Origin of the sequence: Fictibacillus sp. FJAT-27399, from assembly GCF_001510655.1 — a bacterium.
GTDB lineage: Bacteria > Bacillota > Bacilli > Bacillales > Fictibacillaceae > Fictibacillus_C > Fictibacillus_C marinisediminis.
In genome coordinates this window covers 84814-187833 of sequence record NZ_LMVC01000006.1, presented here as the reverse complement: position 1 = coordinate 187833, position 103020 = coordinate 84814, and the positions used below count along the sequence as shown (strand labels likewise).

Genomic DNA, 103020 nt, shown 5'->3' with positions numbered 1-103020 from the left:
CCTAAATCTAATTGGTTTATAGTAGAATTATTCAAAAGACAAAGTCTCCTCTCATGGTTCTGGACAAACCCGAGAGTACTTTGTCTTTTTTTATTTGTCCACTATAAAATGCTTACACATACTTTTATACATCATCGTAAAATTCCGCTTTTGGACAGTATTTTGGGATTTCTGGACAGTATTTCTTATGTAAGGCTACCTGCCAAACAAAAAAACCGGCTGATCTTCGTAAAAGATCGTATTTTTGAACAATAATCCTGTAAATTTGAAAATAAAAAAATGTCGTTACGATCTTTCAGGTGTAAGGGACTAGTCTGGCGCTCATATCTCCGCAAAAGAGCTTGAAGAAGCCAAAATACCCCACTAAACCATGGCTAAAAACCACAGCATGAAAATTCACTCAAAATCCTTCATTTTTGATAAAAAATGACCATGTTGCTTCCCAATTACAGGGTTGGCCTAAAAAAACCTGATTTCGCACAGCCATCACAAAAAAAAGAGGCGCTTTCTCATCACACCCCTTTAGGATGATAAGAAACTCCTCTTCTTTATGGTTATTGTCTATTTTCAACTTCCTCCTGCAGCTGTTTGATCAGCTGTTCCACTTCTATAAAACCGGAAGATTCCTCTCCATATTTCCTGGCATTTACACCCTGGCGTTTTATCTCTTCATCTCCGACAACTAAAATAAAGGGTGTCTTCTGTAATTGTGCTTCTCTGATTTTATAGCCCAGCTTTTCTTCTCTCAAATCAGCTTCTACTCTTATTCCTGCAGATTTCAATCTCTGAACCACATCCTCTGCATAGGGCTGGTGATGCAATAATGACACAGGTAGAACCTTCACCTGGACTGGTGCCAGCCATAATGGAAACGCACCTGCATAATGTTCAATCAGAATTCCTAAAAAACGGTCAATTGAACCGAGAATCGCGCGATGAATAACGACCGGACGCTGTTTTTCATTCTTTTCATCAATATAATGCAGATCAAACTTTTCAGGCATCTGGAAATCCAGCTGCACTGTCGCGCACTGATGGCTTCTGTTTATGGCATCCCGGATATGAAAATCAATCTTCGGACCGTAGAATGCACCATCACCTTCATTGATCCTGTAATTCAATCCGGCTTTCTTCAGAACATTTTCAAGGGCATTCTCTGCCTTTTCCCAAAGCCTCTCATCCCCCATCGAATCCTCTGGACGAGTAGAGAGTTCAACCTCAAATTGAAATCCAAAAGTTCGGTACACCTCACCCACGACATCAAGCACTGACTCTAATTCACTTTCAATTTGATCCGGTGCAACGAAGATATGGGCATCATCCTGGCAAAATGCTCTTACACGCAGCAGCCCGTTCAGCGCTCCGCTGTATTCATGCCGGTGCACCTGGCCGAATTCTGCGAGTCTTAAGGGAAGATCCCGGTACGACCGGCGTTTGTTTTTATAGATGAGCATATGCCCTGGACAGTTCATCGGCTTTAATGCAAAACCAGCCTGATCCACTTGTGAGAAATACATATTTTCCTTGTAATGATCCCAATGGCCCGATTGCTCCCACAGCCGCTGATTCAGCATAAGCGGTGTCCTTACTTCTTCAAAGGAGTGGCTCATCTGAAATTCCCTCAAAAATCGTTCCAGTTCATTTCTTAACAACTGGCCCTTTGGCAGGAAAAATGGCATTCCAGGAGCCTCTTCAGAAAACATAAACAGATCAAGCTCTTTTCCGAGTTTGCGGTGATCTCGCTTTGCTGCTTCTTCAAGAAAGAGAAGATGCTCTTCGAGTTCCTTTTTTGAGGAAAAAGCAACTCCATAGATCCGCTGCAGCATTTGATTCTCTGAATCGCCCCGCCAGTAGGCTCCAGATATAGAAGTTAACTTAAATGCTTTAATAAGCCCAGTTGAAGGAAGATGCGGTCCTCGGCAAAGGTCCATAAACTCTCCCTGTTTATAAAATGTAATCTTTTCATCCTCAGGGATATCGTTGAGCAATTCCAGCTTCAAATGATCCCCTTTTCCACGCCAATATTCCACTGCCTCTCCCCTTGAAACCTCAATCCGCTCAATCTTTTTATTCTCTTTGATTATCTTGTTCATCTCGGCTTCAATGGCAGGTAGATCTTCAAGTGTGATCGAAACCGGCACATCCATGTCATAGTAAAATCCATTCTCAATGACCGGCCCCACTCCAAGTTTTACATTGTCATATAGCCGCTGAACAGCCTGAGCGAGGACATGTGCAGCGCTATGCCTCATGATGTTGATTCCCTCATCGGAATCAAGTGTTAAAATCTCTACGGCTGCGGCCCTCTCTACAGAGAAGCTCAAGTCGTAAAGGACATCGTCAATCCTTCCTGCTGCAGCCTTCTTTTTTAGACCAGGACTGATTGAAACCGCAATTTCATCCATTGATACACCATACGGGTACTTTTTTTCGGAACCATCGGGAAATTGAATGCTGATCTGATTTTCTTTCATCTTATAACCCTCCATTTTAGTTTTTAAATAACAAAAAGCACACCCATCCCTAATCTAGGGACGAGCGTGCTTATACCCGTGGTTCCACCCTGGTTCCCGCCATAATTGCATTTGACGGCTCCATTCGCTGTAACGCAGCTCATACGGAATGGGCTATTGGAATCCAGTTTCACCCATTCAGCTCCCAGGCGGTAAATCACTCTCCTGTGTTAGGAAGTTCTCAGCTTTCCTTCCTTCTCTGTATAACCGGTTTGAGTCATTCTTGTCCTGTTCACAGCTATTTTCTATTTCGGGAAAGGAAAAAGAAAAAACGCACCCATCCCCGGCAATAGGGACGAGTGCGTTTTACCCGTGGTTCCACCCAGATTCCCATCAAGAGGTTTTACAACGAATTGATGGCTCCAGTGCTTTAACGCAGCGGCTGCGGTATAGGCTAGTCTTATTTCACCGATACAGCTCATGGATGGTAAGCGATTCTCCTGCGTTGGGAAGTTCTCAGCACCCTTCCTCTCTGTGCAACCGGCAAGAATCACTCATGTTCCTTTCAAAGCTTTTCATAACGTTCAGTTTTATTAAGATAGAATATACAGTATTATCCACATTGATACAATCTTTTTTTTGAAAAATTATAATTTCTTTCGATGAATGATGGTTGGGCCGCCAGCCTCTCCTACGATCAAAAGGTCAGCCATATTTAAGAACAGCCCATGTTCCACTACGCCTGTGATCCCATCGAGCCAAGAAGCGGTTTTTTCAGGATGTTTGATACTTTCCATTTTTAAATCAATCACATAATGTCCGCTGTCTGTTATAAAATAAGCATCTTCCTTTTTTCGAAAAGACGGTTGGAGCCCTTCTTTTTCAAACAGACGGAAAACCTGATGAGATCCGAATGGCAGCACCTCTACTGGCAGGGGAAATGTACCGAGTGACTCAACCCGTTTAGCGGAATCAACGATCCATATGATTTTGGAAGAGATGCTCGCTACTACTTTTTCATACAGTAGGGCGCCTCCTCCTCCTTTTATCCCATTCAATTCAGCATCTACTTCATCTGCTCCATCAATGGTAAGGTCGATTTGATCGATTTCATTAATGGAGATAAGCGGTATATTAAGTGACTCTGCCAATTTTGTTGTGGAATCTGAAGTGGATACTCCCTTAATCTGAAGTCCTTCTTTTACCCGCTCCCCTAGTTTTTGAAGCATAAAATAGACAGTAGATCCTGTCCCAAGGCCAATTGTCATTCCTTCTTCTATGAAATCAGCAGCTTTTTCGCCTGCCATCTGTTTTTCGTTCATCATTGTTTTCTCCTTTAGAACTCTGGGTATCTTATTTCATACTACCCTTTTTGTTCTTCGATTACGCGAACAAGTATAAGAATAAATGTAAAATGGGTAAAATTAAAAGATTACAACTTTCTTTTTTTTTCAGGGTTTCATACTTTATCATTCAAAATTAATTCTTGGCGGTGAATCATGTTAACCTCATTGAAACGATTTTTAATCGGACGTCCGTTAAAATCTAACGAGGCCGGAGAACATAAATTGAATAAGTTGAAAGCGCTGGCAATTCTTTCATCTGACGCGCTCTCCTCTGTTGCTTACGGAACTGAGCAGATTCTCTTGGTACTCGTAACATTTGGGACGGTCGCCTTCTGGTATTCCCTGCCTATCGCAATTGGAGTCCTTGTACTATTACTGGCACTTATATTATCTTACCGGCAGATTATCTTTTCCTATCCTCACGGCGGTGGAGCCTATGTCGTTTCTAAAGAAAACCTGGGAGTCAATTATGGTCTGGTTGCCGGGGGATCTTTACTCGTTGATTACATATTAACCGTAGCTGTTAGCGTATCTGCAGGAACAGACGCCATCACTTCAGCCTTTCCTGCCCTCCATGCGCATAACGTCGTGATTGCCGTAGTGCTCGTTATTCTCATTACGATTTTAAATCTTAGAGGCTTAACGGAGTCGGCGAGTATTTTGGCCTACCCGGTTTACCTCTTTGTTGTGGCCCTTATCATTATGATCGGGGTCGGTCTGTACCATATTGCAACCGGAGGTGTTCCGGTATCTGCACACACGCCTGTCGGTACACCGGTTGCTGGTCTGACGCTGTTCCTGCTTCTCAGAGCTTTCGCTTCTGGATGTTCTGCTCTTACTGGAGTTGAAGCAATCTCTAATGCTATTCCGAACTTTAAGGAGCCCCAGCCGAATAATGCTGCCAAAACGCTGATCATGATGGGATCATTATTAGCTGTTTTATTTACTGGAGTTACCTTCCTTGCTTATTGGTATGGCATCGCACCTAAAGTAGAGGAAACCGTTGTATCACAAATTGCTGCTGAAACGTTCGGCCGTAACTATATGTATTATTTTATCCAGGGAACAACCGCACTAATTCTAGTCCTTGCAGCCAATACTGGTTACTCAGCGTTCCCTCTTCTCGCTTATAACCTGGCGGCAGATAAATTCATGCCGAGAATGTACACGATGCGTGGAGACCGCCTCGGTTATTCAAATGGAATCATTACGCTCGGCATCGGTTCTATCATTCTGATTGTTGCGTTCAGAGGGCAGACTGAGAACTTGATTCCCTTATATGCCGTAGGGGTATTCATTCCATTTACCTTGTCACAAACAGGTATGATCTTAAAGTGGCTTAGAGAAAAACCAAAAGGCTGGATTTCAAAACTAACGGCCAATCTGATCGGTGCCTTGATCACACTGACGGTTCTCATCATCTTTTTTGTCACTAAATTTACTCAAGTCTGGTCCGTTCTGATCTTCTTGCCGTTAATTATCCTACTGTTCCACCGGATCCATCGCCATTATAAGGACGTCGGTGACCAGCTTCGCCTGGAATCAGAACATCCGCCTCTCGCCATCGAAGGAAATGTTATCATTGTTCCGGTTGCCGGGATGACTCGGGTGGTTGAAAACTCACTTAATTACGCTAGAACCCTCTCTGACCAGGTCATTGCCGTTTATGTAGCCTTTGACCGACAGGAGGAAAGACAATTTGAAGAGAAATGGGAGGAGTGGCAGCCGGACATCCGTCTCGTCACACTGCACTCACAATACCGGAGCATTATACAGCCGCTCACCAAATTTATCGATACTGCCCAACACAAGGCAAAAGAATCGAACTATTGGGTGACGGTGTTGATTCCGCAATTCATTACGAAAAAGAATTGGCACAACATTCTTCATAACCAGTCAAGTTTGCTCATCAGAGCTTATCTTCTGTATAAAAGAAATGTGGTTGTTACTACTGTTCCATATCGATTTAAAAAATAAGAAAAGGATGGCCAGCTTTCTGTCTGGGCATCCTTTTTTTATGTTATCAGTGTTCTACATTTTGAATTCAATTTTCCCGGTCTCTTTATTGAGGGTAAGGGCGGCCGCAAACGGTTTGCCCTGCTTGCTTTTAAACCCTTTTAACTTGGTGGTTTCGCCCTTTTCCAACAGGCGTTTCACCTGAGCTGCCGATAGCTTTTTCCGTGCGATTTTGCCGGAAATGGAAAACTTGCACCCTTCTTTATAACCGCTGCATCCATAGAAGTCATTTCGCTTAATATAGATAATTTCTTTTCCGCAGTACGGACATTTACCGATGGGTTCTGCTGTTTTAGACAACGGAATATTCTCTACCTTCCAGCTTGCAGCACCGGCAATGGCATCGCTGATCACTTTTTCTGTCATTTTGCGGGTCAGCTCCATAAACTGTTTCGCATCTGCTTTTCCTCTTCCAATCTCACGGAGCCGCTGCTCCCAAACCGCAGTTGTTTCAGCAGATGTCAAAATGGATTCTTCACCGATCGCGGCAATTAATCCCTTCGCTTTTTCGGTCGCAAATACTTGGTTTTTTTCTACTCTGATGTAATCCAGCTCTTCAATTTTTTTTATGATGCTGCTTCGTGTCGCCTCAGTGCCAAGACCTTGAACTTGTTCGAGCACCTTGCTCAGCTCTTCATCCTCAATCGTTTTGCCGGCTGTTTTCATGAGGGTGACGAGACTTCCGAGCGTGTAGCGTTTAGGCGGCTGTGTTTTTCCTTCCCGGATTGCAATGTTCTCCACTCTTCCTTTGTCGGCTTCAGTTAGATCCGGAAGAAGGGTGTTTTCATCGTCCTCTTTTTTATCTTCTTTCTTTTTGTTTTCAAAAAGGACCTTGCGCCATCCTTCCTGTACGATGACTTTTCCTTTTGACATGAATTCATCCCGCTCATTTACTTTTGTAACGATTGTAGTGGTATCCATAATCGCCTTATCATAGTGGGCAGCAATCACGCTCCTCACAATCAGATCGTATATGTTCCGCTCATCTCGGCTTAACTTTACAGGATTAGCCACGTTTTCCGTTGGAATGATGGCATAGTGATCAGATACTTTCGCAGCATTTACAAAACGCGGATTCCCTATGAGAGATCGCTTGGGTGAAGGAAGCAGATGTTTATATTCCTCAAGGTCACCCAGCTGCTTCAATATGCCCGGCATCATTTTCGCCTCTTCTTCAGTGATATACGGGCTATCCGATCTTGGATAACTGACCACTTTTTTTAAATAGAGATCACTTGTAATGTTCAGTGTTCTTTCCGGGGAGTACTTATACACTTGATTCGCTTTAGCTTGGAGAGCAGAAAGATTAAACAGCATCGGCGGATGGAATTCTTTTCTCTCCTTTTTTATGCTTTCCACGGAACTAGACTGATTTTCAGTCCGCTTTTTTATGTCCTCTGCCAGATCTTTCGTTTTGAGGCGGCTGCTGTTTTTATCATGCCATTTTCCGCTGTACTTCTTTCCATTCACATCAAATGAACCGATCACTTCAAAGAAAGGTTCCGGCTTAAACTTCTCGATCTCATGTTCGCGTTTAACAACAAGCGCGACTGTCGGTGTCATGACTCTTCCTGTCGGAAATGTCTCTCTAATTCCTTTTTTCTGCATTAAAAGTGTGTAGGCTCTCGTCGTATTCAACCCGACAAGCCAGTCGGCACAGGCTCTGGAATAGGCTTCAAAAAAGACCGGGAGTGTTTCCTGGCCTTCTTTCAGGTTTTTGAATCCATCCAAGACTGCTTTTTTTGTTAATGATGAGATCCATAAGCGCTTTACCGGTTTTCTGCAGTTCATATTGAGGAGAAGAGATTTGTAGATAAGTTCTCCTTCACGACCCGCATCGGTCGCACCGATGATTTCAGTAACTCCGGGTTCAAAAGCCAGCTTTTTAATCGTTTGAAATTGATCCCATTTAGAGGGAGAAACTTTATACCTGAAACGGTCCGGCATCATCGGCAGCGTTTCAAGTTTCCATTTTTCCCATTCCGGTTTATAGTCCTTTGGCGGCACCAGTTCCAGAAGATGGCCGACACACCATGTTAAATAGGCTCCTTCAGGAAAAAATTCCTGAGGAGGAATCTCATAATATCCTTTTAGTTTCTTAACCTTAGAAAAAGGCCCTGCAAGAGCTTGGGCCTGTGATGGTTTTTCAGCGATAATAAGTTTCATGGTTCACTCCTTGAAGCAGACATATATTCGTCATTATGCTTCATTTAATCCATAGATTCGAACATTTGTACTCTTTTTTATTATACCATTTTACTTTCATGAATAAAATGTTCTTACAGACCCGTCTCCCCGCTCTGTGCAAAAAGGTTCTGCTCTTCATACAAATAAAAAATGTAATCGGTAGACACACCTGCCCCGTCCATCTGTCTGAGCATGGCGGTAAGATTTCCTCTATGGTAGGTTCCATGATTGACAACATGCAGAATAAAATCCTGCAGCGGCGCCTTAGCTTCCCCGAATTTCGGATGCGAAATCGTGATCACCTGAAGTGGATCTTCTATCCCGTTTAAATACAGCTTATAGCTGCTGGATACTTCCATAAATAATTTCTCAATTTCAATCAATGATACGTCTTCCAGCCTCTTATTCCATTCATTCAGCGAGTGGATCGTTTCTTCGTATGTTCTTCCAGAAATCGTCCATAGCCAGATCAGATCCGTCTTCAGCATGTGGACCAATGTATCCATCAAGCTTGGAAACACACTTTTTATTTCTTGCTTCATCCGTTCTTCTGGCAGTTTCTTTAATTGTTCAAACCATTTCTTGTTGGCCCAGAGATGATAGTCCATCCATTTTGATGCTTGATTTTCCATATATTAAATCTCCTTTTATCATGGATTATTTTCATAGTAGTCCTTCGATATGACAATGAGATCTTCCTGCAACCCTGCCCTTTCTTCTTAAAACAAGGAAAATCTCTTCGGAAAGAAGAATAATCTAAATAATGACACTACAGCTTGGAGGAACAACTCATGGCAGAGAAACAGACACAAAAGAGAATCCGATTACGAGAATTACGAAAAACCGACTGGAAGGATGTACATGCGTACGCTTCTCAGGAGAGCACATGCCGCTTTCAGCCGTGGGGCCCAAATGCCGAGGATGATACGCTGGAATTCATATGCCAGGTTATAAAAGATACAAAGCATAATCCCAGGTCTCGCTATGCTTTTGCGATCATTGAAGAAAAAGATGAAAAACTGATCGGAGTGGCAGAACTGAACATCAGGGATTTCACTAACAAAATCGGAGAGATCGGCTATGTCATCCATCCAGATTATTGGGGCCGAGGCTACGCAACCGAGGCGGGCGGACTTCTCCTCCACTTGGGTTATACCGTGCTGCGTCTTCATCGAATCTATGCAACGTGCCACCCTGACAATGAAGGGTCAGCAAGAGTTCTCGAAAAATTAGGAATGACAAAAGAAGGTGTACTGAGAGAAGATCTAAAGATGGGAGGTGGATGGCGGAACTCGCTGCTCTTCAGTATTTTGGAGCATGAATGGACGGGTATGCCATAACGTAAGATGGCAAAACGAGAGTAAACGTCTTTATCATTGGAGGAAAAGTGTACTGGTCATGGATGGCATAACAGACTAAAAAACCAGCAAGAAAATTTTAACATGCTGGTTTTTTGTTTTATGCAATTGTTATGGTTGCTTCGAGCTCCACTTCGACATTTCCTTGTATGGCTCTTGTAATCATGCATGAAGTTTCTGCTTTTTCAGCCAGTCTTTTGGCGAGCTGCTGATCTGCATGTGTCGCCCCAGTTTTTAAAACAATAACAGGGCGATGTATGATTTTCTTATACGTGATCACACCTTTTGTTACATCCACGACCCCAACTGAATCCATCGTAAGGCTTTCTTTATCCAGGCTGCTTCTCTCCATCATGGCAGCAAGAGTAATAATATAACAGGTTGCTGCTGCACCAAGCAGCATTTCATCAGGATTGGTACCCACTCCTGGTCCATCCATTTCAGGAGGAATCGAGATTTTCATTTTCAGGTTCCCTGTTTCAATTTCACCTACATCATTTCGCAAACCAGGCCAGTTGGCTTTTAAATGAAAGGTATGTTCAGCCATATGATCAGCTCCTTATCTTGTTCTCCACTCTTATTGTAACCATCCTGGACCATTCACTCACTTAATCTGCCCTGAAAAACAAATAAAAAGAATTAATTATACCTTCTTCCCTGATTTTCAGTATAATGATAGAATAGTATATTTTTACATATTCACAGTTTTTTCTGTTAATAACAGAAAATGTTGAAGGAGAAAAGAAGACATGGCTATTCTTATGGTAGATGATAATTCCGTAAATCTATTTGTTATAGAAAAAATATTAAAAAGTGCCGGTTATGAGAATACGGTTTCGCTTTCATCCGCCAGCCAATTGTTTGATTACCTTGAAATGGGGAATCCCCACCCGAAAAAAAGTGATGTAGACTTGATTCTATTGGACATCATGATGCCCGAGATCGACGGAATTGAAGCCTGCAGACGTATTCAAGAGATTGAAAGGCTAAAAGATATTCCCATCATTTTCATCACCGCCCTTGAAGATACTAACAAACTTGCCGAAGCGCTTGATGTGGGCGGAATGGACTATATCACAAAACCGATCAATAAAGTTGAACTGCTAGCCCGTATACGGGTGGCGCTAAGGTTGAAGTATGAAAAAGACTGGCATATCGAGCAGGAAAAGAAGATCAGGGATGAGCTCGACCTTGCCATGCAGGTTCAGAGAAGTCTGTTAAATCCTCCGCTTCAGCAAGAAAATATCCAGATTAACGTCTCCCATCTTCCCTCATTTAAGCTTGCGGGTGACATGTACTACTGGCATCGCTTTAGTGAGCACCGGTATGGTGTCATCCTGCTGGATATGATGGGGCATGGGATTTCCTCCTCACTTGTATGCATGTACATTTCCTCTGTAATGAGAGATGCCATCAAGATGATTGAAGACCCGGAACTGGTAATTAAAGAGCTGAATCGCTATATGGCGCTGCTTTATAATCAAAAGAACTTCTATAATTACTATTTTACGTGCATTTATTTGGTCATTGATACAAAGAGCAAAACCGTAGAATATGTGAATGCAGGACATCCTCCTGGATTTGTACTCATTGATGGTGCTGAGCAATGCCTGCTTGAACGCGGCAGCTGTGCCGTAGGTTTCTTTGATCAATTGGAAGTGGAAAAATCAACGATCCATTTTGAAAAGGATATCCAGCTTCTTCTTTTTACTGACGGTGTTATTGAAGCGAACAAGGATGAGAATCTCTTACTCGATAAACTGCAGTTTATCGCTTCCCAAAAATGGAACCAAACCATCACGTCCCCCATTCATATGGTCATACCGGAAGAAGAGCTGGTGAACCAGCAGGACGACATGTGCATTCTAATGATTCAGGCAGCAGCCAGTAAAGTTCCTTCTGTCATTTAACATTTCAATAAAAGGCTAAAGACGGACGATCAATTCGCCCGTCTTTTTTAATCTAGTTTTCTATATATTTTTTCAGCTGCATCAAACTCAGTATAGTATGAATTCTTTTCGGAAAAGCGAAGAGATTCTTTGTTGCCGAGTCCAAGGAAGCCACTTGGACATAGACTCTCATAGAACAACCCTTGCACTTGATTTTGAAGTTCACTTGTAAAATAAATCAATACATTACGGCAAATAATGACATGAAACTCATTAAAGGAAGAATCGGTGACGAGATTATGCTGAGCAAAAATAATATTGCGTAAAAGGGAAGGATGGAAATAGGCAAAATGCTCATCGGCCGCATAATACTCTGAAAATGCCTCTTTTCCACCTGCCTGCATGTAGTTCTTTGTATAGGTCTGCATCTTTAGCAGAGAAAATGTTCCCTGCTTTGCCTTCTCCAGTACTTTTTCATTCATATCTGTAGCATAGATTGTGGTTTTATCGGCCAAGCCCTCTTCCTCAATCAATATCGCCATTGAATAGACTTCTTCACCCGTAGCACAGCCCGCATGCCATATACGAATCTCGGGCATTTTCCTTAACTCAGGAACCACACGTTGCCGGAAGGCCTTGAAAAATTCGGGATCACGGAACATTTCAGTTACATTGATTGAAAAATCGTTGAGCAATTTTTCGAGAAAACCCTTTTCATGGATAACTTTCTCGAGCAGTCTCGTTATCGTTGGAATTCGTTCCATACGCATTCGGTTCTGGATCCGGCGGATAATAGATGATCTCATATATTTTCTGAAATCAAAGCCGGAAAGCCGATAGATCGCTTCTAAAAGGAGATCGGCCTCCATGTTTTCCACGAATCCAATTTCAAGTTCTTCTTCACTTGCAATAATTTGATCATTCATCATCTATGTTCGTCCTTACTTGTTTGTAATCCATACCCTCATGACCGAAAAGAGCTGTTCAATCTTCAAAGGCTTGCTGATATAATCCGATGCTCCGGCTTCAAGACATTTCTCACGGTCATTCTTCATCGCTTTTGCAGTCAGAGCGATAATAGGGACACCGGAGTTTTCTTCGTTCTCCCGGATCCTTCTCATGGTTTCATATCCATCCATAACCGGCATCATGATATCCATCAGGATCATATCAATGTTCTGCTCCCTTTCCAGCAGTTCCAGACATTCTGTTCCGTTAGAAGCCGTAATAACCTTTATTTTTTCGTTTTCCAGTGCTGTTTTTAAAGCAAAAATATTGCGGTGATCATCATCAACTATCAATACGGTTTTTCCCTTAAAGGAGCTGATATCAGCTGGAGCCTGTTCTGCAGCCGGCCGATCGTTCTTATTAAGTTCCTCAAGTACTTTGTTTTCTTCCTGAACTTCAGGAGTAATGGCAGCAGCAACCTCGCTCACTGCTTCATCCAGCTCTTGAACCGGCGCAAGTCCGTTAGGGAGGCTAGGAATATACAAGGTAAAAGTGCTTCCTTTCCCTTCTTCACTTTCGAGCTCCAGCCGGCCGCCCAGCAGTTTTACAAATTCAAGGGATATGGATAGGCCCAGGCCTGTACCCCCATATTTACGGACAGTTGCTCCATCTCCCTGCTGGAATGCTTCAAAAATTAAATCATGTTTGTTCTTGGATATTCCGATTCCCGTATCTTTAACCGTAATTTTAAGCAAGTGGTCTGCACCGTTCTGAAGGTCAAAAACAGGTTCTTTTTCGATATGCAGAGAAATCTTGCCTTCTTCGGTAAACTTAAAGGCATTGGATAGAAGATTTTTAATAATTTGCTGGAACCTCTTCTCATCCGTATAGAAAATATCTGGTACATCTTTCTCTTTAATGATTTCAAACTCAAGGTTCTTTTGATCGGCGATGGGTCCGAAATTCCGCTCAAACTGCCCAGGAAGCTCACTCATGTTCATCTCGCTGAAATACATTTCAAGTTTACCTGCTTCGACTTTTGAAAGATCCAGAATATCGTTAATCAGGTTAAGCAGGTCTTGGCCTGAGGTGTGAATCACCCTCGCAAACTCCTCATCTTCAGAAGAAAGGCTATTCGAAGAATTCTCAGCAAGCATCTCAGAAAGGATCAGAATACTGTTAAGCGGTGTTCTCAGCTCATGTGACATATTGGCAAGAAATTCAGACTTGTACCTGGAGCTTAATGTCAGCCGCTTGGCTTTTTCTTCAAGCTGTACTTTTGCGTTCTGAAGTTCTGCCGATTTTCCTTCTGCTTCAATGGAACGCTGTTCAAGCTGCTCATTAATCATGCGCAGTTCTTCGGATTGCATCTGCAGTTCTTCGGATTGTGTCTGAAGCTCTTCGGATTGTGCTTGAAGTTCTTCTGTCATCGCCTGAGACTCTTTCAGCAGGCGGACAATTTCCATTCTGCCAATCACACTGTCGATGGTCAGGCCAAAAGTTTTTGTTGCGTTTTCGATCAGCTCAATATGCTGTTCTGTAAATGTGTCAAGTGAAGCAAGTTCCAAAACTGCGATCACTTCCTGCTCATTCAGAACAGGGGCAATCAGCAAGCTCTTAGGACGAACTTCTCCAAGCCCTGTACCAATAACTTGATAATCTGCCGGCAGCCTGTCCACCACAAGGATGCGTTTCTCAGACACACATTGCCCGATAAGGCCTTCCCCCTGTTTAAACGCCTCTCGCCCTGGTTCTCCGACAGGCTCTGAAAACGAACCTTTTTTTACGTATCGGGATTGTTCTCCGCTCCCTTCCCGGATATAGAGAGCACCCATAGAGGCCTGCGTTAAGTGGGCAACACCTGTAACAAATTTCTCTCCCAGCACTTTAATCGTAGATGTTCCCTGATATCTTTCGACTACCTGATTCGTGCTGGACTGCAGCCATTCCCTCTGCTCGACTTTATCAAGCAGTTCATTGGTCGCTTCGGCCAGGTCTTTGATTTCATCTTTCGTTTTTACATGTATGCGCTGGGTAACGTCACCGTTAGATGACATAGCCGTAATGGAACTTACAACAGCCTTAATGGTATTAATGATCGAGCCTGAAACAAAAGACGCAATAAGTGATGAAACAGCCACAACAATAACCAATAAAGAAAAGAGCCCTGTTTTCAGGAATTTGTTCTGCTCGTCAAGCCTGTCCGCCCGTTCTTTCGTCAAGCCTTTTTCAGTGGTTCTGAACGTGTCAAACTGGCTGCGGATCTGTTCTACACTTTGGCTGCCTACATCTTTTTTAATAAGAGAGAGAACTTCTCCATCCTTGTTTTCCTTCTTCAGCTGAATGGACGGATTTCCTGTTGTCTGGAGCCAATTGTGAATGGATTTATTAATTTCCTCAAGCCTATTTTGCTGTGCTGGATTATCGGCAATCAGCCCATAGAGCTTTTTATAATCGTTTTCCAAACTGTTCACTGCCAGGTTAAAGGGTTTAAGATAGCTCTCATCCCCGGTAATAATAAAACCGCGCTGCCCGTTTTCCATATCGAGAACCTGCTTTTCAATCTCGTTTGTCAGCGAATGAATTTCTATGTCATGATTAATAATAAAATTCCGCTCTTTTTGCATAGAGGCAATCTGATTATTTACTGCTACTATTGATATGATCAGACAAAGAATAATCACTAGATATCCGGCAAAAATTTTTGCGCGGATTCCAAATCTGTTTCTCCCTATCATTCTATCATCCTGCCTTTATTATTTTCATAGTTATCCACATTTATTATAAACAACATTTACCTATATAGATAGCTGGAAGTAAAGTATTTCCACATCTTCTCTCTGCTTTTGGTGCGTTGACTTCCTATTTTAGATATGATAGGCTTGTCTAAATTTTCAAAATCAAATTACATAATAGTGGAGACAAGGTTCCATTGCACAAATGCAAAGGATGAAAAGGGAAGCCCGGTGAAAATCCGGCACGGTCCCGCCACTGTAAAAGGAAACGAGCTCATAATGACCACTGGCCGGCAGGCTGGGAAGGGATGCAGCTCGGTATAGAACCCTTGAGTCAGGAGACCTGCCTTGTTTCAACAACACTGTTTTAACCTACGGGAGATAGGGAGGTGTTAGATTCTTGCATACAATGGGGTTTACTCTACCCTTTTTTAGGCATTTCTAACGTTCTGTCACTGGCGTTGGGAATGCTTTTTTGTTTTTATTGCCATATTTAGTATCTAAAAGAATGGAGAGATGACACATGAAAACGAGCAACTTGGGATATCCCCGTATCGGCAGCAATCGGGAGTGGAAAAGAGCACTGGAAGCATTTTGGAAAGGAGAACTGACGGAAGCCAGTTTTCTGCAGCAGATGGAACAGATCAGGCTTGCAAATCTGCAAAAGCAAAAAGACATGGGCATAGATATTATTCCAGTCAATGATTTTACACTTTATGATCACATGCTCGATATGTCAGTGATGTTCGGGCTGGTGCCAAAAAGATTTGAAGCAGTGGAAAATCCTCTCTCCCTTTACTTTGGCATGGCAAGAGGAAAACAAGAAGCCGTCGCGTGTGAAATGACCAAATGGTTTAACACAAACTACCATTATATCGTGCCGGAATGGGAAGACCGTGCGCCGAGGTTAGTGGAAAACAGGCCTCTTACCGCTTACAAGGAAGCAAAGGAGAAGCTTGGGATTGAAGGAAAACCGGTTATTGTCGGGCCTGTTACTTTTATAAAATGTGCAAAAGGATACCTTCCCGAACAGGAAGACACGCTGCTTTCCCAACTTGTCCCGTTATACTGCCGAATTCTTCAGGAACTGGAACAGGCGGGCGCCCAATGGATTCAAATCGACGAGCCCATTCTCGTTACTTCCCTATCCGAAGAAGAACTATCAGCATCCAAGAAAATCTATGAACAGTTCCATAAAGCCGCTTCCGGTCTTAATATTATGCTGCAGACGTACTTTGAGAGCGCAGAGCATTACAAAGAAATCATTCAGTTCCCTGTCCAGGGGATCGGACTGGATTTTGTCCATGGCGAAAAAACACTGGATGAGATGCGTCTGCATGGGTTCCCAGAGGATAAAGTGCTGGGTGCAGGCATACTTGACGGCAGAAATATATGGCGTGCTAATTTGAGCCAAAAGCAAGAGCTTATACTCCAGCTTGAAGAACTGGCTGCATCCGAACGAATATGGATCCAGCCTTCCTGCAGCTTGCTTCATGTCCCTGTTTCAGCCAAACACGAACATTCCCTTCCGCAAGAACTATACAACAGTCTTGCCTTTGCTGACGAAAAACTGGAAGAACTGCGATTGCTGTCATCACCTTCGCAACAAGAAGCAATAAAGAAGTATGATGATGCTCTTTACTTGCTAAACAGCTCTAGGGCAAGAAACCGGACGGAAGTTTTATGGGAGGTTGAAAAAGCTCAAGGCAAAGACCTCAAGCGGAATCAGCCGTACATCAACAGAAAACAAAAACAGCAGGAAGTTTGGAACCTCCCACTCCTCCCTACGACAACCATTGGAAGCTTTCCCCAGACCGCGGAAGTAAAGCAGGCCCGGGGGAAACATAAGCGAGGGGAATGGACGAAAGCACAGTATGATCAATTTGTTAAAAGCCAAATTGAAAAGTGGATTAAAATCCAGGAAGATATTGGCTTAGATGTTCTTGTTCATGGGGAGTTTGAACGGACAGACATGGTGGAATTTTTCGGACAAAAACTTAACGGGTTTGCTTTCTTAGAGAATGGATGGGTTCAGTCCTATGGATCTCGCTGCGTTAAACCGCCTGTCATCTACGGTGATGTCGATTTCAGTGAACCAATGACCGTAAACGAAAGTGTGTATGCACAGTCTCTGACCGATAAACCGGTAAAAGGAATGCTGACCGGGCCGGTGACCATCTTAAACTGGTCCTTTGTCCGGGATGATATTTCAAGAGAGAATGTCTGCTATCAAATAGCAAATGCCCTGCAAAAAGAAGTGCTTGCACTGGAATCTGCCGGCATTACCATGATCCAAGTAGATGAACCCGCATTAAGAGAGGGTCTGCCACTGAAGAAAAGCAAGTGGCAGCATTATATAGACTGGTCTGTTAACTGCTTTTTGCTGACCACCTGCACTGTAAAAGAAACCACCCAGATCCACACCCATATGTGCTATTGCGATTTCAACGAGTTTCTTGGCGTCATCAGCAAGCTGGATGCCGATGTGATCTCTCTTGAAACATCCAGAAGCCATGGTGAGCTGGTCTCTGCCTTCACGTGGCAGACATATGAAAAAGGAATCGGCCTTGGGGTTTATGATATTCACAGCCCTCGAATACCTGAAATTGAAGAGATGAGGGTGATGATTGAAAAAACTCTCGAAGTATTGCACGAAGACCAGGTGTGGGTAAATCCTGATTGCGGACTGAAAACAAGAAACATATCAGAAACCATTCAATCTCTCAAAAATATGACAGCTGCTGCGGCTCTGGTCAGAAAGAAAGAGGCAGTCTCGTAACATGGCTTCTCAAATTCCTGCCTCCTTTCCTTCTGAAGCAAAGACCGTTCAGCAATCGAAAACCTGCTTAACAGATTTAGTTTTCCCGCCGGATACGAATCACCACCATACTGTCTTCGGCGGAAAAGTCATGGCTTATGTAGACAAGATCGCCTGCATAACTGCCATGCGGCATTGCCGTAAACCGGTCGTGACTGTTTCGAGTGATTCCTTTGAATTTCTTGGCCCGATCAAAACCGGTGAAGCTATCAATCTTGAAGCCTATGTCACTTGTGCCCACCGAACATCCATGGAAATTTTCGTTAAAGTAGAATCTGAAAACCTTCTAACAGGCGAAAAACGGCTTACGTCAAGGGCCCTGTTTACCATGCTTGCCGTAGATGCGGAGGGCAGGCCATCACCGGTCCCTCCCCTCGTGCCAGTGAACCAAGAAGAAATTCACCGCTATCAGCAAGCAAAGGAGCGGTACGAAAAGCGCAAAAAGAAAAAAGCATGATGAATGACAAAAAGACAGGCCCTTTTTCTCAAAATCGGGCCTGTTTTTACTTTTGATTAAGAAAAACAGAATTTTCTGTTTTCAAATACATATTCTTTTGTTATCATTGTCTTTAAAACTTTAAAGGGAGGACGCGTTAAATGGTTAACTATAATGGTCGGCGTTTTGTATCCGTGAAAAGTTCAGAGAATGGAGAAACATCTTCGAAAACCTATTTTACGTATAAACAGGAGGATGACATTTTAAGCGCAACGTATTCAGGAGGAGATGTTCTCAAGGGAAACATGATCGGCATCGTAAAAGAAGACGGCAGCATTGATTTTACCTATAGCCATATTAATCGAAAGCATGAAATCAAAAGCGGCAAATGTTCTTCCACTCCAAAAACTCTTCCGGACGGGAGAATTCAGCTATTTGAAAGATGGAATGGATTTGGGATGGAAGAAGCTGAAGAAGAATCAATTGTAGAAGAAGTTTCTGACCTGGTGTTTACTCCGCAGATTATTTTTAATTAGATTGTGAATAGTCATTGAAGAACAGCCGGGATGATTGAGCTTATCCCCGGCTGTTTTTATTTTCAATTGAAATAGGCAATTAATTGACAAAGTTAATAAAGCTTTATGCTTCTGCTTTTAGTTCATTGACCGGTGCGTTGTAGACTTCAGTATCCAATTCTTTTCTCGCCTTGCTCGTCAGAATACCGGCAGTCATGGCCCCGCTAACATTCAAAGCGGTTCTTCCCATATCAATCAGAGGTTCAACAGAAATGAGCAAACCAGCCAATGCGACAGGAAGGTTCATAGAGGAAAGAACGAGAAGTGCAGCAAATGTTGCGCCGCCCCCAACGCCTGCAATCCCGAAGGAACTGATTACGACGATAACAATCAGGCTGAGTATGAAAGACGGAGTAAGCGGATCAATTCCTGCAGACGGCGCGATCATAACAGCAAGCATGGCCGGATAAATTCCCGCGCACCCGTTCTGTCCGATGGTAAGCCCGAAGGAGCCTGCAAAGTTGGCGATTCCTTCAGGTACTCCAAGGCTCTTTTGTGTACTGATGTTAAGAGGAAGCGCACCTGCGCTCGTTCTGGAAGTAAAGGCAAAGGACAGAACCGGAATCGCTTTGCGAATATACGTGACAGGACTTAACCCAGAGAATGTAATAAACAGCAGGTGAATGATAAACATGAGTGCCAATGCTATATAAGAGGCGATCACAAATTTCCCAAGTTTTGCGATGGCGTCCAGATCACTAAGAGCTACCGTTTTGGTCATCAGTGCGAGGACTCCATATGGTGTTAACCGGAGAATCAATGTAACAACCCGCATGACAATAGCATGAACCGCTTCCACAATACTGGCGAACAGTGCAGCTTGATCTGCCTGTTTCCGTTTGACTCCCAGGTAGGCTATTCCTACAAAAGCGGCAAAAATGACAATCGCAATCGTTGAAGTCGGACGGGCCCCCGTAAAATCAAGAAACGGATTTCCAGGAAGAATGTCAAGAACCTGCTGTGGCAATGTCTTGTCTTTGATCTGGTCAAACGTGGTCTGAAGCTCTGTTGCACGTGCGAGCTCTGGAGCGCCTTTCGTGATCTGGACCGCTTCGAGATGGAAGGATAGTGCTGCTGCAATTCCGATCGCAGCCGCGATGGCTGTTGTTCCGAGCAATATTCCGATAACCGAACCACTGATTTTGCCGACGTTGTTACTGAGTTTTAATTTTGTAAAAGCAGACAAAATAGAAACGAAAACAAGCGGCATTACCGCCATCTGAAGGAATTTTACATATCCTCCTCCCATGATGGAGTACCAGTCGGCCGAGTTGGCCAGCACCTTGGATGCAGGCTCATAAACAAACTGGAGAATGAGTCCAAACACAATTCCTGCAGCTAAAGCCGCAAAGACACGTTTTGAAAAGGATACTTTCTTACGCTGAAGGTAATACAAACCGCCAGCAAGCAGCAATAACACAACAATGTTCACGATGGTTAAAAAGACATTCACTGTTCTTCCCTCCTTTTAGTTTCCCGCTGCTCTCTCATGAACATAAAAAGGCTCACTTCTTTTGAATAAAAGAGTGAGCCTTCAGCATTTCTGATCAGCAGAGGTATAGTGATGTATTCACTTGATACACTATATTCTGGATTTTTTTATCGTATTCTTAAAATTCTATTACGTTAACGTTTTATACATCACGATATGCGGTCCAATCGGCGGCAGATCAAACACCTCACCGTGTTCACGAAGACCAAGCTTTTTATAATAACCCGCCACTCCAACTCTTGCATTACACCACCAGGAATCAGTATGCTGCTTCTTCAGCATGTCTTCGGCACTTATTAGAAGTCTGCTTCCCGCCTTTTCTTTCCTGTATTCTTCAAGGGTCGCCATTCCGCGCAGACGGTACTGCACGTTTCCTTCAATATCAGGATGATTCTCTTGATAAAAGGAAGCGATAGAAATGAGTTTATCACCCTTATAGGCTCCAAGATGAAACGTTCCATGATCATGATCGCCAGGAAACTGGCAATCTTCCAGCGTTTGATTGGGCCGAAGCACTTTGTGTCTAATCTCGTAGGTTTGTTCAGCGGGAATTACTTTAATGTCCAGCATGAAGGTTCCCCTTTCTACTGGCAGGAAGAATTCGATTGAGGAAATGTGTCCTGAAACGTTCTGCATCAACTTCAATGCCGACAGAGATTCCCTGATCTGTTTCCACACCCCTGCTCTGGCCAAGCTTTTCCTGTTCTGTCGATACTCGGACATTCATCGGTTTTGTACTGATAAACGTGGGATCAACTGCAACTCCGACGGCTAATGGATCATGAAGAGCACAGCCGCCGAGACCTGGATTCTTTCTTTCATAAAAATCCATATAGAAACTGCACATATCCGCAAATATTTCAGCAGTCTTTAATCCGCAGCCTCTCCACTCCGCCAATGTTTCTCTCAGCAACAGGGTCTTCATCGTCACATCCAGACCGACCAAAGTAATAGGCAGCCCTGAGTTAAGTACAAAATCCGCCCCCTCAGCATCCGCATAAAAATTGGCTTCTGCAGCAGGTGTAACATTTCCCGGGACAGTGACTGCGCCGCCCATAATCACGACTTCATTCACCAATCCTGTAATGGAAGGATCTTTTTCAACAGCGAGAGCCAGATTGGTCTGTGTACCAACCGTGATAAGAGTGATCTCATTTGGATGTTTTTTCACCATAGAGATGATAAAATCACTGGCATGCTGTCCTGGTGAGAAGGGTTCGGGCAGCGGCAGCTGAATGTTTCCCAAACCATCTTCCCCATGGACTTCATAAGCTCTATGGCGAGTGCTTTCTCTGCGAAACGGCCGTTCTGCGCCTTGAAAAACTGAAATATCTGCTCTCTCTAATAATTGAAGAACCTGAAGTGTATTTCTTGTCGCTTCTTCTGCTGATACATTTCCAAAACCTGTTGTAATGCCGAGTACGTTTAATTCCGGAGAATGGATCGCATAAGCGATCGCCAAAGCATCATCAATCCCCGTATCCACATCAAGTATGACAGATTTCACGGCTGTTCCCTCTCTTCATTTTCAGTTTCTCTTACATTTAACGGTTTCCGATATAAATGCCTAAACCGATGATACAGACGAGAATCAAAACAACATAAATTGCAGTAAGCCTGCTCAGATTATTTTTCGTTGAGGACCCGTATTTTTCATCCTTTTGGAGACCAATGGCAACGGTAAGCCCTGTTACGATCAAACCAGCAATTATAGCAGTCACGATATATCCCATACTCATCCCTCTTTCTCTTCAACTATACGTAACTAATGGTAATTCAAGGAACGGAAATTGCCAAGTAACCGGAGGCATTATTCACAAATTAGTTGAATAAAAACACAGTGGCCAAACCTAAAAATGTAAAAAATAGTAAAAAATTCTTATGCGATTTTTCCTGTTCTCCTTTAGGATACAGATGGATGTGAAAATTTTAGAGACTATTGGGGGCCGTTTATATGGTGCATGAAACACTTCCTGACTGGGTCTGGCTGCTATTTTACTCTTTTATAGCGCTGACTTTATTGGCAACCATCACAAATCTGTTCAAAAAAGTACATTTAAAAGCTTCCATTATTAATCTTGCATTTGTCATCGCAACACCTGTAATCAGTTTTACTTTTGCTTTAGGACGTCCTGAAGGCAACACGGAATGGGATCATTTGATTACTGGTATGCTGAGCGGTTCCCCATGGGCCATCCTCATTCTGCTAGGCTGCTCTTTTATGCTCTATTGGTGGTTTAGATTTTCATTCCTCTTCGTCAGCCTTAATTCATAAAAAAGCAGGATGGCTCGCTTGCCCTCCTGCTTTTTACTGTTTAATAGAAAGGTAAAATTACCGGGTACGGACTACGCTGAACGGCACCAGATTTCTGTGGCTTCAAGCATCTGGGTACTGGACTTCGGGATTATGGTTCATGCTATGATAGCCATAGATTCTCGTTTTAAGACTCCCTATAATAGGGAACAATGGTGGTAATAAGGAGGCGGTGCGAGATGGCATTTGATTATGACTTAGACTTCAAAACAATAAATTTTCGCAAGCATCCAGAAAAATACCGTGTCGGCCGTGGTGAACAGGGAGTCCTTTTAGCAGAACCCTATAAAAGTGAGATTCTGCCTCATTGGCGGTTTAAAACTCCAGAAATTGCATTGAAATCCTCTCAAAAGATTTACGGACTCTTTTTGAACTACAAAGAGAAAGGCGATCTTGTCGGAATGGATATGGCAAGAAAGTTTCTGCAGATGGGCTATACACGTGCCCGAAGATATGCCAACTACAAAGGAGGAAATAATTACGGTGAAGACGGCAAAGTCAACGAACGGCAAATCGATGACACAAAAGCAGAATCTGCTGCTATTTTTATGAAAAGCTCTTTTCTAAAAGATTGTTGCTTTGGGAACATTTTTGTTAAGAGCCTTCATTGACAAGTTGATTGGAGTGCAAGGTGCGAGACTCCTCGAAAATGAATTTCACATTTTCTTCGTGCGATATAACGCTGCCGAAGCCTTCCTTGTCCTGCGGGAGCAGCGGGACAGGTGAGACCCACAGGCGCCATGCGCCGAGGAGGCTCACCGCACGCCCCGCGGAAAGCGAGCATCCTGAAACGGAAATCAACCACCCCTAAGAGCAACAAAGGTTACGAAAACAGCCTTATGAAAAGATGGAAACAGGCAAGAGAAGTGGTTAAATGATAAAATAATAAACATAGCTTTCATACTGCAAACAATCGAAACTGAGGTGATGTTATGCCAAACACAAAAGCTTTTCGGATAGGCTACGCAATTATCATTTTATTGGTCATTGTTTTACTCTCATCCAAGGTGGAATTTATCTTCCGTCCGGTGGAAATTATTTTTACGACCTTATTCTTCCCATTCTTGATCGGCGGGGTTATTTTTTATTTATTAAGACCGATCGTCTATTACTTAGATCGCCACAAGGTACCGAAAGTGCTTTCCATCCTGATCATCTATCTGCTGTTCATCGGGCTCGGGACTTTGCTTGTTTTCCTATTAGGCCCGCAGCTGCAGAGCCAATTTAAAAGCCTGATTAACAATGCTCCGCAGATCGTAGACTCGCTTAAGGATAAAGTGAACAGCCTGAAGCAGAATGAATGGTTTTCACGTTTTCAGCAAAATGATTACATTACGATCGACAGCCTTACCTCCAAGGCAAGCGATTACGCCAAAGGCTTTGCCGGCAACATCGGCACCAAGATCTCCAGCCTGATCGGCATCATTACGAGCGTTGCTACAGTTATCGTTACGGTTCCGTTTATCGTGTTTTATTTGCTGAAGGATAGTGAAGGACTTGGCAACAGAGTAGAGAACTTCCTTCCCTATTTAAAAGCAGCAGAAGCGAAACGAATCTTAAAAGATATGGATGAGGCACTGAGCTCTTATATTCAGGGACAAGCAACCGCAGCCTTTTTAGTAGGTGTAATGATGTACATCGGCTACAGCATTATCGGCCTTGATTATTCTTTAATTCTTGCCATAGTCGCTATGATTACCAATATCATTCCGTTTCTTGGTGCGTTTATCGCCTTTATACCAGCTATTATCATTGGTTTGATCATGTCGCCGCTCATGGCCTTAAAGGTAGCCATCGTGGTCATTGTGGTGCAGCAGATTGATGGAAACGTAACTTCTCCACTGATCATGGGAAGAAAACTGGATGTCCATCCGTTAACTGTCATCCTTATCCTGCTAGTTGCCGGCAACATGGGCGGTTTTCTCGGCATGATACTGGCCGTTCCATTTTATGCCCTTCTTAAGGTTATCGTCAGCCATACGTACCGCTTATATCAATTGAATAAAGAAAAAGACCGTAATGGTATTCAGATCGTTGATTAATTTAAAACAGTAAGCCGGTGTCCCGGCTTACTGTTTTTTTGTGTACAAACCGTTTTCCTTCTGTTCACATAAACTATGACAAGCTATACCCTTTCAAAAGAAATTAATCATTGCTTCTAATATAATCACACAACTCAATAATCGTACCCTGCGTGTGAACCGGATTAATATAAATTAACCTTCTTCCATATGGATTAATCCGATAGGTATCTTTTAAAAATGTGATTCCTCGACCCTCATACTCTCGTATCGTTTCTTCAAGGTTGTCCACTTCATATGCCAGATGGTGGACACCTTTTCCTTTTTGGCGGATGAACCGTTCGATCGGAGATGTTTTACTCGTAGGTTCTAAAAGTTCTATGACTTGATTGTCCATTTCGATAACGGCGATATGTGTCTCAACCCCTGGTTTCTCGCTCGTATACTGATGAACCAGTTTGCCTCCCAGGTTGGTTGTGTAAAAATCAATCGCTTCATTTATTCTTCGTACCGCTATACCGGTATGATCCAATTTCATGAATAACACTCCCTTCTAGTGAACTAGTATACCCAAGAAGGATGATCCTTTACAAAATCTCTCCCCCTAAATTGTTCATAATAGCACCTTGTTCCTTACCTGTAGTAGAATCAAAGAATAGGAGGGATACAATGAAAACGTTTGAAGAAAAGTTGGACCAGTACGCAGAACTTGTTGTAAAAGTGGGCCTTAATGTCCAGGACGGCCAGCGTTTACTGATCAATTCACCCATTGAAGCTGCAGAATTTACGCGCAAGGTAACAGAACATGCTTATAAGAACGGCTGCAAGCGCGTCTTTGTAGAATGGTCAGATACAGAAACAAGCCGTATTCACTTAAACAACGCTTCTGAAGAGGTATTGAAAGATAATATTCCTCAGTGGCAAGTTGACATGCAAGAAAGTTTAATGGAAAACAATGACTGTATGCTCATGGTGACTGGGAATGATCCCAATGCCTTTCAAGGAGTTCCATCCGAGCGCTTATTGCTTGTGCAAAAGAACGCAGGTGAACGACTTGAAAAATTCACAAAAGCAAGACTTGCAGGTGATGTTCCTTGGCTAATCGCTGGAGCTCCGACTGCCGGTTGGGCAAAGAGTGTTTTCCCTGAAAAAAATGAAAACGATGCCATTAAGGCCCTTTGGGAAGCGATTTTCCAAACGGTTCGTGTCGATCAGCCAGATCCAGTAGCAGCATGGAGAGAGCATGGAGAAACGCTGCTAAATAAAGTGAATTATTTGAATGAGCAGAAATTTAAAACGCTGCACTATAAGTCAGAAGGTACTGATCTTAGCATTGACCTTCATCCTGAACATAAATGGATCGGCGGCGGCCATCACTCCACATTCAACACGTTTTACATACCGAATATGCCGACCGAAGAAGTATTTACTGCCCCGCTTAAAGAGGGAGTAAATGGAACGGTATCAAGCAAGAAGCCATTATCGGCAATGGGGAACATTATCGAGAACTTCAGCTTAACCTTTGAAAATGGAAAAGTGGTAGATGTTAAGGCGGAAAAAGGCGAGGATACGCTAAAGCAGCTCCTTAACATCGATGAAGGAATGAAATATCTTGGTGAAGTCGCTCTTGTTCCGTATGACTCTCCAATCTCTAACTCAGGGATCGTGTTCAACAACACTTTATTTGATGAAAATGCTTCCTGTCACCTTGCATTAGGCAATGCTATCAGTATGAACATACCCGGGGCAGAGCAGCTAAGAAAAGAAGAGCTTGAAGCAAAAGGGGTCAATCAAAGCCATGGCCACACCGACTTTATGATTGGTTCTGCAGACCTTGAAATTGAAGCTGAATATCAAGATGGAAAACGTATCCCATTGTTCACCAAAGGTAACTGGGCTATCTAAAGTAGTAAAGCGTAAGCGCCCTGGCTTAAGTCCAACAAGCGCTGGTGCTGGACATAACAAAAAACGAAGGGCAGCTGCCCTTCGTTTTTATTTTGGAAACGTGATGATAAACGCTGTACCGTTTCCTAACTCGCTCTCCACCTTCACCTTTCCGTTATGCTTTTCGATGATCCATTGTGCGATGGATAAACCCAAGCCAAGCCCTTCAGCATCCGTTCTTGCCTTATCACTTTGATAGAACCGGTCAAATATCCTTAAGTGGATAAAAAAAATGGTGCCAGGCACCACGATTACACACTTGTGTAATTGCGGTGCCTGGCACCGGTAAAACTATCTATAGCGCTTTGCACCTTCATATTTAGGGGCCCAGTAAGAGCTGTCCAACTCAGAAGTGGTTACTCCTTTAGAAGAAGAAGCATGCATGAATTTCCCATCGCCTACATACACTCCGGCGTGAGAAAGATTGCCGTTCCCTTCAACATCAAAGAAGACAATATCCCCAACATGCGGAGAATCTACAGAGGTTCCTTCTTCATGAATATCTTTCACGACGCGTGGAAGATCGATGTTCGCCGCTTTATCGAAGATGTAGTTTAAATAACCGCTGCAATCAAATCCATCCGGTGTTTCTCCGCCCCACTCATAAGGAGTTCCGCGGTATTCTTCTGCTTGGTCCACAATCGCCTGCTTGCTGAATACACCGAGTGCTTTATAGACAGAATCTCCTGCGACTCCATCAACATTCATTCCTTTTTCTTTCTGCAATTTCTTTACTGCTGACTCTGTGTATGGTCCAAAGTAGTTAGTTGTTTCATGGTATGTAAAATAACCTTTCTTTTTCAACAATGCCTGGAGGTCCTGAACGTCTGAATCATGGGTTTCTGGCTTAAGCGTGTTGTCTCCAAGTGCTGCATGGCCTGCTACTGGATTGACGGCAAGAACACCTGCTACAATAATTCCCGAAACTAATTTTTTCAAAATAACATCCTCCTGTTTAATGAATTCCTAGCCAATTCTAACAACCCATTATGACATGAGGATGAAAATTAGATTACAATGAGATAACAATTAGTAACCAACTAACAAATATACCCTAATTTAATATATTGAAAACATATTAAGTGATTTTTTGGAATAAAAGTGTGCAGTCTTTAATAGCAGAATGATATACTCCAAATAAATACATTTAGTGGAAAGTGAAATGAAGGAGGTGCTTGAATGCACATTCAACAAATGGCTGTTCCTTTGATGCTCATGGCATTTATCATTTATCGCAGAACGAAAAGGACCATTGGTTTTCAGCCTTATAAGCCAAGAAGGCTGGTTTTCAGGATGATCATTTTTGCTGTCATCATGATGGCTTTTCTGGCAAACGCGGCCATGCATCCGACTACTCTCCTTTACGCGGTGCCTGGCACCCTGATCGGAGTTGTCCTTGTCGTATTTGCAGCCAAACACAGTACATATCAATGGCGGGAGTCCCAGCTGTTTTACCGGACACACAAGTGGATCGAGGCTGCGGTCCTGATTCTCTTTTTGGGGCGTTTCTTTTACCGTTTCCTACTTCTCGCCTCTTCATCTGGTACACAATCATTGCAAAACACGCAATATGGCCAGCATTTTACAAGAGATCCGCTGACTGCTTTTGTTTTCTTTATTCTGGGAGCCTATTACATTGGATTTAACGCATATATTTTAAGAAAAGGGAAAGCCTTGAAAAAAGAAGAGTCCCCCGTCCAACCTACTTTATAATTCACACAAACAAACCAGCCGACTACTCTTCTTCAGCTGGTTTTCGACGTTTTGAGGCCAATATAAATGCGGGGTGATAAGTTCATGAAAAAGAAAAGACTGCTGGCATCTTTTTTCTTCTGGTTCTGTGATACTGAATAAAGAAACGAATTCTGTATTTAAGGACGGACATATCATCGGCATCCCCTTCCCTGTAACTTGGAAAAGCCGCCCTGGCTGGGGCGGCTTTTTCTCATATTTCAATCGTTTTTATAATTCGAGCCGGATTTCCGCCCACTACCACATTTGCGGGCACATCTTTCGTTACTACAGCTCCGGATGCAATGATGGCATTATCACCAATCGTAACGCCTGAATTGATGACGGCTCTGCCGCCGATCCATACGTTGTCGCCAATTGTAACAGGTTTTCCAAACTCACTCCCTGAATTACGCTCAACAGGATGCAGCGGATGGGTTGCCGTATAAATATGGACACCTGGCGCCAATAAACAATTATCCCCAATCCTGACTTCACATACATCCAATATCACACAATCAAAATTCGCGTAGAAATTCTCTCCAACGTGGATATTATACCCATAGTCACATCGAAACGCCGGCTCGATATAAAGATTCTTTTTTGTACTTCCGAAAAGCTGCTTTAAAAGAAAAACTCTCTGTTCATCATCCGTTTCAACTGTCTGGTTATAGATTCGCGTCAGTTTTCTTGCTGCTTGTCTTTCATTAATCAGCTCAGGATCACCCGCAAGATACATTTCCCCGGCGATCATTTTTTCTTTTTCAGTCCGTGTCATTCTACCCCTCCTTCCTGCTTACAATGTCTATTTACCATACCAAAAGACGAACAAAGAAAAAACGAATGATAAAAATTCTCTCAAAATATTACAAAACATGCAATTATTCTCCAGGAAATAATGTTCCTTTATACAAAAAACCTTGGCTGTTGCAGCAGCCAAGGTTTAATTCGCAGTTTATACTGGTACTGAATTTTCGTAATATAACTTCATTCATCCTATCTCCCTAAGGGTTCATGGCTCTCCACCATTACTTAGGTAAATGTTACTAATGAAGATTATTAACCAAGGTAATTTTCCTCATTTTTCCTCATAAGCCATTTGTAACCGTTTTTACATGATATATTTACAATAAACTACCTATTTTTTAACAAATGGGTGTTAGATTAATAAAGCTTTCTAAGCAAAATCCGCTTTTATATTTAAAAATATGAAGTAAAGGGTGAAAATTCATGAAGACAAAGAGCTACAAAAAGTTATTCAGCCTTGCATTGATTATGGTTTTTATCTTCAGCATGCTGTCTCCGATGGTTTCAAAAAAGGCCATTGCTGCTGATGTGATCTCGGTATCCGATGCCATTTCCAATAATACCGGATCCGATAAAACTGTTGAAGGATACATTGTCGGTGCAGTAAAAGGAGGAAGCGGGACATCCATTTCTTATCAGCTCTCTGCTCCTTTCACGCAAGATACAAATCTGGCCATCGCAGATTCTCCTGCTGAAACCGATAAAACGAAAATCCTTCCTGTCCAGCTGCCGGCTGGGGCAGTTAGAGATGGTTTAAATCTGAAGGCTCATCCTGAAAACCTCGGTAAAAAAGTTCAAATTACCGGTGACTTAATGGCTTATTTCTCCGTTCCTGGGCATAAGAACGCCAAAAGCTTTTCTTTTACAGGAGATACGCCATCAGAACCTCAAGCTGAACCAGTTACTGCTTCCCCTGACTCTGGATTGGTGAAAAGCGGAACAAAAGTAGCTTTATCTACGGCTACCGAAAATGCTGCGATCTATTACACTCTGGACGGAACCAATCCAACATCCAGCAGCAGCCGATACAGTGAACCACTTACCATTAATGAAGATGCAACCGTAAAAGCGATCGCCATCAAAGACGGCCTTAAAAACAGTGAAATCTCTTCTTTTAAATATACGGTCGCATTAACAGGACTTCGAATTCACGACATTCAAGGAGCTTCACACCAGTCTCCATTCGCAAATAAATCAGTTGCGGATGTAGAGGGTGTTGTAACTCACGTGGTCGATGCCAACAACTTCTATATGCAGGACACCACCCCTGACCTTGATGAGAACACTTCTGAAGGCATCCTGATTTACAAAAAGAACCACGGCTTAAAAAACGGAGATCTTGTGAAAACGACAGGCCAGGTAAAAGAATGGGTGCTTGACGGATATGCGGATAAATTAAAAACTGATCTTCCTGTTACTGAAATCAACGCAGAAAACGGGGGCTCTGTTACCGTAACGGAAAGTGGCCATGCCCTTCCAGCTACCGTGATACTTGGAGATAAAGGCAGACATATTCCAACACAAATCATTGATAATGACAATTTTGGGCTTTTTGACCCTAAAGAAGATGGAATCGATTTTTATGAAAGTTTAGAAGGCATGCGTGTCGAAGTGGATAACCCGAAAATCGTTGCTCCTCAAAACTACGGGGAACTGGTAGTTGTGACGAACAACAAAGGTAACACACCGTTTAATACCTCCGGAGCCATTAATATTTCAAAAGCAGACTACAACCCTGAACGAATTTTCGTGGATATTAACGACAGCAGCTTTATTGCTAAATCCGGAGATTACTTCAAAGGCAATATAACAGGGGTCATGAGCTACAGCTTCAGCAACTATAAAGTACTGACGAACAAAGACCAGCTCCCAACCTTTGTGGAAGGCAAAACAAAACCTGAAACCACAAAGCTGAGGGGAAAACATAAGAAATTAACGATCGCAAGCTTTAACGTAGAGAACTTCTCTGCCAACAAAGATGGCAAAGATGGGACGAGCGATGAAAAAGCAGGGCGGATTGCTGATTCCATCGTCCATAACCTGAATGCCCCTGATATTGTGGGACTTATTGAAATGCAAGATGGTGACGGACCGGTAAACGATGGAAAGACCGATGCAAAGGACAGCGCTGATCGTCTCATCAATGAAATTAAAGCAAAAGGCGGACCTTCTTACGAATATACTGACATCGCTCCCATTGATGGCAAGGACGGAGGGATTCCTGGCGGGAACATCCGTGTAGCCTTTATTTACAACCCTGATCGCGTGTCTCTTGCCCCTGGAACAAAAGGAACAGCAACACAAGCTGTTGAATACAAGAATGGCAAGCTTTCATTAAACCCAGGCCGTATCGATCCGGCGAACCCTGCATTTGAAAACAGCCGTAAACCATTGGCTGCACAGTTTTTATTCAGTGGAGAAAAAGTAACTGTCATCGCAAACCATTTCAACTCCAAAGGCGGAGATCAGCCGATGTTCGGTAAAAACCAGCCTCCTGTTTTAAGCAGTGAGGTTCAGCGTCTGCAAATTGCCGGCATCGTCAACAACTTCGTAAAAAGCATTAATGCCGATGATCCAAAAGCAAATGTTGTACTGCTAGGTGATTTTAACGATTTTGAATTTACCCCTGCCCTTGAAGAGGTAAAAGGAAATGAACTTTCCGATATGATTCAGGAAGTTCCATACCCAGAACGCTACTCTTATTCTTACCAAGGCAATGCTCAGGTGCTGGACCACATCCTCGTGTCCAACAACCTGAAAAAAGACACAAATGTAGATATCGTCCACATTAATTCTCAGTTCATGGAACAGCATGGCCGTGCGAGTGACCATGATCCAGTTGTTGTTCAAGTGAAACTAAAGGAAGACTGCGGCTTGCATAATTTAAAAAAAGCCGACTAATAGAACGAACAAAACAGGTGCTCTCGGGCATCTGTTTTTTATATCATGCAGGGCTTTTACATATGGTCTTTGAAATCGTAAAAAAATATTTTTTATCAAGATGAACGTTTTGCCATCCCTACCCGTCACATTAATAAAAGGAGGTTTTCATAAAATGAGCAGACATATTGAATATTTAAATGATAAACTTATCATCCATTTTACAGGTTTGACGGTAGCGGCATCGCTCAAAAAAGAAATTGAGGTTCCTCTCTCATCCATAAGCAATGTAAAAATAGATGACTTTAAGATCAACCCGTTAGCCTTCCGTGTAGGCACATCGGGAATCGGAAAAAACGTAAAGCACGGCCGTTTCCTCTATGACAGCGAATGGGTATTTCTCTCCTATTCCAACCATAAGAACGTCCTGATTCTGGATCTGGAAGGTTTGGTTTATAAGAAGATTGTGTTGGAATTAGAATCACCTGAGGAAGCAAAGGCAAAGATTGAAAGCTTAATGGCTAAAGTTTAGTTTGTTGAAGTTCCAAGTTGCTCGCTAGTTAACATAAATCCATTTTGGCGGGTAAATGGATGATTTCGGCGGGTAACTGGTTTTCCGCTCATCTACCGCCCCTTTGCCAAAGCCCAAAATCTCAATTTAATAGCAAAAGCAACCCAATGTTTCAATTTGGGTTGCTTTTTTACATCCAGCCTTTTTCTTCAGCGCTGCTCTTAAACGGCATCCCGATATCAAGCCAAACAAACATCCAGCTAAGAACGGAGTGCCCCTTGCGGTGGAGAGCTGCACTTCTTGCTTCCTTCCCTCAGCACCTGAACCGAATCCATACGCGATGAAACAATCTCCTCTCTGTTTTTCTTTTTATAAATGCAGTTGACACTTTTTCCAGTAAAATTGACGACCGTGTATGATCCATCTAATTACTTCATAGCTCTTTTTCTGTAAAAAATGCTAAAGTTTCACTCAGAAACCCTGAGCCTCCTGCCAAAATCACTTTTTTGGACATATCATTATCCTTCCCTGAAATGAGTTAGTTTGACTTCCATCTTTCCAATTTATGAAGCTTTCTTGTAAAAAACTTGGCCATAAAACGAGGAGCACCAAACTCCACAATCTTCCCCTGTACTCGCTCTTTCATCTCTTCTGCAGTAAGATCAGGGATTACAAAACTTCCATTCTCGTAACAATGGCTGCAATACATTCTGCTTTTTTCACCGTTTAGTTCTGTCCCTCCTCCTTTTTCATCCCTTGAGAAAGGCATTCCACAGCTTTGGCAATGTTTAAAAGTTTTCATTTTATCGTCATTCCTTTTTCGATTAGTATTTATTTCCATTCTATCATAGAAAAATTGGTATTTTTGTAACCGTTTGCTCTTGACCGAATTCCGGTGGTAAAGTACCTTAAATATAAGATATAGCCGTTTTGGTTTCTATAAATGAATGAGAGTTCATTCATTTATTTCAGCTAACAAAAGAGAGGAGAAATTCAATGTCCGCAAAATTGCCGGAACATTTCGTCAATCAGCTTGAATTGCCCGTTATCTCTGCTCCCATGTTCCTTGTTTCAAGCCCTGAACTCGTCATCGAAGGCTGCAAATCAGGCATCATCGGTTCTTTTCCGCTGCTCAATGCACGAACGAATGAGGTGCTCGATGAATGGATGCTTCGCATTACAGAAGAATTAAAACAGGCAAAGGCTCAGGATCCTGAACGTAAAATTGCTCCATGGGCTGTAAACATCATTGTACATAAAACAAACAAGAGGTATAAGCAGGATCTTGAGCTCATCCGAAAGCATCAGCCTCCTGTCGTCATCACCTCCCTCGGACATCCGGGGGAAGTGGTGGAAATCATCCATCAATACGGCGGTCTTGTGTTCTCGGATGTCATTCATCTTGGTCATGCCAAAAAAGCCGCCAAAACCGGTGTTGACGGACTGATTCTGGTCTGCAACGGCGCCGGCGGACATGCCGGAACCATTAATCCAATCGCCTTTATCGGTGCAGTAAAGGAATTTTGGGACGGAATCACCATCCTTGCCGGATGCATTAATAATGGTCAGGATATCCTGGCTGCCGAAGCACTCGGAGCTGACCTCGCCTACATGGGGACCCGTTTTATAGCAGCATCCGAAAGTTTCGCAAGCAATGAATATAAGGAGATGCTGATCGAATCATCCTTTGAGGACCTCATTTATACGGATGCGTTCAGCGGAGTAAACGCCAACTATCTCGTTTCTAGTATTCGCAATGCCGGACTTGACCCTGACCAGTTGAAGAAAAAAGAAGCTGTTGATATGTCCCATTTAGATTCCTCTGATGCCAGGGCATGGAAAGATATCTGGTCAGCTGGCCAAGGTGTCAACAGAATTAAAGAAGTAACGCCGGTTCATCAAATTATTGGCGATCTAAAAAGTGAATATGATCAAACACTGCAATTTTTAGTCAAAAAAACAGAGAATATCGTATCTAGCAAGTAAGGTACTTGTCCAATAGAAACAATAGCAGAGGAAGGTGCCCTCCTGTTCGCAGGGGGGCTCCTTTTTTTATTGATAAATAGAGTCCGTCGCACATTTCTAGTAAATTGTGTGAATGACTTAGGACAAGTTTTTTACTAGACACATATAATTACTGTATAGATGTACCTTAGTGATGAATGCTTCAGAAAGATAATCACTTCACTAGTTTCACCATCTTAGAAAGCTTAAAAAGGAAGTGAAGTTTTTGACTGAAATAATGGTGTCTATCACTGTTCTCTCCTTTCTTCTCACCTTGATTTTCATTTTTTGGCGTCCTTTTGATGTCAATGAGGCCGTGCCTGCAACGATAGGAGCGATTATCGTATTGTTATGCGGAACCGTCTCCCTCCATGATCTTGGCAAAATAGCTGAAACCATCAGTGGTGCTGCCATTACCATCACGGCTACCATTGTAATGGCAATCGTTTTAGAGAGTTTTGGATTCTTTAATTGGATGGCACAAATACTGGCCGAGAAGTCAAAAGGCTCTGGTATCCGACTGTTTTGGAATGTGAATTTACTTTGTTTTTTCATGACTCTATTCTTTAATAACGATGGAAGCATTCTAATCACAACGCCTATCTTGATACTGCTCCTGAAACATTTTCGTTTAAAGAATCACCAGAAAATACCTTACTTGCTTTCCGGAGCACTCATTGCTACAGCATCCAGCGCCCCGATCGGAGTAAGCAATATCGTAAACTTGATTTCCTTAAAAATTGTGGGCATGGACCTCTATATGCAAACAGCCATGATGTTTGTACCGGCAACTCTAGGCCTTGTTTTCCTCGTTCTTCTGCTTTATATGTACTTTTATAAGACGCTGCCCCGCAAACTGCCACAGGGTCCCATTAATTTTTCAAATCCAAAATCACATCCACTGAAGCCTGAAAATACCCCCGTTCTAAAAAATCAAGATTCCTTCATGTACAAAATTCTCCTCTTCGTGTTTTGTGTAAGGATCAGTTTGTTCGTTGCTTCTTACATCGGCATACCGGTTGAAGCCATGGCTGTTTTTGGTTCACTTGTTCTCTTAGGATGGCGATGGATCCATTTGAAAATCAATCCTATGGATATGTTTAAAAAAACGCCTTGGCACATCCTTATATTTGCCTTCAGCATGTATGTCATTATCTACGGACTCCACAATATCGGGTTAACGGATGCACTTGTTCATGTCCTGAAACCTTATGTGGCCAAGCATCACCTGTACGCAAGTCTGCTGATGGGCGGCACGCTCTCAGTCCTTTCCAATCTGTTTAACAATCATCCCGCGTTGATGGTAGGGACTTTGACTCTGACGAATATGGGCCTCGATCCCCTCACCTTAAAGGTAGCTTACCTTGCCAACGTAATTGGAAGCGATGTCGGATCCCTGCTCTTGCCTATCGGTACACTCGCCACTTTAATGTGGATGCATCTGCTTAAAAAAGGCAATGTGAAAATCAGCTGGAAACATTATTTTAAAGTCACAATCGTGGTTATCCCACCGACGGTGATCTTCACCTTGGTCTGTTTGTATTACTGGGTCCATTGGTTATTTTAAAGGTTATGGAGGAAATTGAATGAAGAATGATTTAAGTAAAGAGTTTCAAGAATTATTGGACAATACCGTCTCAATTGAAGTATCTGGCGGGCACTATCACGCAGGAGTTCTAGTTGATTTGGGACCGGACATTTTTGTAATATTTAATGGCATGGAGTACCTATACATCCCCTCTATCCATGTCCATAACATCCGAAAAATAACTGAGCTGGAAGAAGACCCGATAGTAGCTCCTGCGGAAGTTCCGATTGACCATCATACTGATAAAATATCGTTCAGAAAAACGTTAATGAACGCCAAAGGGCTTTTTGTAAAAATCTATGTGACCGGGAACAAGACTCTACACGGCTACATTACAAGCGTCATGAATGACTATTTTGTCTTCTATTCCCCGGTATATAAAACCATGTATATTACACTCAGCCACTTAAAATGGCTGATTCCCTATAAAGATAACGTCACTCCTTATACGCTCAGCGTAACAAGTTTGCCGATCAGCCACAGCTCCCTCCCCCTTGCACGCACATTTGATGAACAATGCAAAAAACTTGAGAATCAAATGATCGTTCTTGATCTGGGAGACCATCTGCAAAAAACAGGTTTATTGAAAAAAGTCTTTGAACATAAGCTTGCACTAACCAATGCTGAGGGCGAGACTGTCTTCTGGAACCTTCATCACCTCAAAATTATTTACGCGATATAACCCGCTCACCAATTCAACACGAATTGGTGATTTTTTTGGCACAATGCTGTTCATTCGCTATCACTCGGCTTGATGTTTAAAATAGAAGTATACAAGGAGGGATCACATGATTGGATTTATTGGACTAGGTATTATGGGTAGCCGTATGGCAGGCAACCTGATTTCGGAAGGACACAGGCTCACTGTCTACAATCGCACAAAAGAAAAGGCAGACGATTTACTGGACCAGGGAGCGTTGTGGGGAGAAACACCAAAAGAAACGGCCCAGCAATCTGATATCCTTTTTACAATGCTGACTAATCCTAAAGCAGTTGAAAGCGTAGCTCTTGGCGAAGATGGTTTTTTGCACCATTTGCCAAAAGGATCCATATGGGTAGATTGCAGTACCGTCAATCCAACCTTCTCGAGACGCATGGCGGAAGAAGCCAGAAAACATGACATCCGCTTTCTGGACGCACCTGTTGCAGGCTCGTTAAAACCTGCTGAGAGCGGAGAGCTTGTCTTTCTGGTTGGAGGGGAGGCTGAGGTACTTGATAAAGTGCGTCCGTATTTAAATGTCATGGGGAAAGCCATCAGCCACCAGGGGGATCATGGCAGCGGCACGTCCATGAAACTGGTTGTCAACTTAATGCTCGCTCAATCCATGGCTGTCTTTGCCGAAGCTGTCAATTTTGGAGAATCACTCGGACTGGAGAAAAAAAACGTCCTGGAGACGCTGATCGGCGGGCCAACAACTGGAGCGTTTTTAGCCGGCAAAAAGGACAAACTGCTTACCAATCAATACGAAGCAGAGTTTCCTCTCGAACACATTCAGAAAGATCTTAACCTGGTAACCGGAGAAGCGTATCATAACGGAAGTGCTTTACCCATCGCAAACCTGACAAAAGAAATATATGGTTTGGCAAACCAATACGGATTAGGAAAAGAGGATTTTTCCGCCATCTACGAATTTTTGCGCACGCCACAGAAATAAAATATAAGTTTAGGTGTTTAAATAAACAAAAAAGGCTGTGCACAGGATACCCCTTCCCATGCACAGCTCACCTACAACTATAATGTCTTCACAAATCGATCGATTCGGCGCATGGCTTCTTCGAGCTTTTGAATCGAAGTGGCATATGAACATCTTACATGGCCTTCACCGCTCACACCGAATACACTTCCCGGTACGACAGCTACCTGCTCTTTCATCAAAAGCTGTTCGGCAAACTCTTCGGAACTCAGTCCCGTCTTCTCGATGGAAGGAAAGACATAAAATGCACCCCCTGGAATATGGCAGGAGAGCCCCAATTCCTCCAGGGCATGGGTGACCAGGCTGCGGCGCTGGCGATAGCTTTCCTTCATTCTCACAACGTCCTTCTGTCCGTTCACAAGTGCCTCAAGGGCGGCATGCTGCGCCATCGTCGGCGCGCACATCATCGTATACTGATGAATCTTCAGCATTGCCCGCAGGATATCTTTTGGTCCGCAAGCAAAGCCCAGTCTCCATCCGGTCATCGCAAACGCTTTTGAAAAACCCGAGATCAAGATGGTACGCTCACGCATGTTCCTTACCGCAGGAAAACTTGTATATGGTTCATCATAGGTTAGCTCAGCATAGATTTCATCTGAGATGACGAGCAGATCATGCTTCTCTACCACTTCTGCAATTTTTACTAGATCACTTTTGGACAAAACGGTTCCTGTAGGATTGTTCGGGCTGCATAACAGGATGGCTTTCGTTCTTTCAGTGACCGCTTCCTCAATATGCTCAGGCTGCAGCTTGAACTCATCTTTACTGTATGTATGAACCGGAACGGGCACACCGCCAGCCAGCGTTACGGTTGGAGCATACGAAACGAAGCTCGGCTCAACGACAATGACTTCCTCACCGGGATTTACGACGGCACGCAGCGCAATGTCGATCGCCTGTGAGGCACCCACCGTAACAACCATTTCATCCTCTGCACTATAGGTAACGCCAAAACGCCTCCTCATGTAGCGGGAGATTTCCTTTCTCAACTCGAGCAGCCCTGCATTCGCCGTATACGCTGTGTATCCTTGTTCAAGAGAATGATAGCTCGCTTCAATGACGTTCCATGGCGTCACAAAGTCCGGTTCACCAACCCCCAATGAAATAACATTTTCCATGGATGAGGCAAGATCAAAAAAACGGCGGATACCGGATGGCTGGATTGCCTGCACGTTATTCGATAAATATTTTGACGTCTGTTCTGTAATCATGGCGACACCACAATTCGTTTATCTTCCTCATTCTCACTGAATACAAGTCCGTCATGCTTGTATTTTTTCAAGATAAAATGGGTGGTTGTGGAAATAACAGAATCGATGGTTGATAGTTTTTCAGAGACAAACCTTCCGACTTCAGCCATTGTTTTCCCTTCAATGGAAACTGACAAATCGTAGACACCTGACATGAGATAGACCGCTTTCACTTCTGGAAAACGGTAGATCCGTTCAGCCACTTTATCAAACCCTACTCCGCGCTTAGGTGTGACCTTGACGTCAATCATCGCGGTAACTGCTCCCTCATCTGTGCCCTTTGTCCAATTGATGATAGCTGAATATCCGAGAATGACTTTTTCGTTTTCAAGCTTTTTAATAATCTGTTTCGTTTCCTCTTCTGATATGCCCATCAGTTTGGCAATCGTTGATGTTTCAAGGCGGCCGCTTTTTTCAATAAGCTGCAGCAATTCACGTTCTTTCGCATCCATTCCAATCACTCGCTTTACGTAGAATATGATGAACATTATAACAAATCCAAAGACCATGGCCACCCGGAAATTTATTTTTTAATGCAGATGTAATTTCCTCGCAGTGGTACAGAGATGTATTGGAATTATTTGTTTCTTCTAGTACACTTTAAACCATAGATTACTTAAGGAGAGTACAAATGTTTAAAATCTTTATCGTAGAAGATGACAGCCGCCTTGTCGAATTACTGGAAAACTTTTTGCAGAAGTATGGATTTGTAACGTTCGCAGTCAAAAACTTTGATGCTGTGACAGCTGATTTTCAAGCGTTCGATCCCCATCTTTCTTGTTGCTCATGTGCTCTACTTTCTTTTCATCAGGCAGCGATATTTGCGCAACTTAAGAAAATCATTGATCTAAAAAAATCCAGTAAAAAAAGCATTGGAAAATCATTCCAATGCTTTTTTGCCATCTTATACAAACATATTCAGTATCAGTGCTCCCCCGAAAGCAGTGAAGGACAGAATAGTTTCAAGCACAGTCCATGTTTTAAAGGTTTCATTCACTGTTAAGCCAAGATATTCTTTTACCATCCAGAATCCGGCATCATTGACATGAGAGAACATAAGTGAGCCTGCACCCGTTGCAATGACAAGAAGTTCAAGGTTAACGCCAGACATATGTTCAATAATTGGAGAAACGATTCCCGCCGCCGTTGTTAAAGCGACGGTTGCGGACCCTGTTGCAATCCGGATCAGACCCGCAATTAAAAAGGCCAGGACGAGTGGAGAAAGTGATAAGTGCTGAGACATCTGCCCAATCGTATTCCCTACACCGCTGTCAATTAGAATTTGCTTGAAACCTCCGCCAGCACCGATGATGAGTATGATAGAGCCAACAGGAAGCAGGCTTTCTTCAGAGAATTTTTTCAGCATATTCCTGTCCATTCCTTGACGGATACCAAGGAAATAAAATGCAGCAAACACCGCGATCAGCAAGGCAATAATCGGACTTCCGATAAATGCCATAATCTTTTCTGCCCCTTTGGAAATCGCCATATAAGGTGCGACTGCTGCCAATACCATCAATAGGACAGGCAATAAAATAATAAAGAATGAAAGTCCTGTATGAGGAAGTTTTTTATAATTGGTATTGAAGCGGATCAGCTCAGGCTCCCCCTGAGGCACAACACGTTTATGAACCCATTTTGCAAAAAGCGGTCCTGCAATTATGGCAGCTGGAATAGCGATGATCAGAGAGTAGATCAATACTGTACCCAGGTTCGCCTTGTAAATGCTAATCGCTGTCAATGCGCCAGGGTGCGGAGGCACAAGTCCGTGCACGATAGATAATCCTGCAATAACAGGCAACGCGATCAATAAGATATTTTGTTTTGTTGTCTTATGAATAGAAATAACAAGCGGCAATACGATCAGGATTCCGACTTCAAAGAATACAGGTATACCGATGATGAAACCTGAGAAAAGCATCGCCCATGGCAATTTCTTCACACCGAACTTTCGAACGAAGAAATCAGCAACCTGCATTCCAGCACCTGATTCAGCCATCATTTTTCCTAAAATTGTGCCTAGAGCCAGAATACCGACTAAATGGCCTAAGACTCCGCCTACCCCAGTTTCGTAGGCGCTTACAATTTTGTCAAGAGACAATCCTGTAGCGATGGCCAGAAATAAACTGGCCACAAGTAAACTAATAAAAGCATGCCACTTTAACCATGATACACCAAGAATAACGATCACAATGGCTAGTAACGTGACGAGAAGCAAATAAGCGTCCAAAATCGTTCCACCTTTCTAGAAAACCCTTTCATTTACATTAAACATTATGCTGCTTGTTTCACAAGAAAGAAGCAACACTTAACATTTAACACGCTTAATCTTATCAAAAAATTGCACAGTTTGCACAACTATTTGCTTATGGTCTTTTTTACCATTATCATGCCAAAGTTCGCTGCTGCTTAGCGTTCCTAAAATAAACAAGATGATCGGTCCATTCCCCAAACTCAAAAATAAAATCTCTCCTTACACATTCGAATTCCATACCAACAGATTCAGCCAATTTTATAGAGGCAGTATTGTCCATATTAATGTGGGCTTCAATCCTGTGGTATCCTAGCTGGGTAAAAGCCATATTCAGTACAGCTTTGACTGCTTCTTTTCCATAGCCATGCTCCCAGTATGTATTTAATATCGTATAGCCGATCCTTCCCCATTGAAATTCATTCCGCATCAAGGTTGATAGATCGATAACGCCGACATGTGCTCCATCGTCTTTTCTGAACACACCGAGGATATAGGCTACATCCTTATCCATTAGTTGCTGGTGTTTGTTTACCATTTCATCAAACCAGGCTTCGGTATAATCAGACAAATCGATTTTGCCTTCATCAAACTTATTGCGCGATGGATAACAATGAGAATAGTGAGTGTACCAATTTCTGTAATCATTGGTTATATAAGGTCTGATCACAAGCCGTTCTGTTATTTCTTCCAGTTTTATTACACGAACCATGGTCTTCAGCTCCAACCTTTTCATTGTAAACTATTCCAAATTATAGTAACAAACGTTCTTGGAATCGGAAAGAGGAAAGAGACCTTTCCTTTTTCCGTCATTTGCATTACGATAAATGAATTGAAACCGTTTATGAGAAAGAAGGAAAAAACATGATTCGTTTATATGCTGCACTTGCGGGCTTAAGCCTTATTTGGGGACTATCTTTCGTGTTTATGAAATGGCTGCTTGAGCCTGCTGGCGTATGGGGAGTCGTATTTTTACGGACACTGGCTGGAGCACTTATTCTTTTACCAGTTATTTGGAGCAAGAGAAAAGAGATAAAAAACAAGCTTCCCATTAAATGGCTGATCATTACCGGAATTTTCAACTGCGGTTTAGCTTGGGGACTGATCTCATTAAGTGAGACAGTCATCCAGTCCAATACGGCTTCCATCCTAAATGCGACGACACCGATCTGGACCGGTTTAATTGGTTTCTTTTTGTTTTCCTACAGGTTAAACAAGCAGCAGTGGATCGGAATTCTCATTGGATTTTTCGGCATACTGGTTCTTATGGACTTTCAATTCGGCCATTTGTTTGGAACTCAGTTCGTAGGAATCGGCACAATGCTTCTTGCCGCCGTCTGTTACGGCCTTTCTGGACAGCTCACCAAAAGGTATTTGTCAGGAGTGGGCGTTGCCGTCATTACATTTTTCACCTTACTGACTGGTGCAGCCGTCGGCCTAATCGGCGTACTTTTTACCGAGCCTGTTCATTTCCAGCAACTTCTTCATCCTAAGCCGTTGTTTGCCTTGATCGGCCTCGGTTGTTTTGGTTCGGGTCTGGGCCAGCTTATCTATTTTTACTTGAATAAAAACGGAAGCCCAGAGTTCGCAGCTACAGTCACCTATCTGATCCCCGCCAGCGCCATGATTTGGGGATATGTCCTTTTGAGAGAGCCTGTTACCCCCAACTTGGTTATCGGCCTCCTCATCATCTTTGCCGGGGTTTATCTCTCATCGAAAAAACCCAGAACAAACAAAGCAGGAGTGAAACTGAAGAAATCTTCTTGAGTTAAGTGGAATACGCGCCGATTAAGCACCTTTACGCGCCGAACTCACAAGAATACGCGCCAATCTTCAACAAATACGCACCAATTCAAAAAAGAGGCACTCCATTTTTAATCGGGTGCCTCTTTCAATTATCCTCGTATGTGCTCTTTATATAGTTCTTTTATTCTCCCAGAACAGAGGAGCTTCATATATCTCTTTATTTTCTCTTCTGGCCAGCCCCACCATCTCATCTCCATCAGCATACTGATCTGAGTATCAGTAAACCTCTTCTTAATCACTTTGGCAGGGTTTCCGCCTACGATCGTGTAAGGTCCGACGTCTTTTGTAACCACTGCCCTCGCCGCAATAACCGCTCCATCACCGATTCGTACACCGGGCATAATCATTGACTCCGTTCCGATCCACACGTCATTGCCTATTACTGTATCACCTGAAGGTCTGTACCCGTCACAGCTCCCTCCCCAGTCATCATCTGTATAAAAGAAAGGATAGGTTGTCGTCCAGTCGTACCGATGACCTTGGTTTCCTGACATGATAAAGACAGCACCTGAACCGATCGAACAGAATTTGCCGATGATCAGCTGGTCTTCACCCTTTTTCTCAGAAAGGTATCGAACACAATAATCTTGAAAATGTTCCTTGTGATAAAAACCAGAATAATAGGTATATTCCCCGACTACAAGATTCGGATTGGTTACATGCGCCTTCAGCATATGGCTTTTTTTCCAGCTTTCAAACTCGTTCTTTTCCATTGTTTTTCCCTCCTGAAAAGTATTGACTATTCTTTTGCAGGAGGGTTATTTCACTGTTTTCACCATCTCTTTCACCCCAAACTTAATTATCCCTAAATTCCATATACATCCATTCTAACTTTAATCTCCATTCTAATGCCAGACAATTTTGTTTATTCTTTTTAAGGTTCATATTATAGTTACAATAAAACGATTAGAGGGGGATATTGGATTGCGAAGCAAACCAGATACCAATGAGTATAATTCCTATTACGAGAAATACATAAAGGCTCTGCCTGAACAGGACATCGTCAATCTATTAGAAGAACAGGCTAAAGAAACGCGGCAGTTGGTTCAAAACCTTACCGAACAGCAAGGACTGTTTAGATATGGGCCTTACAAGTGGAGCATAAAAGAAGTCATCGGGCATATGACGGATACGGAAGGAATTATGGGGTTTCGGCTGCTTTCGATCGCACGAGGCGATAAAGGGATGCTTCCTGGTTTTGATGAAAATGCCTATGTGGAACAGACCTACTTTGACAGACAGCCGCTTTCTGAGTTATTACAGCAAGCACAAGTTGTCCGCCAGTCTACGATACTGTTAATAAAAAGCATAGATGAGGAAACATGGACCCGAAGAGGGAATGCAAATGGTTCAGACGTTACTGTCAGGGCTATTGCTTATATTATTGCAGGCCATGAGAAACATCATCTTGGGATTTTAAAGGAACGTTATTTTACCAGCGAAGATTTTCCAAAGCAATAAGAAAACAAGCTCTCATCCCCTTTAATGGGTGTAATGAGAGCCTGTTTTTTATTTCCGTATACTGCCTCGCAGGTTTCTTTCATCGGTCAGGCGCTCGCTCGCTTCTTTAAGCAGGCTGAGGATTTTGTCCACATAAAAAAGCAGATCCTCCCCTGATTGGGTGAGCACCATCTTTTGTCCGGAACGCTCAAAGAGCCTTACTTTGTATTGGTCTTCCAGTTTTTTAACCTGGGTGGTCACACTTGATTGCGCGTAGCCCAGTTCCTGACCAGCCCGGGTAAAGCTGCCCCACTTCGCCACTTCCTTAAACGTATAAAAATAGTTTAAATCCATAAAAACCTCCTCACCATCTTCTCATCTCCCGTTATTTTACCATGGAAGCAGGAGGATTAGTCTTTTGCAGAAAAGAGTTGAGATGGTCAGCAGCTTAGATTACCGTTATTTCACAAACAGTTCCATATGGTCCTCATCATAAAAAACGCCGTCGACCTGCATTGCCCTTGTTTCCGTTCCATACGATGCAAAGCCCAAGCTGGTATACAGCTTTTTTGCGCTTTCGTTGCTTGAAACGACAGTCAGGTTGATCTTCTCGATTTCTTCCATATCCTTTGCTTTTTGGATCGCAGCTTCCATTAAAGCTGTTCCTGCACCTTTTCCCCTGCTGCGGGAGGTCACATACATGGCAAAGATATTGGCTTTATGGCTCATTTTCCTATGGCTTTCTTGTATGAGGGTGACGATGCCGACCATGTCTCCATCTAAAAAGGCGCCAAATGTATGGCTCCCATCAGCACTGAAATTTTCTTTTACTTGTTCAATCGGATTCTTCCGCTTAACCGCTTCCTCATAACTCGTTGCAAATGCCTCTGGAGAAAGCATCAATGCCTCCAGCCTTAGTGTCCAATATTCCTCAGCGTCCACTGCTGCCAGTTCTCTGACTTCCATTTGAACTCCTCCTATTTTTCCAGCGATTTGTAAAACCCTGCCCCTGTCTCTTCAAAACCTCTGTTTTTATAAAAGAGATGGGACTCCACTCTCCGTTTTCCCGGTATTCACAGCCAGCTTTCGAACGCCATTTCTGCCTGCCCACCCTTCAGCCTGTTCGAGCAGCTGCTGGCCGATCTTTTGATTACGAACCTCTTCTTTAACAACCAACGCAATAATTTTCTGCTACAATTGTGTGGGTGAACTGCGATTTTAGCAAACCGCTCCTCCATCGCTTTTGTTTCTGTTGGATACCCTAGTTCTCCCTTCAAATCTGCAAGTTCAGGGATATCCTTCTCCTCGGCTTCTCTCAATAACATATTTCTTCTTCCTTTCTATTGATCCATCTCTTCTTTCTATTCGTCGATGGTTTTCCCCAAGGCTGCCATCTTATTGACGGTGTTCCAATTTCTCATTGTGCCGGGAATCTTCAATTTCTGAACAGGAAATTTTATGTCTCTAAGGCTTTTACGGTATAAAAGATAAAGTTCCCGGTTCCTGACCACAAAATCCAGGTCCTCATTTTTATAGGGCTTCAGTATTTCAATGGCTGATTCCGCTGGCTCCTCCGGAAAGAAGATAACGTGAATCGTTTCACTCTCTTTTAATTCATAGACTTCAAATGGAACGGAGGAGATCGCTTCCTCTAACTCATGCTGAGTTCTCAGCATGACGGTTACGTCAAAACCAAATTCCTCAAGAATTTTGTCTTCTATTTTTTTCTGAAGTGTCTTCTCCTCTTCATCAGCTTGAAGAATGACATTCCCGCTCTGAATGTATGTTTTAACCTTTTGAAGCCCCATCGATTCCAAAAGTCCACGCAAAGTTTCCATCTTTATTTTTTTATGGCCGCCTACATTAATTCCCCTCAGCCATGCAATATAGGTTTTCATATCTCTTCCTCCTTTTGCTTTATTTAAATGAAGAGTCAGCTTAGGGCAGCTTTCCTAGTTTTTCATTAAAAAAGCATCAATTCTACGATGGTCCTATTAACCGATAAAATCCCTTAACATTTCAGTAAAACCAATTTAATGATATAGCACTATTATTTAAGAGTACAATAAGTAACGGGGGTGCCGATCAGCGCAGAGAAGAGTCGCTTAAAGGCATTCCTACCAAGCCGGGCTACGATCGAGATGAGTGGCCTATGGCGATGTGCGAAGAAGGCGGATACGGGGCAGACATCCGCTATGTAACTCCATCCGATAATCGTGGTGCAGGTTCTTGTGCCGGCAACCAGCTTGAAGACTATCCTGATGGAACTAAGGTTTTGTTCATCGTTCAATAAGGTAAACATGAAGAGCGTTTAACTTTTCAAAAGGAGGCACACCGATTTGATAAGTGAGCTAACCGTTTCCTACTCCCAATTAATTGTATACAACAAAGGGATCAAAAAACCCTTTTTAGACTGGACAGCTGCCGATATCAAACGTGGCTACATCCTGAGGGACGGACTCATTTCTTTCGAGGCAGTGTCGGACTACAAATGTGAGATTGCTGTCTCTTCACCTCTCCATTATGACGAAAACGCGAATTCAACGCACACGTTTTCTCTTCCTTTCAAGGTTGAAGCAGAAGGAATTATGGTATCAAGCGTTGGTGCCAACAGCTTGGAGTTCACCATTGAACCTGGTGAATATACACTCTTTGCTGATACGGTTCCACTGGGGCAGCCGAAAGCGAACGGCCAGTATAAAGTGCGCTATGAACTGCAGTTTGTACCAAATTAAAACGAAGTGAAGTGAGGAAGGGGCTGTCCAAGAAGTCTGTAAGCTGTTGATTTCCGTTCCAGGCTGCTCGCCTTTACCGGCGGAAGCTCCTACTTTCGCGGGGCGTGCGGTGAGCCTTACCGGCGTGAACGCCTACTTTTTGGTGCAAGCACCGGCGGGAGTCTCACCTGTCACGCTAGTCCCGCAGGAGTCTCGCACCTTCCACTTCAATCAACTTTTCATTGAAGATTTTCAAGCCAAAAAGTGGCTGCCTGAAGGTCAATTTTCGACTTTCTGGACAGCCCCTTTTTTGCATTTGGAAAAATAAACTGAAAAACAATGCCGCACGAATATTACACCCAAGTGCTAGAAAGCGCTCAATGCACTAAAAAAACTTTCAAAGTTCCTTTCTGTTTGCACTTCGGGGATCATTGACAAGTGTTCCGCTGTGAAACTTGTGATTCATGGCGTTATCCCGCCATGCTTTAGTAGAATCATAGTACTCCTGGTTCAGGTCGACGGGTGAGATCAAGATCCCTTCTCTATCCTTTGCAAGTGATGGCTGCAGCATCTTCTTTAACTGCGTTTACAGTAAGTTCAGCTCCTAAATCCTTTGCAAGTTCTAATTTATCATCACTCGTATCCACTGCCACAATATGAAATCCCATGGCTTTAGCATATTGGACGGCTACATGGCCAAGACCCCCGATTCCGAATATCGCTACCCAATCACCTGGTTTAGCTTCACTTATTTTTAAAGCTTTATAGGTGGTAACACCTGCACAAAAAATGGGTGCAACTTCTTCAAAAGATAAAGATTCTGGTACTTTAATCACATAATCAGCATCTGCTTTGCAATATTGAGCATAAGCGTTTAGCCATAACGCATTCCTCCCGAATATTAGTTTGCCTGCTCAACACACGCTTTGTTCCTGCTCTCTTAGTACACCTTGATTGTAATGGATTTACTTGCAGGAGTATGTGATAAACTTCACATATAAAACTAAAAAAAGACAGACCAGCGGCCCGTCCCCAAGACTTATTTACTTCCCTTTATCCAATCCGGCTTTAATATTGAGTACACTCGCTGATCCCAAATTTCATCATCTGCTGATCCCTTCTGCTTTTGAACGGTGTGAACCTCTTAAACTACTATTTCATTCACTTTCTGCAGCAACTCTTCACTCCAGTGCCAATCGCTGATTTTTACCGCCTCTGTGACATGATGCACTTTGCTTGCCCCCACGATGGCCGAAGTGACTGCAGGCTGATTTAAAACCCAGGAAAGAGCGAACTGAGAGAGGCTCACCTTGTTATTATCAGCCAGTTGGCGATACTGGCTGACAAGTTCAAAATTTTTGGGAGTGAAATAATTTTGAATGAGCCGCTCTCCCTTTGCCGCCCGGCTTTCTTCAGGAACATCATCAGCATTCTTATATTTACCGGATAACATCCCTCTGCCCAATGGGCTGTATACCATCACGCCGACCTCTTCAGACTCACAAAACGGCAGCAGCTCCTGTTCAATCCCTCTGGACAGCATATTAAATTGCGGCTGCACAGAAACGTATTTCTCCAGATTCATTTTTTCACTAATTCCATGTGATTTCATGATCTGCCAGGCGGCATAATTTGAACAGCCGATATATCGCACTTTACCGCTTCGTACGAGATCATCAAGTGTTCGAAGCGTCTCTTCCAATGGTGTGCTGTTGTCAAAAAAGTGAACCTGGTACAAATCGATGTAATCGGTTTGCAGGCGGCTCAGAGATCGATCTACTTCCTTCATTATATGACCTCGCGATAGACCGGATTCATTCTTGCCATGGCCCATTCGGATGCCCACTTTTGTTGCTAAGACGACGTTCTCTCTTTTTCCCTTCAGTGCCCGTCCGATAATTTCTTCAGACTCTCCTGTTCCATAGGGGATCTCCGTATCCTGGCCTTTTCCATAATAATTGGCCGTATCAATAAAGTTGATGCCCTGTTCCAGTGCGCTGGCTATGATGGAATGCGATGCCTCCTCGTCAATCCACCTGCCAAATGCCATCGTTCCTAAACAAATCGACGATACATCCAATCCTGTCCTGCCCAATTTTTTATAGTGCATGCTATCACCTCTTAACTACAGTTCTACCACACCTTTTCAGAATGTTTAAATTTTTCGGCTTGCATGCACCCAATGTGCTGGCTTTGTGAGAAGCCGCGGCAGCTTTGTCCGGGCATCTCCTTTTGCTGCATTCACTTGGGCTTGAGTGAGAAAAATGCTTCCCGTCAGATCAGCGCCTCTAAGATCAGCATCCCGGAAATCTGCTCCGATAAGGTCTGCCCCCCTAAGATCGGCTTCTCTCAGATCGGAAGCAATAAAATAAGCCCCTCTTAAGCTGGCTCCTCTAAAATCTGCTTTTCGTAAAGCAGCTCCCATAAAGTCCACTCCCCGGCCAAAGCTTTTCTTATGATGTTGGGAGTGAATATGCTTTCGATACAATTCACTGACTTTTAAAAGAAGAGCATTAACAACTGCCCGGTGTGCCGGTATATCTAGTTCAACAATATCCTTAGGATCAAGCAGCGTAAGCCGTTCTGTCTTACTGAACACTGATCTCAGATCATCACGAATTGGAAGCGAGGTCTCCAATGTCAGTGCTTCATCCAAATACCAAAGCATTTCTTGAAGCTGCTGCATTTTAGGAAAGACAGTAAACATCAGATCTGCTCTGACTGAATCTGTTCGCCAGTCTTTGCCCTCGAACGTTACTTTTGAAACTTTTTGCCCCGCTCCAAAACAGTCATATACGGAACAGCCTCTGAACCCTTCCTGTCTTAAATTTTGATGAATCGAGCATTTAAAATCCAGTGTTAAATTGGAGCAAGGAACCCCACCGTCTTTATCGACTGGGAAATCTGCCGATGAAGCAAAAGGCAGTGCCGTACAGCACAATCCGAAGCAATTCTCACAATCAGCACGTAAATCATTTCGGTTTGTTCGTAGCTGTCTTGTACCATTGGCAGTATTAGACAATACGTACACCCTCTTTGTTTAAATTTTTATCGTTTCAGTTTCAATACATCCTGTTCGTATCTGCAGGCAGGTGACGGATATATTTTAAATGTGCGGTTACTTTTTGGTCTTCCTCATAGGGATAACTGAATCCCAAGCAGTCTGCAAGTTCAAAGGCTGCCTTCCGGAAAAGGCTGCCCATCTCGAAAAGGGCTTCCCACATATTCTCATACTCACCGTCCGTATAGGTTTTAACGAACTGATCATACTGCTCAGGCTTAAGCAAGAACATGAAATACTTGCCGTGCTTTCCGGAGTCTACAGAAAAGTCGTGCCTCATTCCAATATGCCATTTCAGCATAAGTACTAGCATATCGCGGACTGGCCCGTCAAACATCGCTTTGGCATATGGAAGTTCACGCCTCCATAATCCTTTGGCAATATAGGTACTCACCCACCAGAACTCGTTGCAGCAATCCGAAAAATCTTTTTCTGAAGGACGATTTGTTATGTAGTCTCGATTACTTGATTCAGGCAAATCAGGAAAATTCCCGTCCTTGTCCAGAACCACCTTACTCAAGCTGTCATGCACCATGTCTTGGACCTTTTCTTCAGAATAAAAAGTAAGATCGATGCGTTCACCATCCATAAACTGCATCAGATACGTAAACTTTTCGTTCGTTCCCCATAACTCCCGCGTCCCCATGGCATCAGGAGTCTGCATGATCATGATTTCACCGAATGATGAAATCCAGCTTCGGTTTTTAATATAGTACGGTACATCTTTTGTAACAAAAAGAACATCGTAGTCTTGAAAAATATCCGGCGGCACGTTCGGATTTACACGAGAACCATTCAAAATAACAGCTCGAATCCGTTTTTCCTTCTTTGCAAACTCTACTATTTTTCCAAGCATGTTTTCCTTCTCCCCCCTTTACTGCTACATTCCTTTTCTTCGGCTTTTTTTCTTTTTTAATTCGTAAATGCTGGTTACATTGTCCTTATGTTTTTTGGAAGAATTTCCGGATCCCGGGTACATTGCTGTGGCTGCGACCATACTGAACAGCAGCAGTACGGACCATAGCACTTTTTTTATCCAGGCCACATCAATCCAGACGGTCAGCAGTCCAATGAAAATGGTCAACACGAACAAACCGATCCATACTTTATATAAAGAATCGCCCTTCTGCTTCATATTCTCTCTCCTTCAACCAATGCTTACATTAATGTATGAAAAAAACGCCCGGCTCTATAACCAGGCGTTCATTCATTCTATACTTCTCCCCTAATCTCCTGCTTTACCCCGCTCTTTTTCATAAGCGGCAGCAAGGTGGCCACTCCTACAAAAAGGAGGAGTGCCGCCACTTCATAGATCAGAACGATCGATAAGTGCGATTTCATCCAGCCTGCGACCGACATGGTAATCACCATCGCTCCCATAAAGAGCGGATTTAAGATGCCGTTAACACGCCCAATGAATGCCTCTTCTGTATTTTGCAAAATCATTGTATTGATCCCGATATGGATGCATGGCATAAAGAGACCGGAAAAGAATTGAGCTGCAAGTGTGAACCATAGTACAGTTGAGAATCCCATTCCGATAAAACCAATCGCGCTGGCCGCCAATCCCATCGCTAATAGCACCTGCGGCATGATTTTTTTAGACATGGAAATGGTCAATCCTCCCCCAAGAATCATGCCAATTCCAAAGGCCGCCATCAGCCATTGCAGCTGTTCTTTAGGAAGTCCGAGCCGTTCAGTTATCAAAAAGACACCGAGCGGCTGAGTCAGGCCGATCGCGAGCCCGGCAGCTGCAAAACAGCCCCCAAGCAAGGTTAAAGGCTTGCTGCCTAACACATAACGAAAGCCATCCTTCATTTCCTGCATTAATGTCGTGGTTGCTTTTTCCTCATCATCTACACGGTCTGCAGGCAGCATAAGAAGGGTACCCGCTGATAATAAGAACGCCACGCCCATGACACCAATCGCTGCCATGATGCCGAAATGCTGATACACGAATGTACCGATAATCGGTCCAAGAATCATAAACAGAGCAAATACCGTTTGATACATCGACATCCCCATTTGGACAAGTTCTGCCGGGACATGAAGCTTAAAGAGCTTCATTCCTGACGGCTGTGAAAACTGAGAAAGGATGGAAGATACGAGGGTCGCAAAGAAAATGACCTTCCAGCTTCCTAGTATCAAGGTTAAAAGAACCACAAATACTGATATTGCACTTAAAAGATCGCACCATACCATCGTCCGCTTCGGTCTCCAGCGGTCTGCAAACGTCCCGCCAATAAAGGAAAACAGAAAGATTGGCGCGAATTCCGCTACCGAGATGAGGGAAACGGCCACTGGATTTTCGTTTGTTTTTTCAATAACGTACAGCAGGATGGAATAGTTCCTTACCCAAATGCCAATCTGCAGAAAAAAAACAGAAAGCAATATCGTCCGGATAAACCGGTTCTGGAATAATGCACCCATGCTTACTTTTGGTTGAGATGCTGTTTCGTTCATAAAAAATAACCTCCTGATCCATCATTCTGGACAGGAGGCTCTTGTTACGCCGCAAAAAAGACAGAGAACATGCGCGCAATTCGGGCATGATTCTAATTGGGCTGAATCAAAAGGCTGTACTAATCCTATCCAGAAAAAAATGATCGCAATTGTTTATACGAATGTTTTTCTAAGAAATAAGATTAGTTGTTCATCGCCCTTTGTTCACCCTTCCGATTTTTATTACTTTCATACTACTTCATTATAGATAGAAACTCAATAAGTATTCATAAAAACAGGCATTTTTTCCAAAAATAAGACAGCACGAAAAGAAAAGGAGGAAAACAGCATGAAAAAACATCTTTTGAAATTTTCAATGCCGGTGCTTGCTGCCTGCTTAATCTTCTCACCTTTAAGCGCACAAGCTAAAACAGCACCCCGTGTCCAGCAGCAGTGCCTGAGCGTTTCGGCCGTTAAACTTCAGGGCGACCTGCGAAAGCTCTGGATCGACCACACCATCTGGACAAGAAGCTATATTGTCAGTGCAGTCGCAGGATTAAAGGACCAGGATCAAGTCCTGGCGAGGCTTTTAAAGAATCAAAAAGACATAGGAAATGCCATCAAACCTTACTACGGAGAGGCAGCAGGCAATAAATTGGGCGAGCTGCTGACCGAGCACATCGTTCTTGCAGGAAAATTAACAGCGGCCGCTAAAACAGGAAATCAGGCAGACTTCAAAAAATACAACACCGCCTGGTACAGGAACGCAGACAATATCGCACGATTTTTAAGCTCTGCCAATCCGAACTGGCCGGAAAAAACGTTAAAGGAGATGTTATATATCCATCTCCAATTCGTTACCGATCAAGTCGCTAATCGCCTAAAGCAAAATTGGAACGGCGACATTTCAGCGTTTGATCTTGGCGAGGACCATATCATCAAGATGGCCGATACACTAACCGGCGGAATCATTAAGCAATTTCCTAACAAGTTTCAATAATGCCAAAAGGGAAGGAGCCACCAGGGCTGCCTTCCCTTTTTACTGATTAAACCTTTTGGAGAGACTCTCCCTCTACAAGAGTTACACCGATTTTTTTAGAAGGTGCTGTTTCCTTTCGGATGAGTTTGATCAGCTGCTCCGCCCCTGCCGCTCCCCACTCCCGCTTGGAGTAATCAATAGTTGTTAGGCGTGGATGCGTATATTGTGCGACTTCAATATTGTCAAAACCGATAATGTGAATGTGCTTTCCTATGCGGTACTCTGTTTTAGACAAAAAATTGTACATGCCTATCGCCATCTCGTCATTCAGACAAAAGACAGCGACTGGGCCGGAGTACGATTCAACGATTTTTCTCGCTGCTTTCTCTCCTGTCGGTTTGTTAAAATCGCCTTGGATGACATGGCATTCAAGGCCGTTCTTTTCAGCCGTGGCCAGTGCCTGCTGCAGGCGCTGATCCGAATCAAAGGACGCTTGAGGGCCTGTCACGATGATCAGCTTCTTATGACCTTGATCTGCGGCATGTTCAATCGCAAGCTTTGCTCCGGTTTTATTGTCGAGTAATACTTGAGTGATATTTTCATGCTTCAGTTCACGATCCAGAACAACAAGTTTATGGCCTCGGTCTGCGTAACTGATCAGTTCTTCACTTGAAAAGTTGGCGTCCAATATAATGGCACCGTCGATCATTCCTTCAGGGAGAAAACGGTGGGATTCCTTGCCGCTGCAAACGATCAGCTCATATCCATGGTGTGCCAGCTGATCGAGCATCCCTTGCTGCAGTTCACCATAAAAAGCACCACTGTAATTGGTTAAGAAAACACCGGCAATTTTTGTTTCCCGCTTCTTTAGCGTTCGAGCCGCTGCGTTAGGAATATAGTTCAATTCCTTGGCGATTGCTAAAATTTTAGCGGTGGTTTCCTGCGTGACTTTCCGGCTTCCATTCAAGGCATACGATACGGTTGAAATGGAAACACCAGCTTGTTTTGCAATATCCTTAATACTGACCACCTGGACACACTCCAATCTGTCTATGAAAACGTTATCTCTATTATACATCGTTCTCGCATTTTGATGGTGATTGCTGTTAGATTAGAAAAGCAAAAGCGTCCTGTTCAAGTCCGACAAGCGCTCGAGCTGGACACGGTTTCTGCAGTTACAACCTGACCTCAATCACATTTGTTACTGACTTATCCTGTTGATATACAGCCTCAAGCTCACTCTTACTGATCTTAAAACCGCCTTTTCGGTAACGGTTAGAGAAACGATCAGCAGAAACCGGATTTCCATTAACGGACACTCCGCTCTCATGTTCCCCGCTTAGATCATAGTGGAACGAGACGGGCACTCCATTCACATGAAAATCAAACACTAAGCCGTCCAATTTTTTAGGCAGAACAGGGTCAATGACAAGGATATCTCCTTCTTGCCGGACGCCAAGACAGCTTGAGATGAGCTGATTCATAAAGATTCCCGGACCGCTGGAATAAATGCGCCATCCGCCCTTTACCTGAACGGTCCCCTCTCTAAGTTCTTTAAAGCGTTCTTGTGCTTCATAACGTGTATTGAATTTACCGTCCGAACTGCTGAAGTACGCATTGCTTTGTCTTCGCTCAGCGTTTGGTACCACCTTCTGGATACCGATCGGATTGATCACAGCCAGTCCGTCCCAAGCTTCTTCAGTTTTTCCAAGCTTGGCCATCGCCTCTACAAAACGGATATGAGCGTGGACATATTGAAGCCCCACTTCTCTTCCGAAGTTCGCTGCCTGCTCAGCACGTTTAAAATGGGTGCTGACACCTCCTGCATAATGGGCCGGTTGGTTCATGAGCCTTACACCATCCGGGCAGAGCATATGATTTTTGATCAGCTCATAATGTTCTGCTGCCTGTTCTGGACTTAAGAGTTCACTGATCATGCTTCGCGTCATCGGAAGCAGGCGATACTGAATGCCCGTCTTTGTATCCTTCGGGTGCAGCATCAGTTCTTCTTTCCCTGGTTCCTCCATGTAGATAAAGCCTGGAATCACACCGTCTGAAAGAATGTATCTGTTAAAATCAGACTCAATCCCCGCAGCCAAGTCCTTAAGCTCATCTGCCTGGGCTTGATCAATCGCTGCAAGCTGCCTGGAAAATTGAGTCATCACTTGATAGGTTAACGACACGGTCCAGCTGCTGATCATATATTGTTTCAATTGAGCATTTGCAGGCTGAAGCGTATCATCCCAATCCCCGTCTCCATATGACGAAAGATAGGTATCATGCAAAAAGTTTTTCTTTATATAGTCGATTTGTTTCTTTACGTGGTCAAAAAGGGATTCCTCTTTCACCGTAAACTCACCGTTGTCTTCAGTGTACGGAATGATCTCCTCAAGCAAGCTGTAATCACTTGTTGCCGCTAAATAATCACTGAGCGCTTTTAACGGCCAAACGATAATATCCCCGTGGCTCTCCTGCTGCTGTATTTTGTAATAACGGTCAAACATGAACCACTGCGGCCAATTGCCGGTGCTTTCGTATTGGTGGGAGTAGACTGTCTTAATAATTTCACGAATAGCTTCATAATTTTGTGTCGCTGTAAAATATTCTGCAGGCCCCTGGCATACGTCTCTCGTTCCCCAAGCGGCGCCTCCATACTGTTCCAAACCATGGGGCACAGAATAATGAACGAGCATGTTGTGCGTATACCACCATGAGATCGCGTTCACCTTCTGCAGTTCTTCATTATCACCGCCATGCTGGCTTACACGAAAGCCTTTGTTAACAGAATGGTAGAATTCCTGAAATCGTTCAATTTCTTTTTCAGTATCTTTCTTGGTGAAATGAGATTCTTCTCCGTAGAGCTGTCCCTGAACAGAAAGCGTCCATTCACTTGCTGCTTCAAGTTCAAGCACAGCGAGCGAACTTGATCCTGTTTCAATGCTCTCGCCAAACAGCTCCTCATCCCTTACTCTCATGCCTGTTCCCGTTACATTCATGTCATATCGAAGGTTCGGATACGTCTTTGCACTGTCTGATGATTCATCTGCAAAGAACGAGAGAACATTCCCGCTTTTCTCCATACGGTACGGGACTTCATATTCATTGTTGTTCATGGAAATCTGATTCGTTACAAGGAAACGATATGGCTTTCCGCTTAACGATTGGACTTCCAAGTGAATAACAGGAGAATCAACAGTTGTATAGCTGGTGATTCTCAATGTATCCTTGGCAGTTTTATAGAACCAGCGGGCATAATTAAATCCGATCTCGTAGATGGAAGGCATGGTGAGCAAGCGATACTGCCCATCCATTTCCACATAGATCCGCTGTCCGGAAGTTTTCATCACATTCAGCGCATTTCTCATATTGGTCATCATTTTATTGAACGAGGTATTGCCCTTAACGATATGTGAGTTAAACACACCATACATGTAGGAAGTGGACGTAATGACTTCTTCCGTGATGCCTGCATTGTTTCCGGATACAATAATATGTCCGTGGGGCCGTTCGACGATCAGCTCTTTTTCCTTCAGAACCACGTGCTCAAACGTTGCAGTAAAAAAAGAGAGCAGGCATTCACCGTCGTACTCTTCCAATTGGCGATCAGGGTAGAGTTGGTTAAGTTCTTCTTCTGTGAACGAAATAGACGTAAGCGGATCTCCGAATCTGGAGGATAACTGTACTGGCTCTAAAGCATTGCATTCTTCTGGCTTCTGACCTTTGACCGTGTCCCAAGCACTCTGTAACTCTTGTTGAAATGCCAGTTCAGCTACCGCTTCCGGATGATTTTCTTTAAACAGTCCGTAAAAAACAAACCGTTCTTTTCCGGATAGTAATACTCGAGATGACTGAAGAGCTGTGAACCCAAATTCATATTGATAGACTTCATTTTCAAGCTTTTCTTTTTTTAGGATCTCAGGCTCATTCGTTTCTTTATAGGAGAGCCCGAAGAACTGATATCCGTCCGTCGAAAAGGCTGTGGCCCTTGTTAAAGAACCTTGCTGCAAATAAGGAAACCCTCCGGAGTTCGGCTGGTTTTGACGCGAGCAAACAACATAGCCCTTTTCCCCATCTTCGTAAACAGAATGATCAATATATTGAGAAACGAAAGCTTCATTCGTCCGTACTGCTCCTTTATCTGCAAGCCCGATATCCTGTGCATAAATAACATCAATTTCAACGCCCTTGCCTTCCGTTTCAACCTCCCAGAACCAAACGCCCTGGCTGGTAAGGGAAAATGCAACCTTATAGTGCACATTTGCTGACTTACCTTCCCAAACCACTTGTGAAGCTGAATGACTGACCTTGCTGTTTGAATGGCTGCCGAGCATTGGAAAATATTGAATGCTATCCCCGCCGTGAATGCGCAGATACAGATTGTTCAGCGCGCCATCAATTGGATTGGACTGCCATTGGTTAATCATGATTCCTTGATGAACCGCTTCGAAAAGATCTCCGCTGTTTAAAAAAGTAAACCTGTAGTTCCCTGCCTGTATATCAAATGTGGGCATTGTTTTGGTAATCATGGATCCCCCTCAAATCTTTCAATTTATTTAACTAAAGAAAACGTTACTTCCTTCACATTGCAGCTGCAAGGGCCCACATAAGCGGTATAGGCTCCGGGATCGCTCGCTAACGTTAAATCTGAATGATGGTATCTCAGTTGTTCTTCTTTTAAAGTAAAGATGATTTCCTTTTTCTCTCCGGACACAAGCGCCACTTTCTCGAACGCCTTCAACTCTTTCAGCGGACGGACAACTTCACCCGCCATGTCTCTCACATAAAGCTGTACCGTCTCTTCTCCATCCCGATCTCCTGTGTTCGCGACTGTAATGGATAGCTGAATCGCTTCACCCGGTTTTAAAACATTACTTGATAATACCGGCTCTCCGTAGCTGAATGACGTGTAGCTTAATCCAAACCCAAACGGATAAAGCGCTTCGTTCGGCACATCAAGATACTGAGAAACATAGCGTTCTTGTGCATCTGGTGCACCTTGAGGCCTCCCAGTATTAAAGCAGTTATAATAAACCGGCACCTGCCCCACCGAATGTGGAAACGACATTGACAGCTTTCCGGACGGATTTACTTTTCCTAAAAGAAGTTCTGCCACCGCGTGGCCTCCTTCTGTTCCAGGAAACCAAGCTTCGAGGATAGCGTCTGACTGCTCAGTAACATCCCTAAGATCGAGAGGACGGCCGTTAAACAAAACGGTGACAATTGGTTTGCCGATTTTTTTTAAAGCTGAGAGCAGTTCGTGCTGAATTTCAGGCAGTCTGATGTCGCTTCGGCTCCCAGCTTCTCCGCTCATATCTGAGTTTTCGCCAAGCGCAAGAACAACGATATCTGCATGAGCTGCTGTTTCAAGAGCCTGCTGAAGCTCTTCCTCCGTACCAGTTTCAATACCGCAGCCTTTTGCAACGGATAATCTATCATGAGCCAGTCTTTCCTTCAGCCCATCATACAGTTGAATCGCTGCTTCTCTAGAACCTTTCCATGACCACGGCCCAAGAATATCTCCGTTTTGTGCAAATGGGCCAATTAGGGCAACCTTTTGGCCGGATTGAAGAGGAAGGACATTTTCATTTTTTAATAGAACGCAAGACTTGGCTGCAAGTTCTCTCGCCACCGCTCTGTGCGGCTCACTCATAATCACTTCCTGCTCTCTTTGTTCATCCGTTCCGCGATGAGGGTTTTCAAACAGCCCGAGCTTCTTCTTTAATGCAAGAATGCGGAGTACAGCTTCATCCAGCAGATCTTCTGATACTTCACGGTTTTCAATTAACTCCTTTAAGTGATTCACATAGCACAATGTCATCATTTCAATATCGACACCCGCCGTAAGCGCTTTGGCGGCTGCTTCTTTTTCATCCACTGCCACGCTATGGGGAATCAGTTCTTTTACTGCACCCCAATCTGAGATGAGGACGCCGTCAAATCCCCATTCCTTTCTCAAGAGACCGCGCATCAGCCTCTTATTTCCTGAGGCTGGTATGCCGTCCACCGTGTTAAAAGCGGTCATGACCATCTCACAGCCTTCATCCAATGCTGCTTTATAGGCCGGCAAGTACATTTCCCTCAGCTGCCGTTCAGACATGTCTACTGTATTATAATCACGTCCCCCTTCCCCGGCTCCGTACGCCGCGAAATGCTTGACGCAAGCTGCAACACGGGAAGTATCGGATGTTAGGTCATCTCCTTGAAAACCACGAACAAAGGCGCGAGCAAATTCACTGTTTAAATAAGGATCTTCTCCTGTGGATTCCATGACTCTTCCCCATCGCGGATCACGGACGAGGTCGACCATCGGGGCAAACGTTACATGAACACCTGCTACGGAGGCTTCAGCGGCGGCAATCTCCGCACTTTTTTCCGCAAGCTTGATATCCCATGAGCACCCGATCGCAAGCGGTACCGGAAAAATCGTCTTAAATCCATGAACAATGTCCGCCATGATCAAGAGCGGAATGCCCAGCCGGTTGGTTTTAAGATGTGCTTCCTGTATCTCACGCACCTCTTTCGCGCCGGATGCCCCAAGGACCGAACCGCTATTTCTGACTGTTTCCTTCGTAACGCCCATTTCTGCCATCGGCCCCGTTATCTCTCCTTGTTCTTTTGATCCTTCAAAAAAAGGAGCGGCCAGCTGGATAAGCTGAGCAATTTTTTCATTTAGAGTCATTTCTTTTACAAGAGAATGTAATGTTTGGTCTGGCATTTCATTTCCTCCAATCGGCTTTAATATACGTGCAATATAGATGTAACTTATCATTCCGAAATACGTAGAAACGTTTCGATTACTATTCAAAGAGGATTATAAAGGGTTCCAAACATCATCGTCAATGAAAGAATTGAAACGTTTCACTAATGTCTCTTGCTGAATCCCTTGCAGGCAAAGGGATTCATAAACATAAATAGTTAGAATATTTATTTTTTTAAAATACATTTGAAAAATTCGGTTGTAAACGATTTCATTATGAATTATAATAGCCCTGTCGAAACGTTTCAATAAAAAGCATTGAAAATCTTCTTCTATATTTTTTTGCTAGTAATAGAAACGTTTCACTGAAAAGGAATACTTTACTAGAATTAACCTGCAGTGAAGAAGTAAAATGGATAAGACCCAAAAATTGATCAACGTATAGGGGGAGCAAATATGAAAAACTGGTTACCTAAACTCAACAAAAAGCTAATCGTCGGTTCTTTGGCAGGAGCATTCCTCATGTCAGGTGCGCTCACAGGCTGTTCAGCCAGTTCATCAGGAAGCGGAAAGACAGTGATTAATGTCTGGGGAATGGGAGAAGAAGCCAAATCATTACCCAAGATAGCCGAAGCCTTTGAAAAAGAAAATCCAAAAATTGATGTTAAGGTTCAGGCGATCCCTTGGGAGACTGCCCACGATAAGCTGCTAACAGCTGTTGCTGCTAAAAAAGGGCCGGATGTTTTGCAGATGGGAACGACATGGATTCCAGAATTCGGATCCGCCAAAGCTTTGCTGGATTTAAAACCTTATGTAAAAAAATACCCAGAGCTCGACCCGTCCAACTATTATGCCGGTTCTATAGAAACAACCAAATATAAAAACCAAACGGTCGGTGTTCCATGGTATATCGACACACGCGTCCTCTTCTACCGTACCGATCTTTTAAAGAAAGCCGGTTTCAGTGAAGCTCCAACAACGTGGGAAGAACTAAGTGCAGCTGCCAAGAAACTGTCTGAGCGCGGGAAGAATAAGTACGGCATCAGCCTTGATGTCAAAGAACAAAGCTTAGGCTTTATGTTTGCCCGACAAAACGGAGCGGAATTGCTCGATAGCCAAGGCAAACCTCATTTCAATGATCCAAAGTTTGTGGAAGCGGTCGATTATTTAAACAGCTTCTTTAAAAACGGATCTGCGCCAAAAGACGCTGGTATTGATATCGTACAAGGATTCCGCGGTGACGGTATTCTGCCAATGTTTATAAGCGGTCCGTGGATGGTTAAACTCATTAACGACCAGGCACCAGACTTAAAAGGAAAATGGGCAACCGCTGTCCTTCCTAAAAAGGAAAACAATCTATCAGCACTTGGCGGTTCCAATCTTTCTGTCTTCCAATATACAAAACACAAAGATGCTTCACTGAAATTCCTGGCATTTATGAACAAGCCTGAAACTCAGCTGAAATGGATGAATATGACAAATTCTCTTCCTTCTACTAAAAAAGCATGGGAAGATCAGTCACTGAAAGACAACAAGTTCTACACAACGTTCGGCGAACAGATGAAAGATTCCAAACCAATGCCTGTCATCAAACAATGGGAGCCGGTCGCTCAAGAATACTTAAGCAGCTTTGAAAAGATTTACCGCGGCCAAACCACACCGAAAAAAGAAATGAACGCGTTCAACAAAAAAGCGGAGGATCTTTTAAATAAATAAAGACAAACCCTGATAACTAGCAGCCTTTCTGCTAGTTATCCCTTTACATTCCCAGATTAGATCGATGCGCAGAAAGGAGCGAAACATGAAAGCCATAAACACCAAAACGCCTTACTTATTTATCGCACCTGCCCTTCTCCTTTTAGGCCTGTTTTCTCTGTTTCCAATCGTCGTTGCTCTTGTCATCAGTTTTACGGACATCAGTCTCGAAGGTTTGGGCGACTGGTCGATGATTCATTTTGTCGGATTGGAAAATTACATTCAGGTTTTTAAAGATCCTATTTTTATGAAGTCCTTGTTTAATACGCTTTTTTATGTAGTAATCGGTGTGCCTTTGGTCATTGTTTGTTCTTTGGCCATCGCTTTGTTGATCAACTTCGGCAAATCACGCATTTTCCGGGCCTTCCGTGTGATCTTTTATATGCCTTCGATCACAAACGTGGTAGCAGTCGCCGTTGTATGGAGCTACCTGTACAATCCACAGCTCGGACTATTCAATTATGTACTGAATTGGCTTCACCTGCCTCCTGTTCCATGGCTCACCGATCCGAACATGTCGAAAGTATCACTGATCGCACTCGCTGTCTGGCGGGGAATCGGGGTGAACATGATTATCTTTTTGGCAGCTCTCCAAGGGATACCGAAAACTTACTATGAAGCCGCACAGCTTGACGGAGCAACCAACTGGAAGCAATTGACGAAAATCACCCTTCCGCTCCTGCGTTACGCGATCTTTTTCGTTTCAATCACTACCATGATCGGCTGGCTTCAATTTTTTGAAGAACCGCTAGTCATGACAAAGGGCGGCCCTCTCGACAGTACCACCTCTGTTGCGCTGTTTATTTACAGAAATGGCTTCCAGCTCAGTAATTTCGGATATGCCGCTGCCGGATCTTTCATTTTGTTTATTGCGATCATTATCATCACGCTGCTTCAATTCCGATTGCAGAAAAAAGAGGTGGACTATTAAGATGGAGAATTTAGAGATGACTGCGATAAAAGCAAAGACGCAAGCTAATGCTTCAGTTAAAGCCCGAAGAACGGCCAGTGGCCAGCAATGGGTAACCGGAATCATTTTGGCTCTCGGTGGATTTCTCGTCTCTATTCCATTTATTTGGATGATCTTATCTGCGTTCAAACCGGAAATGGAAGTCATGCAGATCCCGCCAACCTTTTTGCCACATGAATTTACGCTTGAGAACTTTACCAACCTGTTTGAAAACATGAACTTCACGGTTTATTTGCGGAACACAATCATCGTAGTGCTTTGTTCATTCGCGGGTTTGTTCTTAAACGCGATGGCGGGATATGCTTTTGCCAAGTACCAATTCAAAGGGCGGGAAAAATTGTTCTACCTCGTACTCGCTACGATGATGATTCCCGGGCAAGTAACGATGATCCCCGTATACCTGATCTTGAACCAGCTTCACCTGACGAATACGATGGCCGGAATTGTTTTACCAGGATTAGTCGGGGCGTTCAGCATCTTTTTGTTCCGTCAGTTCATGTCTACCATTCCAGATGAGCTGCTTGAAGCCGCACGCCTCGATGGAGCCAGTGAATTCCGGGTGTTCATTCAGATTATCTTGCCGATCTCTAAACCCATCCTGGCTGTTCAGGGGATCCTGACATTTATCGCCGGCTGGAACAGCTTCCTATGGCCTTTGATCATCGCCAACGATGAAAAACTGTATACCCTGTCTGTCGGGCTTTCTCTTTTAAAAGGACAGTATGGCGGCAACTTCGCCTTGCAGATGGCCGGTTCAACCTTTATGGTCGTACCGATCGTGATCATCTTCATGCTGTTTCAAAAGCATATTATTGAGGGCTACACCATTTCTGGGATGAAATAAAGCCAAGCACGCAGACTTTTAGCAGTCTGCGTTTTTTTGTGTGTGCACCTGACAGTATGAGAGTTCGTAGTTTACTATAATCAGCTTTTGGCAGGTAAATGTGCTGTTTTGGCGGGTATTTTTTTATTTTGGCGGGTAAATCTCTCATTTCCGCGGATATCCCTCACGTTTTCGCGGGTAAACAGCAATCAAGCATTCAAATCACACAAAAAAAGAGCGGCATACCCACTCGGGCAGCCGTTCTTTCATTATTTAATCGAAAACTCTTCCCTTTTCAGCAAATCTAGCGGTTTTTCAGCGATAGGATCTTGATGGAAGTAATTACGGATCACATCATGCTTCACATGGTTGGCGATCGATACCATAATCATTCCCTGATCCAGCGCCAGGTAGGCTTTGGCCACTTCCCCGCTCTTTACATTTACGGAGTCATAAAACCCATATTTCCCATAAACGTGCAATTTACTAAGCTCATCAAGGTTTTTACGGACGGCTGTTGGTGCATAGTCCAGTGCAAGAAACGATGCATGAGCCGTTACCGTACCATCATCTTTATAACCCGATGTTCCAAGGGGTGTTGCTGCGAACTCACTGTAGCCTTCAGGAGTGGCAGCAGGAGAGAATCCCCAAGCCCTATAGCCTTTCTCCTTCGCAAACGCCCTTTGCAGCTGAACATGCCGCTCGTTATTTAAACCAAGTGCGTTCTTGCCATATTTTTTCTCATTTAACACAAGGCCCGGCATCAGCCCCTCAAACATGCTTCCTCCCCAGCTCGGTACATACTTTACACCCTTGTACTCATAATGCCCCTCGAAAACTGAGACACCGTCATACTCTGCAGTTGGTCCTTCTGGAATCTGTGACTGCCAATCCCATTCAGGCGGAAGGGTTCTGTACATTTTCCACCAATGATCCCTTGGTACATCTCCTTTGCCGATGGCGATATAACTCCCCAGTCTTGGCTCGGTATAAAACATCCCATAATGATGTTCAGTCAATTTACCCGTCACAACATCATAGCCGCCACGGAACTGTCCGACTTCCGGATCATAAAGTGTCTTGTAATCCATCGCCTTTACAAGTTTGCTTGTTTGCGGATAGAGCTCCTTATAAGCCTGTCCTGCGGTCATTAATCCCGCCGTCAGCCAGCTATTGTCTACCTGCGAAATAAATTGTCCCCAGTCCGTTTTAAGAGAGCCGTCCGTATTGTACCAATTGTAAAATAAGCCGTTCCACTTCTTTAAGCTGTTCAGTGTATGGAGTGTTGTTTGGATGCGCTGAACGGCTTCCTTTCGCGAAATAAAGCCCATTTCCTGCGCAGATATGGTACTCAGGAGATACATTGAAATATTGGTGGGTGATGTATGTTTGGCTTCTTCAACTTTTCCGTTTGGGAGCCTGACCGTATCACTCGTTAACCCCGTTTGTGGATCGGTATAATCACTAAAATAAGAATAGGTATCCTTTGCAATCGCTTTCAAATCATTTTGAAATGCAGCCTGGTTATGTTCAGAGGCCTGAGCCGCAGTAGCTGAACAGACGGTAAAAAGAATACATACTGAAGCGATCACCACATGCATTAGCTTCTTCATTTTTTCTCCTCTCACTGATTTATTTTATTTTATCGAAACGTTTCACCAATATTTTATCATTCTATAGTTTTAACGTAAACTTATTTTCTGAATATTTAGTATCCATCCATTAAAACAGGGCTTTTGACATCCGCAAAAGGTTTCACTTTCATTTTAACAATTGGCTGAACTGCTTTTTCTTTCGCTTGCCCCATGGCTTAATCACAGAAATGACAATGACAAAAAGCAATAAGGAGGTCTGAATAACTGCACTAAAAATCATCATATTTCGATCATGAAGATAGGTGGGATCCTTTAAGGCATCCAGCCCTTGTATTGATGTTAACTTGATTGTGCATTGGACCCAAATGTTTAAAACATTTCCGATGCCCAGTGTGATGAGAGTGATGATTTCTTTCGTGATAAGCCAGTAATGTTTTACTAACCAATGGGTCTTAATCGACAAAAAGATCCCTGTGATCGTGACGCCTAAAAGGCCTGGAATGATCATGGATATGTCGGTTAGATGCATAAAGTGATGCGAGACTTTAAGCACATCGGGGTGAATTGCCGTTACCGCTGTAAGGATAAGAAGCCATTGTATAAAGCGCTTCAGCAGTTGTTCATGGTGAACCACAGTTTCTGTTTGGCCTGCATGTTCTATTGGACGGCCTTAAACATAATAAAAAGCTCAACTCTTAAAAGTGCTGAGCATTTTATTGTTAAAATAGCTTGGACACCTGGGTTGAAGAAAATAAACGGTCAAGAACCGTATATGGCTTTAAATTTGTAAAAGGAAACGGAAATTGCGAATTGTGTGCCATGGGAACAACCACCCATATCGTTGTACATGGGAAGATTTCAAACCCGTACCCTTTAACAAAGCATTTCCTTGATGGGTTCAAAAATATGAAGAAATTAAAAAGCAAACAAACTAAAAACGGAACACCTCTAAGAGGCCTTCCGTTTTTGTCTTCATTTGAGCTGCCACCAGCGTTTTTTTGAAGCCTCTACAAGCTGTGCTATCGCTTCTTTCGTCTCAGAGATCTGTTCCTTAATGGCAACCAATTCTTCCTTCAGCTCAATATTTTGATGGGTGAGATCATGCAGCTGCCGTGACAGCCACTCCAGCTCACTATTTTGCTGTTCATCTTCGACGATAGCATCGGAGGCTTGAGCAAAACCTAAGTTTCCAAGAAGGCTATCGTCTTTTAACAAGTTTGCAGCCATCATCATCATGCTGCTAAGATCAATGGAATCATCGTCTTTGTTAAGAATACTTCCTGCTAAATTCATTATGCCGTTAACATCCAAAGCCTCTCTGCCGCTAACCTCTTCACTCTCTTGTTCTTGAATGTCATTTTTTTCTGTCATATTATCCACTCCCCCTGTATGCATCGTAGGCAAATACCCATAAACATCGTATGCACCGCAGAGGAATTTTGTTAAAAAAACTTTTAATATTCGTTTGAAGCGATAGTACCCACCTGTTTTAAGAGAGGCGATGGATTTTGCACCATGCTGTTTACCATATTCATGAGTTCAGGAACAAAATGAACATCACCTTGTTCCCACCGCACACTCCATTCTCTCAAATTTTCTTGAGCGGACTGAATTTGCTCCTGTTTTTCTTCTTGCAGCAATTCAATGACATGCAATAGGACATTAATATGATTGACTGACAGCAGATCGGTCCTGTAACACTCTTTATTGGCATATTCTGCAGCATCTTTAATGATGTGAGCAACGTCTGTAGGATCCGGCTTATTGGGTTCAAATGTTAGGATGCGTTTCATGGTGATCCCTCCTGCATCTGAATTGAATTTTAAAAGTAGGAATTCTCCTACACGCTTTATCTTTGACATTAGGAAAGCCAGTCCTGCTTTTTCTTTTCGTATTTTTTCGAAAGTTTCCGATTGATTTATGGAAATTGGAAGAAAATCTTAGGGGAATACGGCGATAACATTCAGAACGTGCAGAATTGCAATAAAAAATCTCCGGAAACATGAGCTTCCGGAGATTTTTCTCATAAGGGGATCTAGTTTCTATGCTGATTAAGCACTAAGAATCGCAATGATCGCATCCCGGATAATTGTTTGCTGCTCTGGTGTACCAAGAAGTACCGCTACGAGCAATGCAACCAAAAGGAGTAATGCAAGCACAATTGTGACTAGAGTAATCATTCCCTCACCTCCTTATAAAGAGGATACAAAGGGAAACCCTTATGAAACTAGTATATGCGATTCTATCAATCCCGATTGGTGCAGCTATCCCTAGAAATAAAAAAAGGCTGTCCAATTTGATAGAAAGCAGGACTTGACGATAGACTTGTATAAGGCCAAGCTATAAGTATACTGTACTTGGAGGGATATTCTATGGGTTCTACTGCTCTTGAAGATGTAATGCAGCTATACCGCCAGTTGATTGAAGCCTGGAACGAACGAAACAGTGCCGGCATGGCGGAACTGTTTCTGACAGGGGGAGAATTAATCGGATTTGACGGCAGCCACGTCATCGGAAATAAAGAAATTTTTTCTCACCTTGAGCCGATCTTTGCAAATCATCCGACTCCCGCCTATGTCTTTAAAGTTAAAGGCATTAAGCTATTAAGCAATGAAAGTGCCCTTTTACGGTCGATCGTCGGAATGGTGCCGGACGGGAAAGATGATTTGAACCCCGACCTTAACGCTCATCAGACCCTCGTTGCCGTTAAAACGAATGGAATGTGGAGAATCGAACTCTTTCAAAATACACCTGCTCAATTTCATGGCCGGCCTGAGCTCGTCAGGGAAATGACAGAGGAATTAAAGAACAGCTTTTTTGAGTGAATGACCTTCAGATACAAAAAGGAGTCCAATCGGGTATGATTGAAACTCCTTTTTTTATGTCCTAGTTAGGCGGATACCGCCTTCATATCGGTTTAAACCATAGTTCTCTGTCATCCTCAGGATCCCCATTATAATTCACCAGAATTTCTTCATCCGCATTAATGTCTTTATACGCATAAAAATCAATCATTAACTCACTTTTTTTAAGTTTATACTTGGCATTTGGGGAATAGGAATGATTAAACAGCGATCCGTAACCCAGTGCGATGGCATACCCATCACCCCAGTTAAAAACATAGTCCGCCAAGACCGTTTTAATCATATATTTGCATTCTTCTTTAGGACTCGCTATAACGGGAGCTCTATGGATCAGCTCTCCTTTTTTTATGCTGCGGGTAGCAAAGATGCCTCTGCCAAACCGCGATGGCCTTATTTCAAACATGAATACACAACCTTTCTTTCTTCGATTGTTATATTCATCGTATTCAAAGTTCACAAGCCCTGTACTGGATAAAATAAAAAAGGGCACATGGTGCCTGGCACCTTTAATCAATAAGTCCCATTCAATCTCTTTAGATACAATAAAACCCTGGCGCGCAGAGCAACCAGGGTCTTCATTTGGTTAAATTTAAGGCCGGAAAAAACGATGTGCATAAATCGTTTTTTTCTCATTGATCCGCAGTTCCAAAATAAAACGATAATGTGACGCACGATGGATTTTAGCTTCAAGCGTACTTTTAGCCTGGTTGACTGAAATGAAGGTATCGTTCGAAAAAATGATGTCTGATGTGTCGGAGGAGGTTGCCTTGACCTGTTTTACATGGGCCTGAGCAATCCAGATGCATGTGTCATTGTTCGGAGATTCAAGAGGAATGAAAAAGATGCCCAGCTGCTCACTGATAACAATTGGAGCCCGAGACCGGATTCCCATTATATGAGAAGCCCCATCCTTCCGGCCCTTATAGCTTGACCCATAGTAACCGCAGCTAAAAGTGATAACAGACTTGGGTTTTCCGCAAACACACAACGTTCTGTTTCTTTCAAGAACCTTCGTATGTAACTTGCCATACTCATCGCAGAAAGGCAGTAATGCCATGGTGTCTACATTGATTTCATATTGTTTATTTGGAACCATCACCTTATTTGTCATTAACCACTTACCCCTCTCAATTGAAAGATCCCCAGCCCCTTGGGTGATATAGCACTGCATTTTACCTCAATAACATTCCTCCTTCTGTGAACCAATCAGTTACACATCTTAATTATATCAAAAATTCTGAACTTTTCTACAATATTTTACAAAATAATCCTTTTATCTGTGAAAAAAGACTCAGTTCACCAAGAATCTATTGCAGCTTCAGATCCTCTTCCTCCACATCCCGCAGCTGCACGCCGTGTACCATTCATTGTGGTATCCACTATGTCTTGCCTCCTCTTCTTTTATAGCCAGCCAGCTATTTCTGCTCCATGGTCTCCGCCCTTTTTATCCGGTCCCACTGCTTTCTGGCATCTTCTTTTAACTTTTGGTTGTTGCTGCTGTTCAGATCCTGAGCTGTCGCCCTTACTAAACGCTTACCCTGAAAATCCATAAACTGAATGATAATCTCATTGGTAACGGCCATTCTTTCCTTATACATAAAATGATACCGAATTTGCTCATCCAATTTTACCACCCCCAATATAACGAACATTTGTTCTTATTATAAAATGCCAGCCTGCTGTTTACAATGAAATTTTTAGTGAATATACTACATTTACAGGCTGGATATAAATGGTATTATTGTAGTAATGGAAATTTAAAGATGTGATCAGTATATCCAAGACACAGGAGGCTGATTTTATGAAAAGGTTTTTTATTGCGGGGTTGATTGTCGGTGCTGCTGTTTTATTAAGTGCATTTATTTTGAATGACTGGAGCTTGCTGCTCAATGTGTCTGGCAGCATTGGCCTGGTTTCGCTATTAGCTGCGGGTCTTTTCACTGGGGCTTTTATTGACGGTGACCGGTTCCGGGCAAATTACTTCAGTGAGACCAAAGAGAATCGCCAAGACAGAATACGCTATTCCACCCTCTTACTATTGTTCGCTTTGCCAAACCTGATCGTTGCAGTCAGCTATTACGTAGTACAGAATTACCTTTAATAAAAAGGAAGAGACTCAGATTCGAGTCTCTTCTTTTATTTGGCTGAATTAGTGGGTCGCTGGTTTACCATAACCCAGTTTTGGCGGGTAAATGTCCTGTTTTAGCGGGTATTTTTTTATTTTGGCGAGTATTACCTCCGATTCGGCGGGTAAATCACTTGTTTGGAGGGTAAACGGTAATTTTGCCACACTCCCTCCAAATCCTAACTGCAGAATTAAAATTTGTACTTATCAATATTATCTTTCGTGAATATGACGCGTTCAGGGAGCAAGATAATGCCACTGTCTTTGGATTGATAATCATAGCCCTGAATGGTATTTGGCTCAATTTTTACTTTTCCTATACCCGGCACTTCAAACGAGTCTCCTACTTTGAGAGTCTTGCCTTTGACCGTCATCAGGTAGGAAACGTAGGTAGCGAGTGCTCCCTGCTGTTTAACATCCCATAAGCCGAATTGTTTTACGGTACCGCGTTTAACAAAATCACGCATGACATTTGGTGTTGAAAATCCAGTGACAGTTACCTTTCCGGCTTTTTTGAGGTTTTCAGCGGCTTGTGCCATGGCCGGCAGAGCAGTAGCATCCGGACAGATGACCGCATCCACATCAGGATAGGTTTTCAAGATTCCCTCACCCACGGATAATGATTTCTGCGCGTTATTTTCACCGTATTGAGTTGTGACTATCTCCCATCCTGGATATTTTTTTGCGATAATGGCTTTCGCTTCCTTTACCCATTGATTTTGATCAGTAACCGTAGGACTGGAATAGAAGAAAGCTACTTTCCCTTTATCGCCAATCTGAGAAGCCGTCATATCGATGAGAAGCTGGCCAAGCTGCTGCGGTGTTCCCTGATTGATATAGAACGATCGGTCCTTTGGATTTACATCTGAATCCCAAGTCAGTACCTTCACTCCTTTTTGCTTTGCACGCTTTAATGTTTGAGAGAGGCCGTCAACTGAGGTTGAAGACACCATGATCGCATCATAACCCTGGTTCACAAAACTGTTAATGTATTTTACTTGCCCGGAAACAGTAGCTTCTGAAGGTCCGTCGTATTTCAGTTTGACGCCAAGTTTGTCAGCCATTTCCTTGGCCCCTTCACCACCAGACGTGAAGAACCCTACACCTGTCAGCTTCGGGATGAACGCCAGCTTAACATCCTTTGCCTCTTTGGCCTTCGGTTTACTGTCACCGCTGCTGCAGGCAGCCATCAATGAAATCATTAATGCAAAAATAAGGAACAAAGATAAGGCACTTCTTCTTTTCATCTCATTTCCCCCTTGTACGTAAGATCAGAAGAATTTGTTTTACTTTGCCTGAACCATTGATTGACTTTCTGATAGGAACTTTGCCTTGCCATGACTGAAATAATCAGCATAGCCCCAATTACAATACTCGCCTGTTCACTCGTCAGACCGATCATTTGAAGGCCATATTGCATAAAGCCGATAACAATACTGGCAATCACGGTACCTGCAATCGACCCTTTGCCGCCGATGATGCTCGTTCCACCCAGAACCACTGCAGTAATGACAGGCAATACAGCTTCAGAACCTAAATCTGCTCGAGCTGAACTGAAGTAAGATGTTAGCAGTACGCCGCCTAAACCACCTCCCAATCCAGATAAGATATACGTGCTTAGCGATATCCACTTGATTCGCAAACCGCTATAGAATGCAGCCTTGCTGTTAATGCCGACAAGATACACACTTCTTCCGTATTTCGTAAAATGGAGCAATGTACAAAAGACAGCTGTCATACCGATCAAGAACCAGAGCGGATTGGGAATACCTATGAAACTCCCATTGCCAAGCTGTACGAAGGCATCTGGAAAACCACTGATACCCTCATACCCTGATGCCTTTGATCCGCCGGAAATAACAAGCGCTAATCCAGAAAAAAGAAACATACTGCCTAATGTCACCACGAGCGGCTCTACTCTGCTATATAGAATGATCAGTCCATTAAGAAGACCTGCAGCCAATCCGCAGGAGATTGCAATCAATACCGCCAGCCACACATTCACTCCGTGAGACCAGGAGACTCCCAGAATAATAGAGCAAAGACCCATGATAGAACCGATCGAAACATCAATTCCCCCTGAAATAATGACGAGTGTCATTGGAATGGCTGCAATGCTGATAAACATGAAATCATTCATACTGAACAACAGATTGTTCACATTGAGAAAACCTGGGCTAAGCCATCCGAAAATGCCGATTTCCACAATGAATATAAGCAAGAGGAAGAACTCCCATCTATAGAACCACTTTATCTTCATATCCGCCCTCTCCTGACTTCGGTAGTTTAGAACGGCTCATATTTTCCTGTTCTTGCTGTTTCTTTTTCCCATTGCTTTGCAGCCAGAGCTGAAACCTGCTGTCTCCTGTTACGATCAAAAGCAGAAGAAATCCGGATATGGCGTTGTTCCAGTAGGCAGGAACCTTCAGAAAGACCAAAGAATTATTGATCACCTCAAGAAAGATGGCTCCCAGAGCTGCACCAAACAAAGAACCCTTGCCTCCTGAAAGACTTACACCTCCAAGGACGGCTGCCGCAATGACCTGCAATTCAATTCCTGTACCGGTTTGATTCGGCACAAAACCGATGTTCATGACAAACAGGCAGGCGGCAATCGATGCCGATAAACCGGAGAAAGTAAACGCCAGCACTGTAATGGATCTAACAGGAAGACCGATTAGCCTTGCTCCTGCCTCATTATCCCCTACCGCATAAAAGTATCGGCCCCCTGAGGATCTGGTAAGAAAGAGATAGGCCACTACAGCGGCTATGATTCCAATACAAACCGGAAGTTGAATCCCGAGAAATTCTGCTGAAGACAGTTTTTTAAAATAGAATGGAATATCCTCAATCCATTTACCCTCTGTATAAAACAGCATATATCCTCTTACAATTCCCAGAGTCCCTAATGTCATGATGATTGACGGGATACGAAAGAACGAAACGCCTAAACCATTGGCAGCCCCAATACATGAACCGATAAGCAAAGCAGCGGCGGCTGAAAGAGATCCTGACACCCCATGAGTAAGCATCATCCCGCAGACCGCTGCAGAAAGTCCCATAGTAGAACCCACTGATACGTCAATATTTGCGGTTATTAAGACAAACGATTGGCCGACTGCCAAAACGAGAAGAATCATACTGGACTTCAAAATCAAACCGAGGGAATCCCCACTTGTAAATGCAGGGTTTACAAGACCTATACAGCCTACAAATAAAAGAATGAACAATAAGATAGATGCCTCTCGGATTTGCATCAATCTCAATAGGAGTTTCATGGAGCAGTTACCTCCTCTTCCACACCAAAGGAAGCACTCGTAATCTGATCCAGTGTAATGGCATCGTCCTCCAGTTTTTTGACCAGCTTTCCTTCGTGCATCACCCAAACATGGTCACTCAACGCCATAATTTCTTCTGGATCCGATGAAATGAGAACGATACTGATTCCCTCTTTCTTCAGCTCTGAAATCAATTCATAGATATCCAGCCGTGCACTCGCATCTATTCCTCTAGTAGGCTCATCAAACAAGATTACCTTTGGCTTGGCAGCCAGATACTTTCCTAATACAATTTTCTGCTGATTTCCTCCTGATAAGGACTCGGCAGACTGGCGGCAATTTAACGCCTTCACATTAAGCTGGCTGATGTACTGTTCCGCTATCTTTTGTTCTTGCTTAAATGGAATGATCCATCCTTTTCCCTTATGAAGTATGGCTGAGGTTAAATTTCCTTTTAACGATGCAATTGAAAATATACCGTGTGCATATCGATCCTCCGGTATATAAACGAGGCCTCTGTCGATCCGCTTTCTGACAGATAAAGTTGAAATATCTTCGCCTTCAAGACAAACTTCTCCTGAAGCGCACTGTGATATGCCAAAAATCGCTTCAGCTAGTTCAGTTCTCCCTGCCCCAACGATTCCTGCTATTCCTACCACTTCACCCTTGCAAACAGTGAACGACACAGAACGAAACCGCTTGCCAAATAGATTTTTTACAGACAAAATTGGAGTTTTGTCCTCTGCCTTTCCTTCCTGTCTACAAGGACTGACTGAAGCTTTTGAATCAAATGTTTTTCCTTCAGGCATAAGGTTCTGAACCAGCTTTTCATAGGAAAACTGAGAAACAGGGCCTGAAGCACTGATCACTCCGTCACGCAAAACGGATATATGATGGGCAAGCTCGAAGATTTCCGAAAAGCGGTGAGTAATATATACAATTCCCTTTCCGCTGCTTGCCAGCTGTTTAACAATTCTGAACAGGCTTGATATTTCATGGTGGGTTAGTGTGGAGGTCGGCTCATCCAGAATCAGCAGCTCAGCATCACGCATAAGGCCTCTCAGCAATTCAACCAGCTGCTGCTCGGCAATGGAGAGCGTCGATGCCAATCGAGAAAGATCCAAATTCCAGCCAAGTCTAGTATTAAGTTCCCTAATCTTTTGTTTAACGTTCTTTTTCGGCTGTTTGAGGCCAATCGAAATGTTTTCCTCCACTGACATATTCGGAAAGATTAAAGGTTCTTGCGGAACGAGATAAATGCCTTTCTTATGTGCTTCTGCCGGAGAGTTGAAATGGACCTGCTCCCCTTTCATCAGCAATTGCCCGGAATCTGCTTGATACAGCCCGGTTATGATTTTCATTAGAGTAGACTTTCCTGCTCCATTTCCACCAATCAAAGCATGAATGTGGCCGGATAATACACTCATGTCCACGCCTTTCAAAACCAGATTCTCAGAAAATTGCTTTTTGATCTCAGACATTTGTAACAGGGATTCTTCACCCATTGGATTCACCTGCCTTTCAATCAAACAATTTTTATTGCCGCTAATTTTTGTTGGGAAAGAATAAGTGGTATTTGTAGCATTTTATCTTAGCAAATGATTCCTTAGAACCCATTTTCACACGTTGAATAGCGGGCATAATCATTTTTGGAGGAACATATGTTGAAGCAACGGTCATATGTGGAAAGGATGAAACTCATGAAAAGGTCCACTTATGAGGAGAATTTAATCGTAAAAGTAGCCTGGCACTACTATAAAAACAACCTGACACAAAATGAAATTGCCGAACTGCTGGATCTTTCCCGAAACAAGATCGTCCGTATGCTGGAAAAAGCCCGTTCTGACGGAATTGTTCAATTTAACATTCGAGGGAACGGAATCAACTGTTTGAGCACCGAAAGAGATGTTATAGAAACATTTGGTCTCTCCGATGCCTTCATTATTCCAACTCCTGCTTCCAACCTGTCAGACTCCTTAGCAAAAGCGGCAGCACAATACCTTGAAAGCACCTTGACTTCCGAACAGCTTCTCGGGATTGGCTGGGGTGAAGCCGTTACCCGTACACTGCAGCACCTGTCACTTGACCCGGCAGCCAATGTATCCATTGTTACGCTGACTGGCGGAGTAAACTATTATTTTCAAAAGAAAAATTATTCTCTTGATGGCGGGCTTAGCAAATTTCAGGGCCGGTTTCATATTATCCCGGCACCATTTCTTGCCTCCTCTCAACAAATGGCCTCAAGCATTCTTTCCGAGCCTGCTGTGAGCGATATCCTCGAGCTTGCAGGTGTTTCTTCTGTCATGCTCGTCGGAATAGGCGGATTGTCATCAGATGCCACCATTATTAAAGAAGAAAAAATAACCTTAAAAGAAATGACGACAATCAAGAAACAGAATGGAGTCGGCGATATCCTCGGCCTATTTTACAATGCTGCCGGAGAACTCCTCACTCTCCCTCACCATGAACGCAGAATTGGAATACCCATCTCTAAACTAAAAGGAATGAAAAGTGTGGTCGGAGTAGCAGGAGGACAAACGAAAATCGATGCCATTTACGGGGCATTGAAAGGCGGATATGTTCAAACTTTAATCACGGATGAAGAAAGTGCTATTCAATTAATGCAGAAGGAGGCGACAAAAAAAGAATGGATGCCATCCTAGCACTTGATGCAGGAACGGGTAGTATTCGTGCGGTTTTATTCGATACGAAAGGCAATCAACTGTCATTGTCACAGCAGGAATGGGATCATCCGGCAGATCCGCGCTTTCCCGGCTCTATGAATTTTGATGTAAAAGAGAACTGGAGAATAGCTGTGGAATGCATAAAAGATGCCGTGCAGCAAGCCGAAATCACACCTCAATGTATAAAAGGAATCAGTGCAACAAGCATGCGGGAAGGTTTTGTTCTTTACAACAAAGACGGCCAGGAAATTTGGGCATGCTCCAACGTGGACTCACGTGCTTCAGAAGAAGTGACAGATTTAAAACAGCTTCGCCCACTTATTGAAGAAGACCTGTACAGCCTTTCCGGCCAAACCTTTGCGCTGGGAGCATTGCCTCGTCTTTTATGGATCAAGAAAAATCAGCCTGAAATCTATAATGAGACAGCGGCCATCACGATGCTTAATGATTGGCTCCTCTATAAGCTTTGCGGAAAACTGCAAGCCGACCCTTCCAATGGCTGCACAAGCGGCATCTTTAATATAAAAGAACGCACTTGGGATGAGCAGATTACCAAGGAATGCGGAATGAAGAGCAGCCTATTCCCACCTGTCCATGAAGCAGGAACATTACTTGGGCATGTTGCAGCTGAAACTGCAAAGTTCACCGGATTGGCTGAAGGTACAGCCGTATTTTCAGGTGGAGGTGATGCTCAGCTCGCCTCCGTAGGTGTTGGAGTAGTGAAGGAAGGTCAGACCCTTGTTTCCGGAGGAAGCTTTTGGCAGCAAGAAGTTAACGTCACTGCCCCTGTCCCCGATCCTAAACAGCGCATACGAATCAATTGTCATGCTGTGTCCCATCTTTGGCAGTATGAAACCATAGTCTTCTTCCCTGGCCTCGTTATGCGCTGGTTTCGGGATGCCTTTTGTACAGAAGAAAAGAATCGTGCAAGAGAGCTTGGAAGAGACCCCTATGAATTGCTGGAAGAACAGGCAGCTGAAGTTCCTGTGGGCTCTTATGGCATCATGCCTATTTTTTCAGATGTGATGAACTTTATTTCCTGGCGCCATGCCTCCCCTTCTTTTACGAATCTTTCTCTCGATCCCGAGCGCTGCGGCAAAAAGGAGTTGTTCCGGGCGATTGAAGAAAATGCAGCCCTGGTGACCTTGGGAAACTTAAAAATGATACAGGAGCACACCGGCTACTATCCCGATGAAGTCATTTTTGCCGGAGGAGCTTCTAAAGGCAAGCTTTGGTGCCAGATCCTTTCTGACGTGCTCGGAGTCAAGGTGAAGGTTCCGCTTGTGAAGGAAGCTGCCGCCCTCGGAACAGCGATCGTCGCTGGTTATGGAGCGGGCATTTACTCATCCATTGAAAAAGCTGCCCTTGAAATCGTTCAATGGGAGAACACATATGAACCAAATAAAGAAAATCATATCCTTTATGCGAAGATTTTTGAGAATTGGCAGGCCGTATACAAGGAGCATCTGGCACTCTCTGACCAAGGGCTGACCCATCATATGTGGAAAGCACCTGGTTCTGTTTGACCGTCATAAATACAGAGGAAAAGGGGTGGCTGTTTTGCTGAAAGTGAATGAGGCAGAAAATGAATTCCGCTTCGGAGATCATGGCCCTAAATATTTAACGAAAGGTCCAAATGTAGACCTTGGTGTCGTCGTGCTGAAGCCTGACCAGGATTTCCCAAATCACTATCATACGACATGCGAAGAAATTTTTTATGTACTAGAAGGTTCCATAGATTTCTATATTGATGGTGTGCGAGTGCCTGCCAAAACTGGTGACATGCTTCAAGTCCGGCCAAACGAAGCTCACTATCTCATCAATCAATCTCAACAAAATTTTAAAGCTGTATTTATTAAATCACCGCATATACAAGAAAAAGATTCTGTTGTTGTAGACAATCCAGATCTTGAGAAGGAGTGATCATATGAGTTGGGGATTAAAAAACCGAATGAATCAAATACTGCCTGAGGGAAAAGCAGTCATGCTTGCCATTGATCACGGTTATTTCCTGGGTCCTATTCACGGGCTAGAGAAACCGGGAGAAACCGTAAAAGAGCTGCTCTCCTATACAGATTCCTTATTTGCGACAAGAGGAGCCCTCTCTGCCTGCATACCTGAAAACTGTGAAAAACCAGTGTTAATGAGGGTATCAGGTGGCCCTAGTGTAGTGGGCAAGGATTTGGCTAATGAACATATTGTCACTCCGATGAAAGAAGCGATCCGCCATAATGTCGTAGGCGTTGGTGTTTCGATCTTTGTGGGCTCAGACTATGAAACTCAAACCGTTTCAAACTTGGCCTCTGTTGTAACCGAAGCTCACGACTACGGCATACCTGTCCTTGCGATTACTGCTGTTGCAAAGGAACTGCAAAAGCGCGAAGCACGCTTCCTGGCCCTAGCCTCTCGAATCGGTGCAGAAATGGGCGCTGATATTATTAAAACCTATTACTGCGAAAACTTTGAAAAAGTGACGGGCACTTGCCCCGTTCCAGTAGTCATCGCTGGCGGACCTAAGCTGGATACCATGAAGGATGCATTAAATCTGACGTATAACGCCATGCAGGAAGGCGCAGCCGGCGTTGATATGGGCAGAAACATCTGGCAGTCAGAGCATCCAGGCGCCATGATTCAGGCGATCCATGAGATTGTCCGTAAGAATGCGAGTGTAAAAGAAGCGCTGGAAGTTTACGAGAATGCTGCAAATGTGAAAGTGAAATAAGCGGAAAAAGCACCGGGAGTATACTGCACCCCAAAAGTTAGAGTAAAAACTCTAACTTTTCGGGGTCACTTCAGAGCGCCGGTGCTTTTTGTATTGATTATCCGCTAGTTTATTATAATAAGGTTTTGGCGGGTAAACGTCCTATTTCCGCGGGTATTTTTTTATTTTGGCGGGTATTTGCTTCGTTTCGGCGGGTAAATCACTTGTTTTAGCGGGTAAACGACAATCCGCCTTCCAAACCCCAAGAGCAAACCCTCTTCTCCCCATCAATACGCTCTCACGGGAGAAATAAGATGCTGATAAGGAGAATCAGAAACAGATTCGATCAAAACAGGCTTCATGGACCCGCTGAAACTGATTTTGATTTCTTCATCTTTTATTCCGCGCAGAGCTTCCGTCAGAAACTTCCCATCAAGAGAAATACTGAGTTCTTCCTCGCCTTCTAAACTGTTAATGTTCTGGATCTCATGGATGGTGCCTGATTCCATAGATCGGGAAGAGATCCCGAGCTTTTTCCCCTCCAGAAGGGTTAGATTCACATTATTATTTTTCCACTCCCCTGCAAACAATGCTGCCCGGTCAATTCCTTTTAAGAAATCACTGGCCTGCAAAGTAATAACCGTTTTAAATTCGTTCGGAATCAAGGATGCCGTGTTTGGATACTTTCCGGCAATGAGCCTCGAATAAAAAGAAAAAACATCGGTTGAAAACTCAATATAGCTTTCAGTAAGCTTTAAGGTGACTTCACCCGTGTAGCTCCCCATTAGCTTTAAAAACTCATGCAGAGCAGGCTGAGGCACGATAAATGAGCCGGTCAAATTGGCGCCGATATTGCGTTTATAGGTTGCCAGTCTCAGAGAGTCGGTAGCGGTGCTGCAGAAAAAATTTTGATCAAAGACAAAATGCACACCCGTCAGGACAGGCCGTGCTCCATTTTTACTGACAGCAAACATCGTTCGTTTGATCATATCAGCTAGAACGGTGCCTGGTAACTTATGGCTGGCTTCAGGCTGTGACATCGTGAGGCGAGGAAACTCCCCTGCATGAAATCCTTTTAGTGATACAACAATATCTTCTGATTGAATGGATACCGAATGATTTTCCCCAACCTTAACCAGCAGATCACCCGGCAGTTTTTTGATAAGGTCATTTAAATATTTTGCAGAAACAACTATACTTCCGGTTTTATGTACTGCCATCATGCTCTCCCCTTGCACATCGGAATGCAGCACACGCTCAATCACGATCTCAGCATTGCTTCCGGTCAGGGTAAGGCGGTTATAGTCAGCAGCTATCTTTATTCCAGATAGAATCGGCAATGTTGTCCGTGCCGATACCGCTTTACTGACATCCGAAACAGCTTGGCTCAAATACTCTTTATTAATGGTAAATTCCATGTGATACTCCCTTTCGACATCCACTACCTTCTTTCATTCGACAGAGAACATCTTTTTCCTTTCATGAAAGGGCCAGTGTACCCGAAAGCTTTACTGCCCCTGCAAGTTAGAAATCAACCCGTAACGGGTACTCTCTTATTTAGGAATACAGTAGAAAAAGGGGGGGCCTATGACAAAGGCGATGATTATCTTGAATCCTTCTTCTGGAAAGGAACAAGCGAAGGATCTTCTTCCGGAGGCGGAACGAACACTTCAAAAATTTCATGAGGAAGTGACCGTTAGTGAAACAAGAAAAGAAGGCGACGCTGAGGAGTTTGCAAGAAAAGCATGTGAACTTCACTATGATACCGTAGTATCCATGGGCGGAGATGGTACAGTTAGTGAGGCAGTCAACGGACTCGCTGAACAAGAGCACCGGCCCGATTTTGGAATCATTCCGCTCGGTACGGTCAACGATTTCGCAAGAGCGCTGAACATTCCGCTTGACCCTTCTGAAGCTATAAAGATTCTTCCTTCCCAGCACTTTAAAAAAGCAGATATCGGTAAGATCAATGACAGACACTTTATGAATGTTCTGGCGGTGGGAGCCATTGCCGAAGCCTCCTACAACGTGAGTACAGAGCAAAAAACACTGCTCGGGCCGTTTGCTTATTTTGTGGAAGGAATGAAGGCTATCATTAATAAAACACCATTCGCCTTGACCATCTCGCATGATCAAGGCGAATGGGAGGGAAAAGCGTATTTATTAATTACCGCACTTACCAATTCCGTAGGAGGTTTTGAAAAGCTTGCGCCTCATGCGAAGGTGAATGACGGGATCTTTCATATTTACGTGGTCAAAAACATTTCTTTTCCTGGTACGTTAAACATCATCCCAAAACTGATCAAGGGTGAGCTACAAGAACACAATGATGTGGAATATATCAAGTCGGCTTCACTGAAGGTTTCCGCTTCAGAACAGCTTGTGGTCAATATTGATGGAGATGAAGGCGAGCCTCTTCCGTTTCAAGCAAATGTGCTGAAACAACATCTCTCACTGTTCGTCCCCCCTAAAGGAAACTAAAAAAAGAGCTGATGAACAGCTCTTTTTTTATGACCTGATTTCCTATTAATACATTACTGATTAGAGAGCGGGCTGTTCCTTCTCCAACAACTCATGGCATTTTTGCACGAAATGAACAAACAATTGATGCATTTCATCACTTACTTCTGTCATATCTTCCGGATGCCATTGAACTGCTAGCATCCAGCTTTTCTCTAGATCCGTGCTTTCTAAAGCTTCAATCACTCCGTCTGAAGCATAGGCCGCAGCTTTTAAGCCCGGTGCCACTTCATCTACTGCCCCATGATGAAAACTATTAACCGATATATCCTCAGTTCCAAGAATTTCGGATAAAAGCGTACCTTTATCTACGCTGATGGAATGAGTGGCAGCCGAACGCGCACCGTCCTGATAATGTTTAATGACATCCTCTCTCTCTTCATTTAGATCCTGCACCAGCGTGCCACCCAAAGCTCCGTTCAATACCTGAATTCCCCGGCAGATCGCAAAGATAGGAATATTATTATTCTGTGCATAGTTGATGAGGTTGATTTCTGTTTCGTCTCGTTCCGGAATGACTTTTCCAAGATTAGGATGCGGTTCTGCTCCAATTTGCAGTGGATCCATGTCCTCTCCCCCGCTGAGCAGTATGCCATCACACAGGGCTGCCCATTCTTTCACCGTTTCTTTGTCACCCATAGGAAGTATGACTGGAACACCACCCGCCTTCATAACAGAAGTAGCATAGCTATAGTGCAAATAGGCCGTTTCCTGACCTCCTATGTCCTTTGTTGAGCATGTAATCCCGATCACTGGCTTCTGATTCTCCAAAATAACATCTCCTGTCTGATTTTCGTTATAGGAGTCTTTACCCTATTTGGGACATTTTCAATTCGTTAAATTTCTCCAAATAAATAGCCCCTGCTATGCAGGAGCTATTATTCTTATTATATCTTGGCTTTACAAAAGCATATTGTGGATTTTCAATCTTAATGGGCTTCGCAAACTGATGCTTAAAAGAGTCCCTCAAGTTTTTTCCCAATAATAAGGGGTGATAGCAGGCGAATGATAAGAGCCTGCTGATTTGTGAAACAAATGAAGCGCCAGAAAAGCAGACGGGAAAAAGCTTGCTTTTACCCTTCTGTTTTTCCGAAGGCGGTTCAATCCGCCCCACCAGAAATCAACAACATTGACTAACAGAGCTAATATCTTAAGTTCAACAGAACATTCCTTACAGCTTCATCCTTCATGACGGTGTCTTTGTATTTTCTTGTGATTTCTGTTAGTGCCACATCATGATAAAAGAATTCCGCGAAGAATTTGACGAGAGGACGTGATTTCGTCCGAATGGCTTGCCAGGCCGTATCTTCCATCCCAGCAAAGAGCATCTCCTCTTCGTCCACGATCAGGATCCGGCTTCTCTCCAACGTTCCGTGCTGCGTATCTGGTATTAAGGTCGAGACGTCCGGAATTTCCGTGGAGAGTTCACCGATCACATGAATTTTTACTGAAAGCCCGTTTTTACATTTCTCTTCCAGTAATGGGAGATAGCCTGTTAAGTCATCCGCCCACCCAGAAATGATAATGGATTGTTCCGCTCCCTGCAGCAGACCTTGCAGGACAGATTGGATGGATTGATTGTCTTTCAGCGTCCACACCCGGTCGTCGGTTACTGTTTTTTTTATCTGTGCTTCTCTAAGCTGCTGTACATTGGCCTCAAAGTCGGCTTTGAGCTTTTTAATCGTTGCCTCGATCGGCAGTGCGGTATACAGCCGCTTTTTTTCCACCGTTGATTCCATGATCATTCCTTTTTCCGCCAGACGGTGAAGCACCTCATACACTTTGGAACGGGGAACTCCAGAACGTTTGACAATACCGGTAGCATCCAGCGGCTGATCCTCGGTGATTAAGGATTGATAAACCTGGCTTTCATATTGAGTAAATCCGAATTGCTGCAGCATGTTTTTGACTCCTTGACTTTAATCACTATGTAAATCATAACACAGTCCTTTCCAATTTATGTACAAACAAACTTTTATCTTGTTTTTCTTTTTATAAATGTTACTATTACAGTGGTAACTTTTTCACAAAAGGATGAATAGCTATGAATAAACGTGTTTACTTATTGACCATCGTATCTTTTGTTGTAGGTATGGTTGAATTGATCATTGGCGGAATACTTGATCTCGTGGCGGAAGACTTACATGTCAGCATCGGCCATGCCGGTTTTCTGATCACAGCATTTTCGCTTGTTTTTGCGGTCGCCTCACCTCTTCTTCTTATGATGACATCTAAAGTAGAAAGAAAACGCCTTACCCTGCTGACACTGCTCGTGTTTTTTGCCGGAAACGGCATTGCGATCTTCAGCCCGACATACAGTGTGCTCTTGATTGCTCGAATCCTATCAGCGGCAAGCGGCTCTCTGCTGGTTGTTCTGTGCATCACAATCGCATCTAATATCGTATCTGAAAAATATCGTGCTCGTGCCATCGGTGTCGTTTTCATGGGAATCAGTGCCTCGCTCGTGCTTGGAGTTCCGATCGGATTAATGCTTGGAAATGCATTCGGCTGGCGTGCTCCTTTTATTTTGATCGCCGGATTGACGCTGCTTTCCATAGCTGGGGTTTACTTTTTTATGGAGCAAATGGCTTCAAAACCTGCTGTTTCCCTTATGATACAGATAAAGACGCTGAAAAACCGAAAGCTTCTGTTCGGCCAGTTAACGTCCTTCCTCTTTTTGGCCGGCCACTTGACGCTTTATGGATATTTAACACCCTTCTTAAAAACAGCCCTTGGCCTGAACGGAACGTGGGTAAGCATTGTTTATCTCGTCTTTGGCTGTGCGGCGGTAGCTGGCGGAGGTGTTGGAGGTTTTCTTGCTGACCGTTTGGGTACGAAACGCTCTATTATTGGATTTATCATCCTTTTCGGGTTTACGATGTTCGTTATTCCTTATACAACGTTTTCCCTTCCGTTTTTCTTGAGCGTGATGATTATCTGGAGCATGCTGAGCTGGGCCATTACACCCGCGATGCAAAGCTATCTTATCGAATCCTCCACTGCTGAAACGTCGGATATCCAGCAAAGCCTGAATAACACGGCGCTTCACTTTGGTATTGCGTTCGGTTCTGCCATCGGCGGTTTTGTGATTGAGCAATCTACCGTAGAATCCAATGCAACCGTCGGCGGATGTTTCATTATTATCGCCCTGGCTACCGCTTTGATTTCAATGTCAGAACGCAAGCGGAGCTTATCAGCCTTACGAATCCATCCTAAAACAGAAAAAACACTTCCGTGAGGTAAAATCTTCGGAAGTGTTTTTTTCATCAACTATTTTTTAAAACGGTAAGGCACGGTCGCAATAACCACATCTCGTTTAAAGAGCAAATACGCTCGAATCAGTAAGCTTGACTGGTTATGAAGAATATTATGCCAGCTTTTCTTCGTAATGAACTGAGGTATCAATACGGTTACTTGATAGTTATTTTCATTCGCTTTATGCTGTACCGTGTCAATAAATTTCGTCAATGGCTGGATAATGCTTCGATAATGGGAATGCAGCGTAACGAGGCGCACATTCGGCTGCCATTTCTTCCATTTTTCTTCGAATATTCTTTCGTCCTCACGCTCAAATGCAACATATACCGCTATGACCTGATCTGTAAGTGAGGTAGCAAAATTGATGGAGTTTTCAACAACTTGTGTAATTCCTGCTACAGGTACGATAATGACGTTGCCTTCAATCGTCTTCGGCTGCTGATCCGGTTTAATTCTTAATTGTTCCCCTACTAATTCATAATGTGTTTTGATCTTATGAAAGATGATGACGATGATCGGCAAGAAGATTAATACCGGCCACACCTGTGGAAATTTAGTAAAGAAGAACATCAGGGTTACCGTTAAACTGATGAGAGCTCCGGTTGCATTGATAATAAGCTTTGATACCCATCCCTTTGGTTTTTCCCTGATCCATTTCACGATCATGCCTGACTGAGACAAGGTGAAGGGGATAAACACCCCGACGGCATAAAGCGGAATAAGATGTTCTGTCTGTCCTTTAAACAGGATGATCAGGATAATCGCGCTGACTCCCAATGTAATGATTCCATTTGAGTAACCAAGCCTGTCACCCCTAATGGTAAACATCCGCATGATAAATTTATCTTTTGCAAGGTTAACTGCGAGCAACGGGAAAGCGGAATATCCTGTGTTTGCAGCCAAAATTAGAATTAATGCTGTTGTTCCCTGAATAAAATAATACATATAGTTTCTTCCAAATGTATGGTCGGCAATTTGAGAAACCACTGTCTCCTTTACACTTGGAGTAATTCCATAATAATAAGCCAAATAAACAATTCCTGAAAATAGTAAAGCCAATAATCCGCCCATGGCCATCAACGTCTTTGACGCGTTGTTGGGGGCAGGATCCTTGAAATTCGGTATAGCATTAGAAATGGCTTCTACACCTGTTAACGCTGAGCTGCCTGAAGCAAAGGCCTTCAGCAATAAAAACAGACTGATTCCGGCAACTGGTGTTCCAACAGACGTATGTAAGTCAGCAGGCACCTGGCCCGTTGAAATTTGATACAATCCAACACCTATCAAGATAAATAAAGCTAGGACAAACAGATAAACGGGATAAGCTAAAATTGAAGCAGATTCTGTTACCCCGCGTAAATTTAAAGTTGTAAGGAACAAAACAAACACAATCGCAATCGGTACAGTATAAGAATGCAGCGCCGGGAAAGCAGACGTAATAGCATCTGTACCCGCTGACACACTAACTGCCACGGTTAAAATATAATCAACCAGCAGCGAGCCGCCTGCGATTAATCCAGGATTCACTCCTAAATTATCTCTTGAAACAACATAAGCCCCACCGCCATGTGGATAGGCAAAGATGATCTGCCGATAGGATAAAATAAGTGCAGTTAAAAGAATAAGTACACCAACCGCAATGGGAATGGAATACCAGAAAGCCGCAGCACCAACCGTAACTAAGACGATCAAGATCTGCTCCGGTCCATACGCAACAGATGATAACGCATCTGAGGAAAGAATGGCTAAAGCTTTTGTTTTGTTAAGCTTCTGCTCCCCCAGCTCATTTGATTTGAGCGGTCTTCCGATTAATAGTCTCTTTAAATAAGAAAACACTGTTTTTTCCTCCGCCGATAAAAAATTTGTGTATAGATGCACATGAAAAAAGCCCCCAAGCCAATTTTAATAGACCTGCGGACGTTTGTTTACCAGTCTCACAAGCTTCATTTCCTTCTCATTAACGCTTACGAGGTTAGCTGTCGGATTCGGGCCATTGAGTAGCCCTACCTGCTTAAGGATTCACCCCCAGGACTTTTTAAAAAAGCCCATTATGGTTCCCCCGCACCAATTGGTTTAAGCGATTTAAGAATTTGAAACTTAGATAATAATACTCCTCTCTTAAAAAAATGTAAATACAAAGATTAAAAACTTTACTTAAAGGTAATTTTAAAGATGTGGGTAATATTTAATATACAAAGAAATTTTGAACTTCCCGAAAAAAAGGAGGATTTAAAATGTCTAAAAAAGAAGGGCACTTATTCTCAGATGAGTTCCTGGAGCAACTAGCTAAAGAGATCAACGAGCAATACGGCGGACCGGAATTTAACAAAAGCGACGAAGAACCAGATATAGAAACAGAAGAAATGATATAAATCAACTTGAATGATGAAGAGCCTGGAGCGTTGAAATCCCCGGCTCTTTCCATCCTCCATCGTGGTTATTCATAACATCCTCATTTGAAGTGCCCGTTTACGGTAAACCTTCATATAAAAATAGGTAAAAATAGGAATGCCCCTTACGTTCAGGACTATATTGATATAGTCACGTAAAAAAATGAATGGCAGGAGGCTTCTATGTATCTTTTTAAAAGAATGGATCGCCTTGTTGAAATGGCAGCATACTCTGTTCAGAACCGCTTTTCTAAAACTGCATTACTCGTAATGACTTCCATTGCTTCTGCAGTGACTGCACTCCTGCAATCTGCTGGAGGTACTCTGCCGATGATCGGACTCATCATCAGTCCCCTTTCCACTCTTCCTGTTGTTTTGATCACCATCATCTCTCCGCTTCTTGGGTTTTACTCCTTCGTTTTAACATGTCTGCTCCTTGTTATTGTGCAGCCTAGTGAATTATTGATTTTTATTTTTACAACCGGTTTGCTTGGATTGGGATTGGGCCATGGCTTTACTTTTTTTAAAAGACGTATTTTGATTGTAACCACTGGTTCCATTTGTCTTATTTCTGGAATTTGCATCATGCTGATCGGATTTCAATTTCCTCTATTCGGGCCCGCATTCCACAGTACCGGCAACTTTTATCTTTGGCTGTACCTATTGCTTTTCACGTGGGGATATAGTTTGGCCTGGCTGGAAATCACATGGTTTATTCTAAAAAAATATGTGAGGAGACGGCTATGATCTAAACTTTAAAGTTTTGTCCGTTCAACGTAATATCCTGGCCCGGATAATCATGAAAATACCTGAACACCTTCAACCATCCTGAGTCTTTCCCGACTACTCCTGAATTGGTAGCCGTTCCTTGCCCAAAATACATTTTATCGTCTCTTCCAAAAACCACTTTATTATTGTGATGATCTCCGTGGCTTGGCAAGCCAGTCAGGATATCCTCTTTTTCTCCATCTATCGTAACGGCCGTAATTTTCCCTCTATGCGAAACATAGATTTTGCTTCCATATTGATTGATGCCAGTAAGCGGAGGTTCAAATCCCTCTGCATGACCTTATCTCCCTGTCTAGTTACTTCTATCACTCTGCCATAACCTGTTGCCACACCTGCTTCCCCGACAATAAGCCTTCCACTTGCCGTAAATAATAAACTGATTGGATGCTGAAACCCTTTTACTGCCGCTTCGATTCGATAGCCTTCTTTCAGGGCAATATCACCCGGATTGGTCGTTCCTTCCCGGTCCATAGATTCTCTCTCTCTCTCGTTATACAGTATGGATATTCATCACGTACAGGTCTTATTCTTGAACGATCGTTACCTTTCATCTTGAGCTTCATCTATTACATATTTTTCTTTCCTCGTCTCATACTAAGAGCAGCATCTTACCTGGGGTGATAAGCAAATGGCGTCATTTTGGAAAAAATCAAAAAAGCTGTCCTCACAAACGGCTACTGAAGGGTTGCGCAAGAAGAAGCAGCCTGTTATTCCAACATCGAGCAGCCTCAATGAAAATAAAGAAAAAATAATAGACTACCTGGATCATTCTCATGACATCTGCAAAAGGGAGCTAACCTTTCAGGGTAAAAACGCTCTGTTGCTTTTCTATGAACCACCACCGTCAGTATATTTATTATCTCCCATCATATAATTAGTGCTTTCTCCTGGCTTAGCACCAGGGTTTATTGGAGGTCGAGAATTGTTGTTGTTTTTTTTGCGTCTCCAGTCTAAAAACAAAGCAAACGCTATTATTCCTAAAATTAAGACCAATAGCCAAGTCATTTTTATACCTCCTTTCAATTTTTTCCATGTTATCTTTTAATATATAATTACACAACCCTTTATATTCAATTAGCAACAAAGGTTACGAAAACAGCCATTAAAAAAGAAGGAAGGACCGAAATCCTTCCTTCTTTTCAGTTCACGTGAATGTGTTTCAAAAATTCCTCCAGCGTCCTTACCTTACCGATTTTCGGAAAAATAAAGCGGCAGGATGCGTCATGCTCTTCCTGGCTGAGCGCAACCATCGCGTCCGTTATGAAAACCTGGTTGTATCCAAACTGGAAGGCTTCTCTCGCCGTACTTTCAACACCGATGTTGGTGGCAATCCCGCAGAGCACAATGGTGTCAATTCCGCGGCGTCTGAGCTGAAGATCAAGATCCGTACCGAAAAAAGCTCCCCATTGGCGTTTCGTGACGACGTAATCATTGTCCGTAACACCAAGTTCAGGTGCAAACTCAGCCCAATCGGCAGGCCGTTCAGCAGAAGACGCAGGCTGGTCAGTGGCTGGTTTCAATGCATCTTTTCCATCATGAAACTCTACGTTCACGAATGATATAAATCCCTCTTTTTGACGGAACAGCTTCACCAATTCAGCAGCTTTCTCCACTACCTCTTGTCCACCAGGGAATTTGACGATCCCTTTTTGAAGATCGATAATGACGAGGGCTGTTTTATGAAAATCGATGTTTAGTGAATTCATAACTTAGTCCTCCATTTTTAAAAGTGTGGAATAGTCTCTTTCCGGTACAAGACCTTCTTTGGCTGCGCGATTAAGCAAAGAAATGATCGCTTCATAGCCCTTTTCCCCTAAATCAGCGGTAAATTCATTCACATAGAGGTTGATGTGCTGCTGAGCTACATCGAGTGATAGTTCGCTTGCATGCTGCATGACATATTCTCTTGACGCTTCTGGAGATTCCCACGCATAGGCAACTGAGGAACGAATCCATTTCGTGATTGATTCAATATCCATCGACTTGCGTGCAATAATCGCACCGAGCGGTATCGGCAGCCCAGTGTCCTCTTCCCACCAGTTACCCATATCGGCCAACAGGTTCAAGCCATAATTTTGATAGGTAAAACGGGCTTCATGAATGACGAGGCCAGCATCAATCTTACCTTCTTTAACAGCCGGCATGATTTGGTCAAACGGCATTACGACTGTTTCTCCAATTCCGCCTGGTACATTTTGAGCTGCCCATAGGCGGAACAGCAAATAAGCCGTAGAACGTTCGCTCGGCACGGCAACCCTTTTTCCTGACAGCATGTCCGGACTTACTTCGCCATCTTGATTCACAAGAACAAGCGGGCCGCAGCCTCGTCCAAGTGCTCCTCCGCAGGGAATCAAATCATAATGATCAAGCACCCAAGGAAGTGCAGCATACGAAATCTTTAGTATATCTGGCCCCTCCTGTCGTGCAGCCAATCCGTTTGTAATGTCAATATCGGCATAGGTCACATCAAATTCCGGGGTGCCTGGCACCATTCCATGTACCAATGCATGAAACACAAACGTATCATTCGGGCATGGTGAAAAGGCGATGCTCATTTTACCCATTTTTAAATACCTCCATTAAAACTTTACTTGCTGATTCAAGGGATATCAGCGCATCTTTTATCCGCCATCCCTCACGATCACGAGGACCTACCGTATTGGAGATCGCCCGGATTTCAAGCACCGGCAGATTGTACTCCTGTGATGCCAATGCCACACCGTATCCTTCCATCGCTTCAGCTGCAGCTTCCGGTTCCCGTTCCATTAATTCTTCAGTACTTTCTGCGGTGCCTGTCACCTTTGAAAGAGTGAGAATCGGTGCTGTTTGTGCGATTAGTCCAGCTTTTGACAGTGCAGAAGATATTGCCAAAACGATGCTTTCATCCACTCCAACTCTTGTTGAAGAACCAAATCCCAGCTCGTCCAGACTGAGGAAGCCATCGAGAGATTCAGCACCTAAATCGGCACAGACAATTTCATTTGCGATCACCAGTGAACCAATGTCAGCTCTATTGGCAAAACCACCGGCAATTCCTGCATTAATGACAAGATCATATGTATTGGCGTTTAATGCCTTCATCGTATTGATGGCTGATGCCACAGGTCCGACACCTGCCAGTACAACATCCACTCGGGGATCATGCCATCCGCGAAGAACGGCTTCTTTTTCCGCCTGTACGGATGTCATAATCAGTATCCGTCCTTTTAACTTATTCATGTTCAGTCCTCCTGTTCCCTCTTCAAAGGTAGCATTTATTCTGCTGTTTTTTCCACTTTCATGCTCTTGACAATAAGGGATTCCCGCATAAATTATACCGTATTGAAAACCCTATACGAGTAGAGAAAAAATGGAACGGAGGGTCTTCAGTATGGATCATGTGGAGGGCAGTGCTTCTACGAATAAATACATTCCAGTCAGCTCGGTCACTTCTGGTGAAGGAATAGAACTCGCACCCGATATTTACAGCTATACCAACCAGATCGTTAATCTTTGTTTTATCGGAAAGCCTGAAAACGGGCAAGATTGGGTACTGGTCGATGCCGGTATGCCTGATTCGGCCGAAAAGATCATCTATGAGGCTGAAGAGCGCTTCGGAAAAGGTTCACGGCCGAAAGCCATCATTCTCACGCATGCCCATTTTGATCATATCGGCGGCATCATTGGCCTTTTGAAAAAGTGGGATGTCCCTGTCTATGCCCACCGGCTTGAGCTGCCTTATGTCACTGGGAAGAAAGATTATCAAGAGCCAGATCCTTCTGTGGAAGGAGGTATGGTGGCAAAAATGTCCTTTCTTTTCCCGCACGAATCGATTGATCTGGATCAACGAGTAACCGCTCTCCCTGAAGATGGAACTGTTCCCGAAATGCCGGGTTGGCGCTGGGTTCATACACCTGGACATACTGACGGCCATATTTCCTTGTTTCGGGATTCTGACAAGGCCTTGATCGCCGGGGATGCTTTTATCACCGTAAAACAAGAGGATCTATACAGCGTCATCATACAGGAACTGGAGATCAGCGGACCACCCCGCTATTTTACCCCCGACTGGATGACTGCCTGGCAATCGGTAAAAAAACTGGAGTCGTTGCACCCCGCAATGGCGGTTACAGGACATGGGCGCCCGGTTAAAGGAGAATGGCTCTCACAAAATCTCACAAGATTAGCACGAGATTTTGATAAGATTGCCATTCCCGATTATGGTAAATATGTGGAGGATCCGCTGCCAGAGCAATAAATGGGGCTGTCCAAGAAGTCTGGTAGCTGTTGATCTCCGCTCCAGGCTGCTCGCTTTCCGCGTGGCGTGCGGTGAGCCTTACCGGCGTGAACGCCTACTTTTTGGCGCAAGCGCCTGCGGGAGTCTCACCTGTCACGCTAGTCCCGCAGGAGTCTCGCACCTTGCACTCCAATCAACTTTTCATTGAAGATTTTTCACGTCAAAGGAGCTGCCTGAAGGTCAATTTTCGACTTTCAGGACAGCCCCTTTTGTTTATTTAAAGAATGTATCCTTCCACTTTCCTTGATCAGAAAAAATAAACCGGGCAAGACAATAACCGTTCCGATCACACCAAAGGTCTGGCGTATGGAGAGTTGAATGAATGCTGAAGAAGCAAATAAGATCCCCAAAGGCATCGTGGCTCTCATGAACAGCAAGCGGACGGCACTTAACTGGGCCAATCGCTCTCGGGGAGCTTCCTTCTGGAAATTAGCAGCGCTTTGAGCGTTGAACAGCGGGAATACCATCCCACCAAACAACTCGCACATCCATGCCCCTGGAATCGACGTCACCACGAAAAGAAGAAGGAAGGAAATCCCTCCAGCTACGAGTCCAAAATACATCGTCCATGGCGATTTTGGAATTCGCTTTATTAGGACGGTCCCCAGCGCATAGCCGATCGGAAAAGCTCCTGAAAAAACAGCATACTCCCACCTCTCTCCATTGAGTTCACTCCGAATCAGAGGAACACTCAGGACCATGGCAGCTCCTACAGCAAATTGGACACTTGATGAAAGAAGGGTCAGCCTCAAGAGATATGGATACTGAAAAAAGTACTGATACCCCTGCTTCATCTCTGACCACCAAAATCGTTTAGTCCACACCGCTGCTCTTTTCGGTTCAAGCGGCGGTATTCGTGAAAGGGCATAATAGCTAACGAGAAACAAGAAAGAAGACAGTGCGTAAATAAGAGGCACAGGACTGATCAGCAGCAATAATGAAGTTACGCCAGGCGCAAGAAAACTCATTAGCCGTATCGTTCCATCAAGCAATCCATTCGCTTCTGCCAGCTCCTCTTTTTTGCAGATTTCAGGCAAAAGAGAAAACGACAGACTGGCATAGATCGGCTGCAGCAATCCTAAGCAGCATTGCAGAATGGCAAGTCCTAAAATGGTCCCCGCATGCGAATGGAGCAGTGATCCGATCAGCGGCAGCAAGTATGCACCCATGCGGATGAGCTGAATGTTTCGGAGCACTTTTTCTTTTATTACGTGATTTAAAAAAGGAGCACTGATTCCCTGCAGCACTAGAGAAGGTAGAAAGTAAACAAGCCACAATGCTCCCATCCATTCTTTTGAGCCGGTCAGTTCATACAGAAGCAATCCGTTGACAATGCCCCCTGCTGCTCCTCCAAATTCAGATACCATCTCTCCGGTCCAAAGTGCTTTAAACGACCTCGAGTAGCTTTTCATTCTTCTTTTCCCAAGTACTGGATTAATCTTTCCGAAAAAGACTGGATCTGTTTCACATTTGCCGAATAGATCCCTTTATCAACACTAACGAACTTCGCGGCTTTTAAAAGGGAAAGCTGATGGTGAAGTGTCGTTTTTGACATGTGAAACTGTCCGCTCAATTCCTGCAGTGATAATGGACCTTTTTGAAGCAGAAAAAGAAGTTTTAATCGAAACTCGTCTCCGAGCGCTTTATGCCCCCGGATCAGCTCTATGGACGGAACCCCTGGCTCGGTTAAATATTCTTCGTTTACCGGATAAAAGAAAAGCATGGTGTCAGGTGTCCGTAATTGCAGAACCCATGGCCGGTAAGAAACATGGGGAACAAGCTTTATGTACCACACTGATGGTTCAGGAATATACTTAACGCCGCCTGTAATTCGTTCAATCTCTTCCAATGGCTCTTCATATTTCACAATTTGTCTTGTTTCATGGGCAAGTGCCTGCATCCATTTTTCCCAAGCTGGCTTTGCACTTATAAAGCCATGCCACTCTTCCATCGCGGATAACATCAGCGAACTTAACTCAACGCGTGGCCGCTCTCCCAGCAATCGAACATAGCCTTCCAAGTAATCGTGCGCTTCAAAGTACGCAGCATATTCTGTAAAACAGTTCTTATGGCCAAAGTTTAGGGCGGTCTCCTTTCGAGTTGCTTCGGCTTCCCGGTTTTTATAGGGCAGGAGCATTTCATAAAATTCTTCCTCTGTCATGTTCTGCAGTTGATTCGAAAATTCTTGAAGGGTGTTCGCGTTCCAACGGTTTTGAAGCAGGAGCATTCCGTACCACAAGTTCGTTTCTTGGATTTGTTTCAGATGCTCAATAAGCGTACTGTTCATTTCCCCTTTCCAACCTTTCCATTGCTCGTCCAAATCAAAGGAATGCCTTAATTGTGCGTAGGTATAACCGGCAATACCAAGTATGACTTCCCATACAGATGAAGATTCTAGTGCCACTTGGACTTTTTCTGCGGGCTGTACGGATAAAAGGTGTTTCAAGACTTTCCATCCTCCTTTTATAGTTTCTTACTATATATTCTAAATTTAACGAACTATTTATTCAATATATTTCGAATAACTATTCAAAAAAAACACAAAAGCAGCTTTACGCTTTTGTGTTTCTGAGCCCATTTACTGTTTTACTTTCTCCTTTATTTGACCCATCTGCTTGTTATGCGCATGCGTATGAGCCGTAAAGCGGTCGTCCTCTACCTGTTCTGAAATCTTTAGCCCCTGTGGGACAATGGAAGCTGATACCCGCTTCAGCCCCAGCTGATCTTTTTGGTACACATAGGACGCTCGTGTAGATACTGCGGCACCTGGCTCTGTTACGAAAGGGACAACACGATAGTCAGACTGCCATTGTTCAGGTGTCACCTTACAGCGGACATAGCCGCGGTAGTCATTAAAAAATTTGATATGCGAATTTTGTTCCAAAATATGATCGGTATCTTTTCGCTTATCGGCGCCATTTCCACCGGAAGTGATGGAAGTTCCAACAAATTCAGCACCGAAGATTGTTGACTTCGGATTATCAAAATCCATCAGCAGGTTGGAAGCCCAGCTCGCGTGAACATCCCCTGTTAATACAATCATATTGTTCATGTTTTTACTTTTTACAAAGTCTAAAACCCGCTGGCGCTGTGCCGGATAGCCATCCCAGGAATCCATGCTGTAGACAGGGGCAGCGCTTGTCCCAAAATTCCATTGAGCAAAGAAAATCTGCTGAGCCAGTACATTCCAGTGAGCCTTGGAAGTACTCAGATTGTTAAAGAGCCAGCTTTCCTGTTCCTTCCCCATAAGAGTACGGCGAGGATCCAGTGATTCAGGAGACTGTGGTTTGTTTCCGTCTCCGTTGGCTTGATCCGACCGGTACTGGCGCGTGTCGAGTACATTGAACGAAGCGAGGTTTCCGTATGTGAAATTTCGGTATAAACGCATGTCCGGCCCGTTTGGCAGCGATGTTTTACGAAGCGGCATATGTTCATAATACGCTTGGTAAGCGGCAGCCCGGCGAATGATGAAAGCTTCAACGGATTGTCCTTTTTCAGGAATCTTGTCCGCATAGTTGTTTTCAACTTCATGGTCATCCCAGGTGACAACCCATGGGAAAGCAGCATGCGCAGCCTTCAGGTTCGCATCAGAACGATACTGGGCATGACGGTTGCGGTAATCATCCAGCGACATGACCTCTGCACTGCTGTGCGTACGGACATTTCCGGTTGCCGCGATATACTCGTTCGGGCCATATTCGTAAATATAATCACCCAGATGGAACACAAGATCCAGATCCTCTTCAGCCATATGCTTATAGGCCGTATAGAATCCGTGTTCATACTGCTGGCAGGAGGCAAAGGCAAACTTTAATTCTTTCACGGCTGATTCAGCCGCCGGCAAGGTTTTCGTTCTGCCGATCGGACTCAGTTCATAACCGCTTTTAAAACGATAATAATAGACTTCGTTAGGTTTTAACCCGCTCACTTCAACATGCACGGAATGCGCGAGGTCAGGCCTTGCCAACTCTGTTCCCTGCTGAACGATGTTGCGAAAACGTTCATCTCTGGCAATCTCCCATTTTACCGGAACAGCTTGTGCAGGCACCCCGCCCCCATTCAGCGGATCTGGGGCAAGACGTGTCCACAGCACGACGCCATCGGAAAGTGGATCACCAGACGCAACACCAAGGGTAAAAGGGTAGCTATGAAACTTTGGAGCCGCGTTAACCTCAAAGCCTCCTATGGACTGAGCCAACACCATACCAAGAGATAATCCCGCGATCTTTCCGGTTCCTTTTAGAAAGCTTCGACGATCAAACCTCTTGTCCTCATTACTCTTATCGGTTAGTTCCTTAATCCAATCCTCCATATGCCTCTCATCTGCCATGCTGATTCCCCTCTCATTGAAATAGTAGCGTACGAGGCTCAGTATAAAACCTGTTTGTGAATCTACCGTAAAGATATGTAAAGGCCGGAGTTTAAGAGAATAAAAGGAGAAGGCCCTTCTTCTCAGGACTTTTATCATCCCCTGTATCTTTTTTCAACATATTTCAATGCGTGAAGGGGCAAATTCAGTCAACCCTCAACAAACGATAAGGACTTTCGCCCAGGTGAATTTTAACATTCGCTTTAAAAAATCCTAACAATTGGAAGTTTAAAAAAGAGTGAGGGGAGCACTCTTTTTTGATTGGCGCGTATTTGTGTGAGATTGGATCGTATTTTGGGGAGATTGGATCGTAAAACGAGAAGATTCGCGCGTATTTCAGCCCAATCGGCGCGTATTCCTTCAAACTCACGAAGGCTTCCTCAGCTCCACAACATTATCCTCCTGCTTAGCCAGCTTTTTACGGTAAACAATCTTGGATAACGTGATGCTGAACTCATACAGAACCAAAAGTGGAATTGTGACAAGAAAATCGGACATGAAATCTGGCGGCGTAATAACAATCGCAATCAGTACTAAAACAAAATAAGCGATTCTCCGTGCTTTTGATAGAAGTTTTGGATTTACGAGGCCGATAGATGTCAGAAACATGATGACGAGAGGAATCTCGAACAAAAAGCCAAACGGCAGCGTGAGATTCATCATAAACCTGAAATATTTTTCTGATGTAAAGAAGGTCTGAAACTGTCCATCTGAAAGCGAGAGCAGGAAATCCAGCACCATCGGGTAAACAACAAAATAGCCAAAGGCAAGACCGGTGATAAACAGCAGAAATAAAGCCGGTATGTAGGACAATGCCGTTTTGGCTTCGTGTTTAGAGAGTGCCGGTTTCACAAACATCCAGATCTGGTGAGCCGCCACCGGAATCGTCAGTGCGATGGAGATGATGCCCGATATCATAAAATACACCCACAGAATATCACTTGGCCCAAGAACCGCAAGCTTCTCGTCCAAATCCCTGATTAGCCAGTGATAGATGTCCTGAACATAAATAAAGGAAACGATGAAAAATAGAGCAAATGTAACCAAGGTAATGATCAGCCGTTTTCGAAGCTCGCTTAGATGATCCACTAGGAGCATTTCTACATCCTTCATAATTTTTCACCTCTGCTAAATAAGAGGAAGGAGATGACGAATGGCCACCCCCTTCTTCTATTATTTCTGTTCTGCTCTCTCTTCCTTTTCATCCGAACTCATCAAATCTTTGGCAGAGTTTTTAAATTCTCTGAGTGTGCTGCCAAATGCCCGTCCAATCTCAGGAAGTTTAGAAGGCCCGAAGATAATTAACGCGATCACTAACATGATAACCAAGCCGGGTATACCGATATTTTGTAACATTGGAATTCCTCCTTAAGGATGTCGTTATCGCTTACCTCCTACGATAAATAAGTATTGTTGAGGAACTGTGAAGAAAAATTTAACATTTTATAAACTTAAAAAAGGATGGCATTCACCATCCCTTACACGATATTAATTGCCCGTGCCGCCAGTACAACGAGCGCAACAAGTGAGATCACCGATTGTGTCATCATCAGGAGTTTCGCCCGCCGGGAAAATACAGCCGTATCCGCCGGACTGAAAGCAACACTTGTGTTAAAGGCTACAAATAAGTAATCTAGGAAATTAGGCTTCCACCCTTCCCACTCTGGCAGAGAGGACATCATCTGAGGAAAACCAAATTCAGGCTTCCCTGGATTTTTTGAATTTCTCCGGATTGGCCCCCCTCTGTCGATCTCCCAATACCAGATCGCAAAAATCAGCACGTTCGCTGCCCACAATAGACCAGCACTTTGAAATAATTCACTGGCACTCGGCATGCCAAAAAATAAAGAATACACCAAGTCCACCATGCTGCTCATCAAGGCAAAAGTAAGAACTAAAACCCGAAGAATCGCAAATTTCCTCGACCATAGATCATGTTCAGAACTAACTGCGTAAAGCAAAGGAATATAAAGGATAAAAGCAATGACAATGACCGGCCAGTTCGGGCCGATTGTCACCATATTGGATAAAAGTTTAAATAGGACTCCGATGATGACGATCGCAACATCAGACGGCCAGCGGTAATCTTTTTTCGTACTCGTTTTCAATTTCATAAAACCGCCAACTTAAAAAGGGTAGTCAATGCAAGAAGAAATGCTCGTCCTCATACACCGCTACCTTATGATATGTTATTGAAAATGGAATGGTGAGATTATCTTTCCAGGCGAATTAAAGATTGATGTTATTCAAACAGTTGAATTTTCGGGTCTCTGCTATTTATGGCGAGTACCGTCTGCAGCTGACCTCTATGGTGATAGACATGTCCGAGAATTTCCAGCATCCATTCATATCTTGAATAGGACACTCCCCACCACGAGGTTGTAACAACAGACCAATCTTCATTCGAAAAACACGCCGTCTTTTCTTTTAAAAAAGCAAAATGATCAAGAAGCATCTCCTTTATTTCCGCAATGGTCTGGGGGTGATGCTTTTCATAGAACTCCTCCATCTCCTGCTGAGTGGCCCCATTCAAGATCATAAAGTCCGCTTTATAGATTACGGCTAGATGGGCTAAGAGTTCCCGTAACGTTCTTTTCTCCGCTCCCAGCGAAAGTTCCAGGTCGCTTTCTTCCATGATTTCTAAAATTTTTAGAATGTAATGGTTGGCTGCCTCCAGCTGGTGAAAAATTGGTTTTATTATATTCATGAGGACTCCTTTCTAAGTAAACAAAAAAACCCTCATATAAGGGTTTCATAGTGAAAATTAAACGCCAGTGCGACGGTGCTGGTTGTTGGCCTTTTTCGTCTGCTGGCTTTTCATTTGTTTGGTTGATTTAACCGGGTTTGTAGAAAGCTTTCCGTTAGCCTGCTGCTGCTTTTTTTCAGCCAGCTTTTGCTTGATCGCTTCCTGATAGCTCAGCTTTTTAGGCTGCCCATTATTTTCAGATGACATATTTCGTACCTCCTTATGCCGTGTAGATCATACTGTAATGATATCTTCTTCCACATGTTTTGTCTGCATTTTTTTACAAATAGGGCAACTTAATTGGAGAACATGCCCCAATTTCGCTATGATAGATGGCAGAAACAAGGAAAGGAACGCTGCACATGGTGGATTTTGAATTGGATACAGTGGATTGCGAGAGGTTCGCTTTTTCTTGAAGAGCTCCGACACTAACACCCATAAATATATTTATACAATGGCTCTGTAAGAAAAAAAGGAATTGACATTATTTTGAATCCCTGCCATAATACGAAGTAATTTGATATGAGTACACTCTTATTAAGAGCAGGTGGAGGGAATTAGCCCTATGAAGCCCGGCAACCATTCATGCTGAATCACAAGTATGGAAACGGTGCTAAATCTAACAGCGAAAGCTGAGAGATGAGAGGTCAACGGATTTATTCGGAAGCCCTCTGTCTCTTTTGAGATTGAGGGCTTTTGGTTTAACTCCATGCTCTCAAGACAGTGTAATACTATCAAAAAATGAAAATGGGGGTTGGGGAATCAATGAAATTAAAAAAATGGGGATTATTATTACTGGGAGTATTGATCGCAGCAGCATTATCGGCATGCGGATCATCTAGCACGAGCGGCGATGGGAAAAAGATAGAAAAATTAACTGTCGGTGCCTCTAATGTACCGCACGCTGTCATTCTAAAAGAAGCGGTTCCTTTGCTGAAGAAAAAAGGAATTGACCTGAAGATCGTTAAATTCCAAGATTACGTTCTGCCAAACAAAGCGCTGGCCAATAAAGAGATCGATGCTAACTACTTCCAGCACATTCCTTACCTGGAGCAGCAATTGAAAGAAAATCCAAACTATAAATTCGAAAACGCCGGAGCCATTCACATTGAACCAATGGGCGTTTACTCTAAAAAATACAAATCACTAAAAGATTTGCCGGACGGTGCAAAAGTAATTCTGAGCAATTCAGTAGCTGAGCATGGCCGAATCCTTTCTATCTTTGAAAAAGCAGGATTGATCAAGCTTAAATCAGGCGTCGGGTACAAAGCACAGCTGAAAGACATTGTTGAAAATCCAAAGAAACTTAAATTTAAGGCTGACATCGAGCCAGCTCTTCTTACAAAGGCCTATCAGTACAATGAAGGAGATGCTATCGTCATCAACACGAACTATGCCATCGATGCAGGACTTAATCCAAAGAAAGATTCCATCGCACTAGAAGGGCCTGATTCTCCATTTGCCAACATCATCACTGTCCGCCAAGGAGACAAAGACAAGAAAGCCATTAAAACCCTGGTTGAAGTTCTTCATTCTAAAAAGATCCAAACGTTTATTGAAAAAGAATACAAAGGCGCCGTCCTTCCTGTTTCAAAATAAGTTGAAATAAGAGCCTGGAGAATTTTCTCCTGGCTCTTTTTTGGTATGGGGCATGGGGCGGGGTGATGTGTTTGGCATGTAACATGCTTGATCTGGCACGTAAAGCGCAAAAAGCAGACTGTAAACTCTGAAAAACGGCACGTAAACTCAGCAAAGTGGACAGTAAACCATACAAACCCGCATGTAAACTCAAAAATCAGTATTCAAACACGTTACCTGCACATTAAAAACACAGCATGCTCCTCAAAAAAAAATAAAGCTTCCCCTCATCTTCGAGAAAGCTTCTTTTTCATCAAATAATTGTCCTTATTTTCTTGGATACTGCACTTCTTTTTTAGCTTCTGACGGTTCCTCGCTGACTATAGGAGATGGAATGATTGGATTTGATCCTTTCTTTTACACCATCCGGAAGATATAGATATGGCTCTGCTTCCATATAATCCATCCATGCAACTTCCTCGATTTCATCAGGACAAAGGGTCCCAATCTTTCCACCGGTTATTTTACCGAGGAACGTAAAGAAAATCACATGATGCCTACTTTCTTCAAAAAAGGCCTCTGATATTCCAAATACATTCTCTACTTCTACCTCCAGGCCCGTCTCTTCTCTCACTTCACGGACAGCACCCTGTTCAAGGGTTTCCCCTTCCTCTACTGCTCCTCCGGGAAGCGTATAATAGGAACCTTTTTCCCCTCTGTTCTTCACCATTAAGATGTTATCCGCTCGTTCGTCCCACAATAAAACATAAACCACATCTACACGTTTCATTTGCTCATCTCCTCTAACTGCTTTGATAGCTTCTCATTACTTATGTAGGCCAACTGTTCAACCTCGTTGAGTATCCTTGCCCTTCCTTTTTCACTCAAAGTCCATTTTTCAGGGACAATTTCTCGATTATCTTGCAGAGGCAAAACATCTAATACTTTATCATCACTTGCGTACAAAGAAGATAGAAGGTAAAAACGGCGACAGAAGAAAGACTTTCCGGCCAACAGAACGTTTCGATAAGGAGTAGAATTTAAGAATTCGAAAGCAGAGTGAATGACACTCTCTACGCCTTTGGCTTCATTCCGGTTTGGTATGGCCATCAGTCGATCCTCACTAATTCCCGCTTTTGATAAAAGAGGAGCATAGTAATTATATTCATTTTGTTTCAAGAACGAGTTATAAACCCCAGGAATCAGGATCAGCTCTGCCCCTTTTTCTTCATAAAAGGAGAGCAGCTGTTCATTTAATTCCGGAAAATGTCCGGGATGATATAAAATGACATCGGGCTGGTCGAATAAGTGAAGCTGCCTCATGAAAACAAGATCTTCCATACAGCGTAGTGCTGCGTTGTTCATCGTAAATTCCCCTTCATTTTGAATGTTTTCTTTATCCTTTCTTTAAGAGATGCGAAAACCCCTCTTTTCTAAAAGGCATAACCCCGAAACGATGTTATAATATGGAAAAAAAGGTGGAGGGATTAAGCGAATGCTTTTGAAATCTCTCGGTGTAGCTGCAATCGGTGTACTCATTTTATTTGTGGGATGGATGATTAAATGTTCAGGTACCGCTTCATTCGTTGCTGGTTACCGTCAGACTTTTTTTCCTCGTAATGAAAAGAAATTGGCTAGTCGAATCGGTATCATTATAATGGTCTTCGGATGTATCACGATTCTCTTTCCCATTGTTCACCTATTCATAGACGGATTGAGAGGATCTTTTTATGCATTACTCGCCGGATGCCATGTGCTCGCTGTTTTCATTGTGATCGCCATCGACCAAGTAAAAAATTAAAAGGGGCTGTCCAAGAAGTCTGTAAGCTGTTGATTTCCGTTCCAGGCTGCTCGCTTTCCGCGGGGCGTGCGGTGAGCCTTACCGGCGTGAACGCCTACTTTTTGGTGCAAG

105 protein-coding genes, 3 pseudogenes, 3 riboswitches and 1 other annotated feature are annotated in these 103020 nt (G+C 43.5%); of the genes and pseudogenes, 40 read left to right on the top strand and 68 right to left on the bottom strand.

Annotation, left to right across the window (positions count from 1 at the left end; genetic code table 11):
* Positions 1-554 precede the first annotated feature (554 nt).
* Complete coding sequence (gene thrS, locus AR335_RS21130) at positions 555-2474, bottom strand: threonine--tRNA ligase (RefSeq protein WP_062239802.1); 1920 nt, start codon at positions 2472-2474, stop codon at positions 555-557.
* Between the two features lie 53 nt (positions 2475-2527).
* Positions 2528-2758: a binding site (T-box leader), on the bottom strand.
* Between the two features lie 342 nt (positions 2759-3100).
* Positions 3101-3775: a ribose-5-phosphate isomerase RpiA gene (gene rpiA, locus AR335_RS21125; RefSeq protein WP_062239800.1), complete on the bottom strand. Its 675-nt coding sequence runs from the start codon at positions 3773-3775 to the stop codon at positions 3101-3103.
* Between the two features lie 177 nt (positions 3776-3952).
* Here rpiA and AR335_RS21120 point away from each other — a divergent pair, with 177 nt between their 5' ends.
* Complete coding sequence (locus tag AR335_RS21120; RefSeq protein WP_062239796.1) at positions 3953-5776, top strand: APC family permease; 1824 nt, start codon at positions 3953-3955, stop codon at positions 5774-5776.
* A 54-nt stretch (positions 5777-5830) separates the two neighbouring features.
* Here AR335_RS21120 and AR335_RS21115 read toward each other — a convergent pair whose 3' ends face one another.
* Entirely contained in the window at positions 5831-7981 is a 2151-nt protein-coding gene (locus AR335_RS21115) for a type IA DNA topoisomerase (protein ID WP_062239793.1), read from the bottom strand.
* A gap of 113 nt (positions 7982-8094) precedes the next feature.
* On the bottom strand, positions 8095-8634 hold the full coding sequence (locus AR335_RS21110) for a DinB family protein (RefSeq protein ID WP_062239790.1): 540 nt from the start codon (positions 8632-8634) through the stop codon (positions 8095-8097).
* A gap of 159 nt (positions 8635-8793) precedes the next feature.
* On the opposite strand from AR335_RS21110, the gene AR335_RS21105 reads away from it, so the two are divergent.
* Positions 8794-9342, top strand: coding sequence for a GNAT family N-acetyltransferase (locus tag AR335_RS21105; RefSeq protein ID WP_062239787.1), 549 nt, complete (start codon positions 8794-8796; stop codon positions 9340-9342).
* A 118-nt stretch (positions 9343-9460) separates the two neighbouring features.
* Here the strand turns inward: AR335_RS21105 and AR335_RS21100 are convergent, their stop codons facing one another.
* On the bottom strand, positions 9461-9907 hold the full coding sequence (locus AR335_RS21100) for an OsmC family protein (RefSeq protein ID WP_062239785.1): 447 nt from the start codon (positions 9905-9907) through the stop codon (positions 9461-9463).
* A gap of 202 nt (positions 9908-10109) precedes the next feature.
* Between AR335_RS21100 and AR335_RS21095 the strand changes: the two genes are divergently transcribed.
* Complete coding sequence (locus AR335_RS21095; RefSeq protein WP_062239782.1) at positions 10110-11270, top strand: SpoIIE family protein phosphatase; 1161 nt, start codon at positions 10110-10112, stop codon at positions 11268-11270.
* A 47-nt stretch (positions 11271-11317) separates the two neighbouring features.
* On the opposite strand, the gene AR335_RS21090 is transcribed toward AR335_RS21095, so the two are convergent.
* Complete coding sequence (locus tag AR335_RS21090; RefSeq protein ID WP_062239828.1) at positions 11318-12175, bottom strand: CheR family methyltransferase; 858 nt, start codon at positions 12173-12175, stop codon at positions 11318-11320.
* Between the two features lie 15 nt (positions 12176-12190).
* Positions 12191-14935: a CHASE3 domain-containing protein gene (locus AR335_RS21085; RefSeq protein ID WP_062239778.1), complete on the bottom strand. Its 2745-nt coding sequence runs from the start codon at positions 14933-14935 to the stop codon at positions 12191-12193.
* Between the two features lie 169 nt (positions 14936-15104).
* A riboswitch (cobalamin riboswitch) is annotated at positions 15105-15297 on the top strand.
* A gap of 158 nt (positions 15298-15455) precedes the next feature.
* Between AR335_RS21085 and metE the strand changes: the two genes are divergently transcribed.
* The 3 genes from metE (at position 15456) to AR335_RS21070 (ending at position 18722) form a co-directional block, all read left to right on the top strand.
* On the top strand, positions 15456-17711 hold the full coding sequence (gene metE / locus AR335_RS21080; RefSeq protein ID WP_062239775.1) for a 5-methyltetrahydropteroyltriglutamate--homocysteine S-methyltransferase: 2256 nt from the start codon (positions 15456-15458) through the stop codon (positions 17709-17711).
* Between the two features lies 1 nt (position 17712).
* Positions 17713-18207 (top strand): acyl-CoA thioesterase, encoded by a 495-nt coding sequence (locus AR335_RS21075; protein ID WP_053354998.1) that lies wholly within the window; start codon positions 17713-17715, stop codon positions 18205-18207.
* A gap of 140 nt (positions 18208-18347) precedes the next feature.
* Positions 18348-18722 (top strand): hypothetical protein, encoded by a 375-nt coding sequence (locus AR335_RS21070; protein WP_062239774.1) that lies wholly within the window; start codon positions 18348-18350, stop codon positions 18720-18722.
* Positions 18723-18825: 103 nt separating this feature from the next.
* Here the strand turns inward: AR335_RS21070 and AR335_RS21065 are convergent, their stop codons facing one another.
* From AR335_RS21065 to AR335_RS21050, 4 genes are all read right to left on the bottom strand, one after another.
* Positions 18826-20214 (bottom strand): L-cystine transporter, encoded by a 1389-nt coding sequence (locus AR335_RS21065; RefSeq protein ID WP_062239771.1) that lies wholly within the window; start codon positions 20212-20214, stop codon positions 18826-18828.
* Positions 20215-20382: 168 nt separating this feature from the next.
* The gene (locus AR335_RS21060; RefSeq protein WP_062239769.1) at positions 20383-20823 is read right to left on the bottom strand and encodes a GNAT family N-acetyltransferase; all 441 of its coding nucleotides are present in this window, start codon (positions 20821-20823) and stop codon (positions 20383-20385) included.
* On the bottom strand, positions 20810-21760 hold the full coding sequence (locus tag AR335_RS21055; RefSeq protein ID WP_062239767.1) for a nucleoside hydrolase: 951 nt from the start codon (positions 21758-21760) through the stop codon (positions 20810-20812). Before AR335_RS21055 ends, AR335_RS21060 begins: the two co-directional genes overlap by 14 nt.
* 37 nt (positions 21761-21797) lie before the next feature.
* On the bottom strand, positions 21798-21986 hold the full coding sequence (locus tag AR335_RS21050) for a hypothetical protein (RefSeq protein WP_053355003.1): 189 nt from the start codon (positions 21984-21986) through the stop codon (positions 21798-21800).
* A gap of 221 nt (positions 21987-22207) precedes the next feature.
* Here AR335_RS21050 and AR335_RS21045 point away from each other — a divergent pair, with 221 nt between their 5' ends.
* Positions 22208-22528, top strand: a complete 321-nt coding sequence (locus tag AR335_RS21045) for a hypothetical protein (protein WP_062239764.1) — start codon at positions 22208-22210, stop codon at positions 22526-22528.
* A 218-nt stretch (positions 22529-22746) separates the two neighbouring features.
* A complete protein-coding gene (locus AR335_RS21040; protein WP_062239761.1) occupies positions 22747-23178 on the top strand; it encodes a DUF4385 domain-containing protein in 432 nt (143 codons plus the stop codon).
* Here the strand turns inward: AR335_RS21040 and AR335_RS24560 are convergent.
* On the bottom strand, positions 23162-23368 hold the full coding sequence (locus tag AR335_RS24560) for a hypothetical protein (protein WP_156419127.1): 207 nt from the start codon (positions 23366-23368) through the stop codon (positions 23162-23164). The two genes, AR335_RS21040 and AR335_RS24560, sit on opposite strands and share 17 nt — an antisense overlap.
* 131 nt (positions 23369-23499) lie before the next feature.
* Here AR335_RS24560 and AR335_RS21035 point away from each other — a divergent pair, with 131 nt between their 5' ends.
* On the top strand, positions 23500-24609 hold the full coding sequence (locus AR335_RS21035; protein WP_062239758.1) for an AI-2E family transporter: 1110 nt from the start codon (positions 23500-23502) through the stop codon (positions 24607-24609).
* Between the two features lie 103 nt (positions 24610-24712).
* On the opposite strand, the gene AR335_RS21030 is transcribed toward AR335_RS21035, so the two are convergent.
* Positions 24713-25126, bottom strand: a complete 414-nt coding sequence (locus AR335_RS21030) for a VOC family protein (RefSeq protein ID WP_062239755.1) — start codon at positions 25124-25126, stop codon at positions 24713-24715.
* A 131-nt stretch (positions 25127-25257) separates the two neighbouring features.
* Here AR335_RS21030 and AR335_RS21025 point away from each other — a divergent pair, with 131 nt between their 5' ends.
* Positions 25258-26493: an aminopeptidase gene (locus tag AR335_RS21025; RefSeq protein ID WP_062239752.1), complete on the top strand. Its 1236-nt coding sequence runs from the start codon at positions 25258-25260 to the stop codon at positions 26491-26493.
* Positions 26494-26580: 87 nt separating this feature from the next.
* Here the strand turns inward: AR335_RS21025 and AR335_RS21020 are convergent.
* Positions 26581-26748: pseudogene (locus tag AR335_RS21020) on the bottom strand (ATP-binding protein); the annotation flags it as partial.
* 75 nt (positions 26749-26823) lie between these two features.
* The gene (locus tag AR335_RS21015) at positions 26824-27471 is read right to left on the bottom strand and encodes a C40 family peptidase (protein WP_062239748.1); all 648 of its coding nucleotides are present in this window, start codon (positions 27469-27471) and stop codon (positions 26824-26826) included.
* A gap of 240 nt (positions 27472-27711) precedes the next feature.
* Between AR335_RS21015 and AR335_RS21010 the strand changes: the two genes are divergently transcribed.
* Positions 27712-28245: a CcdC protein domain-containing protein gene (locus tag AR335_RS21010; protein ID WP_062239746.1), complete on the top strand. Its 534-nt coding sequence runs from the start codon at positions 27712-27714 to the stop codon at positions 28243-28245.
* Between the two features lie 232 nt (positions 28246-28477).
* Here AR335_RS21010 and AR335_RS21000 read toward each other — a convergent pair whose 3' ends face one another.
* Complete coding sequence (locus AR335_RS21000) at positions 28478-29041, bottom strand: maltose acetyltransferase domain-containing protein (protein WP_062239742.1); 564 nt, start codon at positions 29039-29041, stop codon at positions 28478-28480.
* 452 nt (positions 29042-29493) lie between these two features.
* On the opposite strand from AR335_RS21000, the gene AR335_RS20995 reads away from it, so the two are divergent.
* Positions 29494-31971 carry a DUF6359 domain-containing protein gene (locus tag AR335_RS20995; RefSeq protein WP_062239738.1) on the top strand — a complete coding sequence of 826 codons (2478 nt, stop codon included), beginning with the start codon at positions 29494-29496 and terminating at the stop codon, positions 31969-31971.
* Positions 31972-32125: 154 nt separating this feature from the next.
* On the top strand, positions 32126-32482 hold the full coding sequence (locus AR335_RS20990; RefSeq protein ID WP_062239735.1) for a hypothetical protein: 357 nt from the start codon (positions 32126-32128) through the stop codon (positions 32480-32482).
* A 517-nt stretch (positions 32483-32999) separates the two neighbouring features.
* Here AR335_RS20990 and AR335_RS20985 read toward each other — a convergent pair.
* Positions 33000-33263 carry a zinc ribbon domain-containing protein gene (locus tag AR335_RS20985; protein ID WP_062239733.1) on the bottom strand — a complete coding sequence of 88 codons (264 nt, stop codon included), beginning with the start codon at positions 33261-33263 and terminating at the stop codon, positions 33000-33002.
* 194 nt (positions 33264-33457) lie between these two features.
* Here AR335_RS20985 and AR335_RS20980 point away from each other — a divergent pair, with 194 nt between their 5' ends.
* The 4 genes from AR335_RS20980 (at position 33458) to AR335_RS20965 (ending at position 37708) form a co-directional block, all read left to right on the top strand.
* Positions 33458-34447, top strand: coding sequence for an NAD(P)H-dependent flavin oxidoreductase (locus AR335_RS20980; protein WP_062239730.1), 990 nt, complete (start codon positions 33458-33460; stop codon positions 34445-34447).
* Positions 34448-34703: 256 nt separating this feature from the next.
* Positions 34704-36032: an arsenic transporter gene (locus AR335_RS20975; protein WP_062239825.1), complete on the top strand. Its 1329-nt coding sequence runs from the start codon at positions 34704-34706 to the stop codon at positions 36030-36032.
* Positions 36033-36051: 19 nt separating this feature from the next.
* On the top strand, positions 36052-36735 hold the full coding sequence (locus AR335_RS20970; protein ID WP_062239727.1) for a hypothetical protein: 684 nt from the start codon (positions 36052-36054) through the stop codon (positions 36733-36735).
* Positions 36736-36841: 106 nt separating this feature from the next.
* Entirely contained in the window at positions 36842-37708 is an 867-nt protein-coding gene (locus tag AR335_RS20965) for an NAD(P)-dependent oxidoreductase (RefSeq protein WP_062239724.1), read from the top strand.
* A gap of 77 nt (positions 37709-37785) precedes the next feature.
* Here AR335_RS20965 and AR335_RS20960 read toward each other — a convergent pair whose 3' ends face one another.
* The 4 genes from AR335_RS20960 to AR335_RS20945 all read right to left on the bottom strand — a co-directional run bounded on the left by AR335_RS20960 (position 37786) and on the right by AR335_RS20945 (position 41960).
* Positions 37786-38958, bottom strand: coding sequence for an aminotransferase (locus tag AR335_RS20960; RefSeq protein WP_062239722.1), 1173 nt, complete (start codon positions 38956-38958; stop codon positions 37786-37788).
* Positions 38955-39449 (bottom strand): Lrp/AsnC family transcriptional regulator, encoded by a 495-nt coding sequence (locus AR335_RS20955; protein ID WP_062239822.1) that lies wholly within the window; start codon positions 39447-39449, stop codon positions 38955-38957. The genes AR335_RS20960 and AR335_RS20955 overlap by 4 nt, the downstream gene beginning before the upstream one ends.
* Positions 39450-39901: 452 nt before the next feature.
* Positions 39902-41227 carry a GntP family permease gene (locus tag AR335_RS20950; RefSeq protein WP_062239719.1) on the bottom strand — a complete coding sequence of 442 codons (1326 nt, stop codon included), beginning with the start codon at positions 41225-41227 and terminating at the stop codon, positions 39902-39904.
* 157 nt (positions 41228-41384) lie between these two features.
* The gene (locus tag AR335_RS20945; RefSeq protein ID WP_062239819.1) at positions 41385-41960 is read right to left on the bottom strand and encodes a GNAT family N-acetyltransferase; all 576 of its coding nucleotides are present in this window, start codon (positions 41958-41960) and stop codon (positions 41385-41387) included.
* Positions 41961-42112: 152 nt separating this feature from the next.
* Between AR335_RS20945 and AR335_RS20940 the strand changes: the two genes are divergently transcribed.
* Positions 42113-43015, top strand: coding sequence for a DMT family transporter (locus AR335_RS20940; RefSeq protein WP_062239716.1), 903 nt, complete (start codon positions 42113-42115; stop codon positions 43013-43015).
* A 128-nt stretch (positions 43016-43143) separates the two neighbouring features.
* On the opposite strand, the gene AR335_RS20935 is transcribed toward AR335_RS20940, so the two are convergent.
* Entirely contained in the window at positions 43144-43767 is a 624-nt protein-coding gene (locus AR335_RS20935; protein ID WP_062239713.1) for a CatB-related O-acetyltransferase, read from the bottom strand.
* A 211-nt stretch (positions 43768-43978) separates the two neighbouring features.
* On the opposite strand from AR335_RS20935, the gene AR335_RS20930 reads away from it, so the two are divergent.
* Positions 43979-44515 (top strand): DinB family protein, encoded by a 537-nt coding sequence (locus AR335_RS20930; RefSeq protein WP_062239710.1) that lies wholly within the window; start codon positions 43979-43981, stop codon positions 44513-44515.
* A 48-nt stretch (positions 44516-44563) separates the two neighbouring features.
* Here AR335_RS20930 and AR335_RS20925 read toward each other — a convergent pair whose 3' ends face one another.
* The 4 genes from AR335_RS20925 to AR335_RS20910 all read right to left on the bottom strand — a co-directional run bounded on the left by AR335_RS20925 (position 44564) and on the right by AR335_RS20910 (position 46392).
* Positions 44564-44848 carry a LysR family transcriptional regulator gene (locus AR335_RS20925; RefSeq protein ID WP_062239707.1) on the bottom strand — a complete coding sequence of 95 codons (285 nt, stop codon included), beginning with the start codon at positions 44846-44848 and terminating at the stop codon, positions 44564-44566.
* Between the two features lie 105 nt (positions 44849-44953).
* The gene (locus tag AR335_RS20920) at positions 44954-45460 is read right to left on the bottom strand and encodes a GNAT family N-acetyltransferase (protein ID WP_062239705.1); all 507 of its coding nucleotides are present in this window, start codon (positions 45458-45460) and stop codon (positions 44954-44956) included.
* A gap of 66 nt (positions 45461-45526) precedes the next feature.
* Positions 45527-45670 (bottom strand): GNAT family N-acetyltransferase, encoded by a 144-nt coding sequence (locus AR335_RS25585; protein ID WP_199805121.1) that lies wholly within the window; start codon positions 45668-45670, stop codon positions 45527-45529.
* A gap of 185 nt (positions 45671-45855) precedes the next feature.
* The gene (locus tag AR335_RS20910; RefSeq protein ID WP_062239700.1) at positions 45856-46392 is read right to left on the bottom strand and encodes a DUF1697 domain-containing protein; all 537 of its coding nucleotides are present in this window, start codon (positions 46390-46392) and stop codon (positions 45856-45858) included.
* Between the two features lie 164 nt (positions 46393-46556).
* Here AR335_RS20910 and AR335_RS20905 point away from each other — a divergent pair.
* From AR335_RS20905 to AR335_RS20895, 3 genes and pseudogenes are all read left to right on the top strand, one after another.
* Positions 46557-46787, top strand: a pseudogene (locus tag AR335_RS20905) (NucA/NucB deoxyribonuclease domain-containing protein); the annotation flags it as partial.
* A 46-nt stretch (positions 46788-46833) separates the two neighbouring features.
* On the top strand, positions 46834-47229 hold the full coding sequence (comJ, locus tag AR335_RS20900; protein ID WP_062239697.1) for a competence protein ComJ: 396 nt from the start codon (positions 46834-46836) through the stop codon (positions 47227-47229).
* A 46-nt stretch (positions 47230-47275) separates the two neighbouring features.
* On the top strand, positions 47276-47536 hold the full coding sequence (locus tag AR335_RS20895) for a hypothetical protein (RefSeq protein ID WP_062239694.1): 261 nt from the start codon (positions 47276-47278) through the stop codon (positions 47534-47536).
* Between the two features lie 69 nt (positions 47537-47605).
* On the opposite strand, the gene AR335_RS25315 is transcribed toward AR335_RS20895, so the two are convergent.
* The 7 genes and pseudogenes from AR335_RS25315 to AR335_RS20865 all read right to left on the bottom strand — a co-directional run bounded on the left by AR335_RS25315 (position 47606) and on the right by AR335_RS20865 (position 52732).
* Entirely contained in the window at positions 47606-47740 is a 135-nt protein-coding gene (locus AR335_RS25315; protein WP_255357619.1) for a hypothetical protein, read from the bottom strand.
* A gap of 31 nt (positions 47741-47771) precedes the next feature.
* Positions 47772-48077: pseudogene (locus AR335_RS20890) on the bottom strand (zinc-binding dehydrogenase); the annotation flags it as partial.
* A 275-nt stretch (positions 48078-48352) separates the two neighbouring features.
* On the bottom strand, positions 48353-49318 hold the full coding sequence (locus tag AR335_RS20885) for an aldo/keto reductase (protein ID WP_062239688.1): 966 nt from the start codon (positions 49316-49318) through the stop codon (positions 48353-48355).
* Positions 49319-49363: 45 nt separating this feature from the next.
* Positions 49364-50230 carry a pentapeptide repeat-containing protein gene (locus AR335_RS20880; protein WP_062239684.1) on the bottom strand — a complete coding sequence of 289 codons (867 nt, stop codon included), beginning with the start codon at positions 50228-50230 and terminating at the stop codon, positions 49364-49366.
* A 40-nt stretch (positions 50231-50270) separates the two neighbouring features.
* Positions 50271-51125, bottom strand: coding sequence for an aminoglycoside 6-adenylyltransferase (locus AR335_RS20875; RefSeq protein ID WP_062239681.1), 855 nt, complete (start codon positions 51123-51125; stop codon positions 50271-50273).
* A 24-nt stretch (positions 51126-51149) separates the two neighbouring features.
* On the bottom strand, positions 51150-51404 hold the full coding sequence (locus AR335_RS20870) for a hypothetical protein (RefSeq protein WP_053355037.1): 255 nt from the start codon (positions 51402-51404) through the stop codon (positions 51150-51152).
* 77 nt (positions 51405-51481) lie between these two features.
* A complete protein-coding gene (locus AR335_RS20865) occupies positions 51482-52732 on the bottom strand; it encodes an MFS transporter (RefSeq protein WP_082683637.1) in 1251 nt (416 codons plus the stop codon).
* Between the two features lie 328 nt (positions 52733-53060).
* On the opposite strand from AR335_RS20865, the gene AR335_RS20860 reads away from it, so the two are divergent.
* Positions 53061-53711 carry a hypothetical protein gene (locus AR335_RS20860; protein WP_062239677.1) on the top strand — a complete coding sequence of 217 codons (651 nt, stop codon included), beginning with the start codon at positions 53061-53063 and terminating at the stop codon, positions 53709-53711.
* A gap of 46 nt (positions 53712-53757) precedes the next feature.
* Here AR335_RS20860 and AR335_RS20855 read toward each other — a convergent pair whose 3' ends face one another.
* From AR335_RS20855 to bglX, 3 genes are all read right to left on the bottom strand, one after another.
* The gene (locus AR335_RS20855) at positions 53758-54720 is read right to left on the bottom strand and encodes a LacI family DNA-binding transcriptional regulator (protein ID WP_062239674.1); all 963 of its coding nucleotides are present in this window, start codon (positions 54718-54720) and stop codon (positions 53758-53760) included.
* A gap of 145 nt (positions 54721-54865) precedes the next feature.
* On the bottom strand, positions 54866-58216 hold the full coding sequence (locus AR335_RS20850) for a GH36-type glycosyl hydrolase domain-containing protein (RefSeq protein ID WP_062239671.1): 3351 nt from the start codon (positions 58214-58216) through the stop codon (positions 54866-54868).
* A gap of 23 nt (positions 58217-58239) precedes the next feature.
* A complete protein-coding gene (gene bglX, locus AR335_RS20845) occupies positions 58240-60405 on the bottom strand; it encodes a beta-glucosidase BglX (protein ID WP_062239670.1) in 2166 nt (721 codons plus the stop codon).
* A 438-nt stretch (positions 60406-60843) separates the two neighbouring features.
* On the opposite strand from bglX, the gene AR335_RS20840 reads away from it, so the two are divergent.
* The 3 genes from AR335_RS20840 to AR335_RS20830 all read left to right on the top strand — a co-directional run bounded on the left by AR335_RS20840 (position 60844) and on the right by AR335_RS20830 (position 63956).
* Positions 60844-62103, top strand: coding sequence for a sugar ABC transporter substrate-binding protein (locus AR335_RS20840; protein ID WP_062239667.1), 1260 nt, complete (start codon positions 60844-60846; stop codon positions 62101-62103).
* An 85-nt stretch (positions 62104-62188) separates the two neighbouring features.
* The gene (locus AR335_RS20835) at positions 62189-63073 is read left to right on the top strand and encodes a carbohydrate ABC transporter permease (protein ID WP_062239665.1); all 885 of its coding nucleotides are present in this window, start codon (positions 62189-62191) and stop codon (positions 63071-63073) included.
* A gap of 16 nt (positions 63074-63089) precedes the next feature.
* Entirely contained in the window at positions 63090-63956 is an 867-nt protein-coding gene (locus AR335_RS20830; protein ID WP_053358320.1) for a carbohydrate ABC transporter permease, read from the top strand.
* 248 nt (positions 63957-64204) lie between these two features.
* On the opposite strand, the gene AR335_RS20825 is transcribed toward AR335_RS20830, so the two are convergent.
* From AR335_RS20825 to AR335_RS25310, 5 genes are all read right to left on the bottom strand, one after another.
* Positions 64205-65548: a glucoamylase family protein gene (locus tag AR335_RS20825; protein WP_062239663.1), complete on the bottom strand. Its 1344-nt coding sequence runs from the start codon at positions 65546-65548 to the stop codon at positions 64205-64207.
* 148 nt (positions 65549-65696) lie between these two features.
* Positions 65697-66164, bottom strand: a complete 468-nt coding sequence (locus AR335_RS20820) for a hypothetical protein (protein WP_062239660.1) — start codon at positions 66162-66164, stop codon at positions 65697-65699.
* 338 nt (positions 66165-66502) lie between these two features.
* A complete protein-coding gene (locus tag AR335_RS20815) occupies positions 66503-66901 on the bottom strand; it encodes a hypothetical protein (RefSeq protein WP_062239657.1) in 399 nt (132 codons plus the stop codon).
* A gap of 83 nt (positions 66902-66984) precedes the next feature.
* On the bottom strand, positions 66985-67323 hold the full coding sequence (locus tag AR335_RS20810) for a hypothetical protein (protein WP_062239654.1): 339 nt from the start codon (positions 67321-67323) through the stop codon (positions 66985-66987).
* Positions 67324-67581: 258 nt separating this feature from the next.
* Positions 67582-67710, bottom strand: a complete 129-nt coding sequence (locus tag AR335_RS25310; RefSeq protein WP_255357618.1) for a hypothetical protein — start codon at positions 67708-67710, stop codon at positions 67582-67584.
* 192 nt (positions 67711-67902) lie between these two features.
* Here AR335_RS25310 and AR335_RS20805 point away from each other — a divergent pair, with 192 nt between their 5' ends.
* The gene (locus tag AR335_RS20805; RefSeq protein ID WP_053355048.1) at positions 67903-68355 is read left to right on the top strand and encodes an SgcJ/EcaC family oxidoreductase; all 453 of its coding nucleotides are present in this window, start codon (positions 67903-67905) and stop codon (positions 68353-68355) included.
* An 82-nt stretch (positions 68356-68437) separates the two neighbouring features.
* On the opposite strand, the gene AR335_RS20800 is transcribed toward AR335_RS20805, so the two are convergent.
* The 3 genes from AR335_RS20800 to AR335_RS20790 all read right to left on the bottom strand — a co-directional run bounded on the left by AR335_RS20800 (position 68438) and on the right by AR335_RS20790 (position 70019).
* Entirely contained in the window at positions 68438-68797 is a 360-nt protein-coding gene (locus tag AR335_RS20800) for an SET domain-containing protein (RefSeq protein ID WP_053355049.1), read from the bottom strand.
* Positions 68798-68983: 186 nt separating this feature from the next.
* Complete coding sequence (locus AR335_RS20795) at positions 68984-69505, bottom strand: competence protein ComK (protein ID WP_053355050.1); 522 nt, start codon at positions 69503-69505, stop codon at positions 68984-68986.
* Between the two features lie 304 nt (positions 69506-69809).
* Positions 69810-70019, bottom strand: coding sequence for a hypothetical protein (locus tag AR335_RS20790; protein ID WP_062239652.1), 210 nt, complete (start codon positions 70017-70019; stop codon positions 69810-69812).
* 176 nt (positions 70020-70195) lie between these two features.
* On the opposite strand from AR335_RS20790, the gene AR335_RS20785 reads away from it, so the two are divergent.
* The gene (locus AR335_RS20785; protein WP_062239649.1) at positions 70196-70495 is read left to right on the top strand and encodes a DUF5316 domain-containing protein; all 300 of its coding nucleotides are present in this window, start codon (positions 70196-70198) and stop codon (positions 70493-70495) included.
* Positions 70496-70710: 215 nt separating this feature from the next.
* On the opposite strand, the gene lsrB is transcribed toward AR335_RS20785, so the two are convergent.
* The 4 genes from lsrB to AR335_RS20765 are packed head-to-tail and all read right to left on the bottom strand — an operon-like array spanning position 70711 to position 75302.
* Positions 70711-71766 (bottom strand): autoinducer 2 ABC transporter substrate-binding protein LsrB, encoded by a 1056-nt coding sequence (gene lsrB / locus AR335_RS20780; RefSeq protein WP_053355053.1) that lies wholly within the window; start codon positions 71764-71766, stop codon positions 70711-70713.
* On the bottom strand, positions 71763-72773 hold the full coding sequence (locus AR335_RS20775) for an ABC transporter permease (protein WP_369795869.1): 1011 nt from the start codon (positions 72771-72773) through the stop codon (positions 71763-71765). The genes lsrB and AR335_RS20775 overlap by 4 nt, the downstream gene beginning before the upstream one ends.
* Positions 72757-73797 (bottom strand): ABC transporter permease subunit, encoded by a 1041-nt coding sequence (locus tag AR335_RS20770; protein WP_062239646.1) that lies wholly within the window; start codon positions 73795-73797, stop codon positions 72757-72759. Before AR335_RS20770 ends, AR335_RS20775 begins: the two co-directional genes overlap by 17 nt.
* A complete protein-coding gene (locus AR335_RS20765; RefSeq protein WP_062239643.1) occupies positions 73794-75302 on the bottom strand; it encodes a sugar ABC transporter ATP-binding protein in 1509 nt (502 codons plus the stop codon). Before AR335_RS20765 ends, AR335_RS20770 begins: the two co-directional genes overlap by 4 nt.
* Before the next feature lie 195 nt (positions 75303-75497).
* On the opposite strand from AR335_RS20765, the gene AR335_RS20760 reads away from it, so the two are divergent.
* Genes AR335_RS20760 through lsrF form a run of 4 tightly spaced genes read left to right on the top strand, consistent with a single transcriptional unit; the run spans position 75498 to position 79203 of the window.
* On the top strand, positions 75498-76460 hold the full coding sequence (locus AR335_RS20760; RefSeq protein WP_062239814.1) for a sugar-binding transcriptional regulator: 963 nt from the start codon (positions 75498-75500) through the stop codon (positions 76458-76460).
* Positions 76445-78007, top strand: coding sequence for an autoinducer-2 kinase (gene lsrK, locus AR335_RS20755; RefSeq protein WP_062239640.1), 1563 nt, complete (start codon positions 76445-76447; stop codon positions 78005-78007). Before AR335_RS20760 ends, lsrK begins: the two co-directional genes overlap by 16 nt.
* A gap of 34 nt (positions 78008-78041) precedes the next feature.
* Positions 78042-78404 (top strand): cupin domain-containing protein, encoded by a 363-nt coding sequence (locus tag AR335_RS20750; protein WP_062239627.1) that lies wholly within the window; start codon positions 78042-78044, stop codon positions 78402-78404.
* A 4-nt stretch (positions 78405-78408) separates the two neighbouring features.
* On the top strand, positions 78409-79203 hold the full coding sequence (gene lsrF / locus AR335_RS20745) for a 3-hydroxy-5-phosphonooxypentane-2,4-dione thiolase (protein WP_062239624.1): 795 nt from the start codon (positions 78409-78411) through the stop codon (positions 79201-79203).
* Positions 79204-79469: 266 nt separating this feature from the next.
* On the opposite strand, the gene dnaN is transcribed toward lsrF, so the two are convergent.
* Positions 79470-80600 carry a DNA polymerase III subunit beta gene (gene dnaN, locus AR335_RS20740; protein WP_062239622.1) on the bottom strand — a complete coding sequence of 377 codons (1131 nt, stop codon included), beginning with the start codon at positions 80598-80600 and terminating at the stop codon, positions 79470-79472.
* A 169-nt stretch (positions 80601-80769) separates the two neighbouring features.
* Here dnaN and AR335_RS20735 point away from each other — a divergent pair, with 169 nt between their 5' ends.
* The gene (locus AR335_RS20735) at positions 80770-81663 is read left to right on the top strand and encodes a diacylglycerol/lipid kinase family protein (protein ID WP_062239620.1); all 894 of its coding nucleotides are present in this window, start codon (positions 80770-80772) and stop codon (positions 81661-81663) included.
* A 60-nt stretch (positions 81664-81723) separates the two neighbouring features.
* Here AR335_RS20735 and AR335_RS20730 read toward each other — a convergent pair whose 3' ends face one another.
* Positions 81724-82473 carry a gamma-glutamyl-gamma-aminobutyrate hydrolase family protein gene (locus tag AR335_RS20730; RefSeq protein ID WP_062239617.1) on the bottom strand — a complete coding sequence of 250 codons (750 nt, stop codon included), beginning with the start codon at positions 82471-82473 and terminating at the stop codon, positions 81724-81726.
* A gap of 371 nt (positions 82474-82844) precedes the next feature.
* Positions 82845-83603, bottom strand: coding sequence for a TrmB family transcriptional regulator (locus AR335_RS20725; protein WP_062239614.1), 759 nt, complete (start codon positions 83601-83603; stop codon positions 82845-82847).
* Between the two features lie 143 nt (positions 83604-83746).
* On the opposite strand from AR335_RS20725, the gene AR335_RS20720 reads away from it, so the two are divergent.
* Positions 83747-84940 carry an MFS transporter gene (locus AR335_RS20720; protein ID WP_062239612.1) on the top strand — a complete coding sequence of 398 codons (1194 nt, stop codon included), beginning with the start codon at positions 83747-83749 and terminating at the stop codon, positions 84938-84940.
* 32 nt (positions 84941-84972) lie between these two features.
* Here the strand turns inward: AR335_RS20720 and AR335_RS20715 are convergent, their stop codons facing one another.
* Entirely contained in the window at positions 84973-86796 is a 1824-nt protein-coding gene (locus tag AR335_RS20715; protein WP_053355066.1) for an APC family permease, read from the bottom strand.
* Between the two features lie 110 nt (positions 86797-86906).
* Positions 86907-87050: riboswitch (cyclic di-AMP (ydaO/yuaA leader) on the bottom strand.
* A 144-nt stretch (positions 87051-87194) separates the two neighbouring features.
* On the opposite strand from AR335_RS20715, the gene AR335_RS24555 reads away from it, so the two are divergent.
* Both AR335_RS24555 and AR335_RS20710 read left to right on the top strand, forming a co-directional pair.
* Positions 87195-87332 (top strand): hypothetical protein, encoded by a 138-nt coding sequence (locus AR335_RS24555; protein ID WP_139223431.1) that lies wholly within the window; start codon positions 87195-87197, stop codon positions 87330-87332.
* 201 nt (positions 87333-87533) lie between these two features.
* On the top strand, positions 87534-88097 hold the full coding sequence (locus AR335_RS20710) for a hypothetical protein (RefSeq protein ID WP_062239609.1): 564 nt from the start codon (positions 87534-87536) through the stop codon (positions 88095-88097).
* Between the two features lies 1 nt (position 88098).
* Here the strand turns inward: AR335_RS20710 and AR335_RS25305 are convergent, their stop codons facing one another.
* The 6 genes from AR335_RS25305 to AR335_RS20690 form a co-directional block, all read right to left on the bottom strand.
* Positions 88099-88233, bottom strand: coding sequence for a hypothetical protein (locus tag AR335_RS25305; protein WP_255357616.1), 135 nt, complete (start codon positions 88231-88233; stop codon positions 88099-88101).
* Positions 88234-88319: 86 nt separating this feature from the next.
* Positions 88320-88610 carry a hypothetical protein gene (locus tag AR335_RS20705; protein WP_062239607.1) on the bottom strand — a complete coding sequence of 97 codons (291 nt, stop codon included), beginning with the start codon at positions 88608-88610 and terminating at the stop codon, positions 88320-88322.
* A gap of 357 nt (positions 88611-88967) precedes the next feature.
* Positions 88968-89144 (bottom strand): hypothetical protein, encoded by a 177-nt coding sequence (locus AR335_RS24550; protein ID WP_139223430.1) that lies wholly within the window; start codon positions 89142-89144, stop codon positions 88968-88970.
* A 134-nt stretch (positions 89145-89278) separates the two neighbouring features.
* The gene (locus AR335_RS20700; RefSeq protein ID WP_062239605.1) at positions 89279-89845 is read right to left on the bottom strand and encodes a hydrolase; all 567 of its coding nucleotides are present in this window, start codon (positions 89843-89845) and stop codon (positions 89279-89281) included.
* A 3-nt stretch (positions 89846-89848) separates the two neighbouring features.
* Positions 89849-90694, bottom strand: a complete 846-nt coding sequence (locus AR335_RS20695) for a 1,4-dihydroxy-6-naphthoate synthase (protein ID WP_062239810.1) — start codon at positions 90692-90694, stop codon at positions 89849-89851.
* Position 90695: 1 nt separating this feature from the next.
* A complete protein-coding gene (locus AR335_RS20690; protein ID WP_062239601.1) occupies positions 90696-91358 on the bottom strand; it encodes a futalosine hydrolase in 663 nt (220 codons plus the stop codon).
* A gap of 151 nt (positions 91359-91509) precedes the next feature.
* Between AR335_RS20690 and AR335_RS20685 the strand changes: the two genes are divergently transcribed.
* Together AR335_RS20685 and AR335_RS24545 are read left to right on the top strand one after the other, a co-directional pair.
* A complete protein-coding gene (locus AR335_RS20685) occupies positions 91510-92376 on the top strand; it encodes an MBL fold metallo-hydrolase (RefSeq protein WP_062239598.1) in 867 nt (288 codons plus the stop codon).
* Between the two features lie 29 nt (positions 92377-92405).
* Entirely contained in the window at positions 92406-92636 is a 231-nt protein-coding gene (locus AR335_RS24545) for a hypothetical protein (RefSeq protein ID WP_156419125.1), read from the top strand.
* Here the strand turns inward: AR335_RS24545 and AR335_RS20680 are convergent.
* The 8 genes from AR335_RS20680 to AR335_RS20640 all read right to left on the bottom strand — a co-directional run bounded on the left by AR335_RS20680 (position 92610) and on the right by AR335_RS20640 (position 99737).
* Positions 92610-93827, bottom strand: coding sequence for an MFS transporter (locus AR335_RS20680; RefSeq protein WP_062239595.1), 1218 nt, complete (start codon positions 93825-93827; stop codon positions 92610-92612). The two genes, AR335_RS24545 and AR335_RS20680, sit on opposite strands and share 27 nt — an antisense overlap.
* Positions 93824-94861 carry an ArsR/SmtB family transcription factor gene (locus AR335_RS20675; protein ID WP_062239592.1) on the bottom strand — a complete coding sequence of 346 codons (1038 nt, stop codon included), beginning with the start codon at positions 94859-94861 and terminating at the stop codon, positions 93824-93826. The genes AR335_RS20680 and AR335_RS20675 overlap by 4 nt, the downstream gene beginning before the upstream one ends.
* Before the next feature lie 132 nt (positions 94862-94993).
* Positions 94994-96727: an alkaline phosphatase D family protein gene (locus tag AR335_RS20670; RefSeq protein ID WP_369795868.1), complete on the bottom strand. Its 1734-nt coding sequence runs from the start codon at positions 96725-96727 to the stop codon at positions 94994-94996.
* 423 nt (positions 96728-97150) lie between these two features.
* On the bottom strand, positions 97151-97897 hold the full coding sequence (gene tatC, locus AR335_RS20660; RefSeq protein ID WP_062239586.1) for a twin-arginine translocase subunit TatC: 747 nt from the start codon (positions 97895-97897) through the stop codon (positions 97151-97153).
* A gap of 60 nt (positions 97898-97957) precedes the next feature.
* A complete protein-coding gene (locus AR335_RS20655) occupies positions 97958-98140 on the bottom strand; it encodes a twin-arginine translocase TatA/TatE family subunit (RefSeq protein WP_062239581.1) in 183 nt (60 codons plus the stop codon).
* A 122-nt stretch (positions 98141-98262) separates the two neighbouring features.
* Positions 98263-98898, bottom strand: coding sequence for a hypothetical protein (locus tag AR335_RS20650; RefSeq protein ID WP_062239578.1), 636 nt, complete (start codon positions 98896-98898; stop codon positions 98263-98265).
* 128 nt (positions 98899-99026) lie between these two features.
* Positions 99027-99491: a DinB family protein gene (locus tag AR335_RS20645; protein ID WP_062239576.1), complete on the bottom strand. Its 465-nt coding sequence runs from the start codon at positions 99489-99491 to the stop codon at positions 99027-99029.
* 57 nt (positions 99492-99548) lie between these two features.
* On the bottom strand, positions 99549-99737 hold the full coding sequence (locus tag AR335_RS20640; protein WP_062239573.1) for a hypothetical protein: 189 nt from the start codon (positions 99735-99737) through the stop codon (positions 99549-99551).
* Positions 99738-100061: 324 nt separating this feature from the next.
* Positions 100062-100176, top strand: a riboswitch (SAM riboswitch).
* A gap of 119 nt (positions 100177-100295) precedes the next feature.
* On the opposite strand from AR335_RS20640, the gene AR335_RS20635 reads away from it, so the two are divergent.
* Positions 100296-101129, top strand: coding sequence for a MetQ/NlpA family ABC transporter substrate-binding protein (locus AR335_RS20635; protein ID WP_062239571.1), 834 nt, complete (start codon positions 100296-100298; stop codon positions 101127-101129).
* Between the two features lie 334 nt (positions 101130-101463).
* Here the strand turns inward: AR335_RS20635 and AR335_RS20630 are convergent, their stop codons facing one another.
* Positions 101464-101898: an NUDIX hydrolase gene (locus tag AR335_RS20630; protein ID WP_053355082.1), complete on the bottom strand. Its 435-nt coding sequence runs from the start codon at positions 101896-101898 to the stop codon at positions 101464-101466.
* Positions 101895-102473 (bottom strand): hypothetical protein, encoded by a 579-nt coding sequence (locus tag AR335_RS20625; RefSeq protein ID WP_062239568.1) that lies wholly within the window; start codon positions 102471-102473, stop codon positions 101895-101897. Before AR335_RS20625 ends, AR335_RS20630 begins: the two co-directional genes overlap by 4 nt.
* A 130-nt stretch (positions 102474-102603) precedes the next feature.
* Here AR335_RS20625 and AR335_RS20620 point away from each other — a divergent pair, with 130 nt between their 5' ends.
* Positions 102604-102909, top strand: coding sequence for a hypothetical protein (locus AR335_RS20620; protein ID WP_053355084.1), 306 nt, complete (start codon positions 102604-102606; stop codon positions 102907-102909).
* The last annotated feature ends 111 nt before the right edge of the window (positions 102910-103020 follow it).

What these genes read in the sequence shown, in the direction of transcription:
- AR335_RS20985 (WP_062239733.1), bottom strand. Translation starts at nt 33,263, where the DNA reads ATGAAAACTTTTAAACATTGCCAAAGCTGTGGAATGCCTTTCTCAAGG.
- AR335_RS21040 (WP_062239761.1), top strand. Translation starts at nt 22,747, where the DNA reads ATGGCATTTGATTATGACTTAGACTTCAAAACAATAAATTTTCGCAAG.
- AR335_RS20685 (WP_062239598.1), top strand. Translation starts at nt 91,510, where the DNA reads ATGGATCATGTGGAGGGCAGTGCTTCTACGAATAAATACATTCCAGTC.
- metE (WP_062239775.1), top strand. Translation starts at nt 15,456, where the DNA reads ATGAAAACGAGCAACTTGGGATATCCCCGTATCGGCAGCAATCGGGAG.
- AR335_RS20720 (WP_062239612.1), top strand. Translation starts at nt 83,747, where the DNA reads ATGAATAAACGTGTTTACTTATTGACCATCGTATCTTTTGTTGTAGGT.
- AR335_RS20625 (WP_062239568.1), bottom strand. Translation starts at nt 102,473, where the DNA reads ATGAACAACGCAGCACTACGCTGTATGGAAGATCTTGTTTTCATGAGG.
- AR335_RS20885 (WP_062239688.1), bottom strand. Translation starts at nt 49,318, where the DNA reads ATGCACTATAAAAAATTGGGCAGGACAGGATTGGATGTATCGTCGATT.
- AR335_RS20785 (WP_062239649.1), top strand. Translation starts at nt 70,196, where the DNA reads ATGAAAAGGTTTTTTATTGCGGGGTTGATTGTCGGTGCTGCTGTTTTA.
- AR335_RS20945 (WP_062239819.1), bottom strand. Translation starts at nt 41,960, where the DNA reads ATGGTTCGTGTAATAAAACTGGAAGAAATAACAGAACGGCTTGTGATC.
- AR335_RS20705 (WP_062239607.1), bottom strand. Translation starts at nt 88,610, where the DNA reads ATGGACCGGGAAGGAACGACCAATCCGGGTGATATTGCCCTGAAAGAA.
- AR335_RS20825 (WP_062239663.1), bottom strand. Translation starts at nt 65,548, where the DNA reads ATGAAGAAGCTAATGCATGTGGTGATCGCTTCAGTATGTATTCTTTTT.
- AR335_RS21105 (WP_062239787.1), top strand. Translation starts at nt 8,794, where the DNA reads ATGGCAGAGAAACAGACACAAAAGAGAATCCGATTACGAGAATTACGA.
- lsrF (WP_062239624.1), top strand. Translation starts at nt 78,409, where the DNA reads ATGAGTTGGGGATTAAAAAACCGAATGAATCAAATACTGCCTGAGGGA.
- AR335_RS21030 (WP_062239755.1), bottom strand. Translation starts at nt 25,126, where the DNA reads ATGAAATTGGATCATACCGGTATAGCGGTACGAAGAATAAATGAAGCG.
- AR335_RS20800 (WP_053355049.1), bottom strand. Translation starts at nt 68,797, where the DNA reads ATGTTTGAAATAAGGCCATCGCGGTTTGGCAGAGGCATCTTTGCTACC.
- rpiA (WP_062239800.1), bottom strand. Translation starts at nt 3,775, where the DNA reads ATGAACGAAAAACAGATGGCAGGCGAAAAAGCTGCTGATTTCATAGAA.
- bglX (WP_062239670.1), bottom strand. Translation starts at nt 60,405, where the DNA reads ATGCCAGACCAAACATTACATTCTCTTGTAAAAGAAATGACTCTAAAT.
- AR335_RS20680 (WP_062239595.1), bottom strand. Translation starts at nt 93,827, where the DNA reads ATGAAAAGCTACTCGAGGTCGTTTAAAGCACTTTGGACCGGAGAGATG.
- AR335_RS20760 (WP_062239814.1), top strand. Translation starts at nt 75,498, where the DNA reads ATGAAAAGGTCCACTTATGAGGAGAATTTAATCGTAAAAGTAGCCTGG.
- AR335_RS20850 (WP_062239671.1), bottom strand. Translation starts at nt 58,216, where the DNA reads ATGATTACCAAAACAATGCCCACATTTGATATACAGGCAGGGAACTAC.
- AR335_RS20835 (WP_062239665.1), top strand. Translation starts at nt 62,189, where the DNA reads ATGAAAGCCATAAACACCAAAACGCCTTACTTATTTATCGCACCTGCC.
- AR335_RS21045 (WP_062239764.1), top strand. Translation starts at nt 22,208, where the DNA reads ATGGTGCATGAAACACTTCCTGACTGGGTCTGGCTGCTATTTTACTCT.
- AR335_RS20635 (WP_062239571.1), top strand. Translation starts at nt 100,296, where the DNA reads ATGAAATTAAAAAAATGGGGATTATTATTACTGGGAGTATTGATCGCA.
- AR335_RS20940 (WP_062239716.1), top strand. Translation starts at nt 42,113, where the DNA reads ATGATTCGTTTATATGCTGCACTTGCGGGCTTAAGCCTTATTTGGGGA.
- AR335_RS20870 (WP_053355037.1), bottom strand. Translation starts at nt 51,404, where the DNA reads ATGAAGCAGAAGGGCGATTCTTTATATAAAGTATGGATCGGTTTGTTC.
- AR335_RS20910 (WP_062239700.1), bottom strand. Translation starts at nt 46,392, where the DNA reads ATGAAAACCTATATTGCATGGCTGAGGGGAATTAATGTAGGCGGCCAT.
- AR335_RS21000 (WP_062239742.1), bottom strand. Translation starts at nt 29,041, where the DNA reads ATGACACGGACTGAAAAAGAAAAAATGATCGCCGGGGAAATGTATCTT.
- AR335_RS24555 (WP_139223431.1), top strand. Translation starts at nt 87,195, where the DNA reads ATGTCTAAAAAAGAAGGGCACTTATTCTCAGATGAGTTCCTGGAGCAA.
- AR335_RS20695 (WP_062239810.1), bottom strand. Translation starts at nt 90,694, where the DNA reads ATGAGCATCGCCTTTTCACCATGCCCGAATGATACGTTTGTGTTTCAT.
- AR335_RS20830 (WP_053358320.1), top strand. Translation starts at nt 63,090, where the DNA reads ATGACTGCGATAAAAGCAAAGACGCAAGCTAATGCTTCAGTTAAAGCC.
- AR335_RS20670 (WP_369795868.1), bottom strand. Translation starts at nt 96,727, where the DNA reads ATGGAGGATTGGATTAAGGAACTAACCGATAAGAGTAATGAGGACAAG.
- AR335_RS20810 (WP_062239654.1), bottom strand. Translation starts at nt 67,323, where the DNA reads ATGAAACGCATCCTAACATTTGAACCCAATAAGCCGGATCCTACAGAC.
- AR335_RS21060 (WP_062239769.1), bottom strand. Translation starts at nt 20,823, where the DNA reads ATGCTGGACATTAAAGTAATTCCCGCTGAACAAACCTACGAGATTAGA.
- AR335_RS20765 (WP_062239643.1), bottom strand. Translation starts at nt 75,302, where the DNA reads ATGGGTGAAGAATCCCTGTTACAAATGTCTGAGATCAAAAAGCAATTT.
- AR335_RS25305 (WP_255357616.1), bottom strand. Translation starts at nt 88,233, where the DNA reads ATGTATTTTGGGCAAGGAACGGCTACCAATTCAGGAGTAGTCGGGAAA.
- AR335_RS20960 (WP_062239722.1), bottom strand. Translation starts at nt 38,958, where the DNA reads ATGATTACAGAACAGACGTCAAAATATTTATCGAATAACGTGCAGGCA.
- AR335_RS21120 (WP_062239796.1), top strand. Translation starts at nt 3,953, where the DNA reads ATGTTAACCTCATTGAAACGATTTTTAATCGGACGTCCGTTAAAATCT.
- lsrB (WP_053355053.1), bottom strand. Translation starts at nt 71,766, where the DNA reads ATGAAAAGAAGAAGTGCCTTATCTTTGTTCCTTATTTTTGCATTAATG.
- AR335_RS21050 (WP_053355003.1), bottom strand. Translation starts at nt 21,986, where the DNA reads ATGGGATATATCGTGACTGCTATAATTGCTGGTTTGATCGTAACAGGG.
- tatC (WP_062239586.1), bottom strand. Translation starts at nt 97,897, where the DNA reads ATGAAGGATGTAGAAATGCTCCTAGTGGATCATCTAAGCGAGCTTCGA.
- AR335_RS20690 (WP_062239601.1), bottom strand. Translation starts at nt 91,358, where the DNA reads ATGAATAAGTTAAAAGGACGGATACTGATTATGACATCCGTACAGGCG.
- AR335_RS20630 (WP_053355082.1), bottom strand. Translation starts at nt 101,898, where the DNA reads ATGAAACGTGTAGATGTGGTTTATGTTTTATTGTGGGACGAACGAGCG.
- AR335_RS20970 (WP_062239727.1), top strand. Translation starts at nt 36,052, where the DNA reads ATGAAGAATGATTTAAGTAAAGAGTTTCAAGAATTATTGGACAATACC.
- AR335_RS20795 (WP_053355050.1), bottom strand. Translation starts at nt 69,505, where the DNA reads ATGACAAATAAGGTGATGGTTCCAAATAAACAATATGAAATCAATGTA.
- AR335_RS20710 (WP_062239609.1), top strand. Translation starts at nt 87,534, where the DNA reads ATGTATCTTTTTAAAAGAATGGATCGCCTTGTTGAAATGGCAGCATAC.
- AR335_RS20840 (WP_062239667.1), top strand. Translation starts at nt 60,844, where the DNA reads ATGAAAAACTGGTTACCTAAACTCAACAAAAAGCTAATCGTCGGTTCT.
- AR335_RS20655 (WP_062239581.1), bottom strand. Translation starts at nt 98,140, where the DNA reads ATGTTACAAAATATCGGTATACCCGGCTTGGTTATCATGTTAGTGATC.
- AR335_RS21025 (WP_062239752.1), top strand. Translation starts at nt 25,258, where the DNA reads ATGAAAACGTTTGAAGAAAAGTTGGACCAGTACGCAGAACTTGTTGTA.
- AR335_RS20620 (WP_053355084.1), top strand. Translation starts at nt 102,604, where the DNA reads ATGCTTTTGAAATCTCTCGGTGTAGCTGCAATCGGTGTACTCATTTTA.
- AR335_RS21070 (WP_062239774.1), top strand. Translation starts at nt 18,348, where the DNA reads ATGGTTAACTATAATGGTCGGCGTTTTGTATCCGTGAAAAGTTCAGAG.
- AR335_RS21110 (WP_062239790.1), bottom strand. Translation starts at nt 8,634, where the DNA reads ATGGAAAATCAAGCATCAAAATGGATGGACTATCATCTCTGGGCCAAC.
- AR335_RS20645 (WP_062239576.1), bottom strand. Translation starts at nt 99,491, where the DNA reads ATGAATATAATAAAACCAATTTTTCACCAGCTGGAGGCAGCCAACCAT.
- AR335_RS21085 (WP_062239778.1), bottom strand. Translation starts at nt 14,935, where the DNA reads ATGATAGGGAGAAACAGATTTGGAATCCGCGCAAAAATTTTTGCCGGA.
- AR335_RS21010 (WP_062239746.1), top strand. Translation starts at nt 27,712, where the DNA reads ATGCACATTCAACAAATGGCTGTTCCTTTGATGCTCATGGCATTTATC.
- AR335_RS20955 (WP_062239822.1), bottom strand. Translation starts at nt 39,449, where the DNA reads ATGGATGCGAAAGAACGTGAATTGCTGCAGCTTATTGAAAAAAGCGGC.
- AR335_RS20875 (WP_062239681.1), bottom strand. Translation starts at nt 51,125, where the DNA reads ATGCTTGGAAAAATAGTAGAGTTTGCAAAGAAGGAAAAACGGATTCGA.
- thrS (WP_062239802.1), bottom strand. Translation starts at nt 2,474, where the DNA reads ATGAAAGAAAATCAGATCAGCATTCAATTTCCCGATGGTTCCGAAAAA.
- AR335_RS20770 (WP_062239646.1), bottom strand. Translation starts at nt 73,797, where the DNA reads ATGAAACTCCTATTGAGATTGATGCAAATCCGAGAGGCATCTATCTTA.
- lsrK (WP_062239640.1), top strand. Translation starts at nt 76,445, where the DNA reads ATGGATGCCATCCTAGCACTTGATGCAGGAACGGGTAGTATTCGTGCG.
- AR335_RS20975 (WP_062239825.1), top strand. Translation starts at nt 34,704, where the DNA reads ATGGTGTCTATCACTGTTCTCTCCTTTCTTCTCACCTTGATTTTCATT.
- AR335_RS21100 (WP_062239785.1), bottom strand. Translation starts at nt 9,907, where the DNA reads ATGGCTGAACATACCTTTCATTTAAAAGCCAACTGGCCTGGTTTGCGA.
- AR335_RS20725 (WP_062239614.1), bottom strand. Translation starts at nt 83,603, where the DNA reads ATGCTGCAGCAATTCGGATTTACTCAATATGAAAGCCAGGTTTATCAA.
- AR335_RS20990 (WP_062239735.1), top strand. Translation starts at nt 32,126, where the DNA reads ATGAGCAGACATATTGAATATTTAAATGATAAACTTATCATCCATTTT.
- AR335_RS20865 (WP_082683637.1), bottom strand. Translation starts at nt 52,732, where the DNA reads ATGAACGAAACAGCATCTCAACCAAAAGTAAGCATGGGTGCATTATTC.
- AR335_RS20860 (WP_062239677.1), top strand. Translation starts at nt 53,061, where the DNA reads ATGAAAAAACATCTTTTGAAATTTTCAATGCCGGTGCTTGCTGCCTGC.
- AR335_RS20920 (WP_062239705.1), bottom strand. Translation starts at nt 45,460, where the DNA reads ATGGAAGTCAGAGAACTGGCAGCAGTGGACGCTGAGGAATATTGGACA.
- AR335_RS20995 (WP_062239738.1), top strand. Translation starts at nt 29,494, where the DNA reads ATGAAGACAAAGAGCTACAAAAAGTTATTCAGCCTTGCATTGATTATG.
- AR335_RS20640 (WP_062239573.1), bottom strand. Translation starts at nt 99,737, where the DNA reads ATGTCATCTGAAAATAATGGGCAGCCTAAAAAGCTGAGCTATCAGGAA.
- dnaN (WP_062239622.1), bottom strand. Translation starts at nt 80,600, where the DNA reads ATGGAATTTACCATTAATAAAGAGTATTTGAGCCAAGCTGTTTCGGAT.
- AR335_RS21035 (WP_062239758.1), top strand. Translation starts at nt 23,500, where the DNA reads ATGCCAAACACAAAAGCTTTTCGGATAGGCTACGCAATTATCATTTTA.
- AR335_RS20965 (WP_062239724.1), top strand. Translation starts at nt 36,842, where the DNA reads ATGATTGGATTTATTGGACTAGGTATTATGGGTAGCCGTATGGCAGGC.
- AR335_RS20650 (WP_062239578.1), bottom strand. Translation starts at nt 98,898, where the DNA reads ATGAAATTGAAAACGAGTACGAAAAAAGATTACCGCTGGCCGTCTGAT.
- AR335_RS21075 (WP_053354998.1), top strand. Translation starts at nt 17,713, where the DNA reads ATGGCTTCTCAAATTCCTGCCTCCTTTCCTTCTGAAGCAAAGACCGTT.
- AR335_RS21090 (WP_062239828.1), bottom strand. Translation starts at nt 12,175, where the DNA reads ATGAATGATCAAATTATTGCAAGTGAAGAAGAACTTGAAATTGGATTC.
- AR335_RS20815 (WP_062239657.1), bottom strand. Translation starts at nt 66,901, where the DNA reads ATGACAGAAAAAAATGACATTCAAGAACAAGAGAGTGAAGAGGTTAGC.
- AR335_RS21095 (WP_062239782.1), top strand. Translation starts at nt 10,110, where the DNA reads ATGGCTATTCTTATGGTAGATGATAATTCCGTAAATCTATTTGTTATA.
- AR335_RS24550 (WP_139223430.1), bottom strand. Translation starts at nt 89,144, where the DNA reads ATGACTTGGCTATTGGTCTTAATTTTAGGAATAATAGCGTTTGCTTTG.
- AR335_RS20980 (WP_062239730.1), top strand. Translation starts at nt 33,458, where the DNA reads ATGTCCGCAAAATTGCCGGAACATTTCGTCAATCAGCTTGAATTGCCC.
- AR335_RS21115 (WP_062239793.1), bottom strand. Translation starts at nt 7,981, where the DNA reads ATGAAACTTATTATCGCTGAAAAACCATCACAGGCCCAAGCTCTTGCA.
- AR335_RS20700 (WP_062239605.1), bottom strand. Translation starts at nt 89,845, where the DNA reads ATGAATTCACTAAACATCGATTTTCATAAAACAGCCCTCGTCATTATC.
- AR335_RS20735 (WP_062239620.1), top strand. Translation starts at nt 80,770, where the DNA reads ATGACAAAGGCGATGATTATCTTGAATCCTTCTTCTGGAAAGGAACAA.
- AR335_RS20805 (WP_053355048.1), top strand. Translation starts at nt 67,903, where the DNA reads ATGGGTTCTACTGCTCTTGAAGATGTAATGCAGCTATACCGCCAGTTG.
- AR335_RS20935 (WP_062239713.1), bottom strand. Translation starts at nt 43,767, where the DNA reads ATGGAAAAGAACGAGTTTGAAAGCTGGAAAAAAAGCCATATGCTGAAG.
- AR335_RS20925 (WP_062239707.1), bottom strand. Translation starts at nt 44,848, where the DNA reads ATGGATTTAAACTATTTTTATACGTTTAAGGAAGTGGCGAAGTGGGGC.
- AR335_RS25310 (WP_255357618.1), bottom strand. Translation starts at nt 67,710, where the DNA reads ATGATTACTCTAGTCACAATTGTGCTTGCATTACTCCTTTTGGTTGCA.